This is a genomic window from Streptomyces sp. NPDC016851 (genome assembly GCF_055562795.1).
Window position 1 is genome coordinate 1 of record NZ_JBVHEP010000033.1, and the last position, 111,470, is coordinate 111,470.

101 protein-coding genes and 6 pseudogenes are annotated in these 111,470 nt (G+C 71.7%); 46 read left to right on the forward strand and 61 right to left on the reverse strand.

The window, feature by feature from the left end; translation table 11 throughout:
- Window positions 1-604: 604 nt before the first annotated feature.
- The gene (gene trpS, locus ACZ3I3_RS36580) at window positions 605-1,651 is read left to right on the forward strand and encodes a tryptophan--tRNA ligase (RefSeq protein ID WP_467372110.1); all 1,047 of its coding nucleotides are present in this window, start codon (window positions 605-607) and stop codon (window positions 1,649-1,651) included.
- 49 nt (window positions 1,652-1,700) lie between these two features.
- Here the strand turns inward: trpS and proC are convergent, their stop codons facing one another.
- The 6 genes from proC to ACZ3I3_RS36610 all read right to left on the reverse strand — a co-directional run bounded on the left by proC (window position 1,701) and on the right by ACZ3I3_RS36610 (window position 6,326).
- Window positions 1,701-2,513, reverse strand: a complete 813-nt coding sequence (proC, locus tag ACZ3I3_RS36585) for a pyrroline-5-carboxylate reductase (protein ID WP_356922602.1) — start codon at window positions 2,511-2,513, stop codon at window positions 1,701-1,703.
- A 114-nt stretch (window positions 2,514-2,627) separates the two neighbouring features.
- Window positions 2,628-3,416, reverse strand: coding sequence for an ABC transporter permease (locus ACZ3I3_RS36590; protein WP_467372111.1), 789 nt, complete (start codon window positions 3,414-3,416; stop codon window positions 2,628-2,630).
- Window positions 3,413-4,270 carry an ABC transporter ATP-binding protein gene (locus ACZ3I3_RS36595; protein WP_467372112.1) on the reverse strand — a complete coding sequence of 286 codons (858 nt, stop codon included), beginning with the start codon at window positions 4,268-4,270 and terminating at the stop codon, window positions 3,413-3,415. The genes ACZ3I3_RS36590 and ACZ3I3_RS36595 overlap by 4 nt, the downstream gene beginning before the upstream one ends.
- A gap of 32 nt (window positions 4,271-4,302) precedes the next feature.
- Window positions 4,303-5,088, reverse strand: a complete 786-nt coding sequence (locus ACZ3I3_RS36600) for a class I SAM-dependent methyltransferase (protein WP_467372113.1) — start codon at window positions 5,086-5,088, stop codon at window positions 4,303-4,305.
- A gap of 84 nt (window positions 5,089-5,172) precedes the next feature.
- Complete coding sequence (locus tag ACZ3I3_RS36605) at window positions 5,173-5,655, reverse strand: EamA/RhaT family transporter (RefSeq protein ID WP_467372114.1); 483 nt, start codon at window positions 5,653-5,655, stop codon at window positions 5,173-5,175.
- Between the two features lie 356 nt (window positions 5,656-6,011).
- Window positions 6,012-6,326, reverse strand: coding sequence for an SH3 domain-containing protein (locus ACZ3I3_RS36610; protein ID WP_467372115.1), 315 nt, complete (start codon window positions 6,324-6,326; stop codon window positions 6,012-6,014).
- Between the two features lie 181 nt (window positions 6,327-6,507).
- Here ACZ3I3_RS36610 and ACZ3I3_RS36615 point away from each other — a divergent pair, with 181 nt between their 5' ends.
- Window positions 6,508-8,625, forward strand: a complete 2,118-nt coding sequence (locus ACZ3I3_RS36615) for a serine/threonine-protein kinase (protein ID WP_467372116.1) — start codon at window positions 6,508-6,510, stop codon at window positions 8,623-8,625.
- A 58-nt stretch (window positions 8,626-8,683) separates the two neighbouring features.
- Here the strand turns inward: ACZ3I3_RS36615 and ilvD are convergent, their stop codons facing one another.
- The 4 genes and pseudogenes from ilvD to ACZ3I3_RS36635 form a co-directional block, all read right to left on the reverse strand.
- The gene (gene ilvD, locus ACZ3I3_RS36620) at window positions 8,684-10,537 is read right to left on the reverse strand and encodes a dihydroxy-acid dehydratase (RefSeq protein WP_467372117.1); all 1,854 of its coding nucleotides are present in this window, start codon (window positions 10,535-10,537) and stop codon (window positions 8,684-8,686) included.
- 131 nt (window positions 10,538-10,668) lie between these two features.
- Window positions 10,669-11,271, reverse strand: a pseudogene (locus ACZ3I3_RS36625) (TetR/AcrR family transcriptional regulator); the annotation flags it as partial.
- A 278-nt stretch (window positions 11,272-11,549) separates the two neighbouring features.
- Window positions 11,550-12,374, reverse strand: coding sequence for a sugar phosphate isomerase/epimerase family protein (locus ACZ3I3_RS36630; protein WP_184986667.1), 825 nt, complete (start codon window positions 12,372-12,374; stop codon window positions 11,550-11,552).
- Window positions 12,375-12,467: 93 nt separating this feature from the next.
- On the reverse strand, window positions 12,468-13,400 hold the full coding sequence (locus ACZ3I3_RS36635) for a Ppx/GppA family phosphatase (protein ID WP_467372118.1): 933 nt from the start codon (window positions 13,398-13,400) through the stop codon (window positions 12,468-12,470).
- A gap of 71 nt (window positions 13,401-13,471) precedes the next feature.
- Here ACZ3I3_RS36635 and ACZ3I3_RS36640 point away from each other — a divergent pair, with 71 nt between their 5' ends.
- Complete coding sequence (locus ACZ3I3_RS36640) at window positions 13,472-14,287, forward strand: DUF3109 family protein (RefSeq protein WP_467372119.1); 816 nt, start codon at window positions 13,472-13,474, stop codon at window positions 14,285-14,287.
- A gap of 20 nt (window positions 14,288-14,307) precedes the next feature.
- Here ACZ3I3_RS36640 and ACZ3I3_RS36645 read toward each other — a convergent pair whose 3' ends face one another.
- On the reverse strand, window positions 14,308-16,029 hold the full coding sequence (locus tag ACZ3I3_RS36645) for a BACON domain-containing protein (RefSeq protein ID WP_467372120.1): 1,722 nt from the start codon (window positions 16,027-16,029) through the stop codon (window positions 14,308-14,310).
- A 196-nt stretch (window positions 16,030-16,225) separates the two neighbouring features.
- Here ACZ3I3_RS36645 and radA point away from each other — a divergent pair, with 196 nt between their 5' ends.
- Window positions 16,226-17,635 carry a DNA repair protein RadA gene (radA, locus tag ACZ3I3_RS36650; protein ID WP_467372121.1) on the forward strand — a complete coding sequence of 470 codons (1,410 nt, stop codon included), beginning with the start codon at window positions 16,226-16,228 and terminating at the stop codon, window positions 17,633-17,635.
- A gap of 80 nt (window positions 17,636-17,715) precedes the next feature.
- Window positions 17,716-18,840, forward strand: a complete 1,125-nt coding sequence (gene disA / locus ACZ3I3_RS36655; RefSeq protein WP_467372122.1) for a DNA integrity scanning diadenylate cyclase DisA — start codon at window positions 17,716-17,718, stop codon at window positions 18,838-18,840.
- A gap of 122 nt (window positions 18,841-18,962) precedes the next feature.
- Here disA and ACZ3I3_RS36660 read toward each other — a convergent pair whose 3' ends face one another.
- Window positions 18,963-19,832, reverse strand: coding sequence for a hypothetical protein (locus tag ACZ3I3_RS36660; protein WP_467372123.1), 870 nt, complete (start codon window positions 19,830-19,832; stop codon window positions 18,963-18,965).
- A gap of 175 nt (window positions 19,833-20,007) precedes the next feature.
- On the opposite strand from ACZ3I3_RS36660, the gene ACZ3I3_RS36665 reads away from it, so the two are divergent.
- Window positions 20,008-20,649, forward strand: coding sequence for a phosphatase PAP2 family protein (locus ACZ3I3_RS36665; RefSeq protein WP_467372124.1), 642 nt, complete (start codon window positions 20,008-20,010; stop codon window positions 20,647-20,649).
- A gap of 80 nt (window positions 20,650-20,729) precedes the next feature.
- Here ACZ3I3_RS36665 and ACZ3I3_RS36670 read toward each other — a convergent pair whose 3' ends face one another.
- Window positions 20,730-21,386 carry a response regulator gene (locus ACZ3I3_RS36670; RefSeq protein ID WP_467372125.1) on the reverse strand — a complete coding sequence of 219 codons (657 nt, stop codon included), beginning with the start codon at window positions 21,384-21,386 and terminating at the stop codon, window positions 20,730-20,732.
- The gene (locus ACZ3I3_RS36675; RefSeq protein ID WP_467372126.1) at window positions 21,383-22,966 is read right to left on the reverse strand and encodes a sensor histidine kinase; all 1,584 of its coding nucleotides are present in this window, start codon (window positions 22,964-22,966) and stop codon (window positions 21,383-21,385) included. The genes ACZ3I3_RS36670 and ACZ3I3_RS36675 overlap by 4 nt, the downstream gene beginning before the upstream one ends.
- Window positions 22,967-23,107: 141 nt before the next feature.
- Here ACZ3I3_RS36675 and ACZ3I3_RS36680 point away from each other — a divergent pair, with 141 nt between their 5' ends.
- The 5 genes from ACZ3I3_RS36680 (at window position 23,108) to cseC (ending at window position 27,739) form a co-directional block, all read left to right on the forward strand.
- Complete coding sequence (locus ACZ3I3_RS36680) at window positions 23,108-24,079, forward strand: HhH-GPD family protein (RefSeq protein WP_467372127.1); 972 nt, start codon at window positions 23,108-23,110, stop codon at window positions 24,077-24,079.
- A gap of 284 nt (window positions 24,080-24,363) precedes the next feature.
- The gene (locus tag ACZ3I3_RS36685; protein ID WP_010048809.1) at window positions 24,364-24,903 is read left to right on the forward strand and encodes a SigE family RNA polymerase sigma factor; all 540 of its coding nucleotides are present in this window, start codon (window positions 24,364-24,366) and stop codon (window positions 24,901-24,903) included.
- On the forward strand, window positions 24,891-25,547 hold the full coding sequence (locus ACZ3I3_RS36690; RefSeq protein WP_467372128.1) for a hypothetical protein: 657 nt from the start codon (window positions 24,891-24,893) through the stop codon (window positions 25,545-25,547). The genes ACZ3I3_RS36685 and ACZ3I3_RS36690 overlap by 13 nt, the downstream gene beginning before the upstream one ends.
- 137 nt (window positions 25,548-25,684) lie before the next feature.
- Complete coding sequence (gene cseB / locus ACZ3I3_RS36695) at window positions 25,685-26,386, forward strand: two-component system response regulator CseB (protein ID WP_356922584.1); 702 nt, start codon at window positions 25,685-25,687, stop codon at window positions 26,384-26,386.
- A 9-nt stretch (window positions 26,387-26,395) separates the two neighbouring features.
- The gene (gene cseC, locus ACZ3I3_RS36700; RefSeq protein ID WP_467372129.1) at window positions 26,396-27,739 is read left to right on the forward strand and encodes a two-component system sensor histidine kinase CseC; all 1,344 of its coding nucleotides are present in this window, start codon (window positions 26,396-26,398) and stop codon (window positions 27,737-27,739) included.
- A 22-nt stretch (window positions 27,740-27,761) separates the two neighbouring features.
- On the opposite strand, the gene ACZ3I3_RS36705 is transcribed toward cseC, so the two are convergent.
- From ACZ3I3_RS36705 to ACZ3I3_RS36715, 3 genes are all read right to left on the reverse strand, one after another.
- Entirely contained in the window at window positions 27,762-28,208 is a 447-nt protein-coding gene (locus ACZ3I3_RS36705) for a VOC family protein (protein WP_356922582.1), read from the reverse strand.
- A 63-nt stretch (window positions 28,209-28,271) separates the two neighbouring features.
- Window positions 28,272-28,697, reverse strand: a complete 426-nt coding sequence (locus ACZ3I3_RS36710) for a helix-turn-helix transcriptional regulator (RefSeq protein WP_356922617.1) — start codon at window positions 28,695-28,697, stop codon at window positions 28,272-28,274.
- 116 nt (window positions 28,698-28,813) lie between these two features.
- Window positions 28,814-30,403, reverse strand: coding sequence for an MDR family MFS transporter (locus ACZ3I3_RS36715; protein ID WP_467372130.1), 1,590 nt, complete (start codon window positions 30,401-30,403; stop codon window positions 28,814-28,816).
- Window positions 30,404-30,527: 124 nt separating this feature from the next.
- Between ACZ3I3_RS36715 and ACZ3I3_RS36720 the strand changes: the two genes are divergently transcribed.
- Window positions 30,528-31,124, forward strand: coding sequence for a TetR/AcrR family transcriptional regulator (locus ACZ3I3_RS36720; protein ID WP_467372131.1), 597 nt, complete (start codon window positions 30,528-30,530; stop codon window positions 31,122-31,124).
- 23 nt (window positions 31,125-31,147) lie between these two features.
- Here the strand turns inward: ACZ3I3_RS36720 and ACZ3I3_RS36725 are convergent, their stop codons facing one another.
- Entirely contained in the window at window positions 31,148-31,876 is a 729-nt protein-coding gene (locus ACZ3I3_RS36725) for a M23 family metallopeptidase (protein WP_467372132.1), read from the reverse strand.
- 440 nt (window positions 31,877-32,316) lie between these two features.
- On the opposite strand from ACZ3I3_RS36725, the gene ACZ3I3_RS36730 reads away from it, so the two are divergent.
- On the forward strand, window positions 32,317-32,949 hold the full coding sequence (locus tag ACZ3I3_RS36730) for an HAD family acid phosphatase (protein WP_467372133.1): 633 nt from the start codon (window positions 32,317-32,319) through the stop codon (window positions 32,947-32,949).
- A gap of 93 nt (window positions 32,950-33,042) precedes the next feature.
- Here the strand turns inward: ACZ3I3_RS36730 and ACZ3I3_RS36735 are convergent, their stop codons facing one another.
- Complete coding sequence (locus ACZ3I3_RS36735; RefSeq protein WP_399415663.1) at window positions 33,043-35,568, reverse strand: ATP-dependent Clp protease ATP-binding subunit; 2,526 nt, start codon at window positions 35,566-35,568, stop codon at window positions 33,043-33,045.
- 430 nt (window positions 35,569-35,998) lie between these two features.
- On the opposite strand from ACZ3I3_RS36735, the pseudogene ACZ3I3_RS36740 reads away from it, so the two are divergent.
- Both ACZ3I3_RS36740 and ACZ3I3_RS36745 read left to right on the forward strand, forming a co-directional pair.
- A pseudogene (locus ACZ3I3_RS36740) lies at window positions 35,999-36,448 on the forward strand (SCO3374 family protein); the annotation flags it as partial.
- Window positions 36,449-37,102: 654 nt separating this feature from the next.
- A pseudogene (locus ACZ3I3_RS36745) lies at window positions 37,103-37,330 on the forward strand (SCO3374 family protein); the annotation flags it as partial.
- 9 nt (window positions 37,331-37,339) lie between these two features.
- On the opposite strand, the gene ACZ3I3_RS36750 reads toward ACZ3I3_RS36745, so the two are convergent.
- From ACZ3I3_RS36750 to ACZ3I3_RS36795, 10 genes are all read right to left on the reverse strand, one after another.
- Window positions 37,340-37,675, reverse strand: coding sequence for a histone-like nucleoid-structuring protein Lsr2 (locus ACZ3I3_RS36750; protein WP_010048839.1), 336 nt, complete (start codon window positions 37,673-37,675; stop codon window positions 37,340-37,342).
- A 238-nt stretch (window positions 37,676-37,913) separates the two neighbouring features.
- Window positions 37,914-38,447: an amino-acid N-acetyltransferase gene (locus ACZ3I3_RS36755; protein WP_356922576.1), complete on the reverse strand. Its 534-nt coding sequence runs from the start codon at window positions 38,445-38,447 to the stop codon at window positions 37,914-37,916.
- A gap of 9 nt (window positions 38,448-38,456) precedes the next feature.
- Window positions 38,457-38,900: a BlaI/MecI/CopY family transcriptional regulator gene (locus tag ACZ3I3_RS36760; protein WP_467372182.1), complete on the reverse strand. Its 444-nt coding sequence runs from the start codon at window positions 38,898-38,900 to the stop codon at window positions 38,457-38,459.
- Window positions 38,901-39,109: 209 nt separating this feature from the next.
- Complete coding sequence (locus tag ACZ3I3_RS36765; protein WP_467372134.1) at window positions 39,110-39,298, reverse strand: hypothetical protein; 189 nt, start codon at window positions 39,296-39,298, stop codon at window positions 39,110-39,112.
- An 18-nt stretch (window positions 39,299-39,316) separates the two neighbouring features.
- The gene (locus ACZ3I3_RS36770; protein ID WP_467372183.1) at window positions 39,317-40,021 is read right to left on the reverse strand and encodes a hypothetical protein; all 705 of its coding nucleotides are present in this window, start codon (window positions 40,019-40,021) and stop codon (window positions 39,317-39,319) included.
- A 379-nt stretch (window positions 40,022-40,400) separates the two neighbouring features.
- Complete coding sequence (locus ACZ3I3_RS36775) at window positions 40,401-41,198, reverse strand: type III pantothenate kinase (RefSeq protein WP_306965004.1); 798 nt, start codon at window positions 41,196-41,198, stop codon at window positions 40,401-40,403.
- A gap of 16 nt (window positions 41,199-41,214) precedes the next feature.
- A complete protein-coding gene (gene nadC, locus ACZ3I3_RS36780) occupies window positions 41,215-42,189 on the reverse strand; it encodes a carboxylating nicotinate-nucleotide diphosphorylase (protein WP_467372135.1) in 975 nt (324 codons plus the stop codon).
- A gap of 5 nt (window positions 42,190-42,194) precedes the next feature.
- Complete coding sequence (locus ACZ3I3_RS36785) at window positions 42,195-43,904, reverse strand: L-aspartate oxidase (protein WP_467372136.1); 1,710 nt, start codon at window positions 43,902-43,904, stop codon at window positions 42,195-42,197.
- Entirely contained in the window at window positions 43,901-44,893 is a 993-nt protein-coding gene (gene panC / locus ACZ3I3_RS36790) for a pantoate--beta-alanine ligase (RefSeq protein ID WP_467372137.1), read from the reverse strand. The genes ACZ3I3_RS36785 and panC overlap by 4 nt, the downstream gene beginning before the upstream one ends.
- The gene (locus ACZ3I3_RS36795) at window positions 44,890-45,819 is read right to left on the reverse strand and encodes a Rossmann-like and DUF2520 domain-containing protein (RefSeq protein ID WP_467372138.1); all 930 of its coding nucleotides are present in this window, start codon (window positions 45,817-45,819) and stop codon (window positions 44,890-44,892) included. Before ACZ3I3_RS36795 ends, panC begins: the two co-directional genes overlap by 4 nt.
- A gap of 195 nt (window positions 45,820-46,014) precedes the next feature.
- Here ACZ3I3_RS36795 and ACZ3I3_RS36800 point away from each other — a divergent pair, with 195 nt between their 5' ends.
- A complete protein-coding gene (locus ACZ3I3_RS36800) occupies window positions 46,015-47,229 on the forward strand; it encodes a threonine aldolase family protein (protein WP_467372139.1) in 1,215 nt (404 codons plus the stop codon).
- Here ACZ3I3_RS36800 and ACZ3I3_RS36805 read toward each other — a convergent pair.
- Window positions 47,219-47,443: a hypothetical protein gene (locus ACZ3I3_RS36805; RefSeq protein ID WP_467372140.1), complete on the reverse strand. Its 225-nt coding sequence runs from the start codon at window positions 47,441-47,443 to the stop codon at window positions 47,219-47,221. The two genes, ACZ3I3_RS36800 and ACZ3I3_RS36805, sit on opposite strands and share 11 nt — an antisense overlap.
- A gap of 159 nt (window positions 47,444-47,602) precedes the next feature.
- On the opposite strand from ACZ3I3_RS36805, the pseudogene ACZ3I3_RS36810 reads away from it, so the two are divergent.
- A pseudogene (locus ACZ3I3_RS36810) lies at window positions 47,603-48,708 on the forward strand (DUF5937 family protein).
- Window positions 48,709-48,727: 19 nt separating this feature from the next.
- Here ACZ3I3_RS36810 and ACZ3I3_RS36815 read toward each other — a convergent pair.
- Complete coding sequence (locus ACZ3I3_RS36815; RefSeq protein ID WP_399415654.1) at window positions 48,728-49,399, reverse strand: response regulator transcription factor; 672 nt, start codon at window positions 49,397-49,399, stop codon at window positions 48,728-48,730.
- Window positions 49,400-49,497: 98 nt separating this feature from the next.
- On the reverse strand, window positions 49,498-50,688 hold the full coding sequence (locus tag ACZ3I3_RS36820) for a sensor histidine kinase (protein ID WP_467372141.1): 1,191 nt from the start codon (window positions 50,686-50,688) through the stop codon (window positions 49,498-49,500).
- A gap of 118 nt (window positions 50,689-50,806) precedes the next feature.
- Between ACZ3I3_RS36820 and ACZ3I3_RS36825 the strand changes: the two genes are divergently transcribed.
- Window positions 50,807-51,811, forward strand: a complete 1,005-nt coding sequence (locus ACZ3I3_RS36825; RefSeq protein WP_467372142.1) for an SAM-dependent methyltransferase — start codon at window positions 50,807-50,809, stop codon at window positions 51,809-51,811.
- A gap of 36 nt (window positions 51,812-51,847) precedes the next feature.
- Here ACZ3I3_RS36825 and ACZ3I3_RS36830 read toward each other — a convergent pair whose 3' ends face one another.
- Entirely contained in the window at window positions 51,848-52,999 is a 1,152-nt protein-coding gene (locus ACZ3I3_RS36830) for an NADH-quinone oxidoreductase subunit D (RefSeq protein WP_467372143.1), read from the reverse strand.
- 31 nt (window positions 53,000-53,030) lie between these two features.
- Between ACZ3I3_RS36830 and ACZ3I3_RS36835 the strand changes: the two genes are divergently transcribed.
- Together ACZ3I3_RS36835 and ACZ3I3_RS36840 are read left to right on the forward strand one after the other, a co-directional pair.
- A complete protein-coding gene (locus tag ACZ3I3_RS36835) occupies window positions 53,031-53,561 on the forward strand; it encodes a PH domain-containing protein (RefSeq protein ID WP_467372144.1) in 531 nt (176 codons plus the stop codon).
- A complete protein-coding gene (locus ACZ3I3_RS36840) occupies window positions 53,558-54,901 on the forward strand; it encodes a PH domain-containing protein (RefSeq protein WP_467372145.1) in 1,344 nt (447 codons plus the stop codon). The genes ACZ3I3_RS36835 and ACZ3I3_RS36840 overlap by 4 nt, the downstream gene beginning before the upstream one ends.
- Window positions 54,902-54,977: 76 nt before the next feature.
- On the opposite strand, the gene ACZ3I3_RS36845 is transcribed toward ACZ3I3_RS36840, so the two are convergent.
- Window positions 54,978-56,222 carry a hypothetical protein gene (locus ACZ3I3_RS36845; RefSeq protein ID WP_467372146.1) on the reverse strand — a complete coding sequence of 415 codons (1,245 nt, stop codon included), beginning with the start codon at window positions 56,220-56,222 and terminating at the stop codon, window positions 54,978-54,980.
- A 134-nt stretch (window positions 56,223-56,356) separates the two neighbouring features.
- Window positions 56,357-57,475 (reverse strand): alpha/beta hydrolase, encoded by a 1,119-nt coding sequence (locus ACZ3I3_RS36850; protein ID WP_467372184.1) that lies wholly within the window; start codon window positions 57,473-57,475, stop codon window positions 56,357-56,359.
- 239 nt (window positions 57,476-57,714) lie between these two features.
- Here ACZ3I3_RS36850 and ACZ3I3_RS36855 point away from each other — a divergent pair, with 239 nt between their 5' ends.
- The 6 genes from ACZ3I3_RS36855 to ACZ3I3_RS36880 all read left to right on the forward strand — a co-directional run bounded on the left by ACZ3I3_RS36855 (window position 57,715) and on the right by ACZ3I3_RS36880 (window position 62,755).
- Window positions 57,715-59,559, forward strand: coding sequence for a phosphatidylglycerol lysyltransferase domain-containing protein (locus ACZ3I3_RS36855; RefSeq protein ID WP_467372147.1), 1,845 nt, complete (start codon window positions 57,715-57,717; stop codon window positions 59,557-59,559).
- A 62-nt stretch (window positions 59,560-59,621) separates the two neighbouring features.
- Window positions 59,622-60,503, forward strand: coding sequence for a dihydropteroate synthase (gene folP, locus ACZ3I3_RS36860; RefSeq protein ID WP_467372148.1), 882 nt, complete (start codon window positions 59,622-59,624; stop codon window positions 60,501-60,503).
- Window positions 60,500-61,003, forward strand: a complete 504-nt coding sequence (locus tag ACZ3I3_RS36865) for a nuclear transport factor 2 family protein (protein WP_467372149.1) — start codon at window positions 60,500-60,502, stop codon at window positions 61,001-61,003. The genes folP and ACZ3I3_RS36865 overlap by 4 nt, the downstream gene beginning before the upstream one ends.
- A gap of 237 nt (window positions 61,004-61,240) precedes the next feature.
- Window positions 61,241-61,600, forward strand: a complete 360-nt coding sequence (gene folB / locus ACZ3I3_RS36870; protein WP_010044305.1) for a dihydroneopterin aldolase — start codon at window positions 61,241-61,243, stop codon at window positions 61,598-61,600.
- Entirely contained in the window at window positions 61,597-62,208 is a 612-nt protein-coding gene (gene folK, locus ACZ3I3_RS36875; protein WP_467372150.1) for a 2-amino-4-hydroxy-6-hydroxymethyldihydropteridine diphosphokinase, read from the forward strand. Before folB ends, folK begins: the two co-directional genes overlap by 4 nt.
- A 58-nt stretch (window positions 62,209-62,266) precedes the next feature.
- Window positions 62,267-62,755 carry a DUF3180 domain-containing protein gene (locus ACZ3I3_RS36880; protein WP_356922554.1) on the forward strand — a complete coding sequence of 163 codons (489 nt, stop codon included), beginning with the start codon at window positions 62,267-62,269 and terminating at the stop codon, window positions 62,753-62,755.
- A gap of 9 nt (window positions 62,756-62,764) precedes the next feature.
- Here ACZ3I3_RS36880 and folE read toward each other — a convergent pair whose 3' ends face one another.
- From folE to dacB, 6 genes are all read right to left on the reverse strand, one after another.
- A complete protein-coding gene (gene folE, locus ACZ3I3_RS36885) occupies window positions 62,765-63,370 on the reverse strand; it encodes a GTP cyclohydrolase I FolE (protein ID WP_467372151.1) in 606 nt (201 codons plus the stop codon).
- Window positions 63,371-63,496: 126 nt separating this feature from the next.
- Window positions 63,497-65,536, reverse strand: coding sequence for an ATP-dependent zinc metalloprotease FtsH (gene ftsH, locus ACZ3I3_RS36890; protein ID WP_467372185.1), 2,040 nt, complete (start codon window positions 65,534-65,536; stop codon window positions 63,497-63,499).
- 186 nt (window positions 65,537-65,722) lie between these two features.
- Complete coding sequence (gene hpt, locus ACZ3I3_RS36895) at window positions 65,723-66,283, reverse strand: hypoxanthine phosphoribosyltransferase (protein WP_020270244.1); 561 nt, start codon at window positions 66,281-66,283, stop codon at window positions 65,723-65,725.
- A 59-nt stretch (window positions 66,284-66,342) separates the two neighbouring features.
- Complete coding sequence (gene tilS / locus ACZ3I3_RS36900) at window positions 66,343-67,377, reverse strand: tRNA lysidine(34) synthetase TilS (protein WP_467372152.1); 1,035 nt, start codon at window positions 67,375-67,377, stop codon at window positions 66,343-66,345.
- Between the two features lie 196 nt (window positions 67,378-67,573).
- A complete protein-coding gene (locus ACZ3I3_RS36905) occupies window positions 67,574-68,701 on the reverse strand; it encodes a zinc-dependent metalloprotease (protein WP_467372153.1) in 1,128 nt (375 codons plus the stop codon).
- 294 nt (window positions 68,702-68,995) lie between these two features.
- Window positions 68,996-70,573 (reverse strand): D-alanyl-D-alanine carboxypeptidase/D-alanyl-D-alanine endopeptidase, encoded by a 1,578-nt coding sequence (gene dacB / locus ACZ3I3_RS36910; protein WP_467372154.1) that lies wholly within the window; start codon window positions 70,571-70,573, stop codon window positions 68,996-68,998.
- A 79-nt stretch (window positions 70,574-70,652) separates the two neighbouring features.
- Here dacB and ACZ3I3_RS36915 point away from each other — a divergent pair, with 79 nt between their 5' ends.
- Window positions 70,653-71,144 carry an inorganic diphosphatase gene (locus ACZ3I3_RS36915; protein ID WP_003991985.1) on the forward strand — a complete coding sequence of 164 codons (492 nt, stop codon included), beginning with the start codon at window positions 70,653-70,655 and terminating at the stop codon, window positions 71,142-71,144.
- Window positions 71,145-71,258: 114 nt separating this feature from the next.
- The gene (locus ACZ3I3_RS36920; protein WP_397621827.1) at window positions 71,259-72,956 is read left to right on the forward strand and encodes a threonine/serine exporter ThrE family protein; all 1,698 of its coding nucleotides are present in this window, start codon (window positions 71,259-71,261) and stop codon (window positions 72,954-72,956) included.
- A gap of 52 nt (window positions 72,957-73,008) precedes the next feature.
- On the opposite strand, the gene ACZ3I3_RS36925 is transcribed toward ACZ3I3_RS36920, so the two are convergent.
- Window positions 73,009-73,878 (reverse strand): DedA family protein, encoded by an 870-nt coding sequence (locus tag ACZ3I3_RS36925; RefSeq protein WP_467372155.1) that lies wholly within the window; start codon window positions 73,876-73,878, stop codon window positions 73,009-73,011.
- Window positions 73,879-74,013: 135 nt separating this feature from the next.
- On the opposite strand from ACZ3I3_RS36925, the gene ACZ3I3_RS36930 reads away from it, so the two are divergent.
- The 3 genes from ACZ3I3_RS36930 to ACZ3I3_RS36940 are packed head-to-tail and all read left to right on the forward strand — an operon-like array spanning window position 74,014 to window position 77,150.
- Window positions 74,014-74,379, forward strand: coding sequence for a YbjQ family protein (locus ACZ3I3_RS36930; RefSeq protein ID WP_010044286.1), 366 nt, complete (start codon window positions 74,014-74,016; stop codon window positions 74,377-74,379).
- A gap of 51 nt (window positions 74,380-74,430) precedes the next feature.
- A complete protein-coding gene (locus ACZ3I3_RS36935; RefSeq protein WP_467372156.1) occupies window positions 74,431-75,720 on the forward strand; it encodes an ion channel protein in 1,290 nt (429 codons plus the stop codon).
- A 23-nt stretch (window positions 75,721-75,743) separates the two neighbouring features.
- Window positions 75,744-77,150, forward strand: a complete 1,407-nt coding sequence (locus ACZ3I3_RS36940; RefSeq protein WP_467372157.1) for a glutamate decarboxylase — start codon at window positions 75,744-75,746, stop codon at window positions 77,148-77,150.
- Here ACZ3I3_RS36940 and ACZ3I3_RS36945 read toward each other — a convergent pair.
- From ACZ3I3_RS36945 to ACZ3I3_RS36960, 4 genes are all read right to left on the reverse strand, one after another.
- Window positions 77,147-77,908 (reverse strand): ABC transporter permease, encoded by a 762-nt coding sequence (locus tag ACZ3I3_RS36945; protein ID WP_467372158.1) that lies wholly within the window; start codon window positions 77,906-77,908, stop codon window positions 77,147-77,149. The genes ACZ3I3_RS36940 and ACZ3I3_RS36945 overlap by 4 nt on opposite strands.
- Window positions 77,905-78,855, reverse strand: a complete 951-nt coding sequence (locus ACZ3I3_RS36950) for an ATP-binding cassette domain-containing protein (protein WP_467372159.1) — start codon at window positions 78,853-78,855, stop codon at window positions 77,905-77,907. Before ACZ3I3_RS36950 ends, ACZ3I3_RS36945 begins: the two co-directional genes overlap by 4 nt.
- A 73-nt stretch (window positions 78,856-78,928) precedes the next feature.
- Complete coding sequence (locus tag ACZ3I3_RS36955; protein WP_467372160.1) at window positions 78,929-79,570, reverse strand: PadR family transcriptional regulator; 642 nt, start codon at window positions 79,568-79,570, stop codon at window positions 78,929-78,931.
- Between the two features lie 10 nt (window positions 79,571-79,580).
- On the reverse strand, window positions 79,581-80,132 hold the full coding sequence (locus ACZ3I3_RS36960) for a DinB family protein (protein ID WP_467372161.1): 552 nt from the start codon (window positions 80,130-80,132) through the stop codon (window positions 79,581-79,583).
- 161 nt (window positions 80,133-80,293) lie between these two features.
- Here ACZ3I3_RS36960 and ACZ3I3_RS36965 point away from each other — a divergent pair.
- Window positions 80,294-80,536 (forward strand): annotated as a pseudogene (locus ACZ3I3_RS36965) (transposase); the annotation flags it as partial.
- 102 nt (window positions 80,537-80,638) lie between these two features.
- Here the strand turns inward: ACZ3I3_RS36965 and ACZ3I3_RS36970 are convergent.
- Both ACZ3I3_RS36970 and ACZ3I3_RS36975 read right to left on the reverse strand, forming a co-directional pair.
- A pseudogene (locus tag ACZ3I3_RS36970) lies at window positions 80,639-80,920 on the reverse strand (homocysteine S-methyltransferase family protein); the annotation flags it as partial.
- Window positions 80,921-81,055: 135 nt separating this feature from the next.
- On the reverse strand, window positions 81,056-81,367 hold the full coding sequence (locus ACZ3I3_RS36975) for a hypothetical protein (RefSeq protein ID WP_010044268.1): 312 nt from the start codon (window positions 81,365-81,367) through the stop codon (window positions 81,056-81,058).
- A 199-nt stretch (window positions 81,368-81,566) separates the two neighbouring features.
- Here ACZ3I3_RS36975 and ACZ3I3_RS36980 point away from each other — a divergent pair, with 199 nt between their 5' ends.
- Window positions 81,567-81,782 (forward strand): hypothetical protein, encoded by a 216-nt coding sequence (locus ACZ3I3_RS36980; RefSeq protein WP_467372162.1) that lies wholly within the window; start codon window positions 81,567-81,569, stop codon window positions 81,780-81,782.
- Window positions 81,783-81,941: 159 nt separating this feature from the next.
- Here ACZ3I3_RS36980 and ACZ3I3_RS36985 read toward each other — a convergent pair whose 3' ends face one another.
- Window positions 81,942-83,405, reverse strand: coding sequence for an aldehyde dehydrogenase family protein (locus ACZ3I3_RS36985; protein ID WP_467372163.1), 1,464 nt, complete (start codon window positions 83,403-83,405; stop codon window positions 81,942-81,944).
- Window positions 83,406-83,495: 90 nt separating this feature from the next.
- Window positions 83,496-84,320 (reverse strand): Scr1 family TA system antitoxin-like transcriptional regulator, encoded by an 825-nt coding sequence (locus ACZ3I3_RS36990; RefSeq protein ID WP_086847631.1) that lies wholly within the window; start codon window positions 84,318-84,320, stop codon window positions 83,496-83,498.
- Between the two features lie 364 nt (window positions 84,321-84,684).
- On the opposite strand from ACZ3I3_RS36990, the gene ACZ3I3_RS36995 reads away from it, so the two are divergent.
- Window positions 84,685-85,179: an ATP-binding protein gene (locus ACZ3I3_RS36995; RefSeq protein ID WP_467372164.1), complete on the forward strand. Its 495-nt coding sequence runs from the start codon at window positions 84,685-84,687 to the stop codon at window positions 85,177-85,179.
- A 92-nt stretch (window positions 85,180-85,271) separates the two neighbouring features.
- On the opposite strand, the gene ACZ3I3_RS37000 is transcribed toward ACZ3I3_RS36995, so the two are convergent.
- The 6 genes from ACZ3I3_RS37000 to rpmG form a co-directional block, all read right to left on the reverse strand.
- Complete coding sequence (locus tag ACZ3I3_RS37000; RefSeq protein WP_050810297.1) at window positions 85,272-85,490, reverse strand: DUF397 domain-containing protein; 219 nt, start codon at window positions 85,488-85,490, stop codon at window positions 85,272-85,274.
- 170 nt (window positions 85,491-85,660) lie between these two features.
- Entirely contained in the window at window positions 85,661-86,038 is a 378-nt protein-coding gene (locus ACZ3I3_RS37005) for a hypothetical protein (protein WP_467372165.1), read from the reverse strand.
- A 47-nt stretch (window positions 86,039-86,085) separates the two neighbouring features.
- Window positions 86,086-86,319, reverse strand: a complete 234-nt coding sequence (rpsR, locus tag ACZ3I3_RS37010; RefSeq protein ID WP_020271512.1) for a 30S ribosomal protein S18 — start codon at window positions 86,317-86,319, stop codon at window positions 86,086-86,088.
- A 4-nt stretch (window positions 86,320-86,323) separates the two neighbouring features.
- Window positions 86,324-87,559, reverse strand: coding sequence for a CobW family GTP-binding protein (locus tag ACZ3I3_RS37015; RefSeq protein WP_467372166.1), 1,236 nt, complete (start codon window positions 87,557-87,559; stop codon window positions 86,324-86,326).
- Window positions 87,560-87,563: 4 nt separating this feature from the next.
- Complete coding sequence (locus ACZ3I3_RS37020; RefSeq protein ID WP_086847611.1) at window positions 87,564-87,812, reverse strand: type B 50S ribosomal protein L31; 249 nt, start codon at window positions 87,810-87,812, stop codon at window positions 87,564-87,566.
- Between the two features lie 3 nt (window positions 87,813-87,815).
- Window positions 87,816-87,980 (reverse strand): 50S ribosomal protein L33, encoded by a 165-nt coding sequence (gene rpmG, locus ACZ3I3_RS37025; RefSeq protein ID WP_333932256.1) that lies wholly within the window; start codon window positions 87,978-87,980, stop codon window positions 87,816-87,818.
- 63 nt (window positions 87,981-88,043) lie between these two features.
- Between rpmG and rpmB the strand changes: the two genes are divergently transcribed.
- From rpmB to ACZ3I3_RS37045, 4 genes are all read left to right on the forward strand, one after another.
- A complete protein-coding gene (gene rpmB, locus ACZ3I3_RS37030) occupies window positions 88,044-88,280 on the forward strand; it encodes a 50S ribosomal protein L28 (RefSeq protein WP_030235949.1) in 237 nt (78 codons plus the stop codon).
- Window positions 88,280-88,585, forward strand: a complete 306-nt coding sequence (gene rpsN / locus ACZ3I3_RS37035) for a 30S ribosomal protein S14 (protein WP_020271508.1) — start codon at window positions 88,280-88,282, stop codon at window positions 88,583-88,585. Before rpmB ends, rpsN begins: the two co-directional genes overlap by 1 nt.
- Window positions 88,586-88,770: 185 nt before the next feature.
- Complete coding sequence (locus ACZ3I3_RS37040) at window positions 88,771-89,268, forward strand: hypothetical protein (protein WP_467372167.1); 498 nt, start codon at window positions 88,771-88,773, stop codon at window positions 89,266-89,268.
- 159 nt (window positions 89,269-89,427) lie between these two features.
- Window positions 89,428-89,976: a DUF4232 domain-containing protein gene (locus tag ACZ3I3_RS37045; protein WP_467372168.1), complete on the forward strand. Its 549-nt coding sequence runs from the start codon at window positions 89,428-89,430 to the stop codon at window positions 89,974-89,976.
- Between the two features lie 7 nt (window positions 89,977-89,983).
- Here the strand turns inward: ACZ3I3_RS37045 and ACZ3I3_RS37050 are convergent, their stop codons facing one another.
- Entirely contained in the window at window positions 89,984-91,108 is a 1,125-nt protein-coding gene (locus tag ACZ3I3_RS37050) for a DUF2786 domain-containing protein (protein WP_467372169.1), read from the reverse strand.
- A 110-nt stretch (window positions 91,109-91,218) separates the two neighbouring features.
- Between ACZ3I3_RS37050 and ACZ3I3_RS37055 the strand changes: the two genes are divergently transcribed.
- The 3 genes from ACZ3I3_RS37055 (at window position 91,219) to ACZ3I3_RS37065 (ending at window position 94,649) form a co-directional block, all read left to right on the forward strand.
- The gene (locus tag ACZ3I3_RS37055) at window positions 91,219-91,851 is read left to right on the forward strand and encodes a LysE family translocator (protein WP_467372170.1); all 633 of its coding nucleotides are present in this window, start codon (window positions 91,219-91,221) and stop codon (window positions 91,849-91,851) included.
- A 67-nt stretch (window positions 91,852-91,918) separates the two neighbouring features.
- Complete coding sequence (locus ACZ3I3_RS37060) at window positions 91,919-92,662, forward strand: Clp protease N-terminal domain-containing protein (protein ID WP_467372171.1); 744 nt, start codon at window positions 91,919-91,921, stop codon at window positions 92,660-92,662.
- A gap of 298 nt (window positions 92,663-92,960) precedes the next feature.
- Window positions 92,961-94,649, forward strand: a complete 1,689-nt coding sequence (locus tag ACZ3I3_RS37065) for a bifunctional 3'-5' exonuclease/DNA polymerase (protein WP_467372172.1) — start codon at window positions 92,961-92,963, stop codon at window positions 94,647-94,649.
- On the opposite strand, the gene ACZ3I3_RS37070 is transcribed toward ACZ3I3_RS37065, so the two are convergent.
- Window positions 94,609-97,806: an AfsR/SARP family transcriptional regulator gene (locus tag ACZ3I3_RS37070; RefSeq protein ID WP_467372173.1), complete on the reverse strand. Its 3,198-nt coding sequence runs from the start codon at window positions 97,804-97,806 to the stop codon at window positions 94,609-94,611. The genes ACZ3I3_RS37065 and ACZ3I3_RS37070 overlap by 41 nt on opposite strands.
- A gap of 356 nt (window positions 97,807-98,162) precedes the next feature.
- Entirely contained in the window at window positions 98,163-99,056 is an 894-nt protein-coding gene (locus tag ACZ3I3_RS37075) for a glycosyltransferase family 2 protein (protein ID WP_467372174.1), read from the reverse strand.
- 207 nt (window positions 99,057-99,263) lie between these two features.
- On the opposite strand from ACZ3I3_RS37075, the gene ACZ3I3_RS37080 reads away from it, so the two are divergent.
- Window positions 99,264-100,157: an AraC family transcriptional regulator gene (locus tag ACZ3I3_RS37080; protein ID WP_467372175.1), complete on the forward strand. Its 894-nt coding sequence runs from the start codon at window positions 99,264-99,266 to the stop codon at window positions 100,155-100,157.
- Between the two features lie 54 nt (window positions 100,158-100,211).
- On the opposite strand, the gene ACZ3I3_RS37085 is transcribed toward ACZ3I3_RS37080, so the two are convergent.
- Window positions 100,212-101,675: an amino acid permease gene (locus ACZ3I3_RS37085; RefSeq protein ID WP_467372176.1), complete on the reverse strand. Its 1,464-nt coding sequence runs from the start codon at window positions 101,673-101,675 to the stop codon at window positions 100,212-100,214.
- Between the two features lie 323 nt (window positions 101,676-101,998).
- Window positions 101,999-103,648 carry a PucR family transcriptional regulator gene (locus ACZ3I3_RS37090; protein ID WP_467372177.1) on the reverse strand — a complete coding sequence of 550 codons (1,650 nt, stop codon included), beginning with the start codon at window positions 103,646-103,648 and terminating at the stop codon, window positions 101,999-102,001.
- Window positions 103,649-104,109: 461 nt separating this feature from the next.
- Between ACZ3I3_RS37090 and ccrA the strand changes: the two genes are divergently transcribed.
- The 4 genes from ccrA to ACZ3I3_RS37110 all read left to right on the forward strand — a co-directional run.
- The gene (gene ccrA, locus ACZ3I3_RS37095; RefSeq protein ID WP_467372178.1) at window positions 104,110-105,489 is read left to right on the forward strand and encodes a crotonyl-CoA carboxylase/reductase; all 1,380 of its coding nucleotides are present in this window, start codon (window positions 104,110-104,112) and stop codon (window positions 105,487-105,489) included.
- 1 nt (window position 105,490) lies between these two features.
- Window positions 105,491-106,489 carry a 3-oxoacyl-ACP synthase III family protein gene (locus ACZ3I3_RS37100; RefSeq protein ID WP_467372179.1) on the forward strand — a complete coding sequence of 333 codons (999 nt, stop codon included), beginning with the start codon at window positions 105,491-105,493 and terminating at the stop codon, window positions 106,487-106,489.
- A complete protein-coding gene (locus ACZ3I3_RS37105; protein WP_467372180.1) occupies window positions 106,486-107,382 on the forward strand; it encodes a 3-hydroxybutyryl-CoA dehydrogenase in 897 nt (298 codons plus the stop codon). The genes ACZ3I3_RS37100 and ACZ3I3_RS37105 overlap by 4 nt, the downstream gene beginning before the upstream one ends.
- A gap of 146 nt (window positions 107,383-107,528) precedes the next feature.
- On the forward strand, window positions 107,529-111,470 hold a 3,942-nt coding region (locus ACZ3I3_RS37110; RefSeq protein WP_467372181.1), incomplete at its 3' end, for a type I polyketide synthase.

The following is a 111,470-nucleotide window of genomic DNA, read 5'->3' on the forward strand; positions in this document are numbered from 1 at the left end:
TTCGGTCTTGCGTTTCCGACTCTATCAGATCTTTTCTCGACCCGATTTCCTCGGTGCTTTCCAGGTTTCCGCTTCCGCGTTTCCCTTTCCGGCGGTTCCGACTCTATCAGATCCTTTCGGGCCTGATTCCCAGTCAGCGGGGTTTGCCTTCCCGGCTGTTGGGCCGTTCCGACGAGTGAGACTTTAGCGGATTCCCAGGCTCCCGAGCCAATCGGGGGCCGCGTCCTTTCGAACGGGGATTCCTCATTCCGTAAATACGCATGCCAATGAAACGACGACAGAACTACTTCGTCGAGTAGTGGTTGGTACTTGCGGATTGGCTGCCCGGGGACCGACCGGGGTCGGCGCTCACGTCGGGCAACTCGGAGAACACTACGGATGGGGTCTGGGCGTGTCAACTCAAGGGCGGACGGCGCTCCGGGGGCGTAGTCTGAGGGGCATGACGACGCGTACGTGTAGCCAGCTGTGGTGGGCCGCCTGACGGCGGCCGTCCTCACGTATGCACTCAACGGCCGCCGCTTCGGCGGCCGTTCTTGTTTCTCCCTCCAGGACCACCGGGGGGCGGCCGCCGGAGCGGCGGTCTCGGCCAGGAGGTGGAGGAGAGATGACACGGGTCTTCAGCGGGGTCAAGCCGACGGGGCATCTGACGCTGGGGAACTACTTGGGAGCCATGCGGCGGTGGGTTGCCGTCGACCAGCACGAGGCGGACGCCTTGTTCTGCGTCGTCGATCTGCACGCGCTGACCGTGGAGCACGATCCCGCGCGGGTGCGCAGGCTGAGCCGGCAGGCGGCGACCTTGTTGCTGGCGTCCGGGCTGGATCCGGAGCTCTGCACGCTGTTCGTGCAGAGCCATGTGGACGAGCATGCGCGGCTGTCGTACGTGCTGGAGTGCGTGGCCACCGACGGTGAGATGCGGCGGATGATCCAGTACAAGGAGAAGGCCGCGCGGGAGCAGCGGCGGGGCGGGAGTGTGCGGCTGTCGCTGCTGACGTATCCCGTGCTGATGGCGGCGGACATCCTGGCGTACGGGGCGGATGAGGTCCCCGTGGGTGACGACCAGGTGCAGCACGTGGAGCTGACGCGGGATCTGGCGGTGCGGTTCAACCAGCGGTACGGGCATACGTTCGTGGTGCCTCGGGCCACTCGGCCGGGCGTGGCGGCGCGGGTGATGAACCTGCAGGACCCGACGTCGAAGATGGGCAAGAGCGATGACGTCGGGCCGGGGATCGTCTATCTGCTGGACGAGCCGGACGTGGTGCGGAAGAAGGTCATGCGGGCCGTGACCGACAGTGGGCGGGAGGTCGTGTACGACCGGGAGGCCCGGCCGGGGCTCGCCAATCTGCTGGAGATCCTCGCCGCGTGCTCGGGTGGGGATCCTGAGGAGCTGAGCGGTGCGTACGGGTCGTACGGGGAGTTGAAGAAGGACACCGCTGAGGCGGTGGTCGAGGTGCTCAGGCCCGTGCAGGCTCGGCACAAGGAGTTGTGCGCGGATCCCGGTTATGTGGAGGGGGTGCTGCGGGAGGGGGCGGAGCGGGCTCGGGGGATGGCCCGGCCGACGGTGGATGCCGCTTATCGCGCGATCGGGTTGCTGCCTGCCGTGCCGGAAGCGGCTGCGGCGGACGCGGGTGGGGCCGACGTGTTGAGGGTGTGAGGTGGTGCGGGCGTCGGGGAGGGCGGACCGTCCCCGACGCCCGCAGCGCTCAGGTGTTGTTGCCGGAGGCCAGGGCGCGGCTGCGGTCGCGGGCGGCTTCGAGGGCGGCGATGAGGGCGGCTCGTACGCCGTGGTTCTCGAGTTCTCGGATGGCGTTGATCGTCGTACCGGCGGGGGACGTGACGTTCTCGCGGAGCTTGACGGGGTGTTCGCCGCTGTCGCGGAGCATCGTCGCGGCGCCGATCGCGGACTGGACGATCAGGTCGTGGGCCTTGTCGCGGGGCAGGCCGAGGAGGATGCCCGCGTCGGTCATGGCTTCGACCAGGTAGAAGAAGTAGGCCGGGCCGGAGCCGGAGAGGGCCGTGCAGGCGTCCTGCTGGGACTCGGGGACACGGAGCGTCTTGCCGACGGCGCCGAAGATCTCCTCGGTGTGGGCCAGGTGGTCGGCGGTGGCGTGCGTGCCGGCGGAGATGACGGACATGGCCTCGTCGACCAGGGCGGGGGTGTTCGTCATGACGCGGACGACCGGGGTACCGGGGGCGAGGCGTTCCTCGAAGTACGCGGTGAGGATGCCGGCGGCGCCGCTGATGACCAGGCGGTCGGCGGGGACGTGGGGGGCGAGCTCGTCGAGGAGGGTGCCCATGTCCTGCGGTTTGACCGTGAGGATCAGGGTGTCGGCGATCTTCGCGGCTTCCGGGTTGGTGACCGGGGTGACGCCGTAGCGGGTGTGGAGTTCCTCGGCTCGTTCCTGGCGGCGGGTCGTGACCAGGAGGTCGGCCGGGGTCCAGCCGGCTCGGATCATTCCGCTGATCAGGGCTTCGCCGATCTTGCCGGTGCCGAGGACTGCGACTTTCTGGGTCATGGCGCGGGGTGCCTCCGGGGGTGCGTCGTCCGGGGTACATCCTCGCATCGGGGAGGGGGCGGCGGCTTGGCTGTCCGTTGGGCGGGATGCCGCGCGCCGGGGGGCGTGGCCGGCTCATGCCGTTCTGCGTCGGAGGGTCGCCGCGCCCAGGGCCAGGACCAGCAGGGCGCAGCCGGCGACTATCAGGATGTCGCGTACGAACGTGGCCGTCATGTCCGTGTGGCGGAGGACCTCGTTCATGCCGTCCACCGCGTAGGACATGGGGAGGACGTCGGAGATGGCCTCCAGGGCCGGGTGCATGTTGTCGCGGGGTGTGAACAGGCCGCAGAGGAGAAGCTGGGGGAAGATCACCGCCGGCATGAACTGCACGGCCTGGAATTCCGATGCCGCGAAGGCCGAGACGAAGAGGCCGAGGGCCGTGCCGAGGAGTGCGTCGAGCAGGGCCACCAGGAGGAGGAGCCAGGGGCTGCCGGTGACGTCGAGCCCGAGGAACCAGACCGCTAGGCCCGTGGCCAGGGCGGACTGGATGATCGCGAGGGTGCCGAAGGCGAGGGCGTAGCCGGCGATGAGGTCGCCCTTGCCGAGGGGCATGGCGAGGAGGCGTTCGAGGGTGCCCGAGGTGCGTTCGCGCAGGGTGGCGATGGAGGTCACCAGGAACATCGTGATCAGCGGGAAGATCCCGAGCAGGGACGCGCCGATGCTGTCGAAGGTGCGGGGGCTGCCGTCGAAGACGTAGCGCAGCAGGAACAGCATCACGCAGGGGATGAGGATCAGCAGCGCGATGGTGCGGGGGTCGTGGGTCAGCTGGCGTAGGACGCGGGTGGCGGTGGCTGTGGTGCGGGGTGCGCTCAGGGCCCGCGGCCGGGTGGGGGTGATGGTCGTGGTGGTGATCGTGGTGGTCATCGGGTCGTCTCCTTGGTGCGGGCTGCGGCCTTGGCCTCGTCCACCAGGTGCAGGAAGGCTTCCTCGACCGTGTCCGCGCCGGTGCGGGTGCGCAGGGCCTCCGGGGTGTCGTCGGCGAGGAGCTCGCCCTCGCGCATGAGGAGGAGGCGGTGGCAGCGCTCGGCTTCGTCCATGACGTGGGAGGAGACCAGGAGGGTCGCGCCGCGGCCGGCCGCGATGTCGTGGAAGAGGGTCCACAGGTCGCGGCGCAGGACCGGGTCGAGGCCGACGGTCGGTTCGTCGAGGACCAGGAGCTCGGGGGTGCCGAGGAGCGCGACGGCCAGGGAGACGCGGCTGCGCTGGCCGCCGGAGAGGTTGCCGGCCAGGGCGTCTGCGTGGGTGGTGAGGTCGACGTCGGCTATCGCGCGGGTGACGTTGTCGTGGCGGCGGTCGGCGGCGGGCCGGCCGGGGTCGAGTATCGCCGCGAAGTAGTCGAGGTTCTGGCGGACTGTCAGGTCGTCGTAGACGGACGGGGCCTGGGTGACGTAGCCGATGCGGGTGCGGAGGGTGGGGTGGCCGGCGGGGTGGCCGAGGACGTCGAGGGTGCCGGTGACCTTGGCCTGGGTGCCGACGATGGCGCGCATGAGGGTGGACTTGCCGCAGCCGGAGGGGCCCAGTAGGCCCGTGATCTGGCCGCGGGGGACGGTGAAGGCGAGGTTGTGGAGGACCGTGCGGGGGCCGCGGGTGACGGTGAGGTTCTCGGAGTGGACGGCTGTGGGTTCGGTGGGGTTCTTGGCTTGGACGGCTGTGGGTTCGGTGGGTGTGACGGGTGTGGTGGTGGCCGGGCGTGGAGGGTCGGGAGCATTATTCATCATGTGATGAATAATGCTCCTGGGGGTGGGATGCGTCAAGCAGGGGTCTTCGCGAGGAGGAGGATCACGTCGTAGACCTCTTCGACGATGCCGTCCGGGAAGGCCTTGAGGAGGTGCTCGCGTTCCTCGGCCAGGAAGGCCGCGGTGTGGTCCTCGCCATGGACGAGGAAGACCGAGTGGCTGCCGATGTTGGCGAGGTGGGTGTCGACCGGGATGCGGCGGCTCCAGCGGACCGTGCGGCGGGTGAAGTCGAGGCGGCCGGTGGGGTCGGCGGCGCGGGCGTTGACGTTGCGCCGCTCGGCGGCCGTGTCGATGCCGAAGTGGCGTTCCGTGCGGGCGGCGGCTTCGGCGATCCACGGCACGTCCAGGGCTTCGGTGTTCCACCAGAGGGCGAGGGCGCCGCCGGGGCGCAGGACGCGGAGGGCCTCCGGGACGGAGCGGGACTGGTCGGTCCAGTGCCAGGCCTGGGCGTAGGTGACGAAGTCGACGGAGGCGTCGGCGAGGGGGAGGTCGTCGCCGGTGCCGCGGACGATCGGGACGTCGGGGAGGGTGCTGCGGAACTGGGCCGCCATGCCGTCGCCGGGTTCCACGGCGATGACGTGCGCGCCTCGGGCGTGCAGGAGAGCGGTCGCTATGCCGGTGCCCGCGCCGATGTCTGCGACGCGGGAGCCGGGGAGGGGCCGGTCGGCCAGGGCTTCTATCGCGTCGAAGAGGGCTGGGGGGTAGGAGGGGCGGTTGGCCGCGTATTGGGCTGCGGCCGTGTTGAAGGAGTGGGCGCGGGCGGTGCGGGTGGGGTGGTGGGCTGAGGGGGGTGTGGTCATACGGCCATGGTGGCCGGGGGTGGGGGTGGGGAGGGGTGAGATTTCGGTGAGAGGCCGGGGGAAGGCGGGGGGAAGGCCGGGAGGTTATGCGGGGCGGCGCTTTTTCGACGGGTTGCCCGAGCGGCGGGTGGTGCGCTTCTCGTGGTGCTTGCGGGCTGTCTCGTACTCCTCGCGGTGGAGTTTCTCGCCGGGGGCCTCGGTGAGGGAGCGGAAGAAGTAGGCGAGGAGGGTGCCGACGAAGCCGATGGTCAGGAGGCCGCGGAGGGACGCCTGGCGGTCGGGGTCGGGGCGGCGGGTGAAGCCGTCCCAGGTGTGGCGGAAGGCCAACGCGCTGCAGATCGCGAACATCACGACCATGAGCAGGGTCACGAAGTTGTCGATCGCGGCGATCTGGAGGCCCTGGTAGGCGAGGCGGAGGACGAGGCAGGAGACGGCTGCGGTGGCCAGTGAGCCGAGGGCGACGCCGATGCGGCGGGCGGTGTAGCCGTTGTCGTGGTTCAGCCAGGTCGTGCCGAAGAAGCGGATCGGCTCGGGGCGGGGGGCGAGGGGGCTGTTCTCTGCGCTCACCCGTCGATTATGTGCCTGCGGCGGCCTGTGGCTGCTTCGGTGGGGGTGCGTGTAGCGCCTACACGCCGGGTGGTGGGTCGGGGCCGCGCCGGGGGGTGTCCGTCCTCGGAACGGCGCGATGGGGTCAGACACCGACTAACCGGCGTTGACGCGCCAACCGCTGCGGGCGGACACCCCCCGACACGTCCCCTTCCGTGCGTCGGCGCCTGCGGGTGCGTCTCGCCTTAGCTGCGGGCAGTCGTGCCGCTGGGGCGGCACGGGTGGGCGCAGCGGCACCTCGTCGCGCCGAGTTGCGCGCCCACCCGGCCCCAGCGACAACGCCGAGCTGCAGGACAGCCCGGCTCTGCTACCGCAGGTCAGCCGCAGCGGGGACGGATGTAGCCGTCGCTGCCCGTCCTGACGTAGGCGTCCGAGACGTACTGGCCGCTTGCGATGTTGTCCCAGATGTTCGTCGTGCCGTACGGGCCCGTGACCCTGGTGCCGGGTGTCTGGCAGTGGATCGGGACTCGGGAGCCCTCGGGCAGGACCTTGACGATCGGGTAGCCGGTGCCGGGACCGCTGCGGACGTTGAGAGTGACGCCCGGTGCGATCGAGAAGTACGTGGCCGCCGCGGCCAGTGTGGTGACCAGCGGCTTGCCGCGCTCGGCCTCTTCGACAGGCTCTACTGACATGAAAACCTCCCCCGTTGCACCCCATGGCTTCCATGGGGTCCCGTTGATTCCCCTGAATCACGCCATCAAACACCTGTGCGTGACTCGCCAGCGGAGGCTAGCAAGCCGCCTCTGTCCCGTACGAGTCATCGACTAGGCTCCGTGCGTCGCGCGCGCGGACGAACAGCACGGGGGTGGTCCCATGGCGCCACAGCGGAACGTCGGAGCGGGCCCGGAAGCGGAACTTCCTGAGTACGCCGGTCACTACCGGCTTGAGTCCTGTCTGGGCTCGGGCGGCATGGGGGTCGTCCACCTGGCCCGGAGTACGTCCGGGATGAAGGTCGCCGTGAAGGTCGTGCACGCCGAGTTCGCCAAGGACCCCGAGTTCAGGGGGCGTTTCCGGCAGGAGGTCGGGGCCGCCCGGCGGGTCAGCGGGGCTTTCACCGCGCCCGTCGTGGATGCCGACCCCGAGGCCGGACGGCCCTGGATGGCCACGCTGTTCATTCCGGGCCCGACGCTGGCCCAGGAGGTGAAGCGGAACGGCCCCCTGGCCCCGGCGCAGTTGCGTCGGCTGATGGCCGGGCTCGCCGAGGCGCTGCGGGACATCCACCGGGTCGGGGTCGTGCACCGGGACCTGAAGCCGAGCAACGTCCTGCTCGCCGAGGACGGGCCGAAGGTCATCGACTTCGGCATTTCCCGGCCGAAAGACAGCGAGTTGCGGACTGAGACCGGGAAGCTGATCGGGACACCGCCCTTCATGGCGCCGGAGCAGTTCCGGCGGCCCCGGGAAGTGGGGCCCGCCGCCGACGTGTTCGCCCTCGGGTCCGTGATGGTGCACGCGGCGACCGGGCGGGGGCCGTTCGACTCCGACAGTCCGTACGTCGTCGCCTATCAGGTCGTGCACGACGAGCCCGAGCTGGCCGGCGTACCGGAAGAGCTGGTGCCGCTCGTGCTGCGGTGTCTCGCCAAGGAGCCCGAGGACCGGCCCTCCCCCGACGAGTTGACGCGGGAACTGCGGTCGGTGGCGGCCTCGTACGACACGCAGGCGTTCATACCGGCGCAGCGGGTGGAGGAGGCGGCACCGGCCGTTGCCGAGCAGCAGGACGGCGGGGGCGAGGAGCCGTCGCGGCGGTCCAGGGTGCGGGTCGGTAAGCGGGCCGCCCTCGGGGCCGGGGTTCTGGGGCTGGCCGTCATCGGTGCGCTGGCTGCCGTTCCCCTGCTCGGGGGTGGTGGGCCTGCGTCCGAGGTCGCCGCGCCGCGGACCACGGCGGCCGCGTTCTCGGCGTGGGAGGCGCCGCCGTTGTCCGGGAAGAGCATGCCTCAGTGTGCGTACGTGGCGGGGAAGTTGCTGTGTGCGCAGACCGGACTGGTCTTCGCTCTCGATCCTGTCGACGGGCGGCTGCTGTGGCGGCATCCTCTGGACGGGGCCGGCGCGAGCGGGCCGCCGGGCGGGGCTCCGGTCGTGTCGGGTGGGCTCGTGCCGGCCGGGCTGGGCCAGGGGCGGCGGGTGACGATGCTCGATCCCAACTCGGGTGACGTGGAGCGGCGGCAGGAACTGTCGGCGTACGGGGGGCTGCGGGCGGTCGGCGGGATGGTGCTGCTCACGGCGGCCGACGGGACGGTGAGCGGGGTCGAGAGTGCCTCGGGTGAGGTGAAGTGGAGTCATCGGATCCCTGGGCAGGACGTGCCGTATTTCGTCTCGTTTCCCGGGGATCCGCTGGCGTACGCGGCGAGTGTGTCCGGTGATGGAGCCCGTACGACGGTCACGGCGGTGGATCCGGGCACGGGTGACGTGCGGTGGGACGCGCGGCTGGAGGGGGCGTTGCAGCCTCTCGGGACCGTGGACGGGGCGGTCGTGTTCGTGGCGGTCGACGCGGTGGGCGGGGAGGCGCGGGCCGTGGTCCGTTACGACCCGGAGAGCCGGAAGAGTGTGCGGGTGCCGTTGCGCATTCCGTTGCAGCAGGTGGCGGGGAGTGTGCACGGGGACGTCGTGCATCTCATGGCGACGGGTGGGGCGCTGGTCGCGGTCGATCTGGAGGCGCGCAAGCAGCGGTGGAGTCTGGAGACGGGGATCGTCCGGGGGTCGGCGCCGGTCGCCGACGACCGGTACGTGTACGTCACCGCGCCGGACGGGAGGCTGCTCGCCGTCGACGCGCGGCGCGGGAAGCTGGTCGGGCAGACGTCTCCGCGGCTGGGCGAACGGTCGGACCGGGTTCCGGCCGCGCTTCCCGAGCCCGTGCTTGTGGGCGACCGTGTCTATGCCGGTGCGCCGGACGGGTCCGTCTTCGCCGTGAGCGGGCGTGATCCGTCGGGGTGGTAGCGCGTACGCGGAAGGGCCGCTCCCGGGAGACCGGGGGCGGCCCTTGTGCGTGGCGTGCTCAGCCCAGCTTCGTGACGTCCCGCACGGCGCCCTTGTCGGCGCTGGTCGCCATCGCCGCGTAGGCCCGCAGTGCCGCCGAGACCTTGCGGTCGCGGTTCTTCGGGGCGTACACGCCGTTCAGCGCCTGCTCGCGGCGGGCCAGCTCGGCGTCGTCGACGAGGAGTTCGATGGTGCGGTTCGGGATGTCGATGCGGATGCGGTCGCCGTCCTCAACGAGGGCGATGGTGCCGCCGGCGGCCGCCTCGGGCGAAGCGTGGCCGATGGAGAGGCCGGACGTGCCGCCGGAGAAGCGGCCGTCGGTGATCAGGGCGCAGGTCTTGCCGAGGCCGCGGCCCTTCAGGTACGAGGTCGGGTAGAGCATCTCCTGCATGCCGGGGCCGCCCTTGGGGCCCTCGTAGCGGATGACGACGACGTCGCCCTCCTTGATCTGCTTCAGCAGGATCTTCTCGACGGCCTCCTCCTGCGACTCGCAGACGACCGCCGGGCCCTCGAAGGTCCAGATCGACTCGTCGACGCCGGCCGTCTTCACCACGCAGCCGTCGACCGCGAGGTTGCCCTTGAGGACCGCGAGGCCGCCGTCCTTGGAGTACGCGTGCTCGACGGAGCGGATGCAGCCGCCCTCGGCGTCCTCGTCGAGGGCCTCCCAGCGCTCGGACTGGGAGAAGGCCTCGGCGGAGCGGACGCAGCCGGGGGCCGCGTGCCACAGCTCGAGCGCCTCGGGGGACGGTGAGCCGCCGCGCACGTCCCAGGTCTTCAGCCAGTCGGACAGGGACGGGCTGTGGACCGCGTGCACGTCCTCGTTGAGCAGGCCGCCGCGGTGCAGCTCGCCGAGGAGGGCGGGGATGCCGCCGGCGCGGTGCACGTCCTCCATGTAGTACGTGCGGTCCTTGGCGACGTTCGGCGCCACCTTGGCCAGGCAGGGGACGCGGCGGGAGACCGCGTCGATCTCCTCCAGACCGAAGGGGACGTCGGCCTCCTGGGCCGCGGCCAGCAGGTGCAGGATCGTGTTGGTCGAGCCGCCCATCGCGATGTCGAGGGCCATGGCGTTCTCGAAGGCCGCGAACGTGGCGACGTTGCGCGGCAGGACCGACTCGTCGTCCTGCTCGTAGTAGCGGCGGGTGATGTCCATGACCGTGTCGGCCGCGTCGACGTAGAGCTGCTTGCGGGCCGTGTGGGTGGCCAGGACCGAGCCGTTGCCGGGGAGGGAGAGGCCGATGGCCTCCGTCAGGCAGTTCATCGAGTTGGCGGTGAACATGCCGGAGCAGCTGCCGCAGGTCGGGCAGGCGTTCTCCTCGATGCGGAGGATGTCCTCGTCCGAGATCTTCTCGTTCACGGCCTCGGACATCGCGTCGACCAGGTCGAGCGTGCGGACCGTGCCGTCGACGAGCGTGGCCCGGCCGGACTCCATCGGGCCGCCGGAGACGAAGACCGTCGGGATGTTCAGGCGCAGGGCCGCGTTGAGCATGCCCGGGGTGATCTTGTCGCAGTTGGAGATGCAGATCAGGGCGTCGGCGCAGTGGGCCTCGACCATGTACTCCACGCTGTCCGCGATCAGGTCGCGGGAGGGCAGGCTGTAGAGCATGCCGCCGTGGCCCATGGCGATGCCGTCGTCGACGGCGATCGTGTTGAACTCGCGCGGGATGCCGCCGGCCTCGACGATCGCCTCGCTGACGATCCGGCCCACCGGCTGGAGGTGGGTGTGGCCGGGGACGAACTCGGTGAAGCTGTTGGCGACCGCGATGATCGGCTTGCGGCCGATGTCCGCACCCGGTACACCGGAGGCGCGCATAAGGGCGCGGGCGCCCGCCATGTTGCGGCCGTGGGTGACTGTGCGGGACCTCAGCTCGGGCATCGTCGCTCGCTCCTTCAGAGACTGCGTCAGAGGATTCGGAGATTTCTGACTGCTATCGAGCGTACGCCGGTCATCCAGAGGGCGGGACGGAGTGTCCGGGATACGGGATGCCTGTCTCGGCCGACGGCGGTTCAGGACCCGGTGAGGTGGCCCTGTACGACCGGTGCCAGGCGCGCGATGATCTGCTCGGGGTCCGCCGAGGCCAGCGGCTCGATCTTGATGACGTACCGCAGCATCGCGGTGCCCACCAGCTGGGCGGCGGCGAGCTCGGCCCGAAGCTCGGCGTCCGGCAGGTCCAGCCGTCCCGCGATGCGGCGCAGCACCTGGGTGGCGACGATACGGCGGAAGACGGCGGCCGCCGTGTCGTTGGTGACGGCGGAGCGGACGATGGCGAGCAGGGGCGCGCGGGTCGCCGGGTTCTCCCAGACGCCGAAGAAGAAACGGGCCAGGCGCTCCCCGACGCCGTCGAGAGGGCCCTCCTCGATGGTCTTCGGTGCGTCGAGGGCGGGTCCGAAGGAGAGGGTGATCGCCGCCTCGAAGACCTGCTCCTTCGTCCCGAAGTAGTGGTGCACGAGCGCCGAGTCGACCCCGGCCGCCTTGGCGATGCCTCGGACGGACGTCTTCTCGTAGCCGCGCTCGGAGAACTCCTCGCGGGCGGCGGTCAGGATGCGGTCCCTGGTGTCGGCCGATTCCGTGCGCGGGGGGCGGCCTCGGCGGCGGGTGGTGGGGCCCGTGTCTGGGCCGGGGGTGGGGGTGGGGGTGGGGGTGGGGTTTGGGCCGGTTCCTGTGCTGGGGTCGGGGTTGCTGCCAGTGCCTGTGCCGGGGTCGGGGTTGGTGCCAGTCCCCGTGCCGGGGTCGGGGTTGGTGCCAGTCCCAGTCCCGGTGCCGGTTCCCGTGCCGGAGCCGGTCCCTTTGCCGGTGCCAGTCCCAGTCCCAGTCCCGTTGCCGGTCCCCGTGCCGGAGCCGGTCCCCGTGCCCGTGGCGTTCGGGGGGTCGGACGGGGGCAGGTCGGTCATCGCCTCGGCACCTTCGCCGCCGAGGCCAGGTGCAGGCGTGTGAAGGCCAGTGCCTCGGCCAGGTCGGCCTCCCGCTCGGCGCTCGACATGGCGCGGCGGGTGTTGACCTCGATCACGACATGGCCGTCGAAGCCGGTCAGGGCGAGGCGCTCCAGGACCTCGGCGCAGGGCTGGGTGCCGCGGCCGGGCACGAGGTGCTCGTCCTTGGCCGAGCCCCTGCCGTCGGCGAGGTGGACGTGGCCGAGGCGGTCGCCCATGCGGTCGACCATGTCCAGCGCGTCGCTGCGGGCCGTCGCGGTGTGGCTGAGGTCGATCGTGAAGTGGCGGTAGTCGTCCTTCGTCACGTCCCAGTCGGGGGCGTAGGCGAGCATCTCGCGGTCGCGGTAGCGCCAGGGGTACATGTTCTCGACGGCGAACCGTACGTCCGTCTCGTTCGCCATGCGCCAGATGCCCGCGACGAAGTCCCTGGCGTACTGGCGCTGCCAGCGGAACGGGGGGTGGACGACGACCGTGCTCGCGTCGAGTTTCTCGGCCGCGGCGCGGGCCCGCTGGAGCTTGGTCCAGGGGTCCGTGGACCAGACGCGCTGCGTGATGAGCAGACAGGGGGCGTGGACGGCCAGGACCGGGATCTGGTGGTAGTCGCTGAGTCTGCGCAGGGCTTCGATGTCCTGGCTCACGGGGTCGGTCCAGACCATGACCTCGACCCCGTCGTAGCCGAGGCGCGCGGCGATCTCGAAGGCCGTGGCCGTCGACTCCGGGTAGACCGAGGCCGTCGACAGGGCGACCTTCGCGTCCGGGATCCTTACGGCTGGCTCTGCCATGCAGGACAGATTACGGGGTGTGGTCGGGGTGGAGCGGGGTGCCTATTCGCCGTTGTGGTGTTTGCCATAGACGGCCCCGCCCTCCCCGCGGGCTCACACCGACTCCATGTGGTCCAGGCGGCGCAGGATCACGCCCTCCCGCAGTGCCCACGGGCAGATTTCCAGGCGCTCCACGCCGAAGAGGTCCATCGCGGCCTCGGCCACCAGTGCACCGGCCAGCAGCTGGCCCGCCCTGCCTTCCGAGACGCCCGGGAGTTCGGCCCGTTCCGCCTCCGTCATGCCGGCCAGCCTCGGCACCCATTCCTCCAGGGACTTCCGCTTGAGTTCCCGCTGGACGTAGAGGCCCTCGGCGGAGCGGGCGGCTCCGGCGATGCGGGCGAGCTGCTTGAAGGTCTTGGAGGTGGCGACGACGCGGTCGGGCGGGCCGAAGCGGCTGAACTCGCCGACCGTGCGGGCGACCTCGGTCCGCACGTGCCGGCGCAGGGCCCGCACGTCGTCCGGGGCGGGCGGGTCGCCGGGCAGCCACCCGGCGGTGAGGCGGCCGGCGCCCAGCGGCAGGGACGCGGCCGTGTCGGGCTCCTCGTCGATGCCGTAGGCGATCTCCAGGGAGCCGCCGCCGATGTCCAGGACCAGCAGTTTCCCGGCCGACCAGCCGAACCAGCGGCGGGCGGCGAGGAACGTGAGGCGGGCCTCCTCCTCGCCGGTGAGGACCTGCAGCTCGACGCCGGTCTCGGTGCGCACGCGCGCGAGGACGTCGTCGGCGTTGCGGGCCTCGCGCACGGCGGAGGTGGCGAACGTCAGGAGGTCCTCGACGCCCTTGTCCTCGGCGGCCTGGAGTGCCTCGTGGACGACCGAGACCAGCCGGTCGACGCCCTCCGGGCCGATCGCGCCGTCGTCGTCGAGGAGCTGGGCGAGGCGCAGTTCCGCCTTGTGCGAGTGCGCGGGCAACGGGCGCGCGCCGGGGTGCGCGTCCACCACGAGCAGATGCACCGTGTTCGATCCCACGTCGAGGACACCGAGTCTCATGGACGGAACGCTACTGCCAGCCGTGCCGTCCGCCGTCCTCGGTGCGGGTACAAGGCCCGTACTCTGGACTCGTGCCAAAGACGAAAAAGGCGAAGCGCGACAAATCATCGGGCGTAGCGCGGCCCGACGAGAAGGGTCCCGACGAGAAGGGCCTCGACTTCGCCCGCGCGTGGGTGGAGTTTCCTGATCCGGCGGACGACGAGCAGGTCTTCCGCTGCGATCTGACATGGCTGACCTCTCGCTGGAACTGCATCTTCGGCAGCGGCTGCCAGGGCATCCAGGCCGGCCGCGCGGACGACGGGTGCTGCACGCTGGGTGCCCACTTCTCCGACGAGGACGACGAGAAGCGGGTCGCCGAGCATGTGGCGAGGCTCACCCCGGACATCTGGCAGCACCACGCCGAGGGCACGAGCAACGGCTGGATCTCCGAGGACGAGGACGGCGACCGGCAGACGCGCCCCTTCCAGGGCTCGTGCATCTTCCAGAACCGGCCCGGCTTCGAGGGCGGCGCGGGCTGCTCGCTGCACATCCTCGCCCTGAAGGAGGGCCGCGAGCCGCTGGAGACCAAGCCGGACGTGTGCTGGCAGCTGCCGGTGCGGCGGACCTACGAGTGGATCGACCGGCCCGACGACACGCGGGTGCTCCAGGTGTCGATCGGTGAGTACGACCGGCGCGGCTGGGGGCCGGGCGGCCACGACCTGCACTGGTGGTGCACCTCGGCGACCTCGGCGCACGGCGCGGGCGAGCCGGTGTACGTCTCCTACCGGCCGGAACTGATCGAGCTGATGGGCAAGGCCGGCTACGACCGGCTGGTGGAGCTGTGCGAGGAGCGGCTGGCCTCGCAGCTGCCGTTGCTGGCGCCGCATCCGGCCGATCCGGTCGACTGACCGTCTCCTGCGCTGACCGTCTATTGCGTGGACGGGCTCGGGTCGCCGCTGTCCGAGGACGGGGGCGTCGAGCCCGTCGGGTCCGTCGGCTCCGGGCCCGGGTTCGTGGGCGTGGGGTCCGGGTCGGGTGACGGGGGCGGGGTCGTCGGCGTCGGGTCCGGTGGGGTCGTGGGCGTCGGGTCGGGCCGGGTCGGGGGCGGGTCGCCCGGGTCGCTGGGGCGGGGATCGGGTCGCGGGCCGGGGTCGGAGGGGCTGGGCGCGGTGCCGAAGCCCCCGATGTGGACGACGGCGCCCACCGGGGCGACCGCCACCTGCGCGTGCCAGGGGCCGGAGGGCTCCCGCAGATGGTCGACGTACACCTTGATCGTCAACGACTCACCGGGCCCGAGCGTTCCCGACGACTGGCTCAGGTAGAGCCAGTCCGCTCCGGTGGACGCCGACCAGCGGACCGAGTCCGGGCCCGTGGCGGTGAGGGTGATGAGGGTGGTGTCGCCGCTGTGGTCCGCCGTGACGTCCAGGGCGCTCGTACGGCCGGCGCCGGCGACGCCGAGGACCTCCACGGAGACGTCGGCCTTGCCGTCCTTGCCGAAGCGGGGGCCGGGCCTGGTACTCGCGTTGCCGGTGTTCTCGTAGCCGCCGCCGGCCATCTCACCGTCCAGGGCGAACGGGTCGTCCGCCTCGCGTGCGGAGGCGGAGCGGCCGTCCTGGCCCTCGCCGACGGGGGTGCCCCGGTAGGCGGCCCACAGGGCGAGCACGGGGGCGGCCACCACGGTGGCGACGACGGTCGTCGTGACGGCACGCGCGCGCAGGCGGTCCCTTCGGGCGGCGCGGTCCTTGGGGTCCATGGGGAAGCCGCGCCGGTCGAAGCGGGGTCCGGCGCCACGCGCGCGTGCGTGGTGGGCCATGGCGACGTGCAGAGCCGCGCGCGGGGCGGACAGGACGGGCAGTTCGGCGGGTGTGACGCTGGTGCCGGGCCAGCGGCCGGGGATGGCGCGCTCGGCGGTGCGGCGGCAGCGCGGGCAGTCGTCGACGTGCCGGACGAGTTCGCGGCGCAGGACCGTGCCGAGGACGGGCCGGTCGTCGCCGACGAGGTGCGCGACGCTCGGACACGCCCCGGTCTCGACGACGGCGAGGGCCGCACGCGTGCGTTCCACCTCGCAGGCGGCGGAGGCGAGCAGGTCGCGGGCGGCGGCCAGGTCCATGCCCAGGACGGCGGCGACCTCGTGGGCGGCGAGGTGGTGGCGCACGGCCAGTTCGAGCGCCTCACGCTGCTCCGGGGTGGTGCCGGCGGCCTCCGGCCAGGCCAGCAGGGCCAGTTCGCGCCGCCGCCGCTCCTGGACCTCCTCCGAGACGGCCGGGCCGGACGGCCGGTCGGCGCGTTGGGGGCGGCCCGCGGCGTGGCTGCTCTGACGTTTCTGCTTGGCCTCGGCCAGCTTGCGCAGGCACGCCCAGCGGGCCAGCGCGTACAGCCACGCCCGGCGGTCGGCGGGGGCCTCGGGGACGTGCTTGCCGCGGCGCTCGGCGAGCGCGAGGGCGTCGCCCAGGGCGGCGGTCGCGGCGTCGTGGTCGCACAGCACGGACAGGCAGTAGGTGAACAGGCCGTCCAGGTAGGGCTCGTAGCGCGCGGGCGGCCGCTGCGCCAGCGTGCGCGCCGCCCCGCGGTCACGCGCTTCCCGGTGCGCCCGGTGCGGGCCGGCCGTGCGGGTGGAGCGGGTCGAGATCTCCGGAGTACTGCTCATCATTCGGCGACCGTAGGCGGCCGTGGGTGGCACCTTCCGGCGGCTTGAGCACATTTAATCCGTACGGGTGAAACGATCCCTCAATCGGGGACATGAACCAGTGGTTCCGCCGCTGGCGCGGGGTGGCGGGGCCCTGGCGCGCAGGTGACCGCGCCGGTCGGCCCCCGCGTTGTCAGTGCCTGCGGCTACGGTTTCGTCCATGGCTGCCCGTACGAAGACCACCAAGGACCGCCCGTCCTACCGCTGCACGGAGTGCGGCTGGCAGACGGCGAAGTGGCTCGGCCGCTGCCCCGAGTGCCAGGCCTGGGGGACGGTCGAGGAGTACGGCGCGCCCGCGGTCCGTACGACGACGCCGGGGCGGGTCACCACCTCCGCCGTGCCCATCGGCCAGGTGGACGGCCGCCAGGCCACCGCCCGCTCCACCGGCGTGCCCGAGCTGGACCGCGTGCTCGGCGGCGGACTCGTCCCCGGCGCGGTGGTCCTGGTCGCGGGCGAGCCGGGCGTCGGCAAGTCGACGCTCCTGCTGGACGTGGCGGCCAAGTCGGCGAGCGACGAGCACCGCACGCTGTACGTCACGGGCGAGGAGTCGGCGAGCCAGGTCCGGCTGCGCGCCGACCGCATCCACGCCATCGACGACCACCTGTACCTGGCCGCCGAGACGGACCTGGCGGCGGTGCTCGGCCACTTGGACGCGGTGAAGCCGTCGCTGCTGATCCTGGACTCGGTGCAGACGGTGGCCTCACCGGAGATCGACGGCGCGCCCGGCGGCATGGCCCAGGTGCGGGAGGTCGCGGGAGCCCTGATCCGGGCCTCCAAGGAGCGGGGCATGTCCACGCTGCTCGTGGGCCATGTCACCAAGGACGGCGCGATCGCGGGCCCGCGCCTGCTGGAGCACCTGGTGGACGTCGTCCTGAGCTTCGAGGGCGACCGGCACGCCCGCCTCCGCCTCGTCCGGGGCGTCAAGAACCGCTACGGCACCACCGACGAGGTGGGCTGCTTCGAGCTGCACGACGAGGGCATCACGGGCCTGGCCGACCCGAGCGGACTCTTCCTCACCCGTCGGGCCGAACCGGTCCCGGGCACCTGCCTGACCGTCACCCTGGAGGGCCGCCGCCCGCTGGTCGCCGAGGTCCAGGCGCTCACGGTCGACTCGCAGATCCCCTCCCCGCGCCGCACCACCTCGGGCCTGGAGACCTCCCGCGTCTCGATGATGCTCGCGGTGCTGGAACAGCGCGGCCGGATCAGCGCCTTGGGCAAGAGGGACATCTACTCCGCGACGGTCGGCGGTGTGAAGCTCTCGGAGCCCGCAGCGGACCTGGCCGTCGCTCTCGCCCTGGCCAGCGCGGCGAGTGACACACCTCTCCCCAAGAACCTCGTCGCGATCGGGGAGGTGGGCCTCGCCGGCGAGGTCAGACGGGTCACGGGCGTGCAGCGCAGGCTGGCCGAAGCCCACCGCCTGGGCTTCACGCACGCCCTCGTACCGGGTGACCCGGGCAAGATCCCCTCGGGCATGAAGGTTCTGGAAGTAGCGGACATAGGGGACGCCCTGCGGGTCCTCCCCCGGTCCCGTCGCAGAGAGGCCCCCCAGGACGAGGAGGGTCGCCGGTAGACTTTGCCCTGGTCTCGCCCGTCCGTGCGAACCGAGCGCGCAACACGGGGGCGCCCAGAACCTGCGACCGGAGGAGTGCAGTGGCAGCCAACGACCGGGCATCAGCTCCCGGAAAGTCCGGCGGGAGTGCCGGTACCGAGGGCCTGATGCGCGCCTCGCTGAGCGCCGTGGCACCCGGCACCGCCCTGCGCGACGGCCTGGAGCGCGTGCTCCGCGGCAACACCGGCGGACTCATCGTCCTCGGCTCCGACAAGACGGTCGAGGCGCTGTGCACCGGCGGTTTCGTGCTGGACGTCGAGTTCACCGCGACCCGTCTGCGCGAGCTGTGCAAGCTGGACGGCGGCATCGTGCTGTCCTCGGACCTGTCGAAGATCCTTCGCGCGGGCGTGCAGCTGGTCCCGGACCCGACGATCCCCACGGAGGAGACGGGCACCCGGCACCGCACCGCGGACCGCGTCAGCAAGCAGGTCGGCTTCCCGGTCGTCTCGGTCTCCCAGTCGATGCGGCTGATCGCCCTGTACGTGGACGGCCAGCGCCGCGTCCTGGAGGACTCGGCGGCGATCCTGTCCCGCGCCAACCAGGCCCTGGCGACCCTGGAGCGCTACAAGCTCCGCCTCGACGAGGTCGCGGGCACGCTGTCGGCGCTGGAGATCGAGGACCTGGTGACCGTCCGGGACGTCTCGGCGGTCGCCCAGCGCCTGGAGATGGTGCGCCGCATCGCCACGGAGATCGCCGAGTACGTGGTGGAGCTGGGCACGGACGGCCGGCTGCTGGCCCTCCAGCTCGACGAGCTGATCGCCGGCGTGGAGCCCGAGCGGGAGCTGGTCGTCCGGGACTACGTGCCCGAGCCCACCGCCAAGCGCTCCCGCACGGTCGACGAGGCGCTGTCCGAACTGGACGCCCTCACCCACGCCGAGCTGCTCGAACTGCCCACGGTGGCCCGCGCGTTGGGCTACACCGGCTCGCCCGAGACGCTGGACTCGGCGGTGTCGCCGCGCGGCTTCCGCCTGCTCGCCAAGGTGCCCCGGCTCCCCGGCGCGATCATCGACCGTCTGGTCGAGCACTTCGGCGGCCTCCAGAAGCTGCTCGCCGCGAGCGTCGACGACCTCCAGACAGTGGACGGCGTCGGCGAGGCCCGGGCGCGCAGCGTCCGGGAGGGCCTGTCGCGGCTGGCGGAGTCCTCGATCCTCGAGCGGTACGTCTAGCGGCTGCACGGCCGTACGGCCGTAACGGGCTGGAACGGCTGAGGGCGGTACCCGGTCAGGGGTACCGCCCTCAGGTGTCTCTGCTGCGGGATTCTCTGCCGCCGGGCCCAGGCCCTGCCGTCCTAGTCGGCCGACAGCACGAACGACGTCTGCACCTTCGCGAAGCCCGGAGCCTTGGCTTCCACCAGGTACGTGCCCGGCCCGGCCGAGCCCGCCGGAGGCGTGGCGCACTTGGGGACACTCGGCTTGCGGTCCCAGTTCACGGTGTAGGTGATGCCGCTGCCCGCGGGCACCCGGTACAGCTGGTGCGCGGCGGCCTTCGGGCAGTCCTCGGAGGACCAGTAGTCGTCGTCGGAGCTCGCCGGGGTGATCGTGAACACCGCGTTCTTCGGCCCGAGATCGATCTTGCAGTCGCTTCCGGAGATGTTCCGCGCGGTCAGCAGGAACGTGGGCTTCTGCTCGGGGTCGTAGGTGTTGTGCCGGCTGCGCAAGCTGAACTTGACCACGCTGGCGGTGCAGTTGGGCAGCGTGGAACCGGCCGGCAGGGTGTCGCCCACGCCGACGCCGCCCACCGCCGTACCGCCACCGGAACCGCCGGCACCGCCCGCACCTCCGGAGCCGCCCGCGCCGGAACCGCCGCCGGAGCCCGAGCCGGAACCGCCCCCGGAGCCGTCACCCGAGCCGTCGCCGGAACCGCCCCCGGACCCGGACCCGGACGACGAGCCGCCGGAGCCCTCGTCGGCCGACTCGTCGCGTCCGCCGGGCGCTTGGCTGATGGCCGGGCCCGAACTCGACGGGCCGGGCGTGATCGTGGAGGGCGAGGGATTCTTGCCGTTGGCGCCGTTGTCGCCGTCCTTGCCGCCTCCGCCGCCCATCGTCACGATCCAGGTGATCAGAAGCGCCAACAGGGCGACCACAGACACCAGTACGACCCTCCGACGCCAGTAGATGGAGGAGGGAAGCGGCCCGACCGGATTGCGCAGAGATCCCACGGCGCAAACCTTACGAGAGATCGGCGCGTTCGCCTGTCCCACCCGCCGCTCGGGGCCACAACTTTTCCGGATCATCATCTCGGAATCCCGGAGGCCACCCCTGTCTTTCGTCGGGTTCGGGACGCGACGATCGCTGGGTGTGACGGTACCGGCCTGCCGCCTACCGTCCGTGACCATGAACTTCGAGGACAGCGCGCTCTACCGCGACATCACCGACTTCGCCCATGACACCCCGATGTGGGTACAGCACGGGGCCGAGATATGGACGGAGGCCGGACTGCTGGTCTTCGTCGCGCTGTTCGCCACGGCCTGGTGGCGTGCCCGCCGCGGCACTCCCCACGCGTTCGCGGTCGCGGCCCTCGCACCCGTGGCCACGGCCGTGGCGTACGTGTGCAGTGAGGTGCTCAAGTCCGCGGTCACGGAGGAGCGTCCGTGCCGGGCGGTCGCCGGTGCGGCCGCGTCCCTCGCCGCGTGCCCACCGCACGGCGACTGGTCCTTCCCGTCCAACCACGCCACGATCGCGGGCGCGGCGGCGGTCGCCCTCGCGCTGGTCCGGCGCGCGCTCCTGTGCGTGACGGCCCCGCTCGCCCTGCTCATGGCCTTCTCCCGGGTCTTCGTCGGCGTGCACTATCCGCACGACGTCCTCGCCGGGTTGGTGCTGGGCGCGCTCGTGGCCCTCGTCGCCGTACGGCTGGGCAGGGGCCCGGCGACGCGGCTGGCCGGGGCGCTGCGCACCTCGTCGGCGCCGGCCGTGCGGTGGTTCACCGGGCCGGGCGCGGCGCCCGTCAGGTCGTACGGCTCGCACGCGCGGCGCTGAGGCGGTCGGCATGCGCATCGCCGGGCCGGAACGCGCCCCCGCCGCCGCGCCGCTCCGGCCGCCACGCGCCGCTCCGGTCGTCACGTCTCCACGAGCCCCGCCTCGTACGCCACGATCGCCGCCTGCACGCGGTTGCGCACGTCCAGCCGGTCCAGGACCGCGCTCACATACGCCTTCACCGTGCCCTCGACGAGGTGCAGCCGGGCGGCGATCTCCGGGTTGGACAGGCCCGCGCCGACCAGGCCGAGCACCTCGCGTTCGCGGGGGCTCAGCACGGCCACGCGCGCGCGTGCCTGTGCCTCACGGGTGAGCCGGCCGCCGCCGAGGCCCTCGTCGATGACGTACCGGGCCACCTTGGGTGAGAGGAACGCGGCCCCGGCGGCCACCGCCCGTACGCCCGCGATGAGTTCGTACGGGTCCCCGGACTTCAGCAGGAAGCCGGTGGCACCGCCGCCGAGGGCGCGGGTCACGTAGGCGCCCTCGGAGAAGGTGGTGAGCATCGCGACGGCCGTGCCGGGCACGGTCCGTACGATCTCCTCCGCCGCCGTGAGACCGTCCAGGCGGGGCATGCGGATGTCGAGCAGGGCCACGTCCGGGCGGTGGGCGCGGGCCAGCTCGACCGCCTCACGGCCGTCGCCCGCCTCGGCGACGACGTCCGTCACGCCGCTGCTGCCCAGGATGGCGCGTACCCCGGCCCGGACCATGGCCTCGTCGTCGGCCAGCAGGACACGGATCACTGTGAGAACTCCTCGTATTCCTCGCGGCCTTCGCCGGGCAGACCGATGCGCGGGACCACGTCCTTGGCGACCAGCCGGCCGGCGGCGAAGCACAGTCTGAAGTGGTCGACGGAGACGAACAGTTCGCCGCTCGCCCGGTAGTAGCGGCAGTCGGCTCCCCCGGGTGGGGCGGGGGCCCGGTCGTCGGGCGGGTCGTTCACGTCGCGCTCGGGCAGCAGGTGTTCGACCTCGGCCGCCGGGGTGCCCAGGCGCAGTTTCGCGTACGTGGCGGGTTCGAGCACCGAGTGCTTCTCCGCGTACGCGTACCAGCCGAACGCCACGCCGACCAGCACGACGCCCACGCCTGCCGCGGTGCCGAAGCCGGCGGCGACCCGGTGGCGGGCGTGCCGGAAGGGCGCGGGGTCCGGGGACTCGGCGGTGGCCTGCCGCTCGGGGGCGTCGGGCACGTACGCCGACACCCGGAACCCCTCCTCGTGCGGTCCGGCCTCGAACGTGCCGCCCACGGAGGTCACCGCGGCCCGCAGCCCGAGCAGGCCCGTACCGCCACCAGTGGAGTGGGAACTCTCCTGGGTGGGCGGTCCATTGGTGATGGTGACGGACACCCCCGCGGCCCGTCCCGTCAGTGCCACGGTCACGGGAGCGCCCGGTGCGTGCCGTGCCGCGTTGGTCAGCGCCTCCCGGACCACGCGGTGCAGCAGCCGTTCGGCGACCCCGCCGGGCTCGGCGGACGGGCCGCCGGGCCCGGCGGGCTCCCAGCGCACCGGCAGGCCCGACTCCGCGGCGCGGGCGACGAGTTGCTCCAGGGTCTCGCCCGCCGGGGCCAGCGGCGCGGGCTCGTCGTCGTCCTCGCGCAGGACGCCGATGATGCGGTGCAGTCGGTCCGTGGCGTCGGCGGCGGCCGCGCGCAGGTCGGCCGCCGCGCTCCGGTGCTCGGCGGCGAGCCCGGGGGCGACCTGGAGGGCGCCCGCGCGCAGGGCGATGAGGCTCAGCTCGTGGCCGAGGGAGTCGTGCATGTCCTGGGCGATCCGGGCCCGTTCGCGCAGCCGGGCGCGTTCCTCGGCGAAGCGGGCCTCGTCCTCCAGCCGGGCGGCGCGCAGCCAGCCCGCCGCGGCCAGCTCGCGGCTCTGCCGCCAGTAGCGACCACCGAGCCAGGGGAAGACGCAGCCGAAGAGCAGCGTGCCCGTCATGACGAGCCACTCGGGGGCCGGGTCGACTCCGACGAGCGCGATCCGGGCCGTGCCGGCGCAGCCGACGGCCGCGAAGCACAGCGCCGCGGGGCGTGCCCGGCCCGCCCGCAGCCCGAGCAGCAGCGCGAACACGCCGAGGGCGGGGCCGTAGGAGACGGTGAACATGGCCGGCGCCGCGGCGAGGCTCAGGGCGGCCACCAGTCCGAAGGCCGCGAGCGGCAGCCGCCGGGACAGGGCGGCGGCGACCGCCAGCACCGCCACACCGGCCGCCTGCTGCCAGGCCGGTCGCGGCTCGTTCAGCCCGAGCCGGTCCGCCGTGAGGGCGGGCAGGGCGAGGGCCGCCCAGAGCAGTGCCACCCTGCCGCCGAGCCGGGCGGGACGAGGTCGTTCCATTCGCCCGACGCTATAGGCGGTCGGCAGGGCGGCACTGCTGCCGATCGTCAGGTACGCCTGTCCCTCTTGACTGGTACGCCTGTCCCTCCTGGGTGGTGGTGTTCCCGGATCGCGGTCCCCGCGTGGCAGGATCGAATGGCCATGACTGCACCCGCGAAGCCCCCGCACACCAGCCCCGCCGGCCCCGCCTCCGGCCCGTCCTCAGGCTCGCCCTCCGGCTCGCCCTCCGGCTCGCCCTCCGGCGAGAGCCTGCACGCCCCCGTCATCGACTGGTTCGACGAGAACGCCCGTGACCTGCCGTGGCGGCGCCCCGAGGCCGGGGCGTGGGGGGTGATGGTCAGTGAGTTCATGCTCCAGCAGACGCCGGTGAACCGCGTCCTGCCCGTCTACGAGCAGTGGCTGGCCCGCTGGCCGCGCCCCGCCGACCTGGCCAAGGAGGCGCCGGGCGAGGCGGTCCGCGCCTGGGGCCGGCTCGGCTACCCGCGCCGCGCCCTCAGGTTGCACGGCGCCGCCGTCGCGATAACGGAACGGCACGGCGGTGACGTACCCGCCGACCACGCCCAGCTGCTGGCGCTGCCCGGCATCGGCGAGTACACGGCCGCCGCCGTCGCCTCCTTCGCCTACGGTCAACGGCACCCGGTGCTGGACACCAACGTGCGCCGGGTCTTCGCCCGCGCGGTCACCGGCGTGCAGTACCCGCCGAACGCCACCACCGCCGCCGAGCGCAAACTCGCCCGCGCGCTGCTGCCCGAGGACGAGCCGACCGCCGCCCGCTGGGCCGCCGCCTCCATGGAGCTGGGGGCGCTGGTGTGCACGGCGAAGAGCGAGTCGTGCCACCGCTGCCCGATCGCCGCGCAGTGCGCCTGGCGGCTGGCGGGCAAGCCGGAGCACGACGGGCCGCCGCGCCGGGGTCAGACGTACGCGGGCACCGACCGGCAGGTGCGCGGGCGGCTGCTCGCCGTGCTGCGCGAGGCCCACGGTCCGGTTCCGCAGGCGGCGCTGGACCGGGTGTGGCACGAGCCGGTGCAGCGGGCCCGCGCCCTGGACGGCCTCGTCGCCGACGGTCTGGTGGAGCCGCTGGCGGACGGGCTGTACCGGCTGCCGCTGACCTGACGTACAGACACATCACAGCCGCGAGTCGTCGCCTGTCACAGTCATCAGGGTGGACAAATCACCCCGAATCCGCCCCAACACCCCCGCCGCTCTTCCCCGTTCCCACGGCCGTTACACAACCGACGGACAGCCGAGTGCTAGCCGAAGGCTGCTTCGGACAGTGCCGTGACAACGCCTCCGTACCTTCAATTCCGTTCCCGGAAGACACGGGACGACCAAGGAACACAGGCAGTGCACGGACGGCGGGAAGCCGGCCGTAACGGGGAAACGGGAGGCGGTTCACCATGGCGCAGGGCGAGGTGCTCGAGTTCGAGGAGTACGTCCGCACGCGGCAGGACGCGCTGCTGCGCAGTGCCCGCCGCCTGGTGCCGGACCCGACGGACGCGCAGGACCTGCTGCAGACCGCGCTGGTCCGCACGTACGGCCGCTGGGAGACCATCGAGGACAAGCGGCTGGCGGACGCCTACCTGCGCCGGGTGATGATCAACACGCGCACGGAGTGGTGGCGGGCCCGCAAGCTGGAGGAGGTGCCGACCGAGCAGCTCCCGGACGCCTCGGTCGACGACTCCACCGAGCAGCACGCGGACCGCGCCCTGCTGATGGACGTCCTGAAGGTACTCGCCCCGAAGCAGCGCAGTGTCGTCGTCCTGCGACACTGGGAGCAGATGTCCACAGAGGAGACGGCCGCCGCCCTCGGCATGTCGGCCGGAACGGTCAAGAGCACGCTGCACCGGGCGCTCGCCCGGCTCCGCGAGGAGCTGGAGTCCCGCGACCTGGACGCACGCGCGCTGGAGCGTGAGGAGCGGGAGCGGTGCGCGGCCTGACCGGCGAGGGGTCTGCACGACCCCGGGCCAGCATCCAGGCGGTGAGTACGGCAATGGCCGTGCTCGCCGCCCTCGGCCTTTTCGTGTCCGCGTGCGGTGCGGGCGGCACCGGCGCCCGTGACGAGGGCCCGGCGCACTCCGACTCGGTGGCGGGCGCCGCCGCGGCCACACCGTCCGCCGCGCCGTCGAAGACGCCCGACGCGGTCGACGCGGTCCGGCTCGTCAAGGACGACCCGAAGGTCTCCCCCGAGGTCAAGCGCGCGCTGAAGCCGTGCGTCGCCGACGAGTACCCCGTCGACGTGTCCTACGGCAACCTCACCGGCGGATCGGGCGACGACGTCGTCGTCAACGTCCTGAGCTGCGGTGACGCTGTGGGTGTGGGCAGTTACGTGTACCGCGAGCAGGACGGCTCGTACGAGAATGTGTTCAAGGCCGAGGAGCCCCCGGTCTACGCGGAGATCGACCGCGGCGACCTGGTCGTGACCAAGCAGGTGTACGACAGGGGCGACCCGGTGTCGAGCCCCTCCGGGGAGAACGTGATCACATACAGCTGGACCTCCGGTCGGTTCGACGAGGAGTACCGCACGCACAACGACTACGGGAAGGTCGCCGGCGAAACCCCCACGCCGGAGCCCGCGAGCTGACGTGGGCGCAGCGCGTGTGAACCGATCGGGCCGCTCGGACCGATCCACCGGTGAACGCATCACCCTGATCGCGCGTCCCTCAGAGGGAACGCGGCAGAACGCACCCCACGAACCACACGAGGACTGAGAGCACCGGGATGGCAGACCAGACCCACGTCCTGTTCGTCGAGGACGACGACGTCATCCGTGAGGCCACGCAGCTCGCCCTGGAACGGGACGGCTTCGTGGTCACCGCCATGCCCGACGGACTGTCGGGCCTGGAGGCGTTCCGGGCGGACCGCCCGGACATCGCGCTGCTGGACGTCATGGTTCCCGGCCTCGACGGGGTCAGTCTGTGCCGCCGCATCCGGGACGAGTCGACCGTGCCGGTCATCATGCTGTCGGCGCGGGCCGACTCCATCGACGTCGTGCTGGGCCTGGAGGCGGGGGCCGACGACTATGTGACCAAGCCGTTCGACGGTGCCGTGCTGGTGGCCCGGATCCGCGCGGTGCTGCGCCGGTTCGGGCACGCGGGCGGCGGCCGGACGGAGGAGCCGGCCTCCCCGGCCGGCGGCGGGGTGCTGACGTTCGGGGACCTGGAGGTCGACACCGAGGGCATGGAGGTCCGCCGGGCCGGGCAGCCGGTGGCGCTGACGCCGACCGAGATGCGGCTGCTGCTGGAGTTCTCCACGACGCCGGGCACGGTGCTATCCCGCGACAAGCTGCTGGAGCGGGTGTGGGACTACGGCTGGGGCGGGGACACCCGCGTCGTCGATGTGCACGTGCAGCGGCTGCGGCAGAAGATCGGCCAGGACCGCATCGAGACGGTCCGCGGTTTTGGCTACAAGTTGAAGGCCTGAGCAGGGGTTATGAGGGGGCACTTCCGGCGCCTGGTCGCCACGGGCTTGGAGCGCGCGGGCATCCGCACGGGCCTCAGATGGAAGCTGAGCGCGGCCATCGCGCTGGTCGGGGCGCTGGTGGCGGTCGCGCTGAGCCTGGTCGTGCACAACGCCGCCCGGGTGTCGATGCTGGACAACGCGCGTGACCTGGCCGACGAGCGCATCTTGATCGCCCAGCGCAACTTCGAGCTGTCGGGGCGGATGAACTTCCCCAACGCCAAGATCGACGACCCGAACCTGCCGCCGGCGCTGCGGGACCGGGTGGAGGCGGGCCAGCGGGCGACGTACGTGGCGGACCGGCCCGGTGACGTGCCCGACATATGGGCCGCCGTGCCGCTGAAGAACGGGCATGTCATGTCCCTGCACTCCGGCTTCACCGACCGCAGCTCGGACATCCTCCAGGACCTCGACCAGGCCCTGCTCATCGGCTCCATCGCGGTCGTCCTCGGCGGCAGCGCGCTCGGCGTGCTCATCGGCGGGCACCTCTCGCGGCGGCTGCGCAAGGCGGCCGTCGCGGCCAGCCAGCTCGCGGGCGGCGAGACGGACGTGCGCGTGCGGGACGCCATGGGCGGGGTCGTCCGGGACGAGACCGACGACCTGGCGAGCGCGGTGGACGCCATGGCGGACACGCTGCGGCAGCGGATCGAGGCCGAGCGACGGGTCACCGCCGACATCGCGCACGAGCTGCGCACGCCGGTGACCGGGCTGCTGACCGCCGCCGAACTGCTGCCGCCCGGCCGCCCGACCGAGCTGGTGCTGGACCGGGCGAAGGCGATGCGCACGCTCGTGGAGGACGTACTGGAGGTGGCCCGGCTGGACGGGGCCTCCGAGCGGGCGGAGCTCCAGGACCTGATGCTGGGCGAGTTCGTCGCCCGGCGGGTGGCGGCGAAGGACCCGGACGTCGAGGTGCGGATCGTGCACGAGTCGGAGGTCACCACCGACCCGCGGCGCCTGGAGCGGGTGCTGTTCAACCTGCTGGCCAACGCGGCCCGGCACGGCAAGCCGCCCATCCAGGTCACTGTCGAGGGCCGGGTCATCCGCGTCCGCGACCACGGGCCCGGCTTCCCCGAGGACCTGCTCGCCGAGGGGCCGAGCCGCTTCCGCACCGGCAGCAAGGACCGGGCCGGGCACGGCCACGGCCTCGGCCTGACCATCGCGGCCGGGCAGGCCCGGGTGATGGGCGCCCGGCTGACCTTCCGGAACGTACGCACGCCGGGCGCGCCGGAGGGCGTACCGGCCGAGGGCGCGGTGGCGGTGCTGTGGCTGCCGGAGCACGCGCCGACGAACACGGGGAGTTATCCGATGCTGCCCTAGGGGGCTGTCCGGGGCAGCGTGGTCAGCAGGTCCAGTCCTGGTCGAGGTCGAGTCCGCCCTCCCGGGGCTGCGTGAAGGAGAACCAGTTGCCGGAGTCGTCGCGGAACAGCGCCTCCGTGCCGTACGGGCGCTCCTGCGGCTCCTGGAGGAACTCCACGCCCCGGTCCTTGAGCTTCTTGTAGTCGCCGTGGATGTCGTCGGTGGTCAGCACCCCGGCGCCGAGCGCGCCCTTCGACACCAGCTTCCGGAGCATCTCGGCGGACTCGGGGTCCATCCCGGCCCCGCCGGGCACCATCAGCGTGAACTCGACGTCGGGCTGGTTCGGCGAGCCGACGGTGAGCCAGCGCATGCCGCCCTCGCCCATGGTCATGTCCGTACGGACCTCCAGGCCCAGTTTCTCGGTGTAGAACTCCTTGGCCCGGTCCTGGTCGAGGACCCAGACGGTCGTGATGGCGAGACCCTTGATCATGGCGTGCTCCTGCTGGTCGGCGGCCGGTTCGTGCCTGTCCTGCCACGGTAGGCAGCGGGGGTGTCAGCCCGCTTCTCCGGAATTGCGCTGTTGCCCCGGGGTGGGCGCCGGCCGGAAGCCGCCGGCCCACAGCATGGCGTAGCAGCCCGGTATGAGTGCCGCTCCGCGGCCCACATGCTTCGTCCGGTACTCGCTGGGCGTCAGGCCGGTCCACGCCTTGAACCGGGCCGAGAACGTGCCGACACTGCTGAAGCCGACCAGGTGGCAGATCTCCGTCACCGAGAGGTTCGCCGTGCGCAGCAGGTCCTCGGCGCGTTCTATGCGGCGGTGCGTGAGGTACTGCCCGGGGGTCTCGCCGTACGCCTCCTTGAAGGCGCGGATGAAGTGATACCGCGAGTACCCGGCGTGGGCCGCCACGGCGCCCAGGTCCAGGTCCGGATCGGCCCAGTCCCGGTCCATGGCGTCCTTGGCGAGGCGCACCTGCCGCATCTTGTCCATGGATCCGATGGTGGCACGAGGGTCTGACAGCGAGGCCTGTGCGACCGACCGCATGACGAAGGCCCCCGGGGGTTCTCCCATCCCGGGGGCCTTCGTCGTGCGGTCGGTCAGACGGTCTCCGCCACGGGCGGCTGCGACGCCGGCGCGTCCGGCCCGTCGTCCGTCTTCGGGCCCGCCCCCTTGAGCGGGACCTCCTTGACGAACACGGCCGCCACCAGGGCGAACACCGCCACCACGGCTCCCAGCAGGAACGCCGAGTGCGTGCCGGCGGAGACCGCGTGCTGGTACGCCTCCCGGACCAGTACCGGAAGCTTCTCCAGGCCCTTGGCGTCGAGCTGCGCCGACTGCTCGGTGACCTTGGAGCCCAGCGCACCGCCGCGCTCGGCCATGACGTCCTGGACGCGGTTGTTGAACAGCGCGCCCATGATCGCGACGCCGAAGGAGGAGCCGAGGGTGCGGAAGAGGGTGGTGGACGAGGACGCGACGCCCATGTCCTTCATCTCCACGCTGTTCTGCGCGACCAGCATGGTGATCTGCATCAGGCAGCCCATGCCGAAGCCGACCACGGCCATGAAGACGCCGGACGTGAACCGCGAGGTCCCCGTGTCCATCGTGGACAGCAGGTACAGACCGACGGTCATCAGGACGCTGCCGACGATCGGGAACACCTTGTACCGGCCGGTGTTCGTGGTGACCCGGCCGGCGACCATCGAGGTCACCAGCATCGCGCCGAGCATCGGCAGGAGCAGCAGCCCGGAGTTCGTCGCGGAGGCGCCCTGCACGGACTGCTGGTACAGCGGCAGGAACAGCGTCGCCCCGAACATCACGAACCCGGTGATGAAGCCGATGATCGACATCAGCGTGAAGTTGCGGCTGCGGAAGATGTGCAGCGGCACCACCGGCTCGGCCGCCCTGGTCTGCCAGAACACGAACCCGACGAGCGCGGCGACACCGATGCCGATCAGCTCCATGATCCGCGCGGAGCTCCAGGCGTACTCCGTGCCGCCCCAGGTGGTGACGAGGACGATCGCGGTGATGCCGACGGTCAGCAGGGCGGCGCCCAGGTAGTCGATCCGCGCCTCGGAACGCTTCTTCGGCAGGTGCAGCACCACGCTGATGGCGGCCAGCGCGACCACGCCGAGCGGCAGGTTGATGTAGAAAGCCCAGCGCCAGCCCCAGTGGTCGGTGATCGTGCCGCCGACCAGCGGGCCGCCGATCATCGCCAGCGCCATGACGCCGGCCATCATGCCCTGGTACTTGCCGCGTTCCCGGGGCGGGATCAGGTCTCCGATGATCGCCATGACGCCGACCATAAGACCGCCGGCGCCGAGGCCCTGGACGGCACGGAAGCCGATCAGCTCGCCCATGTTCTGGGCCATGCCGCTGAGCGCGGAGCCGATCAGGAACAGGACGATCGACGTCATGAACGTGCCCTTGCGGCCGTACATGTCGCCGAGCTTGCCCCACAGGGGCGTGGAGGCCGCGGTCGCGAGCGTGTAGGCGGTGACCACCCACGAGAGGTGCTCGAGCCCGCCCAGCTCACCGACGATCGTCGGCATCGCCGTACCGATGATCATGTTGTCGAGCATCGCGAGCATCATCGCGATCATCAGTGCGAGCAGGACGACCCGCACGCTCCTCGGCTGTTTCCCCCCGGTGTCGGCGCCGACCGCCGGTGTGTCCGTCGTGTCCGCCATTGCTTTCCCACTCCCCCAGCTACCGCTACTTACTTGCCGACCGGCTAGTGACTACACTCGGAAGCTAGCCGCGGAACTAGCCGGGCGTCAAGTAAGTTTTATGGAAAGGGAGCGGCGTAGGAGGATGGGCGGCACCATGGACGGCACCAGGCAGCGGCGCCGCGGGGACACCCGCCAGCGCATCCAGGACGTGGCCCTCGAACTCTTCGCGGAGCAGGGCTACGAGAAGACCTCCCTGCGCGAGATCGCGGAACGCCTGGAGGTCACCAAGGCGGCGCTCTACTACCACTTCAAGACGAAGGAAGAGATCCTCGTCAGCATCTTCGAGGACCTCACGAAGCCGATCGAGGAACTGATCGAGTGGGGGCGGCAGCAGCCGCACACGCTCGACACCAAGCAGGAGATCATCCGCCGTTACGCGCAGACCCTGGCCGGCGCCACGCCGCTGTTCCGCTTTATGCACGACAACCAGGCGACGGTGCGGGAACTGCGGATCGGCGACTCCTTCAAGGAGCGCATCCGCGCCCTGCGCGACATCATCATCGACCCGGACGCCGACATGGTCGACCAGGTGCGCTGCGTCAGCGCGATCTTCACGCTGCACGCCGGGATGTTCCTGCTCCAGGACCTGGAAGGCGACCCCGAGGACAAGAACAAAGCCGTCCTCGAGGTCGCCACGGACCTGGTGACCCAGGCCCACGAGGGCACTCGGGGCTCCTAGCGGACCCGGGCCGCCTGCGGTCGTCAGACCTTGACGCCCTTGGTGCGCAGGAACTTCACCGGGTCGACCGCCGAGCCGTAGTTCGGGGTCGTACGGATCTCGAAGTGCAGGTGCGGACCGCTGGAGTTGCCGGTGTTGCCGGACCGGGCGATCTCCTGGCCGGTCTTGACGACCTGGCCGATCCTCACCTTGACCGTCGACAGGTGGGCGTACTGCGAGTACGTGCCGTTGCCGTGCTTGATCACGACGGCGTTGCCGTACGCGGGACCGTCACCGGCGCCATTGCCGCCGGCCTTGACGACGGTGCCACCGTGGGCGGCGACGACCTGGGTGCCGCTCGGCACGGCGAAGTCCTGCCCGCTGTGGGTGGACTGCCACATGCCGCCGTTCTGGGCGAAGCTCGCGGAGAGCTTGTACTTCTTCACCGGGTCGACCCAGGACGGCGTGGCCTTCTTGGCGGCCTTCTGCACGGCGGCCTTCTTGGCGGCGGCCGCCTTCTTCGCGGCGGCCTGCTTCGCGGCGGCGGCCTGGGCTGCCTTCTCGGCCTTCACGGCCGCGGCCTTGGCGGCCTTGGCCTGGGCGGCGGCCTGCGCCTGCACGGCACCGGCGGCACCGGACGCGGCCGTGGTGTCGGCGGCGGACGCGACCCCTGCTCCCAGTGCGACCGAGACACCGAGGCCGGCGGCCAGCACGGTCGCACGGGTGCGGAGCTGGGACGTACGGGAAGAACGGGACGTGACGCGCTGGGACATCGAAACCTCATGGGGAAGGGGACGGTGAAAACCACCCGGCGCACAGTCGCTCGCCGAATGGCCATCCCTTGGTAACCCGAAGTCCGACAAACTCCCAAAAGCGTGATCTACGGCCTAAGTTAGTAACTTCGTCCAGTGTTCTACGTCTCTTGACATGACGCTCATTCGGGACGAATCAGGGCACTACGCCGCACTTCCGCGCGCTTCATGGGCCAAGAATCCCTTTCCTCTGGATCCGTTCAGCACTATTCCGCCTAGTAACGGACATATCGCCTGTGCGGCATGTCACCGGGGAGCCTCTTCGGCCATTCCGGAAATGTGGCGCACGCCTCTATGCACCTACCGTCCGGTAACCCTACGGTTCCCCTCGCGCCACCCTCGCCTACGAACATGCACACGACATGTTGGCAGCGTCACGGACGTGAGAGGACCCCCACGACATGCAGACCCGCCGCCCCTGGTTGCGCCGCGCATCAGTGACCGCAGTCTCGGCAGCCGCCCTCGTGGCGATGGCCGCACCGGCCGACGCCGCGGCCCCCGCAGGTGCCGCCACCGCGGTCACCACGGCCGCCGCCGCAGACGTCGACTACACGACCTGGCAGAAGGACTGCCAGGCGGTGATGGACCAGGCTCTGCCCTATCTGAAGCAGCGGATCGCGGCCGCCAAGCCGGGCGAGAAGCAGGCGATCGTCTTCGACATCGACAACACCACGCTGGAGACCGACTTCGGCTTCAGCTACCCGCAGCCGGCCAACAAGCCGGTCCTGGAGGCCGCGAGATACGCCCAGGAGCGCGGTGTCGCCCTGTTCTTCGTGACCGCCCGGCCGGGCATCATCTACTCGTTCACCGAGTACAACCTCAAGCAGACCGGCTACCAGGTCTCCGGCCTCTACGTCCGGAACTTCATCGACCTCTTCAAGAACGTCGCCGAGTACAAGACGGCCCAGCGTGTCGACGTCGAGAAGAAGGGCTACACGATCATCGCGAACATCGGCAACAGCGCCACCGACCTCTCCGGCGGCCACGCCGAGAAGACGTTCAAGCTGCCCGACTACGACGGGCAGCTGTCGTAGGGCGTCGCGGGGCAGCGGAGCTCGTCCGCCCTCGGGGCATGGAAAAGGGGCCGGTGCTTTTCAGCACCGGCCCCTCTCACTCGACCGTGACGCTTACACGTCCTTGCTCAGGTTCGGTCCGGTGCCACCGGCCGCCTGCTCGATCGGCGGGACGTCCGGCAGGGCCGACTTCTCCTCACCCCGGAAGGTGAAGGTCTTGGTCTCGCCCTCGCCCTCGGTGTCCACGACCACGATGTGACCGGGGCGCAGCTCGCCGAAGAGGATCTTCTCCGACAGGCTGTCCTCGATCTCGCGCTGGATCGTCCGGCGCAGCGGCCGGGCGCCCATCACGGGGTCGTAGCCCTTCTTGGCGAGGAGCTCCTTGGCGGACTGGGCGAGCTCGATGCCCATGTCCCGGTCCTTCAGGCGCTCGTCCACCTTGGTGATCATCAGGTCGACGATCCGCAGGATGTCGTCCTGGGTCAGCTGCGGGAACACGACCACGTCGTCGACGCGGTTGAGGAACTCGGGCCGGAAGTGCTGCTTGAGCTCGTCCGAGACCTTGTTCTTCATGCGCTCGTAGTTGGTCTTCGTGTCACCCGAGGCCGCGAAGCCCAGGTTGAAGCCCTTGGAGATGTCCCGGGTGCCGAGGTTGGTCGTCATGATGATGACCGTGTTCTTGAAGTCCACGACCCGGCCCTGGGAGTCGGTCAGGCGACCGTCCTCCAGGATCTGCAGCAGCGAGTTGAAGATGTCCGGGTGGGCCTTCTCGACCTCGTCGAAGAGGACGACCGAGAACGGCTTGCGGCGGACCTTCTCCGTCAGCTGGCCGCCCTCCTCGTAGCCCACGTAACCGGGGGGCGAACCGAAGAGACGCGACACCGTGTGCTTCTCGCTGAACTCCGACATGTCGAGGGAGATCAGCGCGTCCTCGTCACCGAAGAGGAACTCGGCGAGCGCCTTGGACAGCTCCGTCTTACCGACACCGGACGGGCCGGCGAAGATGAACGAGCCACCGGGACGCTTCGGGTCCTTCAGACCGGCACGCGTACGGCGGATCGCCTTCGACAGCGCCTTGACGGCGTCGTTCTGGCCGATGACCCGCTTGTGGAGCTCGTCCTCCATGCGCAGCAGGCGGGAGGACTCCTCCTCGGTCAGCTTGAAGACCGGGATGCCCGTGGCCGTGGCGAGGACCTCGGCGATCAGCTCGCCGTCGACCTCGGCGACGACGTCCATGTCGCCGGCCTTCCACTCCTTCTCCCGCTTGGCCTTGGCGGCCAGGAGCTGCTTCTCCTTGTCGCGGAGGGAGGCGGCCTTCTCGAAGTCCTGCGAGTCGATCGCGGACTCCTTGTCGCGGCGGACACCGGCGATCTTCTCGTCGAACTCGCGCAGGTCCGGCGGCGCGGTCATCCGGCGGATGCGCATCCTCGATCCGGCCTCGTCGATCAGGTCGATCGCCTTGTCCGGCAGGAAGCGGTCCGAGATGTACCGGTCGGCCAGGGTGGCGGCCTGGACCAGCGCCTCGTCCGTGATGGAGACGCGGTGGTGCGCCTCGTAGCGGTCACGCAGACCCTTGAGGATCTCGATCGTGTGCGGCAGGGACGGCTCAGCGACCTGGATGGGCTGGAAGCGGCGCTCGAGGGCCGCGTCCTTCTCCAGGTGCTTGCGGTACTCGTCCAGCGTGGTCGCACCGATGGTCTGCAGCTCACCGCGGGCCAGCATCGGCTTCAGGATCGAAGCCGCGTCGATGGCGCCCTCGGCGGCACCCGCACCGACCAGCGTGTGCAGCTCGTCGATGAACAGGATGATGTCGCCGCGGGTGCGGATCTCCTTGAGGACCTTCTTCAGGCGCTCCTCGAAGTCACCGCGGTAGCGGGAGCCGGCGACCAGCGCGCCGAGGTCCAGGGTGTAGAGGTGCTTGTCCTTGAGGGTCTCGGGCACCTCGCCCTTGACGATGGCCTGGGCGAGGCCCTCGACGACGGCGGTCTTGCCGACGCCGGGCTCACCGATCAGGACCGGGTTGTTCTTCGTACGGCGGGACAGCACCTGCATGACCCGCTCGATCTCCTTCTCGCGCCCGATGACCGGGTCGAGCTTGGACTCACGAGCGGCCTGGGTGAGGTTCCGGCCGAACTGGTCGAGGACCAGGGACGTGGAGGGCGTGCCCTCGGCAGGACCGCCGGCGGTGGCGGTCTCCTTGCCCTGGTAACCGGAGAGCAGCTGGATCACCTGCTGCCGCACGCGGTTCAGATCTGCGCCCAGCTTGACCAGGACCTGGGCGGCGACGCCCTCGCCCTCGCGGATCAGGCCGAGCAGGATGTGCTCCGTGCCGATGTAGTTGTGGCCCAGCTGAAGGGCCTCGCGGAGCGACAGCTCCAGGACCTTCTTGGCACGGGGGGTGAAGGGGATGTGACCCGACGGGGCCTGCTGGCCCTGCCCGATGATCTCCTCCACCTGCTGGCGGACCGCCTCGAGCGAAATCCCGAGGCTCTCAAGGGCCTTGGCGGCGACACCTTCACCCTCGTGGATCAGGCCCAGGAGGATGTGTTCAGTGCCGATGTAGTTGTGGTTGAGCATCCGGGCTTCTTCCTGAGCCAGGACGACAACCCGCCGCGCGCGGTCGGTGAACCTCTCGAACATCGTTAATCGCTCCTCAGAGCGGTCAGGCAGTGGGGGGAACTTCCCCTCCCTGTCCTTCCGCAGCTTAGTCCCGCAAGCGGGGACCGCTCATTCCAACTGCCGACACCGTCCTTGGCCTCCTGACCCCGAACGCCGACATCTGCTCCAACCCGATGGTGCGAGACGATGTTCCCGCAGGCCAGGCAGTTACCCCCTTCGTCAGTACGCCCATGGCGAACGTGAGACAGCCTTTCCTGCGTGTCGCCCCCTCCCACTAGGGATGTCTTACCCGCACGGACCCGAAGTCCATGCCGAGCGCCCCCCTTCCCTCCGCTACGGGCGAACAACCTTGCGCCTCCCCGCACCCCCCACACGCCCCCATTTGGCCACTATGTGCACTCGTGACGCCACCCAGCGTAACCCGCACGTCCTTCCGGCTGTTGCACTTGGCATGTTCGGCGCCCCTCGCTCCGCCCCACTCCCCCGTCGGCCGCTCGACGCGAGCTGTCGGGTCCGGCGGTGGTACGAGAACGAACTGGGATGGCCGACGGTGCCCGGCGATCCTCTGCGGCTGGTGGTGGGGGTGCGCTACGACGTCCTGGACGTGCCGGCCGAGGCGGGCCACGCGGCCCTGCGGCGCCTGCCTCCGGGCGCTCCGGTGGCCCTGCTCGGCGACCGGATGCGATTCCTGGTGGCGGCGGGCACGGCGGAGGAACTGCCCGGGCTGCTGGAGTGGCTGGAGTGGGGAACACTGCCGCTCGACCTGGCGGCGATCGGAACGGGCACGATGGAGGCGCCGCGGCCGCCGTGGCTGGATCCGCCGCCGGCGTGCGACAGGGGCGCGCGGCTGCGCCTGGGGCCAGCGGGCGGCGAGGTGCCGCCGCAGGGGGCGGACCCGTGGTTCTTACGTGGGGCGGGTGGCTCGGGGGCGGGCGAGGGGGACGGGGTGTTGCCCTGCGAGACGGATGCGCTGAGGCTCCGCGAGGTGGGCGGTCCACTGCGGCGCGAGCGCGGCAGGCCGCCGCCCTACGAGACCGATTCGCTGCCCCACCCCGAAGCGGGCGACTCCCTGCAACGCGAGAACGGCACGCCGCTGCCCAACGAGACCGATTCGCTGCCCCACCCCGAGGCGGGCGATCCCCTGCGGCGCGAGAACGGCACGCCGCTGCCCAACGAGACCGATTCGCTGCCCCACCCCGAGGCGGGCGATCCCCTGCGGCGCGAGAACGGCACGCCGCTGCCCAACGAGACCGATTCGCTGCCCCACCCCGAGGCGGGCGATCCCCTGCGGCGCGAGCGCAGCAGGTCGCTGCCCCACGAGGCGGGCGGGGGGCCGCCCTGCGGCACAGGTACGCCGTGCTTCCGCGAAGCGGGCGGCTCGATGGCGCGCGAGGCGGGTGGGGCGGTGCCTGACGGGAGGGGCGGGGGGCTGCCCTGTGAGGGCGGTGCGGCGTTCACCGCGTCGAGGACCGCGTGGGACCGCCAGGGGGCCGCGCCGTCGGCTCACGAGGCGGACGGCGCGTTGTCCCCCGAGTCCGGCTTCTGTCGTGGCCGGCCGCTTCCCCTGGGCCGGTTCGGTTCCCAGGGGGCCGCCATGTGGCTGCGGCCCCCCGAGCCGGGATGCGAGGTCGAGGCCTCGCTGCCGACGCTGTCGGCGTTGGGGGGCGGTGGAGACGCCCCCGATCTCGTACGGCTGGTGAACACCGTGGCCACACAGTGCCACCGGGTCCGGCTGCGGCGCGCGTCTGCCCAGCCGTCGGTCTCGCGCGCGCAGGGCCGGTAGTACCGCTGTTCAGCCGTTGGCCTTCTCGTAGGCCTCGCGGATGGTCGCCGGAACACGGCCGCGGTCGTTGACCTCGTAGCCGTTCTCCTTCGCCCAGGCGCGGATGGCCGCGGTGTCCTGGCTGCCGCTCGAAGCCGCACGCGCCTTTCCGCGCCCGCCCGAGGCACGGCCTCCGGTACGACGACCGCCCTTCACGTAAGGCTCGAGAAGGCCGCGGAGCTTGTCCGCATTAGCGGTGGTGAGATCGATCTCGTACGTCTTGCCGTCCAGCGCGAACGTGACGGTCTCGTCCGCCTCGCCGCCGTCGAGGTCGTCGACAAGAAGGACCTGAACCTTCTGTGCCACCGGATTTCCTTTCATCGATATCTTCAGGGCCGGGGTGTGCCGGCGTCCGCCGTATCACCGTCCCCTGTTATATGCAGTACTGCAGTACCTCGGAAAGCAAACCGCTTTTGCCGGAAAAACACAAACCCTCGGCAGAGACCGGCAGCCCCGCCCCCGTCCGAAAACGTGCGCGTTTCGGACATAGGGCACCCGCCTCTTGCGACCGGCTTGCAACTGGCTTGTGTGTCCGCCCTGGTGATCACAGATGCAGAAGCATCCGGCTGTTGCCCAAGGTGTTCGGTTTCACTCGTTCGAGTCCGAGGAACTCCGCGACACCCTCGTCATAGGAACGCAGCAGCTCCGCGTAGACATCCGTGTCGACGGGCGTCTCGCCGATCTCCACGAAGCCGTGCTTGGCGAAGAAGTCCACTTCGAAGGTCAGACAGAAAACACGGCGAACGCCGAGCCAGCGGGCGGTGTGGAGCAACTTCTCCAGCAACTGGTGTCCGACGCCCGCGCCCTTCAGGCCGGGCTTCACGGCGAGAGTGCGGACTTCGGCGAGGTCTTCCCACATCACGTGCAGCGCGCCGCAGCCGACGACCTCGGCGTTGTCGTCCCGTTCCGCGACCCAGAACTCCTGGATGTCCTCGTAAAGCGTCACCGTCGCTTTGTCGAGCAGGATGCCGCCGCGGACGTAGGCGTCGAGGAGGCGGCGCACGGCCGGAACATCGCTGGTACGTGCCCGGCGGACGGTGATGGCTTTTGCGGGGGCTTCAGAGCTCTTCGCGGACATGACGGGACGCTATCGCCCGCCAGGGTCCTGAGCAGAGGCGGGGTTCTCCGGCGGTTCCGTTCGTTCCGGGGGTTCGGTTCGTTCCGGCGGTTGGGCCAGTTCCGACGGTCCGGTCGGTTTCTGGGTTTCCGGGACCTGGGCGATGCGTACGGCATCGCGGAGAGTCTCTCGCTGTTCCTCGCTCATCATGCCGAAGAAGGCGACGAGAGCCGCGGCGGGGTTGTCGCTCTGCGACCAGGCGTCGTTCATCAGGGCGGCGGCGTAGGCGGCGCGTGTGGAGACCGCCTCATATCGATAGGCGCGGCCTTCCGCCTCGCGGCGCACCCAGCCCTTCTGATGGAGATTGTCCAAAACGGTCATCACGGTGGTGTACGCGATGGACCGCTCCTTCTGAAGATCTTCCAGGACTTCTCGAACGGTCACCGGGCGGTTCCACTTCCACACCCGCGACATGACCGCGTCTTCGAGTTCTCCCAATGGGCGAGGCACACCTCAGAACAATAGTGGGAGATCTGGGTAATGGCGTGGCGGACGTGCGCTTCACCGGCGAACGGGAGCAAAAAGGGCGTACGACTCGAAAGTGCGGGCCTCGCCGGGGGCCGGCCGCACGGAGTCGTACGCCGCAGGAGCGCTGCGCCCCGGGGGGGGCGGCAGCGGTCGGGTCAGGCTTCGGCCTTCGGGGGCGTCACGGAGGACTGCCGGGCGCCCTCCACGCGCGCGAGGGCGGCGTCGACGGCCGCGTCCTCCTTGGCCTTGTTGGCGCCGCCCTGTGTCTTCACGATCACCCGGATCACGCCGATGAAGAAGATGGCCATGACGACCGGGGGCAGGAGCGCGGAGACGTAGTCCATGGATCCAGAGTAGCCACGTCAGCCCGCGGCGAGCTGCTGGGGGTTGCCCGGGGGCGGCGGCGGGGTGGGCTTGCGGCGCGGGAAGACCTCGCCCGGGGTGGGGATCGGGCGGCCGGGTTTCGGGGTGCCCGGGGCGGGGGCCGGGGCGGGCTTGGGGGCTGGCTTCGGAGCCGCCGGCTTCCGTGCGGGCTTCTTCTCGGGCTGCTTTTCCGGGGTGTCCTCGGCGACGGTGGAGAGGCCGCCGGGGAGGGGCAGGAGACGGAGGCGCGTGCGGGAGGCGGGGACGGTGGGAGCGGTGGGTCGGGCGGCCGGTTGGGCGAGCGGTTGGGCGAGCGGCGAGGGGATGTGCGGGCGGGTGGCGCGTCCGGGTTGCTGCTGCTGGTCCGTGAGCCGATGACAGCGGTCCAGGAGGGCGGCCGCGGTGGGGTTGCCGCGCAGGGCGCCGAGTGCGGCGATGTCGTCCGGCTGAGGGCGGTATCCGGCGCCCAGTGCCTCGTCCAGGAGCGTGAGGTAGCCGGCGGCGGTGCCGGGGAGGGCGGCGCGATACCGGCCGAGGTCGGCCACGAGGAAGGCACGCAGCCTGGCTCCCTCCCGCATCGCCTCGTCGAGCGACTCTGCGAGGCGGAGGCAGTCCTGGACGTCGTCGGCCGAGGCGGAGGTGGGGTGAAGGGCGAGGGCGAGAGCGCGGCGGAGCACACGCAGCTCCTCCACGCCGAACGCCATGCCGCCGCGGGATCCATATGGCGTGGGCATGCTGCGACGATACGCGCTAATCAGACAATCCCCGCATATCGGGCGGGTGTGGCGTGGGGGACCACCCGGGTGGGCGGGGGCGCGGTCGCCTGCGGCGGGCTGGTGGGTCGGGGCCGCGCCGGGGGGTGTCCGTCCTCGGAACGGCGCGATGGGGTCAGACACCGACTAACCGGCGTTGACGCGCCAACCGCTGCGGGCGGACACCCCCCGACACGTCCCCTGCTCGCCGTAGGCGGGTGCGGGTCCGTCTAGCTGCGGGCAGTCGTGCCGCTGGGGCGGCACGGGTGGGCGCAGCGGCACCCCGCCACGCCGGGCTGCGCACCCACCCGGCCCCAGCAACAGCGCGCCGTCACATACGTGACACGTTCCGCTCGTACACCAGTCGCAAGCCGATCAGCGTCAGCCACGGCTCGTGCTCGTCGATGACCGAGGACTCGCCCAGAACCATCGGTGCCAGACCCCCTGTCGCGATGACCGTGACATCCTCCGGGTCCTCCGACAGCTCGCGGGCCACGCGGTTGACGACCCCGTCGACCTGGCCGGCGAAGCCGTAGATGATGCCCGACTGCATCGCCTCGACCGTGTTCTTGCCGATGACGCTGCGCGGCCGGGCCACCTCGATCTTGCGGAGCTGGGCGCCGCGGACGCCGAGGGCCTCGACGGAGATCTCGATGCCGGGGGCGATGACCCCGCCGACGTACTCGCCGCGCGCGCTGACCGCGTCGAACGTCGTCGCCGTGCCGAAGTCGACGACGATCGCGGGGCCGCCGTAGAGCTCGACCGCCGCGACCGCGTTGATGATGCGGTCCGCGCCGACCTCCTTGGGGTTGTCCATGAGGATCGGCACGCCCGTCTTGACGCCCGGTTCGACCAGGACCGCCGGGACGTCGCCGTAGTAGCGGCGCGTCACCTCGCGGAGCTCGTGCAGGACCGAGGGGACGGTCGCGCAGATGGCGATGCCGTCGATGCCGTCGCCCAGTTCGTCCCCGAGGAGCGGGTGCATGCCCATCAGGCCCTGGAGAAGGACCGCCAGTTCGTCCGCGGTGCGGCGCGCGTCCGTGGAGATGCGCCAGTGTTCGACGATGTCCTCGCCGTCGAACAGGCCCAGGACGGTGTGCGTGTTGCCTACGTCGATCGTCAGCAGCATGGCCCGTACCCGCTCCCTACTCCGCCGGCCGCAGGTCCAGGCCGATGTCCAGGATCGGCGAGGAGTGGGTGAGGGCTCCGACGGCCAGGTAGTCGACGCCGGTGTCCGCGTAGGCCTTGGCGTTGTCGAGGGTGAGGCGGCCCGAGGCCTCCAGGGCGGCGCGGCCCTGGACGAGGGCGACCGCCTCCTCGCACTCGCCCGGCGTGAAGTTGTCCAGGAGGATCAGGTCGGCGCCGGCGTCCAGGACCTCGCGGAGCTGGTGCAGGGTGTCGACCTCGACCTCGACGGGGACGTCGGGGAAGCGTTCGCGGACCGCCTTGAAGGCCTCGGCGACGCCGCCCGCGGCGACCACGTGGTTGTCCTTGACGAGGGCCGCGTCCGAGAGGGACATGCGGTGGTTGACGCCGCCGCCGCAGCGGACCGCGTACTTCTCCAGGGAGCGCAGGCCCGGTGTCGTCTTGCGGGTGTCGCGGACCTTGGCCTTCGTGCCGGCCAGGGCGTCCGCCCACGCGCGCGTGGCCGTCGCGATGCCCGACAGGCGGCACAGGATGTTCAGTGCGCTTCGCTCGGCCGTGAGGAGGTCGCGGGTGCGGGTGGTGACCGACAGGAGCTTCTGGCCCGCCTCGACGCGGTCGCCGTCCTCCGCGTGGCGCTCGATCTCGAGCTCCTCCTCGCAGACGACCGAGATGACCGCTTCGGCGATGCGCAGGCCGGCCACGACGCCCGCCTCGCGGGCCGTGAAGTCGGCCGTGGACACCGCGTCCTCGGGGATCGTCGCCACCGTCGTCACGTCCACGCCGTGGGCCAGGTCCTCCTGGAGGGCCACGTTGGCGATGTCCTCGACCTCGACGGGGTCGAGGCCGGCGTCGGCCAGGAGCTGGGCGAGCGCGGGGTCCAGCCCGCACTCCAGGTATGCCTCCTCGTCCGCGCCGCAGGCGCAGCCGTCGCCGCAGCCTCCGGACGAGGCGAGGGGAAGGTCGGGGGTGCTCACGTCGGTCACTGCTCCTGGGGGGCCTGGGGCGGGAGGGTCGTAGGGAAGTGTGTGGTGTCCGTGGTGTGCACGGCCAGCGTGCGGTCGGGGTTCAGGCGTACGACGATGTGGCGCCGCCAGGTGGTGTCGTCGCGCTCGGAGTGGTCCTCGCGCCAGTGGCAGCCCCGGGTCTCCTCGCGCAGCCGGGCCGCGGCGACCAGGACGCGGGCCACGCACAGCAGGTTGGTGGCCTCCCAGGTGTCGACGCCGGCCTCGGCCGTCTTGCCGTTCTCGGCGAGGGCGTCGCGGGCGTCGGTGTGCAGCTGCTGCAGCTGGTCGGCGGCCTTGGTGAGGGATTCCGCCGAGCGCAGGACACCGGCCCCGTTCGTCATGATCCGCTGGATCGTGAAGCGGGCCTCCGGGGTGAGCAGCGGGTGCTCGGGGGTCTCCGGGTGCGGCAGCGGCTGCGGCACGCGCGCTTCGAGGCCGTTCGCGGCGATGTCGGCCGCGATGCGCTCGGCGTAGACGAGGCCTTCGAGGAGGGAGTTGGAGGCCAGGCGGTTGGCGCCGTGCACGCCGGTGCAGGCGACCTCGCCGCACGCGTACAGGCCGGGGACGGTCGTACGGCCCCGGGAGTCGGTGCGGACGCCGCCGGAGGCGTAGTGGGCGGCCGGGGCGACCGGGATGGGCTCGGTGACCGGGTCGATGCCGTGGGCGCGGCAGGCGGCGAGGATCGTCGGGAAGCGGTGTTCCCACATGTCGGCGCCGAAGTGCCGGGCGTCGAGGAACATGTGCTCGGCGTCCTGCTCCTGCATGCGGCGCGTGATGCCCTTGGCGACGATGTCCCGCGGGGCGAGTTCGGCCAGTTCGTGCTGCCCCTGCATGAAGCGCACGCCGTCGGCGTCGACCAGGTGGGCGCCCTCGCCGCGGACCGCCTCGGAGACCAGGGGCTGCTGGCCCTCCGCGTCGGAGCCCAGGAAGAGGACCGTCGGGTGGAACTGGACGAACTCCAGGTCGCTCACCTCGGCGCCCGCGCGCAGCGCCAGGGCCACGCCGTCGCCCGTGGAGACCGACGGGTTGGTCGTCGCCGAGAAGACCTGGCCCATGCCGCCGGTCGCCAGGACCACCGCGGGGGCGTGGACCGCGCCCACGCCGTCGTGCTGGCCCTCGCCCATGACGTGCAGGGTCACGCCCGCCGTGCGGCCCTCGGCGTCCGTGAGGAGGTCCAGGACGAGCGCGTTCTCGACCGTGCGCATGCCCCGCGCGCGTACCGCTTCGACCAGGGCCCTGGAGATCTCGGCACCGGTGGCGTCGCCGCCGGCGTGGGCGATGCGGCGGCGGTGGTGGCCGCCCTCGCGGGTGAGTTCCAGTTGTCCTTCGGACGACTCGTCGAAGTGCGCGCCGGTCTCGATGAGGCGGCGTACGGCGTCGGGGCCCTCGGTGACGAGGATGCGGACCGCTTCCTCGTCGCACAGGCCCGCGCCCGCGACCAGGGTGTCGTCCAGGTGCTGTTCGGGGGTGTCGCCGTCGCCGAGGGCCGCGGCGATGCCGCCCTGGGCCCAGCGGGTGGAGCCGTCGTCCAGGCGGGCCTTGGTGACGACGACGGTGGTGAGGCCGGCCGCCTCGCAGCGCAGGGCGGCGGTGAGGCCGGCGACGCCGGAGCCGACGACGACCACGTCCGCGGAGAGGGACCACCCGGGGGCGGGCGCGTGCAGTCGTATGCCTGTGCTGGTCACGAGGCGGCTCCGAAGGTGAGGGGAACGTTGTCGATCAGCCGGGTCGTCCCGACCCGGGCGGCGACGGCGAGGACCGCCTCGCCGGTGAAGTCGTCCCCGATCTCGGTGAAGTCGGACGGGTCGACCAGGGCGAGGTAGTCCAGCACGAGCGGCGGGTCGAGGCGGGCGGCCTCGTCGAGGACCTGGCGGGCGGCCGCGCGGACGGCGGCCGGGCTGCCCGGGACGGCCGTCGCGACGGCGTGCGCGTCCGCTGCCGCACGGGACTCGCCTATGGCGCTGAGGGCCTCGGCACGCGCGCGCGTGGCGGGCACCTCGCGGGCCCGGGCGCGCAGGGCCTCCTGCGCGGCGTGCCGGTCCTGACCCGCGAACAGGGCGCCGGACAGCGCGAGGGCGGTGCGCCGCTCGGCGGGCGAGAGGTAGCGGTTGCGGCTGGACAGGGCCAGGCCGTCCTCCTCGCGGACCGTGGGGACGCCGACGATCTCCACGCCGAAGTTCAGGTCCCGCACCATGCGGCGGATCAGGGCGAGCTGCTGGGCGTCCTTCTGGCCGTACAGGGCGATGTCGGGGCGGGTGAGGTGCAGCAGCTTGGCGACGACCGTGAGCATGCCGTCGAAATGGCCCGGGCGGGAGGCGCCCTCCAGCCGCTCGCCCATGGGGCCCGCGGTGATGCGGACCTGGGGCTCGCCGCCGGGGTAGACCTCGTCGACGGCCGGGGCGAACACGACGTCGGCGCCCGACTCCCCGGCCAGCTTCACGTCGGCGTCGAGGGTGCGCGGATAGCGGTCGAGGTCTTCGCCCGCGCCGAACTGGAGCGGGTTGACGAAGACGGTGACGACGACTTCGCCGTCGGGTCCGGCGAGGGCTCGCGCGGTGCGGATCAGCGTGGCGTGGCCCTCGTGCAGCGCGCCCATGGTCATCACCACGGCGCGGCGGCCCGCACGCGCGCGTGCGTGCAGTTCGGCGGCGGTGCTGAGCAGGGTCGTGGTCATCGGGCGTCCCCTTCGGTGCCGTCGGTCCCGTTGGCGAGTACCCCGAGGAGGTCCTCGGCGAGCTCCGGCTTCAGCAGACCGTGGGCCAGGGCCCGGTCGGCGGTCGCGCGGGCCATCGCCAGATAGCCGTCGACGGCCTGCGGGGCGTGCCGCCGCAGCTCGGCGACATGCGCGGCGACCGTGCCCGCGTCGCCGCGCGCCACCGGGCCGGTGAGGGCCGCGTCGCCGGAGCGCAGGGCGTTGTCCAGGGCCGCGCCGAGCAGCGGGCCGAGCATCCGGTCGGGGGCCGAGACACCGGCCGTGCGCAGCAGCTCCAGGGACTGGGCGACCAGGGTGACCAGGTGGTTGGCGCCGAGCGCGAGGGCCGCGTGGTAGAGCGGCCGGTTCTCCTCGGCGATCCACTCCGGCTCGCCGCCCATCTCGATGACCAGGGCCTCGGCGGCCAGCCGCAGCTCCTCGGGCGCGGTGACGCCGAAGGAGCAGCCGGCCAGCCGCTGGACGTCCACGGGCGTGCCGGTGAAGGTCATCGCCGGGTGCAGGGCCAGCGGCAGGGCGCCCGCGCGCAGGGCGGGGTCGAGGACCCGCGCGCCGTACCGCCCGGAGGTGTGGACGAGCAGTTGTCCCGGCCGTACGGACCCGGTGTCGGCGAGGCCCGCGACCAGCTCGGGCAGGGCGTCGTCCGGGACCGTCAGCAGGACCAGCTCGGACCGCTGGAGGACCTCGGCGGGCGGCATCACCGGCACGTCCGGCAGCAGTTGCGCGGCGCGGCGCCGGGAGACCTCCGAGACCGCGGAGACGGCGACCGGGCGGTGCCCGGCGAGCTGGAGGGACGCGGCCAGTGCGGGTCCCACGCGGCCGGCGCCGACGACGCCGACGGTGAGCCGCGCGGGGCGGTCTCTGGGGTCTGGCTGTGGGGTTGTGTTCACTCGACGGCGGCCTTCCCGTTCCAGTCCGCTCCGGGTACCGGACGATTTCTCGTCATGTTAACGCGATCGGTTCGAGGGGCGTTCGGTTGTCCACAGGGTGTGCATCACACACGGGCACGGGCGTACGGGAACCCGTGCACGGGCGTACGGAAATCCGGGTGCCCGGCCGCACCCGCGCGCGGGATGATCCGGGCCATGAGTGACACGGCGGAACAAGCAGGACAGGCAGAACAGGACGAGCAGGCGACCGGGCAACTCTCGGACGAGGACCGGAGGTCACAGCTCCGTGAGCGGCGCCTTGCCGCCCACCGCGGCGCACAGCGCGTGTTCGCGCGCTTCGCCTTCCACAAGACGCTCCGGGAGCGGCTGGCGGAGCTGGACGGGGTGCAGGACCTGTACGACCTGGACGAGCGGTCCGACGTGTACGGCGACGGCGTCGTCGAGGCGCTGGAGACGAAGGTCGCCGGGCTGCTCGGCACCGAGGCCGCCGCGTTCTTCCCGACGGGCACGATGGCGCAGCAGGTGGCGCTGCGCTGCTGGGCGGGCCGCACCGGCAACCCGACCGTCGCCCTGCACGCGCTCAGCCATCCCGAGGTGCACGAGCGGAACGCGTTCAGCGAGGTCGGCGGCCTGCGCCCGGTGCGCGTGACGGGCGAGCCGCGGCTGCCCACCGCCGCCGAGGTGCGCGACTTCGAGGAGCCCTTCGGCGCGCTGATGCTGGAACTGCCCTTGCGGGACGCCGGTTTCGTGCTGCCCTCCTGGGAGGAGCTCACCGAGGTGGTAGCAGCAGCCCGGGAGCGTGACGCGGTGGTGCACTTCGACGGGGCCCGCCTGTGGGAGTCCACGGTCCACTTCGGCCGCTCCCTGGAGGAGATCGCGGGCCTGGCCGACAGCGTCTACGTGTCGTTCTACAAGTCCCTCGAGGGCTTCGGCGGTGCGGCGCTCGCCGGGCCGGGGGAGCTCGTGGAGGAGGCGAAGGCCTGGCGGCACCGGTACGGCGGCCTGGTCTTCCAGCAGTTCCCGGCGGCCCTGTCGGCGCTGGCCGGGCTGGAGCGGCAACTGCCCCGGCTGCCGGAGTTCGTCGCCCACGCGCGCGTGGTCGCCGCCGCCCTGCGCGAGGGGTTCGCGGCGGCCGGGGTGCCGTGGGCGCGCGTGCACCCGGAGGTGCCGCACACCCACGACTTCCAGGTGTGGCTGCCCTACGACGCCGACGTCCTCTCGGAGGCGGCGGTGCGGACGGCCGAGGAGACCGGCACCGTCCTGTTCTCCTTCGCCTGGGACCGCGGCGGCCCGGGCCTGGCCCGCACGGAGGTGCAGGTGCGGGCCGCCGGTCTCGAGTGGACCGCCGAGGACGTGAAGACGGCCGTCACCGACTTCGTCGCCCGGCTGCCCGGACCGATCAGCCGGTAGCGCGGCGACTGGAGGGCAGCAGCCACCGGCCCAGGGTGTGCCGGATCCGCTTCCGCCGGCGGGCCGGGCGCCCGGCGAGGACCGCCCGGAACTGCCGTTCGTCGCGCCACTCCCGTACGACCTGCCAGTCGTGCGTGCCCGGCGCGGGCGGGGCGGGCTCCCCGAGGGAGTGGGCGCGGTAGCTGTCGAGGAGGTACTGCTGCGTGATGCTCATGGTGGATCGCCTCTGCGGGACGGGGTGATGGAGGCCCGAAGGCTCCGCGGCTGCCCCCGTGGTCCCACCGTGCGCCCGTGCCGGGGGCGACGTCGCGTCGATTGACGAGGCCCGTCAATCGAGCGGTGCGTTGTCAGTGGCGGGGTGCACCATGTGGTCATGAGCGTGCACATCGACATCGCCGGGTTGAGGCCGGAGGGGTCGCCGTCGTGCCCGCGCCCCTGGCCGAGCTGGGCATGGCGCTGCACGCGCTGTCCGAGCCGGGACACCACCCGGGCCTGCAGGGCTGGGTGACGGGGGTGACCGCCCGGCTCGACCCGCATCTGGCCGACCGGATGTGCGAGGCCGACTTCCTGTGGCGGACGACGTTCTCGGACCTGTTCATGCCCTTCGCCGGCCTCCCGGGCCGCAGCACCCTGCCGGGCGCCACGCTCGCCGAGGAACTGGACCTGCTGGACAAGCTGACGGACGAGCAGTTCGTGGACGCGGCTCTGGAGTTCACCTGTGCCGTCGGGTACGGCTCGTGCGGGCCCACCGCGCTGACCGACCCGGAGCTGCGCCGCCGGTCGCTGGACCTGGCCGCCGCGCGCGGGCCGCGGCAGCTGCGGTTCAGCGAGCGGCTGCTGGCCGACCCGCCCAGGATCCGGGCCTGGCTGCGGCAGTTCCTCCAGGACTGCGGCGAGGCGTTCTTCGGGGAGGCCTGGGCCCGGCTGCGCCACCAGCTGGCAGCGGACGCCCGCCACAAGACGGACCTGCTCAGGCACAAGGGCCTGGCCGAGGCGCTCGCCGCGGTGTCCCCGGCGTTGACGCTCGACGAGGCCGCCGCCGACATCGCGGTCGACAAGCTGGGCGAGGGCCGTACGACGACGGGCGACGGCGGCCTGCTGCTCGTCCCGACGAGCCTGGGCTGGCCCCATCTGGCGGTCCTGCACCGGTACGGCTGGCAGCCGGTGCTGCACTACCCGGTCGGCTCCCCGGAGATCGCCGCCCCGCCCACGCTGGAGCAGCTGGCCCTGCGCATGACCGCGCTGTCCCACCCCGTGCGCATGCGCATCTGCCGCCATCTGGCCCGCAGCGCGTACACCACCGGTGAGCTGGCGCAGGGGCACGGCATGACGGCCCCGGAGATATCCCGGCATCTGGCCGTGCTGAAGAAGGCGGGCCTGATCACCACCCGCCGCCGCGGGCGCTACGTCCTGCACCAGCTGGACGTGACGGTGGTGGCCCGGCTCGGCAGCGAGTTCCTGGAGGGGATCCTCAGATAGCAGCGACCTGGCGGACGGCTCAGGCGTGCCCGCCGGCCCGCACCAGCCCCGTCTCGTAGGCGAGCACCACCACCTGCACCCGGTCCCTGAGGCCGAGCTTGGTCAGGATGCGGCCCACGTGTGTCTTCACGGTCGCCTCGGACAGCACGAGCCGGGCCGCGATCTCGCCGTTGGACAGGCCCTGCGCGACCAGCACCATGACCTCGCGCTCGCGTCCGGTGAGCCGCTCCAGCTCCTGGTGCTGGGGCTCCTTCGCGGTGCTCGGCAGCATCGGCGCGAAGCGGTCCAGGAGCCGCCGGGTGGTGGAGGGGGCGACGACCGCGTCCCCGCTGTGCACGGAGCGGATCGCGGCGAGGAGCTCCCCGGGCGGCACGTCCTTGAGCATGAAGCCGGAGGCGCCCGCCTTCAGGCCCGAGAAGGCGTACTCGTCGAGGTCGAACGTGGTCAGGATGAGCACCTTCGGCGGGTCGGTGTCCGAGCAGATCCGGCGGGTCGCCTCCACTCCGTCCAGCTTCGGCATGCGCACGTCCATCAGCACCACGTCGACCTCGGTCGAGCGCAGCACCTGGAGGGCCTCGACGCCGTCGCCCGCCTCCGCCACGACCTCCATGTCCGGCTGGGCGGCGAGCACCATCCGGAAACCGGTGCGCAGCAGCACCTGGTCGTCGACGAGCATCACGCGGATCGTCATCGGAGCCTCTTCCAGTCTCTGTTGAAGGTGGGAGCGTTACAGGTGGGAGCTTTGCAGGTGGGAGCGTTACAGGTGTCAGCGAGGGGCGTGTGCCGTGGTCAGCCGGCGGGTTTGAGCGGCAGCAGGGCACTGATGCGGAATCCTCCGCCCGGGCGCGGGCCGGCGTCCAGGGTGCCGCCGACCATGCCGACCCGTTCGCGCATGCCGATCAGGCCGTGGCCCTGGCCGTCGAACCCGCCCTCCTCGTACAGCTCGTGCGGGGCGCCCTTGCCGTCGTCCTCGACGAGCAGGCCGAGGCCGTCGTCGAAGTAGACCAGGCGCACGCTCGCGCCCGCGTTGGGCCCGCCGTGCTTGCGGGTGTTGGTGAGCGCCTCCTGCACGATGCGGTAGGCGGTGAGCTCGACGCCGCTGGGCAGCGGGCGGGGGGTGCCCTCGACCTTGAAGTCGACGGGCAGTCCGTGCCCGCGGCACTGCTCGACGAGGTCCTCGATCTGCTGGACGTCGGGCTGCGGCACGTACTCGCCGCCCTCCTCGTGCTCCCCGGTGCGCAGCACGCCGAGCAGGCGGCGCATCTCGGCGAGGGCCTGACGGCCGGTGGAGGAGATGGTCTCCAGGGCCTTCTTCGCCTGGTCGGGGGCGGCGTCGAGGACGTAGGCGGCGCCGTCGGCCTGCACCACCATCACCGAGACGTTGTGCGCGACGACGTCGTGCAACTCGCGGGCGATGCGGGCGCGTTCGGCGGCGACGGCGACCTTGGACTGTGCCTCGCGCTCCCTCTCCAGGCGGGCGGCCCGCTCCTCCAGCTGCGCGAAGTAGGCGCGGCGGGTGCGGATGGAGTCGCCGAGCACCCAGGCGAGGGCGAAGGGCACGGTCATGAAGACCGCCGCGGCGATGCCGGTCGCGGCACTCGTCTGGTCGCTCGGCCAGCGCAGGTGGGCGACGGGGGCCGCGCACAGGCCGGCGACCAGCGCGAAACGGGAGGCCCAGCGCGCGCCCTCCGCGGCGACCGTGTAGACGATCACCAGCATGGCGAAGTCGTGAGGGCCCATCTCGACATCGGTGATCAGCTGGGCCACACCGACCGCGGTCGCGAGCAGCAGCATCTTCTCCGGCATGCGGCGGCGCAGCGCGACCACCAGGCACAACAGCAGCGAGAGCGGAACGGCGACGGCCGGGGAGCCGAATCCGCCCGACGCTCCGCCGACCACGGAAATCCCGAGGAGGACCACGGCCCACGAGCCGTCGACCCACATCGGGTGCCTGCGGAGGAAGTCATAGAGGCGCTGCACGTAACCCAGCGTAGGGAAGCGGGATAGGTGCAGGGGTCAACCGGAGGGCCGATCCGCACCGGGCGCGTGTACTCCGCAAGGTGGAGTTGCGTTCGTTGTGTCCGCATAGCCTGGCCCCGTGACAGCAGTGACGAGGGGCGAGGGACCGGAGGGGCCCCGGTGGCGCGGGTGGCGTGCGGCGGCTCAGGACGCCCTGTACGGGCCGGAGGGTTTCTACCGGCGGGCCGAGGGGCCGGCCGGGCACTTCCGTACGTCCGTGCACGCGTCGCCGCTGTTCGCAGGGGCGGTGGCGGAGCTGCTGTGCCGGGTCGACGAGACGCTGGGAGGGCCCGCGACGCTGGACTTCGTCGACATGGCGGCCGGGCGCGGCGAGCTGGCCGCCGGGGTGCTCGCCGCGCTCCCGGCCGACGTCGCGGCCCGCACGCGCGCGTGCGCCGTCGAAGTCGCCGGGCGGCCCGCGGGCCTGGATCACCGGATCGAGTGGCTGGCCGAGCCGCCGCAGGGCGTGAGCGGGCTGCTGTTCGCCAACGAGTGGCTGGACAACGTACCGGTGGAGGTCGCCGAGGTGGACTCCGCGGGCGTGGCGCGGCTGGTGCTGGTCCGGGAGGACGGGGCCGAACGGCTCGGGGAGCCGGTCGACGGGGCGCAGGCGCGGTGGCTGGCGCGCTGGTGGCCGCTGCCCGGTGAGACGGGGCTGCGGGCCGAGATCGGCCTGCCCAGGGACGAGGCCTGGGCCTCGGCGGTCGCCACGGTCGACCGGGGGCTCGCGGTCGCCGTGGACTACGCGCACACGGCGGACACGCGGCCGCCGTTCGGGACGCTCACCGGCTTCCGGGAGGGCCGCGAGACGGCGGCCGTGCCGGACGGCTCCTGCGACATCACGGCCCATGTGGCCCTCGACGCGTGCGCGCTGCCCGGCGGGCGGCTGCTCCCGCAGCGCGAGGCACTGCGCACCCTCGGCGTGACCGGCGCACGCCCCCCGCTCACGCTGGCGTCCACCGACCCCGCCGCCTACGTACGCGCCCTCGCGAGCGCCGGAGAGGCCGCGGAGCTCACCGCGGCGGGGGGCCTCGGCGACTTCGGGTGGCTGGTGCAGCCGGTCGGGATCGAGGACCCGCTCTAGGGCAGGGCACGGACGCTCTTCGCAGGGCCCGGGACGCTACTTGTCGATGTCGCCCACGACGAAGAACATCGACCCCAGGATCGCCACCATGTCCGCGACCAGCGTCCCCGGCAGCAGCTCCGTCAGCACCTGGATGTTGTTGTACGAGGCCGAGCGCAGCTTCAGCCGGTACGGGGTCTTGTCGCCCTTGCTGACCAGGTAGTAGCCGTTGATGCCGAGGGGGTTCTCGGTCCAGGCGTACGTGTGGCCCTCGGGTGCCTTCAGGACCTTGGGGAGCCGCTGGTTGACCGGCCCGGGCGGCAGCTCGGCGAGCCGGTCGAGGCAGGCGTCGGCCAGGTTCAGCGCGTTGTGCGTCTGCTCCAGGAGGCACTCGAAGCGGGCGAGGCAGTCGCCCTCCTGCCGGGTCACCACCTTCAGGACGTCGCCCAGCTCCCCGTAGGCGAGGTACGGCTCGTCCCGGCGCAGGTCGAAGTCGACGCCCGAGGCCCGGCCGATCGGCCCGCTCACCCCGTACGCGTGCACGGCCTCCGGCGAGAGCGTGCCCACGCCGCGGGTGCGGCCCCGGAAGATCTCGTTGCCGAGCACCAGGTCGTCGAACCGGTCCATCCGGGAACGGACGTCGGCGACGGCGGCACGCGCGCGCGTGGTCCAGCCGGCCGGCAGGTCCTCCTTGAGGCCGCCCACGCGGTTGAACATGTAGTGCATCCGCCCGCCGGAGACCTCCTCCATGACGTGCTGGAGCTCCTCGCGCTCCCGGAAGGCGTAGAAGATCGGGGTGATCCCGCCGAGCTCCAGCGGGTACGAGCCGAGGAACATCAGGTGGTTGAGCACCCGGTTCAGCTCGGCGAGCAGCGTACGCAGCCACACCGCGCGCTCGGGGACCTCCATGCCGAGCATCCGCTCCACGGCGAGCACCACGCCCAGCTCGTTGGAGAAGGCCGACAGCCAGTCGTGGCGGTTGGCGAGCATGATGATCTGGCGGTAGTCGCGCGCCTCGAACAGCTTCTCCGCGCCGCGGTGCATATAGCCGATCACGGGCTCCGCATGCGTGATGCGCTCGCCGTCCAGCACGAGCTTCAGCCGCAGTACACCGTGCGTGGACGGGTGCTGCGGCCCGATGTTGAGCACCATGTCGGTGCTCTCCGCGGCGCCGCCGATTCCGACCATGGTCTCCGACGTAGGAGTCATGGACACAGTCTCTCCTACGTACGCTGGCCTCATGGAGACGGGGAGCCCGCAGGACACGGGGCAGACGGGGACAGAGAGCGCGGCGGGGGCCGTCGAGGACGGGCCGGTGTGGATCGCGCTGCCGCCCGGGCTGCTGAAGATGCGGCGGTTGCTGCTGGTGGTGTGGCTGGGGCTGATCAGCCTGGCGGCCGGGCTGGTGCCAGGCCTGATGGCCGGACCGGCCTGGGCCGCCTTCGCGCTGCCGCCGCTGGCGCTGATGGCCTGGGGCTGGGTGATGCTGGAGCGCAACTGGCGCTCCTGGCGGTACGCCGAGCGCGCCGACGACCTGCTGATCAGCCGCGGTGTGCTGTGGCGCGAGGAGACGGTCGTGCCCTACGGGCGGATGCAGCTGGTCGAGGTCACCTCCGGTCCCGTGGAGCGGCACTTCGGGCTGGCCAGCGTGCAGCTGCACACGGCCGCCGCGGCGACCGACGCGACGATCCCGGGTCTGGACCCGGCCGAGGCCGAACGGCTGCGCGACCGGCTCACCGAGCTGGGCGAGGCCCGATCGGCGGGGCTGTGACAGCGCCCGACGCCGCTGAGGCCGCCGAACCCGCCGAGGCCGGGAAAGGGATCGTCGAGCGGCGGCTGCACCCCGTCACGCCGCTGAGGCGGGCCTGGGCCCCCGTCGCCGTCCTCATCGGCTGGGCCGTGCACGACCCGGACGGGGCGCAGCGCCATCTGACCCGGCTGACCACGACCACGCTCCTCATCGGCCTCGCCGTGCTCATCCCGGCCGCGGCCCTGTACGGCTTCTGCTCCTGGTGGTTCACGCACTTCGCGGTGACCGAGACCGAACTGCGCATCCGCACCGGCCTCTTCTTCCGCCGCACCGCGCACATCAGGCTGGAGCGGATCCAGGCCATCGACGTCACCCAGCCGCTGCTCGCGCGGGTCGCGGGCGTCGCCAAGCTCAAACTCGACGTCATAGGCACCGACAAGAAGGACGAGCTGGCCTTCCTGGGCGCGGACGAGGCGCGTGCGCTGCGGGCCGAACTGCTCGCCCGGGCTGCGGGATTCGCGCCCGAGACCGCGCACGAGGTCGGGGAGGCGCCGTCCCGGCAGATGCTCCGGGTGCCGCCCGGCGTCCTCGCCGTGTCACTGCTGCTCAGCGGGGCGACCTGGGGGTCGCTGGCCGCGGCGCTCGTCGTGCCGCCGGTGCTGTGGCTGGCCACCGAGAGCGTGTGGACCGTCCTGGCCGTCGCCCTGCCGCTGCTGGGCGCGGCGGGTGCGAGCAGCGTGGGGCGGTTCGTCAGCGAGTACGACTGGACGGTGGCCGAGTCGCCCGACGGGCTGCGCATCGACCACGGCCTGCTGGACCGGTCCCATGAGACGGTTCCGCCGGGGCGGGTGCAGACCGTGCGGATCGTGGAGCCGCTGCTGTGGCGGCGGCGCGGCTGGGTGCGCGTGGAGCTGGACGTGGCGGGGTCCTCCAACTCGGTGCTGGTGCCGGTCGCCCCGCGCGAGATCGCGGAGGTGGTCGTCGCGCGCGTGCTGCCCGGGGTGACCGTGCCGGAGCAGGCGGCCCTGTCGCCGTCGCCGCGCCGGGCCCGGTGGTGCGTGCCGGTGTGGTGGCGCGGGTACGGGCTCGCCGTCACGGACGCGGTGTTCGCGGCGCGGTCCGGGCTGCTGCGGCGCAGCCTCGCACTGGTGCCGCACGCGAAGGTGCAGAGCGTACGGATGACGCAGGGGCCGTGGGAGCGGGCCAGGGGCGTGGCCGACGTGTGTGTGGACACGGGCGCGAACAAGACGGTCACGGCGAGGCTGCGGGACGCGGCCGAGGCACGCGAGCTGCTGGCGGCACAGGCGGAGCGGTCACGGACGGGACGCAGGGACGCGCGGCCGGACCGCTGGATGGCGTGACCCGACCGCTGGATGGCGTGACCTGACGCGGAAGGGCCCCCGGCCGTAGCCGGGGGCCCTTCCCTGAAGTGCTGTGTCAGGAAACCGCGCTCCGCAGCCCCTGCACATCGATCTGCTCCGTCTCGTCATGCGCCGTCAGGTCGATGACCTGGCCGATCCCGCGCGACTCCTCGTCCGCGGGCTTGTACCCGGCCTCCGCCTCGGCCTTGTGCAGCGCGAGGGCCTCCTGGCCGACGACATCGGCCAGGTCCTCGTTCTGCACGGCCTCCAGGGCGGCCCGTGACGTCTCCTGCTTGGTACCGAAGAAGTCGAACCCGCCTTCGGACAGGGGGCGCCGCACCGGCGTCTGCGGTGCCACGGCCACGGCTGTCGGCACGGTGTAGTGCCCCGAAGAGGCAGGCTGCACAGGGCGCTCGGCCTCGGGGGCCGTGGAGGTCCCGGCCGCGGTGGAGGTGTCGGCCGCCGTGGAGGTGCCCGCCGCCGTGGAGGTGCCGGCGGTCGCCCGCTCGTGCCCGGCGACCGCCTCGGACTGTCCCTGCGGCTGGTCCTCCTCGGCGTCCTCCGCCTGCTCCCGCTGGTCGTCCTTCCGGTCGTCGCCCGCGGGCTCCGCGTCGTCGCCCTTCGGGGTGCCGTCGCCGTCGCCGCCCCCGTCCGGGTCCGGGGCGGAGTCGCTGTCGAGCCGGGCGAGCGCCGCCGCGGCCCGCAGGAACAGCCGGGAGCCCTCCGGCGAGAACACGGCGGGGATCGCCGTCTGCTCGTCGACGGCGAGGCTCTCGGTCCCGGTGGTGCCAGCGGCCTCGTCCGCCTCCGCCGGAGCGTCCGCCGCCTGGACGGCCCCCGCGGGCAGCGCGGCCCGTACCGGAGCCGTCGCCTCGATCTCGAGCACGCGGCGTTCCTCCAGGACGCTCGCCCGCTCGGTCTCGGCGGTGGCGTACCGGCGCAGCAGAGAGGCGTGCTCGTTGCGCAGCCCGGCCAGTTCGGTGCGCTTGGCGCGCAGCCGCTGCTCCAGCTTGGCGCGCAGCTCGCGGGACTCCTCGAGGTCGGCCTCCAGTTCGGCCACCCGCTCCTCGAAGCGCCACTCGTCGCTCGCCCGCGCGCGCGTGAGGTCGGCGACGCGTTTGCCCGCCTGGATGTCCCAGCGGCGGAGCACGACCGCGCCGACGACCGCCGTCGCCGCGGCGGCCGCGGCCAGACCACGGAGCACCGTCGGCTCCGTGAACACCCACGGCCCCAGGGCGCAGACGAGGGAGACGCCTGCGATCGCCGACGGGGGCAGCAGCCTGTGCAAGGGCGGGGAATGGCGGTGACGTCCACGTGGCATGGCCAGAAACTTACCGCGCGTAGGCGAATCTTGGTGAGCCACCCCGCAAAAACAAAGCCATGCGAAGCGTTCACACGGCATCGTTACCCGGGAAGAACCGGAATCGGCCCTTCTTTCAATTCCCAAGATCGTTTTCAGCGCCCGTTCAGCCGCTCGCCGATCCACTCCAGCGTCGCCGGAATCTCGCGCCGCCATGTGTTGAAGTTGTGCCCGCCGCTGTCCAGGATGATCGACGAGATCCGCGTCCGACCGGTGGCCTGCACCCGCTCTATGAACCGCAGCGTGTCCTTGTGGTTGGACTCGCCGGACCTGCTGCTGGTGACGAGCAGTGAAGTGTCGGGAGCGGGCCTGTGCTTGAGGTACCACCACAGGTCGGCCCGATTCCGGAGCCCCTTGTCGCCCTGGAAGAGATCGCCCGTGGTGGCGTCGATCGGCGCCTTGTAGTACGCGGACAAACCCGCGCCGGCGCCATACACACCGGGATGGTGCATGGCGATCTTCAAGGCGCAGTAGCCGCCCGTCGAGTTGCCGATGATGCCCAGACCGCCCGGCTTTTCGGCGACCCGGTAGTGCGTGCGCAACGCGTCGGGCAGATCCCTGGCGAAGAACGACTCGGTCTGCGGACCGCCCGGGACGTCCACGCACTCCGTGTCCCGGGGCGGCGCCACCGTCGGCCGCAGCATCACGAGGATCATCGGCCGCATCCGGCCCGCCCGGGCCAGTTCCAGTGCCGTGCGCGGGTAGTGGAGCTTCTCCACCAGCGCCGACGCCGTGCCCGGATAGCCGGTCAGCACGACGGCCGCGGGGAACGTACGGGTCCGGTACCGCGGCTGGAAGTACTCCGGCGGCAGATAGACGTACGCGGGCGTGGCGATGTGGGTCGTTTGGCCCACGATGTCGATCTGCTGGATCCGGCCGCCCGCCCGGGCGCTCACCCCGGCCGCGCCCGGCACCCGGCGCGAGTCGACCACCCGCAACGGGCTGCCGTCCGGCGTGTGGTCGACGACCACGCCCTGGTCCTTCTCCTGCCCGAACAGGTCCGCCCAGCTCGCGTAGAAACCGAAGGACTGGTTGGCGGCGAGCCCCACCGCGGCGAACAGCGCCACCTGCGTGGCGAGCAGCAGGCCGACCCGCCCGCCCACGGCCCGCAGGCTCCGCCGGGCCAGGCGTGGCCACAGCCAGACCGTGCCGGCGAACAGCAGCACGGCGGACAGCACCGCCAGCACCAGCACTTTGTTGCTCGTGAGACCCAGACCCATCGATGGTTACCTGTCCGCGCTTCCCGTCCGGGGCGCCCAGCGCGCTCATACCTTCGCGCGGGCTTGTCCCGGACTTTCCTTTGCCTTTGAAACGGCTTTGACGACGGGAGTGAACCTCTTCCCCCTGGACACCGTCCTAGAGGGCGCAATGTCGCCGGATGCCCGAATCGGCACCGGATCCAAGGTCTCTCGCAGAACTACGGGATGCGATGTCTGTCAGGACAGATGAGGAAATGTCGGGCGAGGTTCCGAGTCGTGGCAACACCACGGCGGGAACCGGCCGGACGAGCCGTGTACGCCACCTGCTGCGCGGACCACGCCCCGAGGCCGTCCCCCTCCTCGTCGGCAGAGCCTGCGCCCTGGTGGGCGCCTTGGACATCGCCGCGGGCGTCTTCCCGCGCTTCCGGCACAGCCGTATGCACGCCATCGCCGAGGTGCTGCCCGGCGCGCTCGGCCCGTTCGCGGCCGCCCTGTCCCTCAGCACCGGCGTGCTGTTGCTGCTGCTCGCCCACGGCCTCAAGCGCGGCAAGCGCCGGGCCTGGCGCGCGGCCGTGGCCCTGCTGCCGGCCGGTGCCGTCGCGCAGTTCACCTACCGGCACTCGATCGTGGGCGTGCTGATCTCCCTGGCCCTGCTGGCACCCCTGCTGCGCCACCGCGACCAGTTCGACGCCCTGCCCGACCCGCGCAGCCGCTGGCGGGCACTGGCCAACTTCGTACTCATGAGCGCCGGTTCGCTCCTGCTGGGCCTGCTCATCGTCAGCGTTCACACCGAGCGCATGGTCGGCGACCCCAGCCTGGCGGACCGCATCACCCACGTCATCTACGGCCTGTTCGGCTTCGAGGGCCCGGTCGACTACCAGGGCAACACCTCCTGGACCGTCGCCTTCTCACTCGGCGCCCTCGGCCTGCTCACCGCCGTCACCACCATCTACCTGGCCTTCCGCCCCGAACACCCGGCCGCACACCTCACCGAGGAGGACGAGGCCAAGCTGCGCGCCCTGCTGGAGCGGCACGGCGGCCGCGACTCCCTCGGCCACTTCGCGCTGCGCCGCGACAAGGCCGTCGTCTTCTCCCCCAGCGGCAAGGCGGCCGTGACGTACCGCGTGGTCTCCGGCGTGATGCTCGCCAGCGGCGACCCGATCGGCGACGTCGAGGCCTGGCCCGGCGCCATCGAACGGTTCATGGACGAGGCCAGGGCCCACTCCTGGACACCGGCCGTGATGGGCTGCTCCGAGACCGGCGGCGAGGTGTGGACCCGCGAGACCGGGCTCGACGCCCTCGAACTGGGCGACGAGGCGGTGGTGGACGTCGCGGATTTCTCCCTCGCCGGCCGCGCGATGCGCAACGTGCGCCAGATGGTCAAACGCATCGAGCGCGCCGGTTACGAGACCCGGGTACGACGTGTCCGTGACGTCGGCGAGGCGGAGCTGGAGCGCATCCGGCGCGCCGCCGACGACTGGCGCGGCACCGACACCGAGCGCGGCTTCTCCATGGCCCTGGGCCGCGTCGGCGACCCCGCCGACGGCGACTGCCTCATCGCCACCGCCCACAAGCAGGACGACCACCCCGGCCCCTACGGCGATCTGAAGGCGATCCTGCACTTCGTGCCCTGGGGCACCGACGGCGCCTCCCTCGACCTCATGCGCCGCGACCGCTCGGCCGACCCCGGCATGAACGAACTGCTCATCGTGGCCGCCCTCCAGGCCGCCCCGAAGCTCGGTATCGCGCGCGTCTCCCTCAACTTCGCCATGTTCCGCTCGGCGCTGGCCCGCGGCGAGAAGATCGGCGCCGGCCCGGTGCTGCGCGCCTGGCGCGGACTGCTCGTCTTCCTCTCCCGCTGGTTCCAGATCGAGTCGCTGTACAAGTTCAACGCGAAGTTCCAGCCGCGCTGGGAGCCCCGCTTCGTCGTCTACCGGGCCTCCGCAGACCTGCCCCGCATCGGCTTCGCCGCCATGCAGGCCGAGGGCTTCGTCAACCTGGCGCTGCCGCTGCCGCGCTTCCTGCGCCGCCGTCGCCCGGCCGGCCGCCGCCCCTGCGCCCACGGCACGACGACGGAACGGAGCGTCAGAGCGGCGTGACCTGTCGGGACAGAGCCGGGCCGCAGCGCCTGACGGCCGTCCCCTGGGCCTACGCTGAACATATGAGCAACCAGAGCGGACGCGGGCGCGTGGCGGGCCTACCGGAATGGGACCGCTGCGCGGTCATGGGAGTCGTGAACGTCACCCCCGACTCCTTCTCCGACGGCGGCCGCTTCTTCGACACCACGGCCGCCGTCAAACACGGCCTCGACCTCGTCACCGAGGGCGCGGACCTGGTCGACGTCGGCGGCGAGTCGACCCGCCCCGGCGCCACCCGAGTGGACGAGACCGAGGAACTGCGCCGCGTCGTCCCGGTCGTCCGCGGCCTGGCCTCCGAGGGCGTCACCGTCTCGGTCGACACCATGCGCGCCTCCGTCGCCGAACGGGCCCTCGCGGCGGGCGCCGCCCTCGTCAACGACGTCAGCGGCGGCCTCGCCGACCCCCGCATGATCCCGGCCGTCGCCGACGCCGGCGCCCCGTTCGTCGTCATGCACTGGCGCGGCTTCCTCCAGGGCGGCAACGTGCGCGGCGAGTACGCCGACGTGGTCACCGAGGTCGTCGACGAACTCCACGCGCGCGTGGAGGCCGTCCTGGCGGGCGGCATCGCCCCCGACCGCGTCGTAGTCGACCCGGGCCTCGGCTTCTCCAAGGACGCCGAGCACGACCTCGCGCTCCTCGCGGGCCTCGACCGGGTCCTCGCCCTCGGCCACCCGCTGCTCGTCGCCGCCTCCCGCAAACGCTTCCTCGGCCGGGTCCTGGCCGGCCCGGACGGCCCGCCACCGCCCGCCCGCGAACGCGACGCCGCCACCGCCGCCGTCTCCGCGCTCGCGGCGCACGCCGGCGCGTGGGCGGTCCGCGTGCACGAGGTGCGCGCCACCGCGGACGCCGTACGCGTCGCCCGCGCCATCACAGCGGCACGCACCGGCGCAGAAGGAACCCGGTGAGCGCCCCGCACACCGACGTCGAGCAGGTCGAGGCCGCCAACACCGCCTTCTACGAGGCACTGGAGCAGGGCGACTTCGAGGAACTGGCGTCGCTCTGGCTGACCCCCTCCGACCTGGGCGTCGACGAGACGTACCACGACCCGGCCGACAGCGGCGTGGTCTCCTGCGTGCACCCCGGCTGGCCCGTGCTCACCGGACGCGGCGAGGTCCTGAGGTCGTACGCGCTGATCATGGCCAACACCGACTACATCCAGTTCTTCCTGACCGACGTGCACGTCTCCGTCACCGGCGACACCGCCCTGGTGACCTGCACGGAGAACATCCTCAGCGGCGGCCCCGCCCCCGAGGGCGACGAGGAGCTCGGCCCGCTCGTCGGACAGCTCGTGGTCGCCACGAACGTGTTCCGGCGCACGCCCGCGGGGTGGAAACTCTGGTCGCACCACGCTTCCCCCGTTCTGGCCGAAAACGACGAGGACGAGCAAGACGAACCCCCCGCGTGAGTGGGTACGTGCCAGGAAGTGGTTGGAATCACGGACCCGCGGGTATGGGCGGCTACCAACCCGTGAGCCGCCGGGTTCCCCAGGGAAAACGCCGGGTGAATCCTGCCGGGTCCCGTCCGGGCCCACGCCCCCGAGGCCCGGCCCCGCCCGGGCTCGCAGGTAGATTCGACTGAGGCCGGTGTGCCGCCCGCACACGGCACGGACCGGCCGGCACCGACGATTGCAGGAGTGATTCGCGTGGATCGTGTCGCGCTGCGCGGCCTGAAGGCCCGCGGGCACCACGGGGTGTTCCCCAGGGAACGCGAGGAGGGCCAGACCTTCATCGTGGACCTCGTCCTCGGCCTGGACACCCGGCCGGCCGCGGCCGACGACGACCTGGCGAAGACCGTGCACTACGGCATCGTGGCCGAGGAGGTCGTGGCCGTCGTCCAGGGCGAGCCCGTCAACCTCATCGAGACGCTCGCCGAGCGCATCGCCCAGGTATGTCTGAAGCACGACGGGGTGCGGCAGGTCGAGGTCTGCGTCCACAAGCCGGACGCCCCGATCACCGTCCCCTTCGACGACGTGACCGTCACGATCACCCGGAGCCGAGTATGACCGCGCCCTTCCTCAAGGGTCCCAGCGACCCGACCGTACAGCCGGTGCCCGCCTCCGTCGTCGAGAAGGTCGACGCCGCCGACACCACGCTCAGCAACCCGAAACTGGCCGTGGTCGCCCTCGGCTCCAACCTCGGCAACCGCCTGGAGACCCTCCAGGGCGCCATCGACGCCCTGGAGGACACCCCCGGCCTCCGCATCAAGGCCGTCTCCCCGGTCTACGAGACCGAGCCCTGGGGGGTGGACCCCGGCAGCCAGCCCGCCTACTTCAACGCGGTCGTGGTCCTCAAGACCACCCTCCCGCCCTCCTCGCTCCTGGAGCGCGCGCACGCGGTCGAGGAGGCCTTCCACCGCGTCCGGGACGAGCGCTGGGGCCCGCGCACCCTGGACGTCGACATCGTGTCCTACGCCGATGTCGTCTCCGACGACCCGCAGCTCACGCTCCCCCACCCCCGTGCCCACGAGCGCGCCTTCGTCCTGGCGCCCTGGCACGACCTGGACCCCGAGGCGCAGCTGCCCGGCCGCGGCCCCGTCGCCGGTCTGCTGGACTCCGTCACCCGCGAGGGCGTCGCGCCGCGCGCGGACCTGGAACTCCGGCTGCCCGAGTAGCCGTTAAGGTCGAGACGGCTGGACAACCGGGCCCGAGCCGGGGAACCGAAGGGACACTGTGAAAGAGCTGCGCATCAGGGTGCTGGTCGGCGTCTTCGTCGTGGCCGGAGTCCTGTCCTGGGCGGGCGCCCGCCTGTGGAACTCGATCGGCACGCTCCCCAGCGTCCCCCTGGCCGCCCCCATCGTCCTGGCCCTGATCGCCGTGGTCCTGCTGGCCACGGCGCTCTCGCTGCGCGCCCGGCTGAGGGCCCAGCGCGAGCGGCAGCCCGACGCCAAGGGCGTCGACCCCATGATGGCGGCCCGCGCGGTCGTCTTCGGCCAGGCCAGCGCCCTGGTCGCCGCCCTCGTCGCCGGCATGTACGGCGGCACCGGCGTCTTCCTGCTGGAGTCCCTCGACATCCCCGCCCGCCGCGACCAGGCCATCTACGCCGGCTTCTCCGTCCTCGCGGGCATCGGCGTCATAGCGGCGGCCATCTTCCTGGAGCGCGTCTGCAAGCTCCCGGACGACGACGAACACGAGGGCACGGGCGCGGCCCCGACCGTGTGAGGTCCGGCGTCAGCGCGCCATGATGAGGCTCATCGCCTCGTTCCGCGTCGCCGCGTCCCGCAGCTGCCCCCGCACGGCCGACGTCAGTGTCTTCGCGCCGGGCTTGCGTATCCCGCGCATCGACATGCACATGTGCTCGCACTCCACGACCACGATGACGCCGCGCGGCTCCAGGATCTCCATCAGCGAGTCCGCGATCTGCGTGGTGAGTCGTTCCTGCACCTGCGGACGCCGGGCGTAGACGTCCACGAGCCGGGCCAGCTTGGACAGCCCGGTGATCTTCCCGCTGTGGGAGGGGATGTACCCGACGTGGGCGACGCCCCGGAACGGCACCAGATGGTGTTCGCATGTCGAGTACACCTCAATGTCCTTCACGAGGACCATCTCGTCGTGCCCGATGTCGAACGTCGTCGTCAGCACGTCCTCCGGCTTCTGCCACAGCCCCGCGAAGATCTCCTTGTACGCCCGCGCCACCCGCGCCGGCGTCTCCCGAAGCCCCTCCCGGTCAGGGTCCTCGCCGACCGCGATCAGCAGCTCCCGTACGGCGTTCTCGGCCCGCTTCTCGTCGAACTCGCCGATCTGGCCCTCGCCGTCCAGCGTCACGGGGTCGGTCATCTGGTGCCTCGTTCCTGTGTCCATCACCGGGCGGCCTGCACACATGGCAGAAAGCCGCGCCCCCCAGGCTAAAACCTGGGGGGCGCGGCATCCATTCCGGGCCGGTGGGGCCACCGGGAGAGCGGGTCAGCTCTCGGGGCGGTCCTCCGGGGCTCGCTCGGGCGCCGGGGCGGGCTCCGCCGCGGTGCTCTTCGCGGTGGTGATGGCCGGCGTCGCGCCGTTCGCCCCGTTCGTCAGGGCCAGCTCCTTGGGGGAGAGGACCGGCGGGCGGGTGGACGGCGTGCGGCGGGAGGAGCCGGTCCAGGCGGGCCTGGGCGGGCGCTTGACGATCGGGGCGAAGATCTCGGCGATCTCCTCCTTGCCCAGCGTCTCCTTCTCCAACAGCTGCAGTACGAGGTTGTCGAGGACGTCGCGGTTCTCGACCAGGATCTCCCAGGCCTCGTTGTGCGCGGTCTCGATGAGCTTCTTGACCTCTTCGTCGACCAGCGCGGCGACCTCTTCCGAGTAGTCGCGCTGGTGAGACATCTCACGTCCGAGGAAGGGCTCGGTGTTGTCGCCACCGAACTTGATCGCGCCGAGACGCTCGGTCATGCCGTACTGCGTGACCATCGCCCGGGCCAGGCCCGTGGCCTTCTCGATGTCGTTGGCGGCACCCGTCGTCGGGTCGTGGAAGACGAGCTCCTCGGCCGCGCGGCCGCCCAGCATGTAGGCCAGCTGGTCCAGCATCTCGTTGCGCGTGGTCGAGTACTTGTCCTCGTCCGGCAGCACCATCGTGTAGCCGAGGGCGCGGCCTCTCGACAGGATCGTGATCTTGTGGACGGGATCGGAGTTCGGCGAGGCCGCCGCGACCAGGGCGTGACCGCCCTCGTGGTACGCGGTGATCTTCTTCTCCTTGTCCGACATGATCCGGGTCCGCTTCTGCGGGCCCGCCACCACACGGTCGATCGCCTCGTCCAGCATGTGGTTGTCGATCAGCTTCTTGTCGCTGCGGGCCGTCAGCAGGGCGGCCTCGTTCAGCACGTTGGCCAGATCGGCACCCGTCATACCGGGCGTACGGCGGGCCATGGCCGACAGGTCGACGTCGGGCGCGACCGGCTTGCCCTTCTGGTGAACCTTGAGGATCTCCAGACGGCCCTGCATGTCCGGGCGGTCGACGGCGATCTGCCGGTCGAAGCGGCCGGGGCGCAGCAGCGCCGGGTCGAGGATGTCGGGCCGGTTCGTCGCGGCGATGAGGATCACGCCGCCCTTGACGTCGAAGCCGTCCATCTCGACGAGCAGCTGGTTCAGGGTCTGTTCGCGCTCGTCGTGACCACCGCCGAGGCCGGCGCCGCGGTGGCGGCCGACCGCGTCGATCTCGTCGACGAAGACGATCGCCGGGGCGTTCGCCTTGGCCTGCTCGAACAGGTCACGGACTCGGGAGGCACCGACACCGACGAACATCTCGACGAAGTCGGAACCGGAGATCGAGTAGAACGGCACGCCGGCCTCGCCCGCGACGGCACGCGCGAGCAGGGTCTTGCCGGTACCGGGCGGGCCGTACAGCAGTACGCCCTTGGGAATCTTGGCGCCGACGGCCTGGAACTTGGCCGGCTCCTGGAGGAACTCCTTGATCTCGTGGAGCTCCTCGACGGCCTCGTCCGAACCGGCGACGTCCGAGAACGTCGTCTTGGGGGTGTCCTTGGTGATGAGCTTCGCCTTGGACTTCCCGAAGTTCATGACTCGGGAGCCGCCGCCCTGCATCTGATTCATCAGGAACAGGAAGACGACGACGATGAGGACGAAGGGGAGCAGCGAGAGCAGGATCCCGACGAACGGGTTCTGCTTGGACGGCGAGACGGTGTAGCCGTCCGGGATCTGCTTGTCCTGGAACTTCGCCTGGAGCGTGTTGGCAATCGTCACGCCCTGGTCGCCGATGTAGCTCGCCTGGATCTTCGAGCTGCCCTCGATCTTTACGCCGTCCTTGAGCGAGGCCTTGATGATCTGCTCGTCGCCGGTGGTCAGCTTGGCCGACTCGACCTTGTTGTCATTGATCGCCTGGACGACCTGGCCGGTGTCCACCGTCTTGTAGCCGCCGGACGAGCCGACGACCTGCATCAACACGACCACGGCAAGGACGGCCAGCACGATCCACATGACCGGCCCACGGAAGTATCGCTTCACGTCCATCCATACGGAGCGGTGCCGCCCCGTCCCTCCTGCCATAGTGAGTTTGATAAAGGCTGTTCTTCGGACGGTACCCCAGCATTGTCACCTGAAGCCGCGTGGGACGACTGGCGATCCGTCTACGCATGCTCCAACGGCGGGAAGCCCGCTGGGGTTCCCGATCACCGGTACGGCACCCCGGCCGGAATGTCAGCCGCCGTACACGTGGGGCGCGAGCGTACCGACGAACGGGAGGTTGCGGTACTTCTCGGCGTAGTCGAGCCCGTATCCGACGACGAATTCGTTGGGGATGTCGAACCCGACCCATTCCACGTCGATGGCGACCTTCGCGGCCTCGGGCTTGCGCAGCAGCGTGCACACCTTGAGGGAGGCGGGCTCGCGCGAGCCGAGGTTGGAGATCAGCCAGGACAGGGTCAGGCCGGAGTCGATGATGTCCTCGACGATGAGGACGTGCTTGCCCTTGATGTCGGTGTCGAGGTCCTTGAGGATCCGCACCACACCGGAGGACTGGGTGCCCGCCCCGTACGAGGATACGGCCATCCAGTCCATGGTGAGGGGGGTGGACAGCGCCCGGGCGAGATCGGCCATGACCATCACCGCGCCCTTGAGGACGCCGACGATCAGCAGGTCCTTGCCCGCGTACTCCGCGTCGATCTTCGCGGCCAGTTCGGCCAGCTTGGCGTCGATCTCTTCCTTGGTGATGAGTACCTGCTGAAGGTCGGCACCCATGTCTTTCGCGTCCACCCGCATCACTTTCGGTCGTCCCTGACTGAGCGGCCCCTCCACCGAGTGCTCGGAGGGGACGTGATTCAGCCTTGCCGAATCACCAGTCTGCCACCCTGCCGCCGGGCCACGACCTTGCCGGGGAGGTTGATGGCACCCTGACCGCGCCAGCCGGTGATCAACCGGTCGACTTCCTCGAGGTGCCGGGCGAACAGCGAACCGGCCGGGGCACCGGCTGCGATGGCGGCCCGGCGCAGCACTCGGCGGCGTACGGCGGGCGGCAGGGCGTAGAGCTTCGCGCACTCCAGCTGCCCGGCGGCGTCGCGGACGGTGGCCTCGGCCTGGGTGGCCCAGGAGTCGAGGGCGTCGGCGTCGTCGCGGGAGAGCTGGGCCGTACGGGCGAGGGCCTCGACGACGCCCTTGCCGAGGGCCTTCTCCAGGGCGGGCAGGCCCTCGTGGCGCAGCCGGGAGCGGGTGTAGGCCGGGTCGGCGTTGTGGGGGTCGTCCCAGACGGGCAGGGACTGGACCATGCAGGCCTTGCGGGCGGTCTGCCGGTCGAGTTCCAGGAAGGGCCGCCGGTAACGGCCGCCGGCCCCCGAGACCGCGGCCATTCCGGACAGGGAACGGATGCCGGAGCCCCGGGCGAGGCCCAGCAGGACGGTTTCGGCCTGGTCGTCCCGGGTGTGGCCGAGCAGGACCGCGGCGGCGCCGTGGCGTTCGGCGGCGGTGTCGAGTGCGGCGTAGCGGGCGTCGCGGGCGGCGGCTTCGGGTCCACCCGCGCGGCCGACGGTCACGGCGACGGAGTCGACCGGGTCCAGGCCGAGTTCGCGCAGGCGCAGGACGACTTCCGCGGCCCGTGCGTCGGAGCCGGGCTGCAGGCCGTGGTCGACGGTCACGCCGCCCGCTCTGATGCCGAGCTTGGGGGACTCGAAGGCGAGGGCGGAGGCGAGGGCCATGGAGTCGGCGCCGCCGGAGCATGCCACGAGCACGAGCGGCGGGGGCGGCGGCTCGTGCGAGAGGGCATGCGGGAGTGCGGCGGTGGTGCGGTGTTCGGTGAGGAGGTCGTGGAGGACGCGGCGGACCGCCAGGCGTATCGCCGCGACCGCAGGATGGGGACCCATGTCCGGTTCCCTTCATGAAGTTTTCGGGGGGTGAACCCGAGTGTCGGTCACGCAGAGTGTGTAGATGGTGACAGAACCGGGCCGTTCCCCGAGCATTGCACGCCTACCCCTGGCTCACGGTCCCTCGGACGGGTGATTGGAGGGGCGTTCGCCTGCCGTCGGCCCGTTTCCTTTCACGACCTTCCCACCGTGTTCACTACTCGGTCCTGCGGTGCACCCGCGCGATCCAGTCCGCCGGTTTGGCGATCTCCGTCTTGGTGGGGAGGGTGTTGGGCGAGGTCCACACGCGGTTGAAGCCGTCCATGCCGACCTCGTCGACGACGGCCCGTACGAAGCGTTCGCCGTCCCGGTACTGGCGGAGCTTGGCGTCCAGGCCGAGCAGCTTGCGCAGGGCCAGGTCCAGGCGGGAGGCGCCCTTGGCGCGGCGCTGCTGGAACTTCTCGCGGATCTCCCCGACGCTCGGTACGACGTCCGGTCCGACGCCGTCCATCACGAAGTCGGCGTGGCCCTCCAGCAGGGACATCACGGCCGTGAGGCGGCCGAGGATCTCGCGCTGGGCGGGCGTCTGCACGATCTCGACGAGGGAGCGGCCGCCGTCGTCCTCCTCGGCCTCGGGACGGCCCCCGGCGAGGCTCTGGGCGGCCTCCCGCACCCGCTCCAGGACGGTCATGGGGTCGACGTCCGTCTCGCCCAGGAAGGACTGGATCTCGCCCTCGAGGTGGTCGCGCAGCCAGGGCACCGCCGTGAACTGCGTGCGGTGCGTCTCCTCGTGCAGGCACACCCAGAGCCTGAAGTCGTGCGGGTCGACGTCGAGTTCGCGCTCCACGTGCACGATGTTCGGGGCGACGAGCAGGAGCCGGCCGCCGCCGTTCTCACCGGCCGGGAGCTGGCGCGTGGCCGGGGCGAAGGTCTCGTACTGGCCGAGGACGCGGGAGGCCAGGAAGGACAGGAGCATGCCCAGCTCCACGCCGGTGACCTTGCCGCCCACGGCGCTCATGACCGCGCCGCCGGGGGTGTTGCCGCGCCGGTCCTGCATCTTGTCGAGCAGGGGCTTCAGCAGTTCCCGGAAGCCGGCGACGTTCGCCCGGATCCAGCCCGGGCGGTCGACGACCAGGACGGGGGTGTCGTGGCCCTCCTCCGTGCCCAGACGAGTGAAGCCCCGGACGTGTCCCTCCGAGGCCTTGGCATGCCGGCGCAGCTCCGCGACGACGGCCCGGGCCTCGTCGCGACTGACGTCGGGGCCCGGCCGTACGAGCCGGGTCGCGGTCGCGACCGCGAGGTTCCAGTCGACCATGCCGGTTGAAGCACCACCGATGCTCGTCATGCGTCAACCGTACGTGAGCGCTGGCCGCTGGGGCAGGGCGGCGAGGGTCGGGGGTCGCCGGGTTCGTTTCTCGGGTGCTCGGGGTTGTGGCCGGCGTGTGGGGTCGGCAGGGGCTGGGGTGTCTTGGCCGGTACTCGGTGTTGTCGGCCGTGCCCACCCGTTCCGCCCCAGCGGAACGACTGCCCACGGCCAGGCGGTTCGACTGCCGACGGCCAGGCAGACCGACCGCCCACGGCCAGGCGGTTCGGCTGCCGGCGGCCAGGCAAGGTGATCCCCCACGGCCGTAGCGAGTGCCTACCGGCAGCCGCAGGCCGCCAGGGTCGTTGCCGCCTTGTCCAGGGCCTTCTGGGCCGCTGCCGGGTTGGTCGTGTCGTTGGCCATGAAGGAGAAGGCCAGCAGGCGGCCGTCCTGGTCGACGACCGTGCCCGCGAGGGTGTTCACGCCGGTCAGGGTGCCTGTCTTGGCGCGGACGACGCCGGCTGCGCCGTCCGCGTAGCGGGCGGTCAGGGTGCCGGTGAATCCGGCCACGGGGAGGCCGGTGAGGGCCGGGCGGAGTTCGGGGTGGGCGGGGTCGGCCGCCTTGGCCAGGAGGGCGGTGAGGAGGCCGGCCGTCAGTCTGCCGCCGCGGTCCAGGCCGCTGCCGTCCTTGAAGGCGGCGCCCTTGAGGGGCAGGCCGAGCTTGCGGAGCCGGGCGTCGATCGCGCGGCCGGCCCCGGCGAAGTCGGCCCGGTGGCCGGTGGCGATCGCCGTCTGGCGGGCGAGGGCCTCGGCGATGTCGTTGTCGCTGTTGGTGAGCATGCGTTCGACGAGGGCCGAGAGCGGGGGCGAGGACTGCGTGGCCAGGGTCTTCGCGCGGGCCGTGGCCTTCGACGGGCCGGGGGCCGTGGTCTTGATGCCGCGGGACTTCAGGAGGTCCCCGAAGCGGCGGGCCGCGTCCGCGGCCGGGTCGGTCACGCGGGTCATCGGGCCGCTGGTCGAGTCGTCCGTACGGCCCTCGTCCACCATCAGGGGGCTGACGGGGGCGAGATTGGGGTTGACCCCGATCGGGTGTTTCTGGCTGCCCGCGTAGCGGGTCGTGTCGTAGGAGAGCGTCACGTCGCGGACGCCGCGCTGGGCCAGGGCCGCGGCCGTCCGGTCGGCCAGGGTGCGCAGGCTCGCCGAGCCGTCGGAGGCCTCGCGGGCCGTGAGGGTGGGGTCGCCGCCGCCGACCAGGACCACTTCGTTCGTGTCGGGTTCCAGTGCGGCGCGGGTGGTGAGGCGGTGGTCGGCGCCCATCGCGGACAGCGCGGCGACCGCCGTGGCGATCTTCGTCGTGGAGGCCGGGGTGAGCGCGGCGTCCGGGTTCGTGCCGTACAGGCGCCTGCCGGTCGTGACGTCCACGACGGCCGCCGCCGGCCGGGGGCCGAGCGCCGGGTCCTTCAGCAGGGGCGTGAGGGTCTTCGTAAGGGCCTTGCCGTCCGGGGCGGACTTCACGGTGCTGACGCCTCCGAGGCCGGTCAGCACGGGTCCGGCGCTGGGGGCCGGCCGGAGCTGCGCGGGCGCGCCGGGGGCCCGGCCGTGATCTGTGCCACCCGCGCGGCCCAGGGCCGCGGCGCGGTCCCGCTCGGCCGTACGCTGACCCGAGGAGTCCCAGGGGCCGGCGGCGGTCACCACACCGGCGGCCAGTGCGAGGCCGGCGGTGGCGGCGCCCGCGGTGTACTGCCAGGTCTTCGGCGTGACCCGCGCGACCTGCGGTTTCCCGGCTCGGACGAGCCGCGCGACCCGTGGTTTCGCGGCCGCGGCGGCCCTGGCCAGGCGCGGTCGCAGGGCCTTCGAGATCCGCACCACGTGCGGCCTCGCGGCCCGCCAAGGACGCAGCTCCGGCACGACCACCAGCCCCTTTCGCGATCACACACCTGCGTGAGGGACACTTAACCACCAGAACTATGTGTTGATCATGGAGGAGCCACCGGTGGAGTTCGACGTCACGATCGAGATTCCGAAGGGTTCGCGCAACAAGTACGAGGTGGACCACGAGACCGGTCGGATCCGCCTGGACCGGCGCCTCTTCACCTCGACCAGCTACCCGGCCGACTACGGCTTCGTCGAGAACACCCTCGGCGAGGACGGCGACCCGCTGGACGCGCTGGTCATCCTGGACGAGCCGACGTTCCCCGGCTGCCTCATCCAGTGCCGTGCGATCGGCATGTTCCGGATGACGGACGAGGCCGGCGGCGACGACAAGCTGCTGTGCGTTCCGGCGCACGACCCGCGTGTGGAGCACCTGCGGGACATCCACCACGTGTCGGAGTTCGACCGTCTGGAGATCCAGCACTTCTTCGAGGTCTACAAGGACCTGGAGCCCGGCAAGTCGGTCGAGGGCGCCAACTGGGTGGGCCGGACGGACGCCGAGGCCGAGATCGAGCGGTCCTACAAGCGCTTCAAGGAGCAGGGCGGTCACTGACCCCTTCTGATGCTCACGGGCCGTACGCCTGCGCGTGCGGCCCGTTCGCCTGTATGTGCGCATACTGAGGCTGGGGGTACTGAGGCTTACGTGTCGTACAGGGAGCGCCAGGCAGTGACGGACGCGGAGGACCGCAAGCCGAAGTCGGACGAGGCGAGGAGCGCCTTCATGCCTCCGGCCGGGGCCGCCGTCGACGGGGACATGTCGACGACGTCGGAGTTCGCGATCCCGGAGGGGCTGGCCGTGCCCCGAACGACCGGTACGGAGTCGGAGACGACGTCCGAGTTCGTCTTCCCCAAGGGACTCGACGTCCCGCAGGCGCCCGCGGCGGAGCCGGAGGGTTCGGCGTTCAACCCGCCGAGGACCTACAGCGCCAAAAACGCCCCGCCCGCCTTCACGCCGCCGACCGGCATCCCCGTGATCAGTCTGACCAAGGACGTGCCCTGGCAGGACCGGATGCGCACGATGCTGCGGATGCCGGTGGCCGAGCGGCCCGCGCCGGAGCCCGCGCACAAGGCGGAGGAGGACGAGGGTCCGGCTGTTCCGCGTGTGCTCGACCTGACGCTGCGTATCGGTGAACTGCTGCTGGCGGGCGGCGAGGGCGCCGAGGACGTGGAGGCGGCGATGTTCGCCGTCTGCCGGTCCTACGGCCTGGACCGCTGCGAGCCGAACGTCACCTTCACCCTGCTGTCGATCTCCCACCAGCCGTCCCTGGTCGACGACCCCGTGACGGCGTCCCGGACGGTACGCCGCCGGGGCACCGACTACACGCGTCTGGCGGCCGTGTACCAGCTGGTGGACGACCTCAGCGACCCGGAGGCGCAGATCTCCCTGGAGGAGGCCTACGGGCGACTCGCCGAGATCCGCCGCAACCGGCACCCCTATCCCGGCTGGGTACTGACCGCCGCAAGCGGGCTGCTGGCGGGCTCGGCATCGGTGCTGGTCGGTGGTGACCTGATCGTCTTCTTCGCGGCCGTGCTGGGCGCGATGCTCGGCGACCGGCTGGCTTGGCTGTGCGCGGGGCGCGGGCTGCCGGAGTTCTACCAGTTCACGGTCGCCGCGACGCCTCCGGCCGCGATCGGGATCGCGCTGGCGCTGGCGCACGTGGATGTCGAGGCGTCCGCGGTGATCACTGGTGGGCTGTTCGCGCTGCTGCCCGGGCGGGCGTTGGTGGCGGGCGTGCAGGACGGTCTGACCGGCTACTACATCACGGCGTCCGCACGGCTGCTGGAAGTCATGTACTTCTTCGTGGGCATCGTCGTCGGAGTGCTGGTGATGCTCTACGTCGGCGTCCAGTTGGGCGCCCGCCTCACCCCCGAGGCGGCTCTGAGTACCGATCCACGGCCGCTGTTGCAGATCGGCGCGTCGATGCTGTTGTCCCTGGCCTTCGCGATACTGCTTCAGCAGGAACGATCCACCGTGCTGGCGGTGACGTTGAACGGCGGTGTCGCGTGGTCGGTGTACGGCGCGATGCACTACACGGGCGAATTCTCGCCGGTTGCCTCGACGGCGGTTGCGGCGGGGCTGGTGGGGCTGTTCGGGCAGTTGCTGTCCCGGTACCGGTTCGCGTCGGCGCTCCCGTACACGACGGCGGCCATCGGGCCCCTGCTGCCCGGTTCCGCGTCGTACTTCGGGCTGTTGTCGATCTCGCAGAACAATGTCGACGCGGGGCTGGTGTGGCTGTCGAAGGCCGTGGCGCTGGCGATGGCCATCGCGATCGGAGTGAACCTGGGAACGGAAATCTCGCGGCTATTCCTGCGGATCGGGTCTGCCGAGAAGCGGCGGGCCGCCAAGCGGACCAGGGGTTTCTAGCGCCTCTGCCTGTGCTCGGGCTTCCTGTCCGTTGGCGGCCGCGAGTCGTCTGTCAGTAACCCCCGTTGTACGGGGGCTGGCCCCCGCCCTGCTGGGTGCCGTAGGGCTGCTGCTGGCCGTAGCCCGGGGCCTGGGGGTACTGGCCGTAGTACTGCTGGTCGTTGTAACCGTTCGGGCTGCCGTACGGGGGCTGCTGCGGCTGCTGGTGGGGCTGGTCGTCCGGGGTGATGCGGCGGAGCTGGGTCGTCGCGTCGTCCATGACGGGGGGATGGGGCTGGGCGGCCGGGGCCTCGGCGGCGGCGCGCTTCTTCTTGGAGCGGTCGCGGAGGTACTCGATGACGATCGGGACGACGGAGAGCAGGACGATCAGGATGAGGATCGACTCGACGTTCTTCTTGATGAAGTCGATCTGGCCCAGCCAGTACCCCGCGAGGGTGACGCCGGTGCCCCAGGCGATGCCGCCGATGACGTTGTACGTGACGAACGTGCGGTACTTCATGCGGCCGGCGCCGGCCACGATGGGGGCGAAGGTGCGCACGATCGGGACGAAGCGGGCCAGGACGATCGCCTTGGGGCCGTACTTCTCCATGAACTCGTGGGCCTTGTCCAGGTTCTCCTGCTTGAAGAGCTTGGAGTTCGGCCTGTTGAAGAGCTTCGGGCCCAGGAACTTGCCGATCATGTAGCCCACTTGGTCGCCGACGACGGCGGCGATCACGATCAGCGTGCAGACCAGCCACAGGGGCTGGGTGATGTACGTGCCCTCGGCGACGAAGAGGCCCGCCGTGAACAGCAGGGAGTCGCCGGGCAGGAACGCGAAGAGACCCGACTCCGCGAAGACGATGAGCAGGATGCCCGGCAGGCTGAACGTCGAGATCAGGTAGTCCGGGCTGAGCCACTCGGGGCCGAGCGCAAGCGTGGTCACGGGGATGTGGCTCCTGCTGCTGTGGGTACGGGCTGGGGGCTGACTGCTTCAAAGTATCAACGCAGCCGTCAGGACCCAGGTTCCATGGGCGTACTCAGGATGCACTGTGCGCGGTCCCGGTCAAAGCTGTGAACCATGGGCATCGATGAATACGGCGGCGGACAGGGCCCTCGGCCCGACGTCCTCGTCGTCACCACGAACGACGTACCCGGCCACCGTGTGCAGGAGGTGCTCGGCGAGGTCTTCGGACTGACCGTGCGCTCCCGGCACCTGGGGAGCCAGATCGGCGCCGGGCTGAAGTCGATGGTCGGCGGCGAGCTGCGCGGGCTCACCAAGACGCTCGTGCAGACCCGCAACCAGGCCATGGAGCGACTCGTCGAACAGGCACGCGCGCGTGGAGCCAACGGTGTGCTCGCGTTCCGCTTCGACGTGACGGAGGCGGCGGACGTGGGCACCGAGGTGTGCGCGTACGGCACGGCGGTGGTCCTGGCCAGGGAGTGAGGCCCCCGCCCCCGCGCGTTTCCGGTTTGTGACGTTTGACCCCTTTATCGTGTGCCCGTGGTCGACACCGAGCAGCAGGCGCCTTCCGTCACTCCGTCGACCCCCGCGCGCGTGCTGCTGCCGTCGGTCCTGCCCGCGGTGGCCGTCGGTGTGATGTCCAGCCTGCTCCTGGTGGGGGTGGAGGTCGCCGCCGAGGAACTCCAGGGCGTGCTGTGGGAGACCGTGCCGGACGCCCTGGGCATCGGCCGGTACTCCGTGGCGTGGATGTTCGTGATGCTCGTCGCGACCGGTGTCGCCGTCGGGCTGGTGGTGTGGAAGGTGCCCGGGCACGCGGGCCCGGATCCAGCGACCGTGGGGCTGGACGCGCCGGTCCTGCCGCCCGTCGTGCTGCCGGGGCTGCTGCTGGCGACCGCGCTGACGCTGGCCGGCGGGCCGAGCCTGGGCCCCGAGAACCCGATCATCGCCGTGAACGTCGGCCTGGCGGTCTGGCTGGGCGGCCGGGCGATCCCCCGCGCGCCGGGCCGGATCTGGCCGGCCCTGGCGGAGGCGGCGACGATCGGCGCGCTGTTCGGCACGCCCGTGGCGGCCGCCCTGGTGATCTCCGAGGTGCTGTCCCGGCAGGAGACGCGCGGCCTGCTCTGGGACAACCTCTTCGCGCCGCTGACCGCCGCCGCGGCCGGTGCCCTGACCGCCACGCTGATCGACCGCCCGAGCTTCGACCTGGACCTGCCGTCCTTCGGCCGGCCGGGCTGGGCTGACCTGCTGGCGGCCGTCGTGGTCGCCGCGGCGGGCGCGCTGCTCGGCATGTGCGCCGTGCGCGCGTTCCCGTACGTCCACGGTGCCTTCCGCCGGCTGCGGCACCCGATGCTGATGCTCCCGGCGGGCGGGGCCGTGCTGGGCGCTCTCGCGGCCCTGGGCGGCCACCTGACGCTGTTCAAGGGGCTCCACGAGGTCGCGGAGCTGGCGCACGACCCGGACGGCTGGTCGGCCGGGGAGTTCGCCGTCATGACGGTGGTGAAGCTGGCCGCGCTGCTCGTCGCCGCGTCCTGCGGGTTCCGCGGGGGGCGCATCTTCCCGGCCGTGTTCGCCGGCACGGCCCTCGGGCTGTGCGCGCACGCCCTGGTGTCCGGGGTGCACCCGTCGGTGGGGGTGTCCGCCGGTGTGCTCGGGATGCTGCTGGCCATCACCCGGCAGGGCTGGATCAGCCTGTTCGTCGCCGCGGTGCTGATCGACTCGCCGGAGATCCTCGCCCTGCTCTGCGTCGCCTCGCTGCCGGCCTGGCTGCTGGTGACGGGCCGGCAGCAGATGCAGCTGCACCCGGACGGCACGCCCGTCCGCTGACACGACTCCCCCTGGAGGCTCCCTTGCCGCTCAACGAAGGCCCCCGCCAGACCGGCGAACGCCGCCTGTCCGTCAACCCCTTCTACGGCCCCGCCAACCCGGTCGGCGACATGGCCGAGGCCCCGCCCACGCACCGGCTCCCGGACCAGCCCATGGCGCCGATGACGGCCCATCAGCTGGTGCGCGACGAACTGATGCTCGACGGCAACGCGCGGCTGAACCTGGCCACCTTCGTCACCACCTGGATGGAGCCGGAGGCCGGGGTGCTGATGGCGGAGTGCCGGGACAAGAACATGATCGACAAGGACGAGTACCCGCGCACGGCCGAACTGGAGCGGCGGTGCGTGGCGATGCTCGCCGACCTCTGGCACGCGCCGGATCCGGCGGCGGCCGTGGGCTGTTCGACGACAGGGTCGAGCGAGGCGTGCATGCTCGCCGGGATGGCGCTCAAGCGGCGCTGGGCGCGGCGCAACGCCGACCGGTACCCGGGGGCCCGGCCCAATCTGGTGATGGGCGTGAACGTGCAGGTCTGCTGGGAGAAGTTCTGCAACTTCTGGGAGGTCGAGGCCCGGCTGGTCCCCATGGAGGGCGAGCGGTTCCACCTGGACCCGCAGGCCGCGGCCGAGCTGTGCGACGAGAACACCATCGGGGTCGTCGGCATCCTGGGCTCGACCTTCGACGGGTCCTACGAGCCGGTCGCCGAGCTGTGCGCGGCGCTGGACGCGGTGCAGGAGCGGACCGGGCTCGACATCCCCGTGCATGTCGACGGGGCGTCCGGCGCCATGGTCGCGCCGTTCCTCGACGAGGACCTGGTGTGGGACTTCCGGCTGCCGAGGGTGGCGTCGATCAACACCTCGGGGCACAAGTACGGCCTCGTCTACCCGGGCGTCGGCTGGGCCCTGTGGCGGGACGCGGAGGCGCTGCCGGAGGAGCTGGTGTTCCGGGTGAACTACCTGGGCGGCGACATGCCGACGTTCGCGCTCAACTTCTCCCGGCCGGGCGCGCAGGTCGTGGCGCAGTACTACACGTTCCTGCGGCTGGGCCGGGACGGCTACCGGGCCGTGCAGCAGGCCGCGCGGGACGTGGCCACGGGCATGGCCGCGCGGATCGAGGCGCTGGGCGACTTCCGGCTGCTGACCCGGGGCGACGAGTTGCCGGTGTTCGCCTTCACGACCGCGCCGGACGTGACGTCGTACGACGTCTTCGACGTGTCGCGGCGGCTGCGCGAGAGCGGCTGGCTGGTGCCCGCGTACACCTTCCCGGCCAACCGCGAGGACCTGTCCGTGCTGCGGGTGGTGTGCCGCAACGGGTTCTCGGCCGACCTCGCCGAGCTCCTCACGCAGGACCTGGAACGCCTGCTGCCGGAGCTGCGCCGGCAGCCGCGCCCCTACACGCGGGACAAGGGCGCGGCGACCGGGTTCCATCACTAGCGGCTCAGCCGCCCGAACCTCCGTACCGCCAGCGGGAAGAACACCGCCAGCAGGGCCAGGGGCCAGACGAGCGCCACCCACACGTGCCCGGACTCCGCGCCGGGGCTGCCGAACAGGTCCCGCACGGCCGTGGCCGTGTGGGACATCGGGTTCCACTCGACGACCGTGCCGAGCCAGCCGGGCATGGTGTCGGGCAGGGCCAGGGCGTTGGACAGGAAGCCGACCGGCCAGACCAGGATCTGCACCGCCTGGACCATCTCCGGCTTTCCGGCCACCAGCGCCAGGTGGATGCCGATCCACAGCATGGCGAACCGGAACAGGAGCAGCAGGCCCACGGCTCCCAGGAAGGCCGCCGCGGTGCCGTGGGTCCGCCAGCCGAGGGCGGCGCCCACACCCATGAGCACCACCAGGGCCATCGCCGACTGGAGCATGTCGGCGGCCGAACGGCCCACCAGCACCGCTCCGTTGGTCATGGGCATGGAGCGGAAGCGGTCGATGACGCCCTTGTCGAGGTCCCGCGTGACGGCGATCATCGTGCCTTCTAGGCCGAAGGCCATGGTGAGCGCGAGCATGCCGGGGATCAGGTAGTCGCGGTACTCGCCGCCCACGCCCCTGCCGCCGCCGACCAGGTAGCCGAACATGAGCAGCAGCATCACCGGGAAGACGAGGTTGACGACCACCTGGACCGGCTGCCGTCCCCAGCGGGCGAGTTCCCGGCGGGTCATGGTCCAGGAGTCGGTCAGGGCGTGGGCGGTCACGCGGCCTCCTTCACTCGGCGGTCGTCTCCGGTGAGGTGCAGGAACACCTCGTCCAGCGTCGGGCGGCGCAGGGCGACGTCCTCCGCCTCGATGCCGGCCTCCTGAAGGGCCCGGACGACCCCGGAGAGGGCCTCCATGCGGTCGGTCACCGGGGCGCTCAGCTGGCGGCGGTCGGTGTCGACGCTGACCCCGCTGAGGGGCAGCAGGGCGACAGCGGCCTCCAGTTGGCCCGCGTCACGCAGGACCACGTCGATGCGGTCGCCGCCGGTCTCGGCCTTCAGCTCGTCCGCCGTGCCCTCGGCGATGACCCGGCCGGCGTCGACGACCGAGATGCGGTCGGCGAGCTGATCGGCCTCCTCCAGGTACTGGGTGGTGAGCAGGACCGTCGTACCGCCGCCGACCAGGGAGCGGACGGAGTCCCACACCTCGGCCCGGCCGCGGGGGTCGAGGCCGGTGGTCGGCTCGTCCAGGAACAGCACCTCCGGTTCGGTGATCAGGGACGCCGCGAGGTCCAGGCGGCGCCGCATGCCGCCGCTGTACTGCCGGACCGCCTTGCGGCCGGTGTCGGCCAGGCCGAAGCGCTCCAGGAGTTCGCCGGCACGCACGCGTGCCCGCCGCGCGCCCAGGTGGTGCAGCCGGCCGAACAGCTCCAGGTTCTGCCGGCCGCCGAGCTCCTCGTCGAGCGCTGCGTGCTGGCCGAGCAGGCCGATGCGGAGCCGGACGGCGTACGCCTCGCGCACCACGTCGTGCCCGGCCACCTCGATCCGGCCCGCGTCGGGGCGCAGCAGGGTGGACAGGATCCTCACCAGGGTGGTCTTGCCCGCGCCGTTGGGGCCGAGCACCCCGTGCACCGTGCCGCGCGCGACCGTGAGGTCGAGCCCGTCCAGCGCCTGCTTGTCGCCGTATCTCTTCTCCGCGCCTTCGACGGTGATCGCCGTGTCGGCCACAGGGACTCCCTCGCTAGTCAAACTTGACTACAAGCTCGAACGTAACCCCGCCCGAGCCATTCGTCAAATTTGATTAGAGCGCGTCCCCGGGGTGCGGCTCCCCCGTGGCGTACGGGTTCTGCTCGCCCTCGGCCAGGATCCCGACGAACGGGTCGCCCTCGTCGGCGAAGGTGTAGGCGCCGCCCTCGATGCGCTCGATGAGACCGCGGGTCCACTCGGCCTCGGAGTCGGCCGTGTGGACCCACATGTTCATGATTTCGCCGATGTGGCCCAGCTGGCCGGGCCCCTCCTCGGGGACGTAGTGCTCCAGGACGGAGGCCCGCCACTGCTCGATCCGCAGGGTCCGCTCCTTCAGCAGCGCGACCGCCTCGGCGCGCGGCAGGTCGACGATGAAGCCGACGGCCGCCGTCTTCACGTCCGCGCGCTGGTCATAGGTGACCAGCGCCTCCCGCAGCAGCCGGAAGTACTCCTCGCTGCCCTGCCCGGTGACCTCGTACTCGGTGCGCGGCGGGCCGCCGACCGTGGACGGGGCGATCTCGTGCGCGTGCAGCAGGCCCTGCTTCGCCATCTGCTTCAGGGCGTGGTAGATCGAGCCGGGCTTGGCCGTGGACCACTCGTGCGCGCCCCAGTACTCCAGGTCGTTGCGCACCTGGTAGCCGTGGGCGCGGCCGTGCATGCGGACCGCGCCGAGCACGAGGAGGCGGATCGTTGACATGCGGCCAAGGTTATGCCTCGGCCACCGCCCGCTGCTCCTCGGCCACCAGCTCGAAAGCCGTCCGGCCGTCGAGCGACTCGCGGATGACGTCGGCGTGGCCGGCGTGCCGGGCCGTCTCGCGGATCAGGTGCAGGCACAGCCAGCGCATGGAGACCCGGCCGTCCGGCGGGAACCAGGGCTGGGGCGGCAGCGCGAAGGTGTCGTCGAGGCTGGGCACCGAGCGGATGAAGGCCTCCGTCTCCGCGGCGACCTTCTCCCAGTACGCCAGCTGCGACTCGACGGTCTCGTCGCCCACCAGCCGGAAGCATTCGTGCCAGTTGCTCTGGTCCCGCTCGACGGCCGGCGGCTCGCCCTTCGCCAGGGCGACCCACAACTGCTCGACCTCGACGACGTGCTTGAGCAGTCCGGCGAGCGACAGCTCACTGGCGCTGGGACGGGAGCTCGCCTGTTCGTCGGTCAGCCCCAGCACCGCCCGCCGGATGCCGCCGCGCTGCTCCTCGATGAAGGAAAGCAGCGCTCCGCGCTCGTCGCCGTGTGCCTCCGCGGGAACGTGAGTGACCATGACCGCCGCCTTTCGTCGGACCGGGGGCCTCTTCCCCCTGACACCGACGAAGCTACGCACCCTTGCGGTCAGCTTCTGTCCGCAAGGACAGCCGCTCTTAGCGAGAGAGCCCTCCAGTCCGACAGCGGGCCGAGCACCAACCGCCCGGCCCGCCCGTCGTCTGGGATGCCGACGCCGTCCGCGACGACGTGCGCGAATACATCGTCGAGCACCTCCATGACGAGGCAGCGATGCTGGTCGTCGACGAGACCGGCGACGTGAAGAACGGCGCCGACACGGTCGGGGTCCAGCACCAGCACCAGCACACCGGAACGGCCGGGCGGATCGAGAACTCCCGGGTCGCCGTCCACCTCGTCTACGCCGACGAGCGGGGACACGCGGCGGTGTACCGAGAGCTCGCGGTGGCCTGTTCCGCTGGACGCGCCGGAGATAGCGCTGTGGATGACGCCGGATCAAGAAGGACTCCAGCTGATCCATCACAGCGACCGCGGCTCGCAGGCCGAGATCAGGCCGTACCGGCCGCAGTACTCGGAGCCGTCGGCGAGCATCGCCCCGTAGGGGCCGACGGGCGCCGCCCCCCACAGCGGGGCTCTGCCTGGACCCGGTGCGCGCTCTCGCGAACCATGCCCACGCTCGCGGCGATTGCTCGGCCGCCCGCGCACGCCAGCCTCACACCAGGCGAGATGCGCCTCGGCGATCGCCTCGGGCCGCTCGGCGAGCAGCCGCGTCGGCCACAGCTCGTCGCTCAGGTCGTGCCCGGCGGAATCCAACTGGTTGGACATGCCGCCGACGGCAGTCGAAGCGCGGGTGTGAGCGGCCCGCCATGTCCGGTATGTGGGAGGCCTGTGGTGACGGCGCCGTGTACGGCCCCGTGAGGTGACGAACGCGGCCGGCCACCCCGGGCCGGCCCCGCCGGTCCGTCCTCAGCAGGTCAAGCGGCGCTCGGCGCTCTCGTAGGTGGCGAGGTTGGAGTCGACGCCCACGACGGTCTTGTAGGTGTAGGTGCCGGAACCCGTGCACTTCCAATACGCGATCTTGGAGCCGCTCTCGAGCGGGGTCCAGTCCATCTCCTCCCAGCCGTACCAGCGGTGGCGCAGCAGGGATATCGTGGCGTCCCTGCACTTGCTGCTGGTCTTGCTGGCCGCGCCGATGATCTCACTGATGCCCTTGTAGGGGGCCGAGATCTTGTAGCAGCTCCGGTCCCAGTCCTCGGCGGAGGCCGGTGTGGCCGGCATCAGTAGCGTGGCCGCGCAGGCCAGAGCGACGGCGGCGCATGACTTTCCAGCGAACCCGAGAGTTCTCATGACAGAAGCTCCTGTCTGCGGGAATGTGGGGGGATACAGGATGAAAGAATCCTTTCATCGGGGCCAAGACGAGATCAAGTCGGCGCGGCCATGTCTGGCTTTCCGTCAAAGTCCTGTGTCGCCCTGCCACTTGGCGTCGAACGGCACGGCACGGCGCGGCACGGCGCGGCGTTTCCGTGCGGCGTCGGGCGGGGCCGGGCCCGGGTCCTGGCTCGCGGCCGCGTTCTGCTTCGCCCGACCCGTCGACCTCCCCGGACCGCACCCTTACCACCCGCTGAACAGCCCCAACCGCCACACCGGTATCCAGGCCCTCGACTGCAACCCCGACGGCGGCGGCGCTCCTTGACAAGCCGTTCGGAGACGTCCTACGCGCACTCCTGCGGCGGGCGCGAACACCCGCCCTGGGGGAGCTCACCTTCGGGACCGAGTTGGGCGCGGCTCTCGTCGCCTGGAGCGAGGCGGCTTCAGGCCACTGACAAGGTCGGCCCTCATGGCCCGAACACCCTCAGAACGGGAAGCCGCTCCGGCCGTGCTGCACGGAGATCCACTTCAGCGTGGTGAAGGAGTCCAGCATCGTGTCGCCGTTGAGCCGGCCGAGGCCCGAGTGCTTCTCGCCGCCGAACGGGACGATCGGCTCGTCGTGGACCGTGCCGTCGTTCACGTGGAACATGCCGGTGTCGATCTGCTGGGCGAAGTTCACTCCGCGCTCGATGTCACCGGTGTGGACGGCGCCGCTCAGGCCGTACGGGGTGTCGTTGACGAGGCGGACGGCCTCCTCCTCGCCGTCGAACGGCACGAGGAACGCGACCGGTCCGAAGACCTCCTGCCGCAGCAGGGCCGAGTCGGCGGGCAGGCCGGTCAGCACGGACGGTTCGACGAGGTTGTCGGTCCGCCCGCCGCGCACCAGGGCCGTCGCGCCCTCGGCGAGGGCCTGCTCGACCACGCCCGCGACGGCGTCCGCCTGCGAGGAGTTGATGACCGGGCCGATGACGGTCTCCGGGTCGCGCGGGTCGCCCGCCTTGAGGGTCTTCACCTTGGCGACGAACTTCTCGGTGAACTCGTCGGCGACGGACCGGTCGACCAGGACGCGGTTGGCGGCCATGCAGACCTGGCCCTGGTGGACGTACCGGCTGAAGACGGCCGCGTCGACCGCGTAGTCGATGTCGGCGTCGTCGAGGACCACCAGCGCGCTGTTGCCGCCGAGTTCGAGGACCGAGCGCTTGAACTGCCGTGCGCAGACGGTCGCCACGTGCCGGCCGACCTGGTCGGAGCCGGTGAAGGAGATGACCTTGGGGATCGGGTGCTCGAGGAAGGCGTCGCCGATCTCGGCGATGTCGGTGATGACGACGTTCAGCAGACCGCCGGGCAGCCCCGCGTCCTCGAAGATCTTCGCGACCAGGGAGCCGCCGACGATCGGCGTGTTCTGGTGCGGCTTGAGCACCACGGCGTTGCCGAGCGCCAGCGCCGGGGCGACGGACTTGATCGAGAGCAGGAACGGGAAGTTGAAGGGGCTGATCACGCCCACGACACCGACCGGCACGCGGTAGACGCGGTTCTCCTTGCCGTCCACCGGCGAGGGCAGGATCCGGCCCTCGGGGCGCAGGGCCAGCTGGACCGCCTCGCGGAGGAACTCCTTGGCGAGGTGCAGTTCGAAGGCGGCCTTCAGGCGCGTCCCGCCGAGCTCGGCGATGATCGCCTCGGATATCTCGGCCTCGCGCTCCTCGATGAGGCGCAGGGCCTTCTCGAAGACGGCACGGCGGGCGTAGGGGTTGGTCGCGGCCCACTGCTTCTGGGCCCGGGCGGCCGCCCGGTACGCCTGGTCGACCTCGTCGACCGTGGCTATGGTGATCGACGCCAGCTTCTCGTCGTCGTACGGGTTGAAGTCGATGATGTCCCAGGAGCCGGTACCCGGGCGCCACTCACCGTCGATGTACTGCTGTGCAAGGTCGGTGAAGTAGGACGACGACATGTGATCCCTCGATCCCTAGCAGACCCTCGATCGCGCCTTCACGATCTGATCACACGTCATCGTACTGATGTTTAAGGCGAGTTGGGGGCTTCAGGAGAGCTGGAGGAGTCCCCGGAGGAGATCCCGGCTCTCCGAAGGGCCCGGGCTGTCGCTCTGGAGCTCCTTGAGCGCCTTCTCGTACTGGGCGACGTCCTCGGGCTTGTCCAGGTACAGCGCGCTGGTGAGCTGCTCCAGGTAGACGACGTCCGAGAGGTCGGACTCCGGGAAGCTGAGGATCGTGAACGCGCCACTTTCGCCGGAGTGGCCGCCGAGGCTGAACGGCACGACCTGGAGGCGCACGTTGGGCCGCTCGGAGACCTCGATGAGGTGCTGGAGCTGGCCGCGCATCACCTCGCGGTCGCCGTACGGGCGGCGCAGGGCGGCCTCGTCCAGGATGATGTGGAAGTCGGGCGCACGCTCGTCGACGAGGTACTTCTGTCGCTCCAGGCGCAGCGCCACGCGCCGCTCGACGTCGGCCTCGCTGGCGCCCTGCATGCCCCGCCGGACCACCGCGTGCGCGTACGCCTCGGTCTGGAGCAGGCCGTGCACGAACTGCACCTCGTACGCCCGGATCAGCGAGGCGGCGCCCTCCAGGCCGACATAGGTGGGGAACCAGCTCGGCAGCACGTCCGAGTAACTGTGCCACCAGCCCGCGACGTTGGCCTCCTTCGCCAGGGACAGCAGGGAGGCGCGCTCCTGCTCGTCCGTGATGCCGTACAGCGTGAGCAGGTCCTCGACGTCCCTGGTCTTGAAGCTCACCCGGCCCAGCTCCATGCGGCTGATCTTCGACTCGGAGGCGCGGATCGAGTAGCCCGCCGCCTCGCGCGTGATGCCCCGAGCCTCACGCAGTCGCCTGAGTTGTGATCCGAGCAGCATGCGCCGCACCACCGATCCCGGCTCTCCCGCGCTCACGTTCGCCAGCCTCCCCAACGTCTTCAGGGCCCGAAGTCTGCCACTAAAACACTCCGAGCAGTACTCGTCCGGTTACGGAAACGGAATCGAGACAGGGGACGCACGCGCGCGGTTTCAAGAAAGAGGCAAGCGAACGGGCGGGCAAGGCTGTGAAGATGACGGAAAAATTGACCAACAAGCGGTACGGGACGACTCATTCCGGTCACCTGCACGTGCATCTGCCCTTGCATCTGCTGTACGCATCCGAAACCATGGTCCCGCACCACCGCCGCATCGCACCGACCGCGAATTCCCGGGAGTGCCTCGCATGGGGACGAATGGATCGACCATGCTCGAGCCTTTACGGCAGGGCCTTCCGCCGCTGGATCCCGCGGCCGTGTCCGACGCCGCCTCCTGCGCTCTGCCCGCCCGCTACGAAGCGGTGCGCGAAGCACGGCGGTTCACCCGCAGAACCCTCGACCAGTGGGACATGGGCGACCGTTTCGACGACGTCTGCCTGGTGGTCTCGGAACTGGTCACCAACGCCCTGCGGCACGGCCTGACGGCGAGCACCCACTGCGTCACCGGCCACGAGCCGCCGGTGCGGCTGCACCTGATGCGGTGGACCGAGCGGCTGGTGTGCGCGGTACGCGATCCCAGTCACGACAGTCCCGTGGCCCGGGAGACCGACGACTTCTCGGCCGAGTCGGGCCGGGGGCTGTTCCTCGTCGACTCCTTCAGCGACAGCTGGGGCTGGCACCCGCTCGCCGGCGCGCTCAGCGGCAAGGTGGTCTGGGCGCTGTTCCGGCTGCCGCGGCCCGATGCGGGGCCGCACGCGGAATGAGAAACCGCGGCGCTTCCTCGCGCCGCGGTTCTACGCGCGTCGCCGCGCGGTGAGTACCGATTGCCCCGTTCCGTCACGGAGATGCCGGGGCGTCAGCCCCCCACCAGGTGGTCGAACTCGCCGTCCTTCACGCCCAGCAGCATGGCCTCGATCTCCGCACGGGTGTAGACCAGTGCGGGACCGTCGGGGAAACGCGAGTTACGGACGGCCACGTCACCGCCCGGCAACCGGGCGAACTCCACGCACGAGCCCTGCGAGTTGCTGTGCCGGCTCTTCTGCCAGGCCACACCCCGCAGCCCGGCGGCCGCCATACCGTTGTACACGTCGTGGTCCACAGGTCGCTCCCCGGTGGTGCACTGGCTGGTGTGGCCATTGATGCAGCGGTCAACTGACCCGGATCATAGCCCTGTTCATGTGCAGATGCATGGGCAGATGCACGTGCACGGCGGGTGGTCCTCCGGTTACAGCTTTGACGACCGCTTTACCGAAAGCTCTTGCCTGTTTGACGGGACTGCCCGGCCGCGCGTTCCCGGCCACCGGCGGCGAAGTCGGCGGGTTCGGCGGAGGTGTCGTGGAGGCGGAGCATCCGCTCGGCGGCGGGGACGGGCACCGGTGCGGCGGCGAATCCGGAGAAGCGGGAGCTGGGGCGCGGGGTCCAGGGCCTGGGGCGGGACCGTGCGGCCTCCATGCGGAAGACGACCGCCGCCTGCGGGAGCAGGGAGAAATGGGCCGCGCGGAGGACGGTGACGTCCCCCTCGGGGCCGGTGCCCGGCTCGGACCATCGCCGGACCGGCGGTCGGCCGTCCGGCCCTGACGGACCGCCCGGCGTGCGCTCCGTGCGGCCCCGGGACAGATGCATGAGGCCCCCCGCCCGTCAAGCGTGGGGAACCTCACGCGGGTTGGGAGTCAGCGGCTGGCGTAGGGCAGCAGCGCCATCTCGCGCGCGTTCTTGATCGCCCGGGCCAGCTGCCGCTGCTGCTGGGCCGACACGCGGGTGACCCGGCGGCTGCGGATCTTGCCGCGGTCGGAGATGAACTTCCGCAGCAGGTCGGTGTCCTTGTAGTCGATGTACTCGATCCCGGCCTGGTCCAGCGGGTTGGGGCGGTTCTTGACGGGCTTGCGGTCGATCTTGCGGGGCATCGGGTCAGACCTCCAGGAGGGTGTCGAAGGCGTGCGGCAGCCGCTGCCAGGCGTCGCGCCCGGCCGCGTACTCGGCGTCGGTCAGCAGGCAGGACTCCAACAGCCGCTCCAGGCCGTCCCGGTCGAGGCCGGGCGAGGTGAAGACCAGGTGCTGGCCGCGGTCGCCGTGCTCGGGGTGCCAGTCCAGCGCGGCGGCGGCGCGGCGCACCGGCGGGACCATCTCCCAGGCCGCGTCCGGCAGGGAGGCGAGCCACGGTCCCGCGCTCTCCACGCACAGGGCCCCGCCCGCCGCGTCCCAGTGGAACAGCGTGTCCGGCTTGTCGGCGAGCCAGAACCGGCCCCGGCTGCGGGCGGCCGCGCAGGTCAGGTCCTCCAGGGCCGCGTAGAGCCGCTCCGGGTGGAAGGGGCGGCGCTGCTGCCAGACCAGGGTGGAGACGCCGTGCGCGTCGGCCTCGGCGGGGAGCAGGGCGCAGGCCGGGTGCTGGGCGGCCGCCGCCGACTCCACGTCGAAGCCGGCCAAGGCGGCCTCGGCCAGCGGGGAGAGCGGGCGGCGCCGCGGGGCCGGCACGGTCAGGCCGTCGGCCGTGTCCGCCGCGAAGGCGCCGGGCGCGGGTGCGGGCGCGCCCGCCGGGCCGCCGTGGCCGATCGGGACCTGGCGGGCCGTCGGGTGCAGCTGCGCGAGCAGCTCGCGGTCCTCGTCGTCGGCCTCGGGGGACTCGGCGATCGCGAGGACGGGGGCGTACTCCAGCTGGCGGGCGAAGGTGTCGGCGACCGTGCGCTGGTCGGTGGCGGCGGCGGCGAGACCGCCGTCGGCCAGGTCGTCGCCGTTGCCGAGGTACGGCAGGACCAGGGCCGGGTCGACGGCGGTGATCACGCCGGTGACGGTGAGCCCGCCGGCCGTGACGACCTCGGCCATGGCCTTGGGCTCGACGGAGTCCCACAGCTCGACGACGGCGAGAGGTGCCTGTCCCGCGTCCGCGAGCCGCTCCAGCTCCGGAACCAGGTCCTCGCGCAGGGCGCAGCAGGCACAGTCGTTGACCAGCGGCGCCTCCCCCGCGTCCAGGATTCCGGTGGCGTCCCGGACGGTCCGCACGACCGTGCCGGCCGCGGCCGTCGCCAGGTCGTGGTGGAGCGCGACGCTGCCGGGCACGTCGGCGAGCAGCCGGGCCACGGCCGCCCTGCGGGCGTCGGCATGCAGGCCGCCGACGATCACGACGGGGAGCCCAGAAGGGGCAGCCACGGGCTCAGCCCTTCTTTCCGTACCGGCGCTCGAAGCGCTCGACGCGTCCCGCGGTGTCCAGGACGCGGGCGGTGCCGGTGTAGAAGGGGTGGCTGACGTCGGAGATCTCGACGTCCACGACCGGGTAGGTGTTGCCGTCCTCCCACTCGATCGTCTTCTCGCTCGTCATCGTCGAGCGGGTGAGGAACGCGTAGTCCGCGGCACGGTCGCGGAAGACGACGGGACCGTAGTCCGGGTGGATTCCCTCGCGCATCGGTCAGCGCTCCTCTCGGAAGTCGACGTGGCGGCCGGCGACCGGATCGAACTTGCGCAGGGTCAGTCGGTCCGGGTCGTTGCGACGGTTCTTGCGGGTCACGTACGTGTAGCCGGTCCCGGCCGTGGACCGGAGCTTGATGACCGGCCGGAGTTCATTGCGTGCCATGCCGCTATACTACTGAAAATGAATTCCATTTGCATCAGCTGAGTCAGAGAGGTACGTCACCCCATGTCCGCGCACTGCATGCTGACCGGCACCCAGCCCGGCTTCGGCAACCGCATCTCGCACTCACACCGGCGCACGTCACGCCGGTTCGACCCCAACATCCAGACCAAGCGCTACTGGCTGCCGAGCGAGGGCCGGTACGTACGCCTGCGGCTGAGCGCCAGGGCGATCAAGACCGTCGACACGATCGGAGTCGAGGCGGCCGTCGCCCGGATCCGCGCCCGGGGAGTGAAGGTCTGATGGCGAAGAAGAGCAAGATCGCGAAGAACGACAAGCGGCAGGAGGTCGTCGCGCGGTACGCCGCCCGGCGGGCCGAACTGAAGGAGATCATCCGGCGCCCGTCGTCGACGGACGCCGAACGGCTCGCCGCGCAGGCCGAACTGCGCCGGCAGCCGCGCGACGCGAGCGCCACGCGGGTACGCAACCGGGACCAGGTGGACGGGCGTCCGCGCGGATACTTCCGGGCGTTCGGACTGTCCCGGGTGAGTCTGCGGGAGCAGGCGCACGCGGGGTATTTGCCGGGGGTGCGCAAGTCGTCCTGGTGAGCCGGGGGCTTGCCGGTGAGAGGCCCTCGGGGGCACACCCCGGGGCCTCTTGACCGCTCCTGGTAGCTTGCTGCGGGTTCCGGCATGGGCCGGCGGGCTTCGCCGGGGCCGGTCGGACGGCTACAGGTTGGGGGCTTGCAGTGACTTCGGTGATCTTCTCGCGTCGCCCGGGAGCGCGTCGGCGGATGCCGGTGCGGATCGCGGCGGCGGCCGCGGGACTGGCGGGCGTGCTCGTGCTGTCCGCGTGCAGCGGTGACGGCGACTCCGGGGACGACTCGGCGTCCAGCCCTGCCCCGTCCGCCACGGCGTCCGAGGGAACGGGCGGCGACTCCGGCTCCGGTTCCGGCTCCGGTTCCGACGGGTCGGGCGCCGGTGAGCTCGCGGGCAGCTGGCTCGCCACGACCGGCGGCAAGGCCGTGGCCCTGGTGATCACCGGCAAGCAGGCCGCGCTCTTCGCCACCGGCGGCAGCGTGTGCAGCGGCACCGCGGGCGAGCAGTCCGGGATGCGGATGATCCGGCTGAAGTGCACGGACGGCAGCAAGGACCGGACGACCGGCATGGTCGACTCCGTGAACGGGAGCAGCCTGAAGGTCACCTGGGAGGGCGGCCTCGGCGCGGAGACGTACCAGAAGGCGGAGGGCGGGAAGCTGCCGACCGGGCTGCCGACGGCGGGCCTCGGGTAGGAGCGCGGGGTCTTGCCGGATAAGCCGCCCAGGGCGGGCGGCCCACCCGGGTGCGTGACGGGCCCTGCGTCCGAGATGATCCATACGTCGGGACCGCTCATCGCCGTCACGCACCCATCCCCGTCACGCACCCATCGTCATCACGCACCAGAGGACCCCATGCGCACCCTTCCTCCCCTCGCCCTGGCCGCCGCCCTTGCCACGACGCTCCTGCTGACCTCCTGCGACGACGGCAAGACCGGTGGCGATGACGCCAAGAACGCTGACCGGCCGGGCGGTTCGGCCTGTGCGATCGGTGATCTGGGTGTGGAGGTCGGGGCCGGTGCTGCCCCGGCGGCCGGGGACACGGGCAATGTCACCGTCACCCTCACCAACAAGGGCGGCGCGTGCACCCTGAAGGGCTTCCCCTCGGTCGACCTCCAGGCGGAGGACAGCACGACGTCGGTGTCCCCCGAGCAGAGCGCGAAGGCCCAGCCGCTCACCCTCGGGAAGGGCGGCACCACGTCCTTCACGATCACCTACGTCCGGGGCGAGGCGGGCTCCCCGAAGAGCCTTCCCGTGCGGAAGGCGTCCTTCGCCCTGCCGGGCGCCACCGCGGACGCACACGACCTGCCGTGGTCGTACGGCGAGGTCGCCCGGAGGGACGGGAGCGGCAGCGGCGGCGCGGCGGAGGCCTCGGTGAGCGGCTTCGAGTCCCCCGGCGACTGACGGCACCTCAGCGCAGCGGCGGGCGGTGGCCCACCTGGGCGCGGTCCGCCGCCTGGGCGCCCTCCGTCCAGCCCGCCGCGTCGCGCATGCCACGCAGGCGGGTCGTGGTCGTCTCCGGGAACATCCGGTCCAGCCGGCCGGTGACCGCCACGTCGCGGGAGGCGAGGACCGGGAGCAGGTCCTGTGTCACCTGTGTCTCGGCGGCAGCCGCCAGGCGGGTGCCGATGCGGTGGGCGTACGCCGCGAGGAAGGACTGCCGGAACGTCTTGGTGCGCTTGCGGCCACCCGCCCGCTGGGCCGCCTCCGCCTTCGTCATCGCGGTCGTGGCCTGCACGAGGAGTGAGGTGTAGAGGAGTTCGACCGCTTCCAGGTCGGTTTCGAAGCCGACCACGGTGGAGAAGCCGAGGGGCTCGTTCCACACAGCCCGGCAGTGGTTGGCGGCGGCGACGGCGTCCAGCAGCACCGCCTTGGCCTGCTCGTACGGCGGTTCGACACCGATCCGGCAGGCCCCGGGCGTCTCGGACGAGGGGGCCTGGGCCGCGAGCAGCGCCTCGTCGACACTGTGCCGGGCCATCAGCTCCTGCGCCTTGGCGCTGAGCGCCTCCGCCTCCTCCGGGAACCCGGTGGCCTCGGCCTTGGCGAGCAGGGCGCGGATACGGCCGAGCATCCGGGACTCGGTCCTCGGCTCACCTGGCGGGTCGTCGTGGGACCCGTCGAGGGACTCGAGGGCGGGCAGACGCAGCAGCAGGCGATACAGCTCCAGCACGGTGGTGGCGTACGAGAAGCGGTCGGTGCGGGGCGGGGCGTCGGCGGGGAGCTCCGCGAGCTGCGCGTTCCAGCGGCGGCCGCGCGGGCGGTCGTCCGGTCGGTCGTGCCGCGCCTGTGCGCGGATCAGTTCCGCCACCAGGTGGACGTGTACGTCGTCCAGTTCGCGCCGCACGATGCGTACGACGTCGGCCGGCTGCCAGCCGCGCCGCCAGGCCGCCGCCACGAACTCCATACCGCGCCGGGTGAGTTCGGCGTCCGCCGCCGGGTCGGACGCAAGCAGGGACGCGCCGGTGTCGAGGGCCGTCTCGCTGGTGTCGTACAGGGCGGCCTCGAACGCGCGGTCGACGGTGGTGGGCGTACTCACGGGGCCGATGGTGCCACGCCGTCACGGGCGGCCCGGCATGCGCGACCTCGTACGTCTCACTCCGCGGAATTGGGTCGTCCGTGCGCGGCGGGGCTTCGAGCATGGCTCTCATGGTGGACATGTCTCTGTACGCGGCGTTCCTCGTCGCCGCCTTCGCGCTCTGCATCACCCCCGGCCCGGACATGATGTTCATCGTGGCGATGGGCGGCCGGGGCGGGCCCACCGCCGGGGTGATGGCGGCGTTCGGGGTGGCGTGCGCGATGCTCGTGCACGCGGTCGCGGCGGCGCTCGGCCTGTCGGCCCTGTTCACGGCGCTGCCGACGCTGTACCACGTGCTGCGCTGGGCGGGCGCGGCCTATCTGCTCTACCTGGCGGTGAAGGCGTTCCGCGACCGTTCGGTGCCGGGCGAGGAGGGGGCGGGCAGCGCGGGCCCGGGCATGCGGCGGGCGTTCTGGCAGGGCGCGATCACCAACCTGCTCAACCCCAAGGTGATCCTCTTCAACGTGGCGTTCCTGCCCCAGTTCGTGGACCCGTCGCTCGGCCATGTCCAGGGGCAGTTGATGCTGCTCGGGATCACGATCGTCGTGATGGGCTTCCTGTGGGACGGCAGCGTCGGCCTGCTCGCGGGGCGGCTGGCGGCTCTGCTGAGGCGCAGTGCGCGCGTGAACCGTTGGCTGAACATCGTCTCCGGGACGGTGTTCACGGGGCTGGCGGTGCGGCTGGTGGTGACTTCTCCGAAGTAGACGGCGCCCGACGGCGGGGTGTCAACTCGCGGTTGACACCCGGCGGGGCGCAACCTACGGTTGACACATGACGACGAACCCCAACATCACGTCATCGGTGCGCCTCGACGATCTGATCGCGGCGATCAAGACGGTTCACCAGGAACCCCTCGAACAGCTCCAGGACGCGGTGCTCGCCGCCGATCACCTCGGCGAGGTGGCCGACCACCTGATCGGTCACTTCGTGGACCAGGCCCGGCGTTCGGGCGCCTCCTGGACGGACATCGGCAAGAGCATGGGGGTCACCCGGCAGGCCGCGCAGAAGCGGTTCGTGCCGAAGGAGTCGGCCGACCTCGACCCGAGCCAGGGCTTCAACCGCTACACGCCCCGGGCCCGCAACACGGTGATGGCCGCGCACAACGCGGCCAAGTCCGCGCGCAACGCCGAGGGCGTGCCCGAGCACCTCGTCCTCGGTCTGCTGGCGGAGCCCGACGGACTCGCCGCGAAGGCGCTCGTCGAGCAGGGCGCCTCCCTCGACGCGGTCCGCGAGGCGGCGACCGCCGCACTGCCGCCGGCCGTCGAGGAGGCCCCGGAGCTCGTGCCGTACGGCCAGGCCGCCAAGAAGGTCCTGGAGCTCACCTTCCGCGAGGCCCTGCGCCTCGGCCACAACTACATCGGCACGGAGCACATCCTGCTCGCCCTGCTGGAGCACGAGAACGGCGAGGGCGTCCTCAGCGGCCTGGGCATCGACAAGGAGCGGACCGAGCGGTACGTGGCCGAGGTGCTGGAGAAGGTCGTGCAGGCGCAGAAGGACGCGGCGGACGGGGCGTGACGCTCCGCTGAGCTGCGGGCTGAGCTGCGGGCAGTCGTGGCTCCTCCAGTGCCTCAGGGCCTGGGAGGTACCCCCAGGCGGCAGGGTGGGTGCGGCGGTACCCCGCTCCGCCGGGCGGCCCAGCATGGCCGGGTGGCGCCCGAGACCGCGACCGCACCCGAGGCCGGGACAGCCACCACGGCTGGGACGGCGTCCGCGGCCGAGACCGGGACAGGGGCGGGCCACCGCGACCGGGACGGCCACCACGGCCGGGTCGCGGCCCGGGGCCGTTGTCAGACCCCCCTGGCACACTCCCAGCATGGCCGATCGGTGGGCGCTTGCTGTGGGCGAGGGCGGTGGCGTGGACGTCGCCCCCCTCGGTCCGGACGGGCTGCCCGTCGGGCCGGTGCGGCGGGAGGCCGATGCCGCCGAAGCCGTACGGAGCCGTCCCGGCGTCACGCGGTGGGTGTGGCGGTCCACCGCCGAGGTCTACCCGCGCCTGCTCGCGACGGGGGTGCGAGTCGAGCGGTGCTACGACATCGAGGCCGCCGAGACGCTCCTCCTCGGCCACGAGGGGCGGTACGGGGAACCACGCTCGGCCGCGGCCGCCCTGGCCCGGCTGCGCGGCGGCCCCGTACCGCCCGATCCGCCGCAGCGCTCCGCCGAACCGGGCTCCCAGTCCTCCCTGTTCGAACCACAGGGCGTCCACCTGCCTCTGACGGACCTCCTCGCGGTCTACGCCGAACAGCAGAAGCGGCATGCGCAGGCCGAGCACCCCGAGCGGATGCGCCTGCTGACGGCCGCCGAGTCGGCCGGCATGCTCGTGGCCGCCGAGATGAACCGTGCCGGGCTGCCCTGGCGCGCCGAAGTACATCGCGCGGTGCTGCACGACCTGCTGGGCGAGCGGTACGCGGGCGGCGGCGAGCCGCGCCGCCTGGCCGAGCTGGCCGACGAGGTGTCCGCGGCGTTCGGCCGCCGGGTGCGGCCCGATCTGCCCGCCGACGTGGTCAAGGCCTTCGCGCAGGCCGGGATCAAGGTCGCCTCGACCCGCCGCTGGGAGATCGAGTCCGTCGACCACCCGGCCGTGAAGCCCCTGCTGGAGTACAAGAAGCTGTACCGCATCTGGGTCGCCCACGGCTGGTCCTGGCTCCAGGACTGGGTGCGTGACGGGCGGTTCCGGCCCGAGTTCCTCGCGGGCGGGACGGTGACCGGGCGCTGGGTGACCAACGGCGGGGGCGGCCTGCAGATCCCCAAGGTGATCCGGCGGGCCGTGGTCGCCGACCCCGGCTGGCGGCTCGTCGTCGCCGACGCCGACCAGATGGAGCCGCGTGTCCTCGCCGCTATCTCCCGCGATCCCGGGCTGATGGAGGTGGCCGGGCGGGAGAGCGACCTCTACCAGTCCGTGTCCGACCGCGCCTTCTCCGGTGACCGCGCCCAGGCCAAACTCGCCGTGCTCGGCGCGGTCTACGGCCAGACCTCCGGCGACGGCCTGAAGAACCTCGCCGCGCTCAGACGCCGCTTCCCCCGGGCGGTGGCGTACGTCGACGAGGCGGCCCGCGCCGGCGAGGAGGGCCGGCTCGTGCGGACGTGGCTCGGCCGGACCTGCCCGCCGGCGGCCCGGGGGGCGGACGACGCGGCGGAGGAGGCCGGCATCCCGGCCCCCGACGAGGAGCAGCCCGGCAGCGGGCAGTGGGTGCCCGGGTACGCCTCCACCAACGCCCGCGCCCGCGGCCGCTTCGCCCGTAACTTCGTCGTCCAGGGCAGCGCGGCCGACTGGGCCCTGCTGCTGCTCGCCGCACTGCGCAGATCCTGCGCGGACCTGGCGGCGGAGCTGGTCTTCTTCCAGCACGACGAGGTGATCGTGCACTGCCCCGAGGAGGAGACGGAGACGGTCGTCGCCGCGATCCGCGAGGCGGCTGACCTGGCCGGCCGGCTGACCTTCGGGGAGACGCCGGTGCGGTTCCCGTTCACGACGGCGGTGGTGGAGTGCTACGCGGACGCCAAGTAGCGAGCAGCTCGCGGAGTTCCCCGACCACCGCGTGCGCGTCGGTCCCCTCCAGCGCCGCGAGAGCCGAGCCCCATTCCTCGCGTGCCGCAGCGGTCCGCCCTTGTTCCCGTAGCAGCAGCCCGTGCTGGTGGCGGGCGAGACCGCCGGTGTAGCGGTCGGCGCGGGCGTCGGCCCGGTCCAGCAGCTCGGCGCACTCGCGGGCGGCCCGCCCGGTACGGCCCAGCAGCCGCAGCGCGCGGACCAGGCCGAGCCGGGTCTGGGATTCGCCGTGCCAGTCGCCGTGACCACCCAGGATGCGCAGGCTCTCCTCGAAGTGCAGGGCGGCGGCGGCCGGTTCGCCGAGCCGCAGATGGGCGTACCCGATGTTGCAGTGCGCGGTGTGCCGGACGATGACGGCGCCGATCTCGTCCCCGATGGCGAGCGAACGCCGGTGCTGCTCGATGGCGGCCCGCGGGTCGGTGTGCTCGTAGAGGTTGCCGAGGTGGCTGTGGGTGACGGCCTCGCCGTACGGATCGTTCAGCTGCCGCGCGTACTCCAGGCTCCGGGTCAGCGCCTCGCACGCCTCGGCGGACCGGCCGAGCCCGTCGAGCAGCAGGCCGCGGTTGTTGAGGCAGCGGCGGATCCAGGACGGGGCGTCGAGCCGCCGCCAGATGGCCAGCGCGCGGTCGTTGAGGTCGAGTGCGTCGCCCTGGCGGCCGGTCAGGAAGTGCAGTCCGGCGAGATCGACCAGCGCGTACGCCTGCGCCGCCTCGTCCCCGAGCCGCCGCGCCACACGCAGGCCGGCCCGGCCGAGCACCTCCATCTCGGCGAGGCGTCCCCTGCGGTGCGCGTAGGGGAGGATCAGCCGCACGAGGGTGGAGACGAGCCCCGCGCGCCGCCGGCACGGGTCGTCCGCGTACCGCTCGACCAGGGTGACGATGTTCGTCAGCTCGCTGTCGCCCCAGGCGAAGGCCTCCTCGGGGGTGTCGAAGGGGGCGACGGTGTCGACGTGAGCCGCGTGCCCGGATGGCTGCGCCGCGGTGGGGCGACGGCGGTCGTCCTGGTCGGGGCCGGGCTCGACGATCGCGACGAGCACCCGCTCGGCGACGGCGGCGTACCAGCGGAGGGCGGTTTCACAGGCACCGGTGTCGTCGGCGTCGGTGTCTTCGGCGCCTGTGTCTTCGGCGCCTGTGTCGTCGGCGCCTGTGTCGTCGGCGCCGCTGTGCTCTGCGCCGGTGTCGTCGGCGTTCTGTGTGCCGCCTCCTTCACGGGCGTCACCGGAACCGCCGGTGCCCGCCCCACCCCGCTCCCCCGCCAGCTCGCGGGCGAAGTCGCGGACGAGGTCGTGCGGTGCGTAGCGGCCGTACGCCGGTTCCTGGAGCAGGGCCACGTCGACGAGGCGGTCCAGGGCGGCCTCGGTGCGGAGTTCGCCCGTGCCGGTGAGGCGGGCGAGCAGGGGTGCGCCGTACGTGGGCAGATCGAGCGCCCCGATACGGCGGAGGGTGAGGGCCGCGTCCCGGTCGGCCTCGCGCTCGGAACCGGCGAGCGCGTCATGGGCGACGGCCAGGGAGCGGCGCACGCTCAGGTCGTCGTACTCGAGGTGGCGCAGCCGCCCTCGCGTCCCGGCCAGTTGCCCGGCGAGGACGTCCGGTGTGAGGGCCTGCCGGGCGGCGAGCCGCGCGGCGACGACGCGCAGGGCCAGGGGGAGGCGGCCGGTGAGTTCGACGAGCCGGCGGGCGGCGTCCGAACCGTCCAGCCCGGCCCGGCCCGAGGCCGCGACCAGAAGCGCCGCGCTCTCCTCGTCCGACAGCGGGCCGAGCGGGAAGCGGGCGACGCCGTCGAGGGCGGTGAGCGGCGAACGGCTGGTGACGATCACCGCGCACCCGGCCCCGCCCGGCAACAGCGGCCGTATCTGCGCGGCGCTCGCGGCATCGTCCAGCACCAGGAGCGTGCGGGTCGGCGCGAGCAGCGAGCGCAGCAGCGCGGATGCCGCGTCGGGGTGCTCGGGTATGCGGCAGGGGTCGGCCCCGAGGTCGCGCAGCAGGGCGGTGAGCGCCTGACCGGGGGTGAGAGGGGCCATGCCGGGGGTCGCGCCGTGCAGGTCGAGGTAGAGCTGCCCATCGGGGAAACGTTCCGCCAACTCGTGTGCGACGTGCAGCGCGAGTGCGCTCTTGCCGACGCCGGGCATGCCGCTGATGACGGCGGTGGCGGGGACGGCGGCAGGCAATGGGGCAGTTGGGGCGGTCGAAGCCGGCGCTCCCGGTGTCGTCAGGGTCCGGCGCAGGGCGTCGCGTTCGGCGGTCCGGCCTGTGAAATGCGCCGGTGGCGGGGGAAGTTGAGCGGGCCGCGGCTGATCGGACGAGGGCGGCGCGGCGACCTGCAGCACCTCCACATGCGCCTCCCGCACCCCCGGCCCGGGCTCGATGCCGAGCTGGTCGACCAGCCGGGTGCGCAGGTCCCGGTGGACGGCCAGGGCCTCGGCCTGGCGGCCGGTCCGGTGCAGGGCGAGCATGAGCTGGCGGTGGTACACCTCCCGCAGCGGATACTCGGCGGTCAGCGCCGCCAGCTCCGGCACCAGCCCGTCCACACGCGGGCCGCCCAGCGCCAACTCGGCGTCGTAGCGCCACTCCAGAAGCAGCAGCCTGGCCTCGCGCAACCGCCGTGCGAAGGCGTACCCGCCCACCTCGGACGGCAGTCCGGCGAGCGGCGCGCCCCGCCACAGTGCGAGCGCGGCGCCGCACTCACGCACGACGCGCTCCCACTCCTGCCCGGCGTGCGCGGCCCGCGCCGCGGCGACACGGGCCTCGAAGACGTGGACGTCCAGCTCCCCCTCGTCGACGCGCAGCACATACCCGGACGGCACGGTCCGCAGCCGCTCGGGATCGTCGAGCAACCGCCGCAGCCGGGCTATGTGGTTGTGCAGCGAGGCCTGGGCGGAAACGGGCGGCGCCCCGCCCCACAGCGCGTCCTTGAGCGACTCGACGGAGACGGCCCGTCCGGCGTCGAGCAGCAACGCGGCCAGCAGCACACGGGACTTGGGGCTCGCGACATCGAGTACTTCGCTCCGGCCGCCCCCGTCGGTGCCGACGTACAGCACCGGCGGCCCGAGCAGGCCGAACCGCAGCCCGCGCCGCCCGTCGGAACCGTCCTCGCTGCCCGAACAGGCAGATGCCCCCATCACGCCCCCGTCTCCCCGTGCCACCGCCCTTGACGGGTTTCCGCCCCCGGGGCAGCGGTTTTCCGCCACCTTCGCCCTCACGTTCTCCGCCGGAACGCCCCAGCACAGGCCGTCGTCCGTCCTGGTTCGGCGACTTCGCGCCAATCGGCAGACGACGCAACGGCGAACCGTTGGCCACATGTTAGCGATCGGTTGGCAAACCCTGATGTGATCACTACGTCGGATCTGGCCCGGCGGCGCGCGCGTCTGGACGCGCAACTCGGGGGAGTGTCGCCGCCGCGGCCGGGTCCGGGTCCCGGTCGGCGGAGGTGAACGGCCGGGGCCCCACCAAGCTTCCTGCCGGGCGCCTTTCGGCGTCAGATGACCGGCGGACGACCCAGCCGCGTGAGCCGCCACACCGTCCGCCAGTGCATGGGCCGCCGCTCACCCGCCGGTTCCCGTACACCTTCCACGAACCCGCCGAACCATGCGCGCAGCCCCGCACGCGACCGGTTGCGCACGAGGGTGAGCAGCACCCAGACGCCCAGGTGGACGGGGACGAGCGCGAACGGCAGCCGGCGGCGGGCCAGCCAGACCCGGTTGCGGGCGTTCACGCGGAAGTAGATGGCGTGCCGGGCGGGCGAGGTCTTCGGGTGCTGGAGCAGCAGTTCGGGCGCGTACAGGATGCGCCAGCCCGCGTCGGCCGCGCGCCAGGCCAGGTCGGTCTCCTCGTGCGCGAAGAAGAACTGGGCGGGCCAGTCGCCGATCTCGTCGAGCATCGCCGTCCGCAGCGCGTGCCCACCGCCGAGGAACCCGGTGACGTACCCGCCTCGCAGGGGGTCGGAGTTGCCGATCCGGGGCACGTGCCGCTGCTGTGTCTCGCCCAGTTCGTCGGCGATGCGGAAGCCGACGATGCCGAGCCGGTCGTCGGCGGCGTACAACTCCCGTACACGGCGCAGCACATCGGCGTCGACGAGCAGCCCGTCGTCGTCCAGCTCCACGACGACGTCGATGTCGCCGAACTCCCGCAGCCGCGCGAGGGCCGCGTTCCGCCCGCCGGGACAGCCGAGGTTCTCGTCGAGCTCGATCGGGGTGACCTCGCCGGGCAGCGACAGCCGCCGGGCGAACTCGGGCAGCGGGCAGCCGTTGCCGACGATCACGATCCGCTCGGGCGGCACGTCCTGCTTGGCCACGGACCGCAGCAGCGCGTCGACCTCCTCGGGCCGGTTCCCCATCGTCACCACGGCGACGGCGATCCTGGGCGCCCCCATGTCCTCACCTCGTCCCGGTCGGCAACTGACGGTTGACGGGCGATGCTAGCCGTTCACGGTAAAGACCCTTTAAGTACGCCTGCCGGACGGCGGTGCGCCTACGCCGTCCGGTGGATGCGGCACCCGACCCGATCGGGCACAGGATGTCGGGTGCGGCAGGGTGCGCGCTGCCTAGCGTGGTGATCACGAAAGAGGAAGGAACCGGGCGTGCTGGAGCGGCTCAACCAGGCGATGGAGCACATCGAGCGCCACCTCGACGGGTCGGTGGACGGCGCCGGACTGGCGCGGATCGCGACCACGTCGGAGTACCACCTGCGCCGGATGTTCTCCGCGCTGGCAGGCATGCCCCTGTCGGAGTACATCCGCCGCCGGCGGTTGACGGTCGCGGGCGCGGAGGTGCTCGCGGGCGACGAGACGCTGCTGGAGATCGCGGTGCGCTACGGCTACGGCTCGGGCGAGGCGTTCGCACGGGCGTTCCGCGCGATGCACGGCGTGGGCCCGGGCGAGGCCCGGCGCACCGGCGCCGCGCTCGTCTCCCAGCCCCGGCTGACCTTCCGCCTCACCGTCGAAGGGAGCAGCAGCATGCACTACCGAGTGGTGGACCGGCCGGCCTTCACCGTCGCCGGCTTCAAGACCCGTGTCCCGCTCGTGCACTCGGGCCCGAACCAGGCGATCATCGACTTCGTCCGGGGGCTCGGCAAACAGGCCCTGGAGCAGCTCGGAAAGCTCTCGGACCAGGAGCCGCGGGGCATCGTCGCGGTCTGCGACGACCTGGATCCGAGCCGCGCCGAGGGCACCGAACTCGACTACTACCAGGCGGTGATCACCGCGGCGTCCGCCCCGTCGGACGTCCCGGCCGGCGCCCCCGCGGGCGTCACCACCCTGCCCGTCCCGTCCGGCACCTGGGCGGTCTTCACCACGTCCGGCCCGGCACCGCAGGCCATCCAGGAACTGTGGCGCGACGTGTTCACCGAGTGGTTCCCGTCCAACCCGTACCGCAGCCGCCCCGGCCCCGAGATCCTGCGGACCGTCCTCTCGGCGGACGGGACGACGGCGGACGCCGAGCTGTGGCTGCCGGTGGAACGGGAGTCCGCCCGCTGAACGCCGAACCCCGGGCCGGAGTCGATCCGGCCCGGGGTTCCAGCGCAGCCGGGGCTACCGCGGCGCGACCGGCTCCGCGGTGTCCTTCCGGCGGGCCCGCTCCCGGACCAGCGAGATCGCGATCACCAGCGCGGCGACGAGCACCGAGAGCAGCACCTGGCTGCGGCCGCCGCCCTCCTTGTCGTCGGTGAGCATGTAGAGCAGGACGAACGTGATCATCGCGATCGTCGCCCAGGTCAGATAGGGGAACAGCCACATCCGGACGACGAGCTTGTCCGGGCTCTCGCGCAGGATGATCCCCCGCATCCGCAGCTGCGAGAAGCAGATGACCAGCCACACGAAGAGCGCGACGGCGCCCGAGGAGTTCAGCAGGAACTGGAAGACCGTGTCCGGCCACAGGTAGTTGAAGGCGACCGCCACGAAGCCGAAGACCACGGAGGCCAGGATCGCGGCCTGCGGGACACCCCGCGGGTTCGTCCGCGCGAAGGACCGCGGGGCGTCGCCGCGCTGCCCGAGGGAGAAGGCCATCCGGGAGGCGGTGTAGAGGCCGGAGTTGAGACAGGACAGCACGGCGGTCAGCACGATGAAGTTCATGATCTCGCCGGCGTGCGGGATGCCGATCGAGTCGAGGGCCGCGACGTACGAGCCCTTCTTCTCGATCGCGGGGTCGTTCCACGGCAGCAGGGCGACCACGACGAGGATCGAGCCGACGTAGAAGACACCGACCCGCCAGATCACGCTCCTGGTCGCCTTGGCCACCGCCCGCCGCGCGTCCGAGGACTCACCGGCGGCGAGGGTGACGATCTCGCTGCCCATGAAGGAGAAGACGACCAGCAGGATGCCGGTGAGGATCGCCCCCGGCCCGTTCGGCAGGAAGCCGCCGTGCTCGGTGAGGTTTCCGAATCCCGTGGAGGCGTGGTCGGAGCCGGGCAGCACACCGAAGATGGCCAGCCCGCCGAGGACGATGAAGCCCGTGATGGCGACGACCTTGATGCCGGCGAACCAGAACTCGAACTCGCCGAAGGAGCCGACCGAGGCCAGGTTCGTGGCGGTGAGGACCATCATCACGATCAGGGCCCAGGCCCACTGCGGTACGGCCGGCACCCACCCTTCCAGGATGACGGCGCCCGCGGTCGCCTCCACGGCGAGGACGACGACCCAGAAGAACCAGTACAGCCAGCCGATCGAGAACCCGGCCCAGCGGCCGAGCGCCCGGTCCGCGTACGCCGAGAAGGACCCGGAGGTCGGGTTGGCCGCGGCCATCTCGCCGAGCATCCGCATCACGAAGACGACGAGGGCGCCGACCAGTGCGTAGGACACGAGGATGCCGGGCCCGGCGGCGGCGATGCCGGAGGCGGAGCCCACGAAGAGACCGGCACCGATCACACCGCCGATGGCGATCATGGACAGATGGCGGTTCTTGAGACCGGCCTGCAGACCTGCCTGCTGCTCCGGAGGCTGACCACTGCTGGATTGATCGGTGTCAGGGGCCAGTGAATCGGGGGGACGTGTAGTCATGTCGACATCCATGGGGTCGTTGGGAGTGCCGTGCTGTGCGTCGGGAGGGACGGCCGGGGCACTGACGATTCCCGGAAGCGTTCACGGTGCGATTCGCGGAATCCGGATGTCGTGCCGGTGATGGGGTCGTCACCGCACGTCCGCGTTTCGCTCCGTCTCCTCGTGGGAGGTGGGCCGCATCACTTGCGGAAATGGATTTGCGCAAGCGTATGGGGGCTCATGGGGCCAAATGTTTGTGAAGGCTGAACAAACTCGCCCGCGATGGCTGTACGACCGGCCAATGCGGAACCGGCCCATGCCGAACCGGCCCATGCCGAACCGGTTCAGCCGGTGGGTGGCAGCCGCAGCTGGAGCATCGCCAGCAGACGCTGGTCGGGACGGCTGAGATCGAGGCCGGTCAGCTGCTCGGCCCGGCGAAGGCGGTACCGCAGCGTGTTGGGGTGCACATGGAGCTGTGCGGCCGCCGCCCGGATGTCACCGAAGGAGTTCAGGTACGTCAGGAGCGTCTCGGCGAGCCGGCCCTGGTGCCGGCTGTCGTGCGAGAGCAGGGCGGTCAGCCGGGGATCCCGTATCTCGGGGCGGGCGGCGAGCAGCGTCAGTATCTCGCTGACCAGCACCTCGGCCTGGATGTCCGGCAGCGCGGCGACCGCGACGGTCACGCCGGCGCTCACCATGGCGTCGAGGATGCGGTCGGCTTCCCGGCGTGACTCGGGGACGTCCCCGAGCCCCGGCACCAGGCACCCGACCGAGCCGCGCAGCGGCAGACCCAGGTGGCGGCGCGCGGCGTCGGTGATCTCCTGGGTCCAGCCGCGCAGCGTGTCCGTGTCGATGCCGCGGGGCAGCTGGGGCAGCAGCACATAGATACGGGGATCGACCTGGGTGACCAGGGCGCTGCGGTGCCGGGCGGCGATGTGCACGGAGACCAGGTTGGTGACCTCGGAGTGGGTCAGTTCCGGGGAGGCGACGCCCTCCGCGGTCTCGTACGCCTCCGTGGTGCCGTACGAGAAGCCCAGCACGGCGGCCGGGCGGGTGGCGTCGAATCCCAGGTGCGTGGCGAGCGGCTGCGGTCCGGTGCTGCCGTCCAGGAGCCCGGCCAGCAGGGTCCGGGTGAGCGTGACGTCGTCCGAGAGCTCCCGGCGACGGCGTACGAGATGGAGCGCCGCGACCCGGGCGGCGCCCAGCAGTGCCTGGCGCGAGCGCTCGGACAGCGGGATCGAGCCCTCCTGCACCCAGATGGTGCCCAGCTGCCGGTCTCCGGACCGGATGGCCACCGCGAGCCGGCGGCGGATGCCCAGCTCGGGGTGGCTGTCGATACCGATCACCTCGTCGCTGGAGTGCAGGTGCTGGAACACGCCCCACTCACGCAGCTTGGCCAGATAGCCCTCCGGCCCCTGCCAGCCGAGGATGGAGCGCCGGCGCAGATCGTCCGCCTCGTCGGAGTCGGTGGTGCGGGAGTAGGCCAGCACCCGGTTCGCCGCGTCCTCGATGCTGACGATGCCGCTGGTGAGGATGGCGGTGGTCTGGGCGAGTGAGAACAGGTCGCCCTCCTCGGCCCCCATGCCGGGCTCCCCCGGCGGTGCGTCGTCGAGGGCGGCCCGGGCCAGCGCGTTCACCTGCTCCCAGCGTGCTTCGCTGCGCAGCGAGAGCAGGGCGACCCCGGCCTCGGCGGCGGTCTCGCTGAGCGCCGCGGCCTGGCCGGGCCCGTCCAGCTTGACCACGACGGCGGCGGCTCCGTCCCGCCCGGCGGCCCGCAGCGCGGGAAAAGCGGCCCGGCCACGCGCACCGATCACCAGGACGAGCTCGCCCGGCTGTGCGGTCGGCGGATCCTCGGGATCGAGCAGCGAGACCCCGCGGATCTCGACGTCCAGCCCGGCGGGAGCGGCCTGCACCTCCACCAACGAGTCACCCAGCACCATCAGCAACTGACGCAGGCCGATGCTGGCTGCGGTGGGGGACACTGCGGCCGGATCCATGATCGTCGCCTCTGCTGGGAGCCATGCCGGAGCTTCGATGCTAGCTGTAGGGGCGACGGGCACCTTCTCCCTGCACCGTGCGGTTGTCAGACGTCCACAGCCCACTTGAGCTGGGGCACGATTCCAGACGCCTCATCCCCGGAACCATCCCCTCCCTATCTGACACGCCAATTAGGAATGTGAGCGGCATCACAACACTCGGCGTGAAGGCGGGCCGTACTCAATCGCACCGAGCGCGTCCTGCCGTATGACTTTCAATTCCATAAGCCCCCTATCGATGCCGCTCCCCCACCCTTATGAGTGCCGTATAGGGGGCGCCTAAGGGTACGAGTCGACCGGAGCGAATGCGTAACGTGTCCGGCGTCGCGGGAACTCGCACGCAGCTTGTGGCCCTCGACACTCTGATCCGAATCGGCGGCTTCCATCCTGGAACAGCCGGTTTCCCGACGGAAGGGGTTCGTATGGATGCGTTGACCGAGGCGCTCCTGGAAGGGGTCGACGCGGAGGAAATCGAGAAGATCGATCTTCCCGACAGCTATACGGCCGCGCATCTGCAAATCGACGACCTGCACATGTTCGACGGCGCCTCCGAAAGGGATGTGCGGAAGTCTCTCCACGTGGGTCGAGTGCCGATGCCCGAACTCGCACCGGACGAAGTTGTGGTGGCCGTGATGGCGAGTTCCATCAACTACAACACAGTTTGGTCGGCGACGTTTTCCCCGGTACCCACGTTCCATTTCCTCCAGCGAATGGGCCGGGAGGGCGGATACGCGGCGCGCCACGACCTGCCCCATCACGTCCTGGGCTCCGACGCCTCGGGTGTCATCGTGCGCGTCGGCGCCGGAGTGCGGCGCTGGCGCCCAGGCGACCATGTCGTGGTCAGCTGCGTGCAGGTGGACGACCAGGAGCCGGCCACGCACGCCGACGGCATGCTCGGCGCCGGCCAGCGCATCTGGGGCTACGAGACCAACTTCGGCGGCCTGGCGCACTACTCCGTCGTCCGGGCGAGCCAACTGCTGGCCAAGCCCGCTCATCTGACCTGGGAGGAGTCGGCGGGCGTCATGCTCACGGCCGCCACGTCGTACCGGATGCTGGTCAGCGACAACGGGGCCCGCATCAAGCAGGGCGACATCGTCCTCATCTGGGGGGCGACCGGTGGTCTCGGTGCCTTCGCCGTGCAGCTGGTCAAGAATGCGGGCGGAATACCCATCGGGGTGGTCAGTTCGGAAGAAAAGGCCGACATTCTGCGTGCTCTCGGCTGCGATGTCGTCATCAACCGTAATGAGATCGGCCTGGGCGGCGATGACGCGCTCACGCCGGACCGCACCATCGAATTGGGCAAACGGCTGGGCCGGGCCATCAGAGCGGCGGTGGGCGAGGATCCGCACGTCGTCTTCGACTTCATCGGCCAGGCCACGTTCGGTATCTCGGTCTTCGTCGTCCGCCGCGGTGGAGTCGTCGTCACCTGCGGTTCGAGCACCGGCTACCAGCACCAGTTCGACAACCGCTATCTCTGGATGAACCTCAAGCGCATTGTGGGCAGCCACGCCGCGAACCTCCAGGAGCAGTGGGAGTGCAACCGGCTGGTCGCACTCGGCCGGCTGTCCCCCGTCCTCTCGAAGGTGTATCCGCTGGCCGAGGTTGCCGAGGCCGCCCGGCTCGTGCAGCGGAACAGGCACATCGGCAAGGTCGGTGTGCTGTGTCTTGCCCCCGAGGAAGGCCTCGGTGTCACCGATCCCGAGAAGCGGGCCGCCATCGGGGTCGAGCGGCTGAATCCGCTGCGCACCACGGGCCGGAATGCGCCTTCCGAACGTGCGAAGTCCCAGGAAAGGGCCACGTGACGTGACAGGAAAACGAATCGGAATCATATCGACCGGTTCCTATCTGCCCAAGGAGGAAGTCGGCAACGAGGAGGTCGCCGCACGCGTCGGCGTCACGGCCGAATGGATCGAGCGCAAGACGCAGATCGTGTCGCGGCGCTACGCGGCACCGCACGAGGCCACCTCGGACCTCGCCGCCCGCGCGGCCGAGCGAGCCCTGGAGCAGGCGGGCATGACCGCCGAGGGCATCGACTTTCTGATCGTGTCCACATCGACCGGGGACTTCCCCCAGCCGCCCACGTCGTATCTGGTGCAGGACGCGCTCGGCGCGTACCGGGCGGCCTGCCTCGACGTCAATGTCGTGTGCAGCGGCTTCGTCTACGCGATGGAGGTGGCGCGCGGCCTCGCCCAGACGCGTCCGGGCTCCCGGATTCTCGTCATCGGTGCCGACGTCTACTCCCGGATCCTCGACTTCGGCGACCGACGCACGGCCGTGCTGTTCGCCGACGGCGCCGGTGCCGCTGTCCTCGGCCCGGTCGACGAGCCCTACGGCATCATCGGCACCGACCTCGTCAGCCGGGGAGACGCCCACGACCTCATCCGGGTGGAGGCGGGCGGCAGCAGGAACCCCGCCTCGGAGGCGACCCTCGCCGAGGGCGGCCACTACTTCCGGATGAACGGTCGTGGGGTGCGCGACTTCGTCAGCGAGCACGTGCCGCCGGCTCTGACCGCACTGGCCGACCGCGTCGGCGTCACCATGGACGCGGTGGACCATTTCGTACCGCACCAGGCGAACGGGGTGATGCTCGGCGAGGTCGTCGAACTGGCCGGTCTGACCGGTGCGGTCACGCACCGGACCCTTCAGAAGTACGGCAATGTCGGCAGCGCCTCGGTGCCGGTCGCGCTGGACGAGGCGAACCGCTCGGGCGCTCTGGCGCCCGGAGACCTCGTGCTGCTCGCCGGGTTCGGCGGGGGCATGTCCATCGGCGCCTCGCTGCTGCGCTGGGGGGTGACGGGATGACCAGTACCGCGTTGGTCGAGGGTGCCGAAGTCGTCGACGCCATCGAACGGATCGGTGTCGTGGGCAGCGGCATCATGGGAGCCGGGATCGCGGAACTGTGCGCGAAGGCGGGCTGCGACGTCCGGGTCGCGGTCTCCTCCGACAGGTCCCTTGAGGCCGGCCCCGCGCGGGTGACCCGCTCGCTGGACCGCGCCCTGAGCAAGGGGAAGATCACCGAGGAGCAGCGTGATCAGGCGCTGCGGCGGATCACGTTCACCCGCGATCTCGGCGAACTGAGCGACCGACAGCTCGTGATCGAGGCGGTGAAGGAGGACGAGGCCCTCAAACTCGACCTGCTCGCCTCACTCGACAAGATCGTCCAGGCTCCGGACGCGATCCTCGCCTCGAACACGTCATCGCTGTCCGTCGCGCGCCTCGCGCACGCCACGACCCGTCCCGAGCAAGTCATCGGGATCCACTTCTTCAACCCGGCCCCGGTACTGCCTCTCGTCGAGCTCGTCGACTCGATCCTGACGGATCCCCAGGTGAGCCGTCGCACCGAGGACTTTGTTGCGGGGCGGCTCGGCAAGACCGCCATCAAGTCACCGGACCGCGCGGGGTTCGTGGTGAACGCCCTGCTGTTCCCCTACCTGTTGTCCGCGATCCGCATGGTCGACTCGGGCCTCGCCACCGCCGAGGTGATCGACCAGGGCATGACGCTGGGCTGCTCGCACCCGCTGGGCCCGCTTCGGCTCGCCGACCTGATCGGCCTCGACACCACGGTCTCGATCGCCGAGGCCCTGTACGAGGAGTCCAAGGAGCCGTTGTACGCGCCGCCCGCCCTGCTGTTGCGCATGGTCGAGGCAGGACTGCTGGGCAAGAAGTCCGGCCGCGGCTTCTACGCGTACCCGTAGCACCTTCACCGCTATCCCCCCTCGCGAGCGCGGTGCGAGCAGCCTCTGCGCGGCTGCTCGCACCCCGCCCGCGCCACTTCACGCACGTCCGCGCGCCACGGTCCGGTCCGTCGCGTGCTGTTGTCGCCGACAGGAGAGCGAAGAACATGGCCATTCGTCCCGGATCCGATCGTCCGGAGGGGTATTCGGTACCGGACGACGCAATCGCTGTGGTGGGCATCGCCTGCCGCTTCCCCGGCGCCCAGGACCCCGATGCCTTCTGGCGTCTGCTGTCCGGCGGCGAGAGCGCGGTCGGCCCGGTCCCCGCGGGCCGTCCCGGACTTCCGGCAGGCACCGGCACCCGGCCGGCCGGATTCCTCGACGAGATCGACGGGTTCGAACCGGAGTTCTTCGGCGTCTCCCCGCGCGAGGCGATCGCCATGGATCCGCAGCAGCGCCTGGTCCTCGAACTGGGCTGGGAGTCGCTGGAGAACGCGGGCATCGTCCCCGCCTCGCTGCACGAGGCCCCCGTCGGCGTCTTCATCGGCGCGATCTGGGACGACTACGCCAAGCTCGTGCACCAGTACGGTGCCGAGGGCGTCACCCACCACACCATCACCGGCACCAGCCGCGGCATCATCGCCAACCGCCTGTCCTACGCGCTGGGGCTGCGGGGCCCCAGTCTGGTCGTGGACACCGGCCAGTCCTCCTCGCTGGTGGCCGTCCAGCTCGCCTGCGAGAGCCTGCGCAAAGGTGAGTCCACCGTGGCGCTGGCCGGCGGAGTCAGCCTCAACCTGGCCGCGGAAGGCTTCACTGTCGCGGAGCGCTTCGGAGCCCTGTCCCCCGAGGGACGGACGTACACCTTCGACGAGCGGGCCGACGGGTACGTACGCGGGGAGGGCGGCGGCGTCGTCGTCCTGAAGACGCTGCGGCAGGCGGTCGCCGACGGGGACGCGGTGTACTGCGTCATCCGCGGTGGTGCCGTCAACAACGACGGCGGTGGCGGGGCGCTCACCACCCCGCGCGGCGCCGCCCAGGAGGAGGTCCTGCGCCAGGCGTATGCCGCGGCCGGGATCGAGCCGTCTGCAGTGCGGTTCGTGGAGCTGCACGGCACGGGAACCCCGGTGGGTGACCCCGTCGAGGCGGCGGCGCTCGGCACGGTCCTCGGCGCCGGCCGCACCACGGACACCCCCCTGCTCGTCGGCTCCGCGAAGACCAACATCGGGCACCTGGAGGGCGCGGCGGGCATCGCGGGGCTCATCAAGGCGGCGCTGTGCCTGCGTGCCGGGACACTCGTGCCGAGCCTCAACTTCGCCCGTCCGAACCCCGCGATCCGCCTCGCCGACCTGCGCCTCGCCGTCGCCACCGAGGCGGCCGCGCTACGCGGCGACGGCGACGAGCCGGTCTTCGCGGGCGTCAGCTCCTTCGGGATGGGCGGCACCAACTGCCACCTCGTCCTGTCCGACTGGCGGCCCGTGCGCGGAGCCGACTCCGCGCCGTCCGGCACCGACGTGACCGTTCCGGTCCTCGCGCCCCTGTCCGCGCGGACCGGGGAAGCACTCGGGGCCCAGGCCGACCGGCTGGCCCGCCGACTGCTGGACCACCCCGAACTCGCACCGGCCGACGTGGCGCATTCCCTCGCCACCACGCGGACGCACTTCAAGCACCGCGCCGTCGTCGTCGCCGAGGACCGGTCCGCGCTGCTGGCCTCGCTGCACGCGCTGTCCGCCGGGGACCCGGCGCCCGGTCTCGTACGCGGCGTGGCGGGCGACGGCGCCGTGGCGTTCCTGTTCACCGGCCAGGGCAGCCAGCACGCGGGCATGGGACGCGAGCTGTACCGGGCGTTCCCGGTGTTCGCCCGGGCCCTGGACGAGGTGTGCGCCGTGGTGGACGACGAACTCGACCGACCGCTGCGGGACGTGATGTTCGCGGACGCGGACTCCGCCGACGGCGCGCTGCTTCACCACACCCGCTACACCCAGCCGGCCCTCTTCGCGTACGAGATCGCGCTCCACCGGCTCCTCGGCCACTGGGGAGTCGCCCCCTCCGTCGTTCTCGGCCACTCCGTCGGCGAACTCGCCGCCGCCCATGTCGCGGGGGTGCTGTCGCTGCCGGACGCGGCGGCACTGGTGGCCGCGCGCGGACGGCTGATGCAGGACCTTCCGGGCGGCGGCGCGATGGTGTCGGTCCAGGCGTCCGAGGAGGAGGTGCGGACCAGCCTGGCGGGACGGGAGCACCAAGTGGCGTTGGCTGCGGCCAACGGCCCGCTGTCGACAGTGATCGCGGGCGACGAGGACGCCGTCCTGGAGGTCGCCGGGCACTGGGCCGAGCAAGGGCGCAAGACCAAGCAGCTGCAGGTCAGCCACGCGTTCCACTCACCCCGCATGGACGCGATGCTCGATGCCTTCCGCGAGGTCGCGGGGCGTCTGGACTACGGCACACCCCGCATCACGGTGGTGTCCAACCTGACGGGTCGCGCGGTCCCGGCCGAGGAGATCGGCACGGCCGAGTACTGGGTGCGCCACGCCCGCGACAGCGTCCGCTTCCTCGACGGCATGCGCGCGGTGGAGAAGTCCGGCATCCGTACGTATCTGGAGGTGGGCCCGGACGCCGTGCTGGCGGCGATGGGGCGCGACTGCCTCACCGAGGACGCGCTGCTCGTCGCCTCGGCACGCCGCTCACGCGCCGATGTGCCGACACTGCTGTCGGCGCTGGCCGAGTTGCACACCCGCGGTGTGTCCGTCGACTGGCACAGCGTGGCGCCGGGTCACCGTGTCGCGCTTCCCACGTACGCGTTCCAGCGGGCGTCCTACTGGCTGTCGGCACCGGACGATGCCGCCGCGCGGACCGTCACCCCCGGAGGCGACGCCGACGTGAACGCCGTCGCCGATGCCGGGCCGGTCACGGCACCGCGAGCCACGGCTCCGCTGGCGGAGCGCCTGGCCGGGCTGCCGGAGGCAGAACGCGAGCGGGCCGTCGCGGATCTGGTCCGGCGTGAGGTGGCCGCCGTACTGGAGTACGCGTCCACGGCATCCGTCGACATGGAACTCACATTCAAGGAGCTCGGTTTCGACTCCCTCACCGGCGTCGAACTGCGCGACCGGCTCAGTGCGGCGGCGGGGCTGCGCGTCCCGCCCGGCCTCATCTTCGACCACCCCACCGGGGACGCCGTCGTCCGGTATCTGCGCGCCGAACTGCTCGGTGGCCCGGCCTCCCCGGCGGCTCCCGTGAGCGGCTCGAGCGACTCCGGCGACGATCCGATCGTCGTCGTCGGCATGGGCAGCCGGCTGCCCGGCGGGATCGGCTCGCCGGAGGAGCTGTGGGAACTGGTGGCCTCCGGCGGCGAGGCGATCTCCGACTTCCCGGCCGACCGCGGCTGGGACCTGAACGCGCTCTACGACCCGGACGGGAACAGCACCGGGACGTCGTACACACGACGAGGCGGCTTCCTGCAGGGGGCGGCGGAGTTCGACGCGGAGTTCTTCGGGATCTCCCCGCGCGAGGCGCTGGCCATGGACCCCCAGCAGCGGCTGCTGCTGGAGACCTCCTGGGAGGCACTGGAACGGGCGGGCATCGACCCGACGAGCCTGCGCGGCAGCGCCACCGGCGTGTACGCGGGGACCTTCACGTTCCGCGACCAGGGCGGCGCGGGCGGCGCGGAGGGCCAGCGCATGACGGGGTCGGCGGCCAGCGTGCTGTCGGGCCGGGTGTCGTACGCCTTCGGGTTCGAAGGTCCCGCCATCACCGTCGACACGGCCTGTTCGTCGTCCCTCGTCGCCCTGCACATGGCCGCCCAGGCCCTCCGTGCCGGCGAATGCACGCTCGCCCTCGCCGGCGGCGTCACCATCATGTCCACCCCCGACACCTTCATCGAGTTCAGCAGACAGAAGGGGTTGTCCCCGGACGGGCGCTGCAAGTCGTTCGCCGCCGGGGCGGACGGCACCGGCTGGTCCGAGGGCGTGGGCGTACTCGTCCTGGAGAAGCTGTCGGACGCCCGCCGCAACGGACACACCGTCCTCGCGATCGTCCGCGGCAGCGCCGTCAACCAGGACGGCGCCAGCAACGGCCTCACCGCCCCCAACGGCCCCTCCCAGCAACGCGTCATCCAA

What these genes read in the sequence shown, in the direction of transcription:
- ACZ3I3_RS36845 (WP_467372146.1), bottom strand. Translation starts at nt 56,222, where the DNA reads ATGCCACGTGGACGTCACCGCCATTCCCCGCCCTTGCACAGGCTGCTG.
- ACZ3I3_RS37020 (WP_086847611.1), bottom strand. Translation starts at nt 87,812, where the DNA reads ATGCGCGAGGGAATCCACCCGGACTACGGTCCCGTCGTCTTCCGCGAC.
- ACZ3I3_RS36685 (WP_010048809.1), top strand. Translation starts at nt 24,364, where the DNA reads ATGGCGCAGGGCGAGGTGCTCGAGTTCGAGGAGTACGTCCGCACGCGG.
- ACZ3I3_RS36725 (WP_467372132.1), bottom strand. Translation starts at nt 31,876, where the DNA reads ATGTCCCAGCGCGTCACGTCCCGTTCTTCCCGTACGTCCCAGCTCCGC.
- ACZ3I3_RS36770 (WP_467372183.1), bottom strand. Translation starts at nt 40,021, where the DNA reads ATGGCGTTCGGCGTGGAGGAGCTGCGTGTGCTCCGCCGCGCTCTCGCC.
- ACZ3I3_RS36800 (WP_467372139.1), top strand. Translation starts at nt 46,015, where the DNA reads ATGAGTGACACGGCGGAACAAGCAGGACAGGCAGAACAGGACGAGCAG.
- ACZ3I3_RS36730 (WP_467372133.1), top strand. Translation starts at nt 32,317, where the DNA reads ATGCAGACCCGCCGCCCCTGGTTGCGCCGCGCATCAGTGACCGCAGTC.
- ACZ3I3_RS36645 (WP_467372120.1), bottom strand. Translation starts at nt 16,029, where the DNA reads ATGATGAGCAGTACTCCGGAGATCTCGACCCGCTCCACCCGCACGGCC.
- ACZ3I3_RS36735 (WP_399415663.1), bottom strand. Translation starts at nt 35,568, where the DNA reads ATGTTCGAGAGGTTCACCGACCGCGCGCGGCGGGTTGTCGTCCTGGCT.
- ACZ3I3_RS36815 (WP_399415654.1), bottom strand. Translation starts at nt 49,399, where the DNA reads ATGACGATCCGCGTGATGCTCGTCGACGACCAGGTGCTGCTGCGCACC.
- ACZ3I3_RS36675 (WP_467372126.1), bottom strand. Translation starts at nt 22,966, where the DNA reads ATGGAACGACCTCGTCCCGCCCGGCTCGGCGGCAGGGTGGCACTGCTC.
- folE (WP_467372151.1), bottom strand. Translation starts at nt 63,370, where the DNA reads ATGACCGACCCCGTGACGCTGGACGGCGAGGGCCAGATCGGCGAGTTC.
- ACZ3I3_RS37070 (WP_467372173.1), bottom strand. Translation starts at nt 97,806, where the DNA reads ATGGGGGCATCTGCCTGTTCGGGCAGCGAGGACGGTTCCGACGGGCGG.
- ACZ3I3_RS36835 (WP_467372144.1), top strand. Translation starts at nt 53,031, where the DNA reads ATGGAGACGGGGAGCCCGCAGGACACGGGGCAGACGGGGACAGAGAGC.
- ACZ3I3_RS36680 (WP_467372127.1), top strand. Translation starts at nt 23,108, where the DNA reads ATGACTGCACCCGCGAAGCCCCCGCACACCAGCCCCGCCGGCCCCGCC.
- ACZ3I3_RS36990 (WP_086847631.1), bottom strand. Translation starts at nt 84,320, where the DNA reads ATGCTGCTCGGATCACAACTCAGGCGACTGCGTGAGGCTCGGGGCATC.
- ACZ3I3_RS36610 (WP_467372115.1), bottom strand. Translation starts at nt 6,326, where the DNA reads ATGTCAGTAGAGCCTGTCGAAGAGGCCGAGCGCGGCAAGCCGCTGGTC.
- ACZ3I3_RS36720 (WP_467372131.1), top strand. Translation starts at nt 30,528, where the DNA reads ATGGGCGGCACCATGGACGGCACCAGGCAGCGGCGCCGCGGGGACACC.
- ACZ3I3_RS37075 (WP_467372174.1), bottom strand. Translation starts at nt 99,056, where the DNA reads ATGGGGGCGCCCAGGATCGCCGTCGCCGTGGTGACGATGGGGAACCGG.
- ACZ3I3_RS37005 (WP_467372165.1), bottom strand. Translation starts at nt 86,038, where the DNA reads ATGCATCTGTCCCGGGGCCGCACGGAGCGCACGCCGGGCGGTCCGTCA.
- ACZ3I3_RS36760 (WP_467372182.1), bottom strand. Translation starts at nt 38,900, where the DNA reads ATGTCGCGGGTGTGGAAGTGGAACCGCCCGGTGACCGTTCGAGAAGTC.
- rpsR (WP_020271512.1), bottom strand. Translation starts at nt 86,319, where the DNA reads ATGCCCCGCAAGATCGACCGCAAGCCCGTCAAGAACCGCCCCAACCCG.
- ACZ3I3_RS36595 (WP_467372112.1), bottom strand. Translation starts at nt 4,270, where the DNA reads ATGATGAATAATGCTCCCGACCCTCCACGCCCGGCCACCACCACACCC.
- ilvD (WP_467372117.1), bottom strand. Translation starts at nt 10,537, where the DNA reads ATGCCCGAGCTGAGGTCCCGCACAGTCACCCACGGCCGCAACATGGCG.
- ACZ3I3_RS37045 (WP_467372168.1), top strand. Translation starts at nt 89,428, where the DNA reads ATGCGCACCCTTCCTCCCCTCGCCCTGGCCGCCGCCCTTGCCACGACG.
- rpmB (WP_030235949.1), top strand. Translation starts at nt 88,044, where the DNA reads ATGTCCGCGCACTGCATGCTGACCGGCACCCAGCCCGGCTTCGGCAAC.
- ACZ3I3_RS36830 (WP_467372143.1), bottom strand. Translation starts at nt 52,999, where the DNA reads ATGACTCCTACGTCGGAGACCATGGTCGGAATCGGCGGCGCCGCGGAG.
- ACZ3I3_RS36705 (WP_356922582.1), bottom strand. Translation starts at nt 28,208, where the DNA reads ATGATCAAGGGTCTCGCCATCACGACCGTCTGGGTCCTCGACCAGGAC.
- ACZ3I3_RS37105 (WP_467372180.1), top strand. Translation starts at nt 106,486, where the DNA reads ATGACCAGTACCGCGTTGGTCGAGGGTGCCGAAGTCGTCGACGCCATC.
- ACZ3I3_RS36710 (WP_356922617.1), bottom strand. Translation starts at nt 28,697, where the DNA reads ATGCGGCAGGTGCGCCTCGCCAAGGACGCCATGGACCGGGACTGGGCC.
- rpmG (WP_333932256.1), bottom strand. Translation starts at nt 87,980, where the DNA reads ATGGCACGCAATGAACTCCGGCCGGTCATCAAGCTCCGGTCCACGGCC.
- ACZ3I3_RS36960 (WP_467372161.1), bottom strand. Translation starts at nt 80,132, where the DNA reads ATGGTCACTCACGTTCCCGCGGAGGCACACGGCGACGAGCGCGGAGCG.
- radA (WP_467372121.1), top strand. Translation starts at nt 16,226, where the DNA reads ATGGCTGCCCGTACGAAGACCACCAAGGACCGCCCGTCCTACCGCTGC.
- ACZ3I3_RS36975 (WP_010044268.1), bottom strand. Translation starts at nt 81,367, where the DNA reads ATGCCGGCCACACCGGCCTCCGCCGAGGACTGGGACCGGAGCTGCTAC.
- ACZ3I3_RS36905 (WP_467372153.1), bottom strand. Translation starts at nt 68,701, where the DNA reads ATGACGAGCATCGGTGGTGCTTCAACCGGCATGGTCGACTGGAACCTC.
- ACZ3I3_RS36855 (WP_467372147.1), top strand. Translation starts at nt 57,715, where the DNA reads ATGTCGGGCGAGGTTCCGAGTCGTGGCAACACCACGGCGGGAACCGGC.
- hpt (WP_020270244.1), bottom strand. Translation starts at nt 66,283, where the DNA reads ATGCGGGTGGACGCGAAAGACATGGGTGCCGACCTTCAGCAGGTACTC.
- tilS (WP_467372152.1), bottom strand. Translation starts at nt 67,377, where the DNA reads ATGGGTCCCCATCCTGCGGTCGCGGCGATACGCCTGGCGGTCCGCCGC.
- ACZ3I3_RS36805 (WP_467372140.1), bottom strand. Translation starts at nt 47,443, where the DNA reads ATGAGCATCACGCAGCAGTACCTCCTCGACAGCTACCGCGCCCACTCC.
- ACZ3I3_RS36615 (WP_467372116.1), top strand. Translation starts at nt 6,508, where the DNA reads ATGGCGCCACAGCGGAACGTCGGAGCGGGCCCGGAAGCGGAACTTCCT.
- ACZ3I3_RS36930 (WP_010044286.1), top strand. Translation starts at nt 74,014, where the DNA reads ATGGGCATCGATGAATACGGCGGCGGACAGGGCCCTCGGCCCGACGTC.
- ACZ3I3_RS36600 (WP_467372113.1), bottom strand. Translation starts at nt 5,088, where the DNA reads ATGACCACACCCCCCTCAGCCCACCACCCCACCCGCACCGCCCGCGCC.
- rpsN (WP_020271508.1), top strand. Translation starts at nt 88,280, where the DNA reads ATGGCGAAGAAGAGCAAGATCGCGAAGAACGACAAGCGGCAGGAGGTC.
- ACZ3I3_RS37085 (WP_467372176.1), bottom strand. Translation starts at nt 101,675, where the DNA reads ATGACTACACGTCCCCCCGATTCACTGGCCCCTGACACCGATCAATCC.
- ACZ3I3_RS36590 (WP_467372111.1), bottom strand. Translation starts at nt 3,416, where the DNA reads ATGACCACCACGATCACCACCACGACCATCACCCCCACCCGGCCGCGG.
- ACZ3I3_RS36630 (WP_184986667.1), bottom strand. Translation starts at nt 12,374, where the DNA reads ATGGCAGAGCCAGCCGTAAGGATCCCGGACGCGAAGGTCGCCCTGTCG.
- ACZ3I3_RS37000 (WP_050810297.1), bottom strand. Translation starts at nt 85,490, where the DNA reads ATGGCGGCCGCCGGGCTGCGGGGTGTGGCCTGGCAGAAGAGCCGGCAC.
- ACZ3I3_RS36755 (WP_356922576.1), bottom strand. Translation starts at nt 38,447, where the DNA reads ATGTCCGCGAAGAGCTCTGAAGCCCCCGCAAAAGCCATCACCGTCCGC.
- ftsH (WP_467372185.1), bottom strand. Translation starts at nt 65,536, where the DNA reads ATGGACGTGAAGCGATACTTCCGTGGGCCGGTCATGTGGATCGTGCTG.
- ACZ3I3_RS36985 (WP_467372163.1), bottom strand. Translation starts at nt 83,405, where the DNA reads ATGTCGTCGTCCTACTTCACCGACCTTGCACAGCAGTACATCGACGGT.
- ACZ3I3_RS37060 (WP_467372171.1), top strand. Translation starts at nt 91,919, where the DNA reads ATGACGACGAACCCCAACATCACGTCATCGGTGCGCCTCGACGATCTG.
- panC (WP_467372137.1), bottom strand. Translation starts at nt 44,893, where the DNA reads ATGACCACGACCCTGCTCAGCACCGCCGCCGAACTGCACGCACGCGCG.
- ACZ3I3_RS36775 (WP_306965004.1), bottom strand. Translation starts at nt 41,198, where the DNA reads ATGCTGCTGACGATCGACGTAGGCAACACGCACACCGTCCTGGGCCTG.
- proC (WP_356922602.1), bottom strand. Translation starts at nt 2,513, where the DNA reads ATGACCCAGAAAGTCGCAGTCCTCGGCACCGGCAAGATCGGCGAAGCC.
- ACZ3I3_RS36765 (WP_467372134.1), bottom strand. Translation starts at nt 39,298, where the DNA reads ATGGACTACGTCTCCGCGCTCCTGCCCCCGGTCGTCATGGCCATCTTC.
- ACZ3I3_RS37065 (WP_467372172.1), top strand. Translation starts at nt 92,961, where the DNA reads ATGGCCGATCGGTGGGCGCTTGCTGTGGGCGAGGGCGGTGGCGTGGAC.
- ccrA (WP_467372178.1), top strand. Translation starts at nt 104,110, where the DNA reads ATGGATGCGTTGACCGAGGCGCTCCTGGAAGGGGTCGACGCGGAGGAA.
- ACZ3I3_RS36715 (WP_467372130.1), bottom strand. Translation starts at nt 30,403, where the DNA reads ATGGCGGACACGACGGACACACCGGCGGTCGGCGCCGACACCGGGGGG.
- ACZ3I3_RS36955 (WP_467372160.1), bottom strand. Translation starts at nt 79,570, where the DNA reads ATGTCAACGATCCGCCTCCTCGTGCTCGGCGCGGTCCGCATGCACGGC.
- ACZ3I3_RS37090 (WP_467372177.1), bottom strand. Translation starts at nt 103,648, where the DNA reads ATGGATCCGGCCGCAGTGTCCCCCACCGCAGCCAGCATCGGCCTGCGT.
- ACZ3I3_RS37040 (WP_467372167.1), top strand. Translation starts at nt 88,771, where the DNA reads ATGCCGGTGCGGATCGCGGCGGCGGCCGCGGGACTGGCGGGCGTGCTC.
- ACZ3I3_RS36995 (WP_467372164.1), top strand. Translation starts at nt 84,685, where the DNA reads ATGCTCGAGCCTTTACGGCAGGGCCTTCCGCCGCTGGATCCCGCGGCC.
- cseC (WP_467372129.1), top strand. Translation starts at nt 26,396, where the DNA reads ATGAGGGGGCACTTCCGGCGCCTGGTCGCCACGGGCTTGGAGCGCGCG.
- ACZ3I3_RS37055 (WP_467372170.1), top strand. Translation starts at nt 91,219, where the DNA reads ATGGTGGACATGTCTCTGTACGCGGCGTTCCTCGTCGCCGCCTTCGCG.
- ACZ3I3_RS36665 (WP_467372124.1), top strand. Translation starts at nt 20,008, where the DNA reads ATGAACTTCGAGGACAGCGCGCTCTACCGCGACATCACCGACTTCGCC.
- cseB (WP_356922584.1), top strand. Translation starts at nt 25,685, where the DNA reads ATGGCAGACCAGACCCACGTCCTGTTCGTCGAGGACGACGACGTCATC.
- trpS (WP_467372110.1), top strand. Translation starts at nt 605, where the DNA reads ATGACACGGGTCTTCAGCGGGGTCAAGCCGACGGGGCATCTGACGCTG.
- folK (WP_467372150.1), top strand. Translation starts at nt 61,597, where the DNA reads ATGACCGCGCCCTTCCTCAAGGGTCCCAGCGACCCGACCGTACAGCCG.
- folP (WP_467372148.1), top strand. Translation starts at nt 59,622, where the DNA reads ATGAGCAACCAGAGCGGACGCGGGCGCGTGGCGGGCCTACCGGAATGG.
- ACZ3I3_RS36635 (WP_467372118.1), bottom strand. Translation starts at nt 13,400, where the DNA reads ATGAGACTCGGTGTCCTCGACGTGGGATCGAACACGGTGCATCTGCTC.